108 protein-coding genes and 1 pseudogene (2 of these 109 only partly in view) are annotated in these 115,343 nt (G+C 57.1%); 50 read left to right on the forward strand and 59 right to left on the reverse strand.

Annotated elements, in window-relative coordinates; translation table 11 throughout:
* Positions 1-665, reverse strand: the 5' portion of a protein-coding gene (locus GS636_RS03270) for a TRAP transporter substrate-binding protein (protein ID WP_171090603.1). 418 nt of this gene lie to the left of the window's left edge; 665 of the gene's 1,083 nt are visible here — the first part of the coding sequence; its start codon is at positions 663-665; the stop codon falls past the left edge of the window.
* A gap of 245 nt (positions 666-910) precedes the next feature.
* Here GS636_RS03270 and GS636_RS03275 point away from each other — a divergent pair, with 245 nt between their 5' ends.
* Together GS636_RS03275 and GS636_RS03280 are read left to right on the forward strand one after the other, a co-directional pair.
* Entirely contained in the window at positions 911-2,344 is a 1,434-nt protein-coding gene (locus tag GS636_RS03275; RefSeq protein WP_171668428.1) for a cache domain-containing protein, read from the forward strand.
* Positions 2,341-2,988, forward strand: coding sequence for a response regulator transcription factor (locus GS636_RS03280; protein ID WP_171090607.1), 648 nt, complete (start codon positions 2,341-2,343; stop codon positions 2,986-2,988). Before GS636_RS03275 ends, GS636_RS03280 begins: the two co-directional genes overlap by 4 nt.
* 66 nt (positions 2,989-3,054) lie before the next feature.
* On the opposite strand, the gene GS636_RS03285 is transcribed toward GS636_RS03280, so the two are convergent.
* Both GS636_RS03285 and GS636_RS03290 read right to left on the reverse strand, forming a co-directional pair.
* Positions 3,055-3,438 carry a VOC family protein gene (locus GS636_RS03285; protein WP_171090609.1) on the reverse strand — a complete coding sequence of 128 codons (384 nt, stop codon included), beginning with the start codon at positions 3,436-3,438 and terminating at the stop codon, positions 3,055-3,057.
* Between the two features lie 46 nt (positions 3,439-3,484).
* Entirely contained in the window at positions 3,485-4,330 is an 846-nt protein-coding gene (locus tag GS636_RS03290; protein ID WP_171668429.1) for a 2OG-Fe(II) oxygenase, read from the reverse strand.
* Between the two features lie 423 nt (positions 4,331-4,753).
* Between GS636_RS03290 and GS636_RS03295 the strand changes: the two genes are divergently transcribed.
* The 3 genes from GS636_RS03295 to GS636_RS03305 all read left to right on the forward strand — a co-directional run bounded on the left by GS636_RS03295 (position 4,754) and on the right by GS636_RS03305 (position 8,161).
* Positions 4,754-6,505 (forward strand): acetolactate synthase 3 large subunit, encoded by a 1,752-nt coding sequence (locus GS636_RS03295; RefSeq protein WP_171090613.1) that lies wholly within the window; start codon positions 4,754-4,756, stop codon positions 6,503-6,505.
* A 69-nt stretch (positions 6,506-6,574) separates the two neighbouring features.
* On the forward strand, positions 6,575-7,135 hold the full coding sequence (ilvN, locus tag GS636_RS03300) for an acetolactate synthase small subunit (protein ID WP_170382781.1): 561 nt from the start codon (positions 6,575-6,577) through the stop codon (positions 7,133-7,135).
* A 306-nt stretch (positions 7,136-7,441) separates the two neighbouring features.
* Positions 7,442-8,161 carry a helix-turn-helix domain-containing protein gene (locus GS636_RS03305; protein ID WP_171668430.1) on the forward strand — a complete coding sequence of 240 codons (720 nt, stop codon included), beginning with the start codon at positions 7,442-7,444 and terminating at the stop codon, positions 8,159-8,161.
* Here GS636_RS03305 and GS636_RS03310 read toward each other — a convergent pair.
* The 4 genes from GS636_RS03310 to prfB all read right to left on the reverse strand — a co-directional run bounded on the left by GS636_RS03310 (position 8,158) and on the right by prfB (position 12,319).
* Positions 8,158-8,955, reverse strand: coding sequence for a DUF2189 domain-containing protein (locus tag GS636_RS03310; protein WP_171668431.1), 798 nt, complete (start codon positions 8,953-8,955; stop codon positions 8,158-8,160). The two genes, GS636_RS03305 and GS636_RS03310, sit on opposite strands and share 4 nt — an antisense overlap.
* Positions 8,956-8,980: 25 nt before the next feature.
* Positions 8,981-10,381: an amidase gene (locus GS636_RS03315; RefSeq protein WP_171668432.1), complete on the reverse strand. Its 1,401-nt coding sequence runs from the start codon at positions 10,379-10,381 to the stop codon at positions 8,981-8,983.
* Between the two features lie 104 nt (positions 10,382-10,485).
* Positions 10,486-11,190 (reverse strand): M50 family metallopeptidase, encoded by a 705-nt coding sequence (locus GS636_RS03320; protein ID WP_171668433.1) that lies wholly within the window; start codon positions 11,188-11,190, stop codon positions 10,486-10,488.
* 1 nt (position 11,191) lies between these two features.
* A complete protein-coding gene (gene prfB, locus GS636_RS03325; RefSeq protein ID WP_171090621.1) occupies positions 11,192-12,319 on the reverse strand; it encodes a peptide chain release factor 2 in 1,128 nt (375 codons plus the stop codon).
* 77 nt (positions 12,320-12,396) lie between these two features.
* Here prfB and GS636_RS03330 point away from each other — a divergent pair, with 77 nt between their 5' ends.
* Positions 12,397-13,227 carry an aminoglycoside phosphotransferase family protein gene (locus GS636_RS03330; protein ID WP_171668434.1) on the forward strand — a complete coding sequence of 277 codons (831 nt, stop codon included), beginning with the start codon at positions 12,397-12,399 and terminating at the stop codon, positions 13,225-13,227.
* Here the strand turns inward: GS636_RS03330 and GS636_RS03335 are convergent.
* The 3 genes from GS636_RS03335 to GS636_RS03345 form a co-directional block, all read right to left on the reverse strand.
* Positions 13,221-15,710 (reverse strand): PBP1A family penicillin-binding protein, encoded by a 2,490-nt coding sequence (locus GS636_RS03335; RefSeq protein ID WP_171185767.1) that lies wholly within the window; start codon positions 15,708-15,710, stop codon positions 13,221-13,223. The genes GS636_RS03330 and GS636_RS03335 overlap by 7 nt on opposite strands.
* 94 nt (positions 15,711-15,804) lie before the next feature.
* Positions 15,805-17,025: an N-acetylmuramoyl-L-alanine amidase gene (locus GS636_RS03340; protein ID WP_171185769.1), complete on the reverse strand. Its 1,221-nt coding sequence runs from the start codon at positions 17,023-17,025 to the stop codon at positions 15,805-15,807.
* Between the two features lie 66 nt (positions 17,026-17,091).
* A complete protein-coding gene (locus GS636_RS03345; protein ID WP_171668435.1) occupies positions 17,092-18,255 on the reverse strand; it encodes a pyridoxal phosphate-dependent aminotransferase in 1,164 nt (387 codons plus the stop codon).
* Between GS636_RS03345 and GS636_RS03350 the strand changes: the two genes are divergently transcribed.
* The gene (locus GS636_RS03350) at positions 18,254-19,636 is read left to right on the forward strand and encodes a M48 family metalloprotease (RefSeq protein WP_171668436.1); all 1,383 of its coding nucleotides are present in this window, start codon (positions 18,254-18,256) and stop codon (positions 19,634-19,636) included. The two genes, GS636_RS03345 and GS636_RS03350, sit on opposite strands and share 2 nt — an antisense overlap.
* Positions 19,633-20,391 carry a DsbA family protein gene (locus GS636_RS03355; protein ID WP_171668437.1) on the forward strand — a complete coding sequence of 253 codons (759 nt, stop codon included), beginning with the start codon at positions 19,633-19,635 and terminating at the stop codon, positions 20,389-20,391. Before GS636_RS03350 ends, GS636_RS03355 begins: the two co-directional genes overlap by 4 nt.
* Before the next feature lie 127 nt (positions 20,392-20,518).
* Here the strand turns inward: GS636_RS03355 and GS636_RS03360 are convergent, their stop codons facing one another.
* The 4 genes from GS636_RS03360 to hemA all read right to left on the reverse strand — a co-directional run bounded on the left by GS636_RS03360 (position 20,519) and on the right by hemA (position 24,750).
* Positions 20,519-20,935: a VOC family protein gene (locus GS636_RS03360; RefSeq protein ID WP_171668438.1), complete on the reverse strand. Its 417-nt coding sequence runs from the start codon at positions 20,933-20,935 to the stop codon at positions 20,519-20,521.
* Positions 20,936-20,998: 63 nt separating this feature from the next.
* Complete coding sequence (gene ispG, locus GS636_RS03365) at positions 20,999-22,120, reverse strand: flavodoxin-dependent (E)-4-hydroxy-3-methylbut-2-enyl-diphosphate synthase (protein WP_171090637.1); 1,122 nt, start codon at positions 22,118-22,120, stop codon at positions 20,999-21,001.
* A gap of 71 nt (positions 22,121-22,191) precedes the next feature.
* Positions 22,192-23,397, reverse strand: a complete 1,206-nt coding sequence (locus GS636_RS03370; protein WP_171668439.1) for a helix-turn-helix domain-containing protein — start codon at positions 23,395-23,397, stop codon at positions 22,192-22,194.
* Between the two features lie 129 nt (positions 23,398-23,526).
* Positions 23,527-24,750, reverse strand: coding sequence for a 5-aminolevulinate synthase (gene hemA / locus GS636_RS03375; RefSeq protein ID WP_171185781.1), 1,224 nt, complete (start codon positions 24,748-24,750; stop codon positions 23,527-23,529).
* A gap of 321 nt (positions 24,751-25,071) precedes the next feature.
* Here hemA and GS636_RS03380 point away from each other — a divergent pair, with 321 nt between their 5' ends.
* Positions 25,072-26,457: a M20/M25/M40 family metallo-hydrolase gene (locus GS636_RS03380; RefSeq protein WP_171668440.1), complete on the forward strand. Its 1,386-nt coding sequence runs from the start codon at positions 25,072-25,074 to the stop codon at positions 26,455-26,457.
* Between the two features lie 132 nt (positions 26,458-26,589).
* On the opposite strand, the gene lpdA is transcribed toward GS636_RS03380, so the two are convergent.
* The gene (gene lpdA / locus GS636_RS03385; RefSeq protein WP_171668441.1) at positions 26,590-27,984 is read right to left on the reverse strand and encodes a dihydrolipoyl dehydrogenase; all 1,395 of its coding nucleotides are present in this window, start codon (positions 27,982-27,984) and stop codon (positions 26,590-26,592) included.
* Positions 27,985-28,198: 214 nt separating this feature from the next.
* Between lpdA and GS636_RS03390 the strand changes: the two genes are divergently transcribed.
* Positions 28,199-28,633, forward strand: coding sequence for a hypothetical protein (locus tag GS636_RS03390; RefSeq protein ID WP_171090647.1), 435 nt, complete (start codon positions 28,199-28,201; stop codon positions 28,631-28,633).
* A gap of 49 nt (positions 28,634-28,682) precedes the next feature.
* On the opposite strand, the gene GS636_RS03395 is transcribed toward GS636_RS03390, so the two are convergent.
* From GS636_RS03395 to GS636_RS03410, 4 genes are all read right to left on the reverse strand, one after another.
* Positions 28,683-29,258, reverse strand: a complete 576-nt coding sequence (locus GS636_RS03395) for a DUF924 family protein (protein WP_171090649.1) — start codon at positions 29,256-29,258, stop codon at positions 28,683-28,685.
* A 109-nt stretch (positions 29,259-29,367) separates the two neighbouring features.
* Complete coding sequence (locus tag GS636_RS03400; protein WP_171090650.1) at positions 29,368-30,645, reverse strand: MFS transporter; 1,278 nt, start codon at positions 30,643-30,645, stop codon at positions 29,368-29,370.
* Between the two features lie 111 nt (positions 30,646-30,756).
* Positions 30,757-31,803, reverse strand: a complete 1,047-nt coding sequence (queA, locus tag GS636_RS03405) for a tRNA preQ1(34) S-adenosylmethionine ribosyltransferase-isomerase QueA (protein WP_171668442.1) — start codon at positions 31,801-31,803, stop codon at positions 30,757-30,759.
* Between the two features lie 42 nt (positions 31,804-31,845).
* On the reverse strand, positions 31,846-35,223 hold the full coding sequence (locus GS636_RS03410) for a DUF3971 domain-containing protein (RefSeq protein ID WP_371808686.1): 3,378 nt from the start codon (positions 35,221-35,223) through the stop codon (positions 31,846-31,848).
* A 68-nt stretch (positions 35,224-35,291) separates the two neighbouring features.
* Between GS636_RS03410 and GS636_RS03415 the strand changes: the two genes are divergently transcribed.
* The 7 genes from GS636_RS03415 to GS636_RS03445 all read left to right on the forward strand — a co-directional run bounded on the left by GS636_RS03415 (position 35,292) and on the right by GS636_RS03445 (position 41,328).
* Positions 35,292-35,753, forward strand: a complete 462-nt coding sequence (locus GS636_RS03415; RefSeq protein ID WP_171668444.1) for a peroxiredoxin — start codon at positions 35,292-35,294, stop codon at positions 35,751-35,753.
* A gap of 18 nt (positions 35,754-35,771) precedes the next feature.
* Positions 35,772-36,662: a ferritin-like domain-containing protein gene (locus GS636_RS03420; protein WP_171668445.1), complete on the forward strand. Its 891-nt coding sequence runs from the start codon at positions 35,772-35,774 to the stop codon at positions 36,660-36,662.
* 174 nt (positions 36,663-36,836) lie between these two features.
* On the forward strand, positions 36,837-38,168 hold the full coding sequence (locus tag GS636_RS03425) for a DUF5930 domain-containing protein (RefSeq protein WP_171185793.1): 1,332 nt from the start codon (positions 36,837-36,839) through the stop codon (positions 38,166-38,168).
* Positions 38,158-38,658, forward strand: a complete 501-nt coding sequence (locus GS636_RS03430) for a polymer-forming cytoskeletal protein (RefSeq protein WP_171090660.1) — start codon at positions 38,158-38,160, stop codon at positions 38,656-38,658. The genes GS636_RS03425 and GS636_RS03430 overlap by 11 nt, the downstream gene beginning before the upstream one ends.
* Positions 38,659-38,776: 118 nt before the next feature.
* Positions 38,777-39,586, forward strand: a complete 810-nt coding sequence (locus GS636_RS03435) for a zinc-dependent peptidase (RefSeq protein WP_171668446.1) — start codon at positions 38,777-38,779, stop codon at positions 39,584-39,586.
* Positions 39,587-39,698: 112 nt separating this feature from the next.
* Positions 39,699-40,388: an aquaporin Z gene (gene aqpZ, locus GS636_RS03440; protein WP_171090665.1), complete on the forward strand. Its 690-nt coding sequence runs from the start codon at positions 39,699-39,701 to the stop codon at positions 40,386-40,388.
* Between the two features lie 97 nt (positions 40,389-40,485).
* On the forward strand, positions 40,486-41,328 hold the full coding sequence (locus tag GS636_RS03445; RefSeq protein ID WP_171668447.1) for an alpha/beta fold hydrolase: 843 nt from the start codon (positions 40,486-40,488) through the stop codon (positions 41,326-41,328).
* Positions 41,329-41,375: 47 nt separating this feature from the next.
* On the opposite strand, the gene GS636_RS03450 is transcribed toward GS636_RS03445, so the two are convergent.
* The gene (locus GS636_RS03450; protein ID WP_171668448.1) at positions 41,376-41,933 is read right to left on the reverse strand and encodes a peptidylprolyl isomerase; all 558 of its coding nucleotides are present in this window, start codon (positions 41,931-41,933) and stop codon (positions 41,376-41,378) included.
* Positions 41,926-42,432 (reverse strand): peptidylprolyl isomerase, encoded by a 507-nt coding sequence (locus tag GS636_RS03455; RefSeq protein WP_171090671.1) that lies wholly within the window; start codon positions 42,430-42,432, stop codon positions 41,926-41,928. Before GS636_RS03455 ends, GS636_RS03450 begins: the two co-directional genes overlap by 8 nt.
* 133 nt (positions 42,433-42,565) lie before the next feature.
* Between GS636_RS03455 and pgk the strand changes: the two genes are divergently transcribed.
* The 6 genes from pgk to GS636_RS03485 all read left to right on the forward strand — a co-directional run bounded on the left by pgk (position 42,566) and on the right by GS636_RS03485 (position 48,481).
* Positions 42,566-43,756 carry a phosphoglycerate kinase gene (gene pgk / locus GS636_RS03460; protein WP_171668449.1) on the forward strand — a complete coding sequence of 397 codons (1,191 nt, stop codon included), beginning with the start codon at positions 42,566-42,568 and terminating at the stop codon, positions 43,754-43,756.
* A 163-nt stretch (positions 43,757-43,919) separates the two neighbouring features.
* Positions 43,920-44,219 (forward strand): septum formation initiator family protein, encoded by a 300-nt coding sequence (locus GS636_RS03465; RefSeq protein ID WP_171090675.1) that lies wholly within the window; start codon positions 43,920-43,922, stop codon positions 44,217-44,219.
* Between the two features lie 176 nt (positions 44,220-44,395).
* Complete coding sequence (gene pdhA / locus GS636_RS03470; RefSeq protein WP_171090677.1) at positions 44,396-45,385, forward strand: pyruvate dehydrogenase (acetyl-transferring) E1 component subunit alpha; 990 nt, start codon at positions 44,396-44,398, stop codon at positions 45,383-45,385.
* Between the two features lie 15 nt (positions 45,386-45,400).
* Positions 45,401-46,771 carry a pyruvate dehydrogenase complex E1 component subunit beta gene (locus tag GS636_RS03475; RefSeq protein ID WP_171090679.1) on the forward strand — a complete coding sequence of 457 codons (1,371 nt, stop codon included), beginning with the start codon at positions 45,401-45,403 and terminating at the stop codon, positions 46,769-46,771.
* 14 nt (positions 46,772-46,785) lie between these two features.
* Positions 46,786-48,084: a pyruvate dehydrogenase complex dihydrolipoamide acetyltransferase gene (locus GS636_RS03480; protein ID WP_171668450.1), complete on the forward strand. Its 1,299-nt coding sequence runs from the start codon at positions 46,786-46,788 to the stop codon at positions 48,082-48,084.
* Positions 48,085-48,238: 154 nt separating this feature from the next.
* Positions 48,239-48,481, forward strand: coding sequence for a hypothetical protein (locus GS636_RS03485; protein ID WP_171090684.1), 243 nt, complete (start codon positions 48,239-48,241; stop codon positions 48,479-48,481).
* Positions 48,482-48,488: 7 nt separating this feature from the next.
* On the opposite strand, the gene cysE is transcribed toward GS636_RS03485, so the two are convergent.
* On the reverse strand, positions 48,489-49,298 hold the full coding sequence (gene cysE, locus GS636_RS03490) for a serine O-acetyltransferase (RefSeq protein WP_171090686.1): 810 nt from the start codon (positions 49,296-49,298) through the stop codon (positions 48,489-48,491).
* An 84-nt stretch (positions 49,299-49,382) separates the two neighbouring features.
* On the opposite strand from cysE, the gene GS636_RS03495 reads away from it, so the two are divergent.
* Positions 49,383-49,721, forward strand: a complete 339-nt coding sequence (locus GS636_RS03495) for a TraR/DksA C4-type zinc finger protein (RefSeq protein ID WP_171668451.1) — start codon at positions 49,383-49,385, stop codon at positions 49,719-49,721.
* 276 nt (positions 49,722-49,997) lie between these two features.
* On the opposite strand, the gene GS636_RS03500 is transcribed toward GS636_RS03495, so the two are convergent.
* A complete protein-coding gene (locus GS636_RS03500; RefSeq protein WP_171668320.1) occupies positions 49,998-51,887 on the reverse strand; it encodes a phage tail protein in 1,890 nt (629 codons plus the stop codon).
* 74 nt (positions 51,888-51,961) lie between these two features.
* Positions 51,962-52,444 (reverse strand): annotated as a pseudogene (locus tag GS636_RS03505) (terminase large subunit domain-containing protein); the annotation flags it as partial.
* A gap of 871 nt (positions 52,445-53,315) precedes the next feature.
* Here GS636_RS03505 and GS636_RS03510 point away from each other — a divergent pair.
* Positions 53,316-54,581: a DEAD/DEAH box helicase gene (locus GS636_RS03510; RefSeq protein WP_171668452.1), complete on the forward strand. Its 1,266-nt coding sequence runs from the start codon at positions 53,316-53,318 to the stop codon at positions 54,579-54,581.
* Positions 54,582-54,666: 85 nt separating this feature from the next.
* Here GS636_RS03510 and mltG read toward each other — a convergent pair whose 3' ends face one another.
* From mltG to fabD, 7 genes are all read right to left on the reverse strand, one after another.
* Positions 54,667-55,824, reverse strand: coding sequence for an endolytic transglycosylase MltG (gene mltG, locus GS636_RS03515; protein WP_171185817.1), 1,158 nt, complete (start codon positions 55,822-55,824; stop codon positions 54,667-54,669).
* Entirely contained in the window at positions 55,825-57,090 is a 1,266-nt protein-coding gene (gene fabF / locus GS636_RS03520) for a beta-ketoacyl-ACP synthase II (RefSeq protein WP_171668453.1), read from the reverse strand. It abuts the gene before it with no gap.
* A 194-nt stretch (positions 57,091-57,284) separates the two neighbouring features.
* Entirely contained in the window at positions 57,285-58,028 is a 744-nt protein-coding gene (locus tag GS636_RS03525) for a HisA/HisF-related TIM barrel protein (protein ID WP_171668454.1), read from the reverse strand.
* Positions 58,029-58,151: 123 nt separating this feature from the next.
* Complete coding sequence (locus GS636_RS03530) at positions 58,152-58,691, reverse strand: GNAT family N-acetyltransferase (RefSeq protein ID WP_171090706.1); 540 nt, start codon at positions 58,689-58,691, stop codon at positions 58,152-58,154.
* A 137-nt stretch (positions 58,692-58,828) separates the two neighbouring features.
* Positions 58,829-59,062 carry an acyl carrier protein gene (locus tag GS636_RS03535; protein ID WP_050602116.1) on the reverse strand — a complete coding sequence of 78 codons (234 nt, stop codon included), beginning with the start codon at positions 59,060-59,062 and terminating at the stop codon, positions 58,829-58,831.
* Between the two features lie 208 nt (positions 59,063-59,270).
* Positions 59,271-60,008: a 3-oxoacyl-[acyl-carrier-protein] reductase gene (fabG, locus tag GS636_RS03540; RefSeq protein WP_171090708.1), complete on the reverse strand. Its 738-nt coding sequence runs from the start codon at positions 60,006-60,008 to the stop codon at positions 59,271-59,273.
* Positions 60,009-60,050: 42 nt separating this feature from the next.
* On the reverse strand, positions 60,051-60,989 hold the full coding sequence (gene fabD / locus GS636_RS03545; protein WP_171668455.1) for an ACP S-malonyltransferase: 939 nt from the start codon (positions 60,987-60,989) through the stop codon (positions 60,051-60,053).
* Between the two features lie 174 nt (positions 60,990-61,163).
* Between fabD and GS636_RS03550 the strand changes: the two genes are divergently transcribed.
* Entirely contained in the window at positions 61,164-62,384 is a 1,221-nt protein-coding gene (locus GS636_RS03550) for a cytochrome b/b6 domain-containing protein (RefSeq protein WP_171668456.1), read from the forward strand.
* Between the two features lie 61 nt (positions 62,385-62,445).
* Here the strand turns inward: GS636_RS03550 and GS636_RS03555 are convergent, their stop codons facing one another.
* A complete protein-coding gene (locus tag GS636_RS03555) occupies positions 62,446-63,018 on the reverse strand; it encodes a YceI family protein (protein ID WP_171668457.1) in 573 nt (190 codons plus the stop codon).
* A 125-nt stretch (positions 63,019-63,143) separates the two neighbouring features.
* Complete coding sequence (locus GS636_RS03560; protein ID WP_171090715.1) at positions 63,144-63,662, reverse strand: hypothetical protein; 519 nt, start codon at positions 63,660-63,662, stop codon at positions 63,144-63,146.
* A gap of 283 nt (positions 63,663-63,945) precedes the next feature.
* Between GS636_RS03560 and rpsF the strand changes: the two genes are divergently transcribed.
* From rpsF to GS636_RS03590, 6 genes are all read left to right on the forward strand, one after another.
* Complete coding sequence (gene rpsF, locus GS636_RS03565; RefSeq protein WP_171668458.1) at positions 63,946-64,299, forward strand: 30S ribosomal protein S6; 354 nt, start codon at positions 63,946-63,948, stop codon at positions 64,297-64,299.
* Between the two features lie 28 nt (positions 64,300-64,327).
* Positions 64,328-64,555, forward strand: a complete 228-nt coding sequence (gene rpsR / locus GS636_RS03570; RefSeq protein WP_005608650.1) for a 30S ribosomal protein S18 — start codon at positions 64,328-64,330, stop codon at positions 64,553-64,555.
* A 12-nt stretch (positions 64,556-64,567) separates the two neighbouring features.
* The gene (gene rplI, locus GS636_RS03575; protein ID WP_171090720.1) at positions 64,568-65,188 is read left to right on the forward strand and encodes a 50S ribosomal protein L9; all 621 of its coding nucleotides are present in this window, start codon (positions 64,568-64,570) and stop codon (positions 65,186-65,188) included.
* A 152-nt stretch (positions 65,189-65,340) separates the two neighbouring features.
* On the forward strand, positions 65,341-65,829 hold the full coding sequence (locus GS636_RS03580; protein WP_171090722.1) for a transglycosylase SLT domain-containing protein: 489 nt from the start codon (positions 65,341-65,343) through the stop codon (positions 65,827-65,829).
* A gap of 237 nt (positions 65,830-66,066) precedes the next feature.
* Positions 66,067-66,768 (forward strand): autoinducer binding domain-containing protein, encoded by a 702-nt coding sequence (locus tag GS636_RS03585; RefSeq protein WP_171185840.1) that lies wholly within the window; start codon positions 66,067-66,069, stop codon positions 66,766-66,768.
* A gap of 107 nt (positions 66,769-66,875) precedes the next feature.
* Positions 66,876-67,730 (forward strand): acyl-homoserine-lactone synthase, encoded by an 855-nt coding sequence (locus GS636_RS03590; protein WP_171668459.1) that lies wholly within the window; start codon positions 66,876-66,878, stop codon positions 67,728-67,730.
* 101 nt (positions 67,731-67,831) lie between these two features.
* Here GS636_RS03590 and tig read toward each other — a convergent pair whose 3' ends face one another.
* The 3 genes from tig to GS636_RS03605 all read right to left on the reverse strand — a co-directional run bounded on the left by tig (position 67,832) and on the right by GS636_RS03605 (position 72,387).
* Entirely contained in the window at positions 67,832-69,163 is a 1,332-nt protein-coding gene (tig, locus tag GS636_RS03595) for a trigger factor (RefSeq protein WP_171668460.1), read from the reverse strand.
* A 186-nt stretch (positions 69,164-69,349) separates the two neighbouring features.
* Positions 69,350-70,474 carry a porin gene (locus GS636_RS03600; RefSeq protein ID WP_171668461.1) on the reverse strand — a complete coding sequence of 375 codons (1,125 nt, stop codon included), beginning with the start codon at positions 70,472-70,474 and terminating at the stop codon, positions 69,350-69,352.
* Between the two features lie 308 nt (positions 70,475-70,782).
* Entirely contained in the window at positions 70,783-72,387 is a 1,605-nt protein-coding gene (locus GS636_RS03605) for an NAD(P)H-hydrate dehydratase (protein WP_171668462.1), read from the reverse strand.
* A 169-nt stretch (positions 72,388-72,556) separates the two neighbouring features.
* Between GS636_RS03605 and GS636_RS03610 the strand changes: the two genes are divergently transcribed.
* From GS636_RS03610 to GS636_RS03630, 5 genes are all read left to right on the forward strand, one after another.
* Positions 72,557-72,895 (forward strand): P-II family nitrogen regulator, encoded by a 339-nt coding sequence (locus tag GS636_RS03610; protein WP_050602105.1) that lies wholly within the window; start codon positions 72,557-72,559, stop codon positions 72,893-72,895.
* 33 nt (positions 72,896-72,928) lie between these two features.
* Positions 72,929-74,335, forward strand: coding sequence for a type I glutamate--ammonia ligase (gene glnA / locus GS636_RS03615; RefSeq protein WP_171668463.1), 1,407 nt, complete (start codon positions 72,929-72,931; stop codon positions 74,333-74,335).
* Positions 74,336-74,462: 127 nt separating this feature from the next.
* Positions 74,463-75,110, forward strand: a complete 648-nt coding sequence (locus GS636_RS03620; RefSeq protein WP_171668464.1) for an MSMEG_1061 family FMN-dependent PPOX-type flavoprotein — start codon at positions 74,463-74,465, stop codon at positions 75,108-75,110.
* 66 nt (positions 75,111-75,176) lie between these two features.
* Positions 75,177-75,965, forward strand: a complete 789-nt coding sequence (locus tag GS636_RS03625; protein ID WP_171668465.1) for a lytic transglycosylase domain-containing protein — start codon at positions 75,177-75,179, stop codon at positions 75,963-75,965.
* A gap of 199 nt (positions 75,966-76,164) precedes the next feature.
* The gene (locus GS636_RS03630; RefSeq protein WP_371808687.1) at positions 76,165-77,076 is read left to right on the forward strand and encodes a hypothetical protein; all 912 of its coding nucleotides are present in this window, start codon (positions 76,165-76,167) and stop codon (positions 77,074-77,076) included.
* Positions 77,077-77,111: 35 nt separating this feature from the next.
* On the opposite strand, the gene GS636_RS03635 is transcribed toward GS636_RS03630, so the two are convergent.
* Positions 77,112-77,855, reverse strand: coding sequence for a DUF3445 domain-containing protein (locus GS636_RS03635; protein WP_171668467.1), 744 nt, complete (start codon positions 77,853-77,855; stop codon positions 77,112-77,114).
* Between the two features lie 122 nt (positions 77,856-77,977).
* Between GS636_RS03635 and dddP the strand changes: the two genes are divergently transcribed.
* Positions 77,978-79,321: a dimethylsulfonioproprionate lyase DddP gene (dddP, locus tag GS636_RS03640; protein WP_171668468.1), complete on the forward strand. Its 1,344-nt coding sequence runs from the start codon at positions 77,978-77,980 to the stop codon at positions 79,319-79,321.
* Between the two features lie 10 nt (positions 79,322-79,331).
* Here dddP and GS636_RS03645 read toward each other — a convergent pair whose 3' ends face one another.
* A complete protein-coding gene (locus GS636_RS03645; RefSeq protein ID WP_171668469.1) occupies positions 79,332-79,526 on the reverse strand; it encodes a hypothetical protein in 195 nt (64 codons plus the stop codon).
* 281 nt (positions 79,527-79,807) lie between these two features.
* Between GS636_RS03645 and GS636_RS03650 the strand changes: the two genes are divergently transcribed.
* Positions 79,808-81,022 (forward strand): bifunctional alpha/beta hydrolase/OsmC family protein, encoded by a 1,215-nt coding sequence (locus GS636_RS03650; RefSeq protein ID WP_171668470.1) that lies wholly within the window; start codon positions 79,808-79,810, stop codon positions 81,020-81,022.
* Positions 81,023-81,055: 33 nt separating this feature from the next.
* On the opposite strand, the gene GS636_RS03655 is transcribed toward GS636_RS03650, so the two are convergent.
* The 3 genes from GS636_RS03655 to GS636_RS03665 form a co-directional block, all read right to left on the reverse strand.
* On the reverse strand, positions 81,056-81,385 hold the full coding sequence (locus GS636_RS03655; protein WP_171090747.1) for a hypothetical protein: 330 nt from the start codon (positions 81,383-81,385) through the stop codon (positions 81,056-81,058).
* A gap of 12 nt (positions 81,386-81,397) precedes the next feature.
* Positions 81,398-81,958 (reverse strand): hypothetical protein, encoded by a 561-nt coding sequence (locus tag GS636_RS03660; protein WP_253762626.1) that lies wholly within the window; start codon positions 81,956-81,958, stop codon positions 81,398-81,400.
* Positions 81,959-82,111: 153 nt separating this feature from the next.
* Positions 82,112-82,444 (reverse strand): hypothetical protein, encoded by a 333-nt coding sequence (locus tag GS636_RS03665; RefSeq protein ID WP_171090748.1) that lies wholly within the window; start codon positions 82,442-82,444, stop codon positions 82,112-82,114.
* A gap of 88 nt (positions 82,445-82,532) precedes the next feature.
* Here GS636_RS03665 and purB point away from each other — a divergent pair, with 88 nt between their 5' ends.
* The 4 genes from purB (at position 82,533) to GS636_RS03685 (ending at position 86,978) form a co-directional block, all read left to right on the forward strand.
* Positions 82,533-83,837 carry an adenylosuccinate lyase gene (gene purB / locus GS636_RS03670; RefSeq protein WP_171668471.1) on the forward strand — a complete coding sequence of 435 codons (1,305 nt, stop codon included), beginning with the start codon at positions 82,533-82,535 and terminating at the stop codon, positions 83,835-83,837.
* A 378-nt stretch (positions 83,838-84,215) separates the two neighbouring features.
* Positions 84,216-84,764: a hypothetical protein gene (locus GS636_RS03675; RefSeq protein ID WP_171090751.1), complete on the forward strand. Its 549-nt coding sequence runs from the start codon at positions 84,216-84,218 to the stop codon at positions 84,762-84,764.
* Positions 84,765-84,833: 69 nt separating this feature from the next.
* Positions 84,834-85,928, forward strand: a complete 1,095-nt coding sequence (locus tag GS636_RS03680; protein WP_171090753.1) for a flagellar motor switch protein FliG — start codon at positions 84,834-84,836, stop codon at positions 85,926-85,928.
* Positions 85,929-86,054: 126 nt separating this feature from the next.
* Positions 86,055-86,978, forward strand: coding sequence for a lysophospholipid acyltransferase family protein (locus GS636_RS03685; RefSeq protein WP_171668472.1), 924 nt, complete (start codon positions 86,055-86,057; stop codon positions 86,976-86,978).
* Here the strand turns inward: GS636_RS03685 and GS636_RS03690 are convergent, their stop codons facing one another.
* The gene (locus tag GS636_RS03690) at positions 86,979-87,680 is read right to left on the reverse strand and encodes a thioredoxin family protein (protein WP_171668473.1); all 702 of its coding nucleotides are present in this window, start codon (positions 87,678-87,680) and stop codon (positions 86,979-86,981) included.
* A 225-nt stretch (positions 87,681-87,905) separates the two neighbouring features.
* On the opposite strand from GS636_RS03690, the gene acnA reads away from it, so the two are divergent.
* The 3 genes from acnA to GS636_RS03705 all read left to right on the forward strand — a co-directional run bounded on the left by acnA (position 87,906) and on the right by GS636_RS03705 (position 93,057).
* On the forward strand, positions 87,906-90,596 hold the full coding sequence (gene acnA, locus GS636_RS03695; protein WP_171668474.1) for an aconitate hydratase AcnA: 2,691 nt from the start codon (positions 87,906-87,908) through the stop codon (positions 90,594-90,596).
* A 117-nt stretch (positions 90,597-90,713) separates the two neighbouring features.
* Positions 90,714-92,216 carry a BCCT family transporter gene (locus GS636_RS03700; RefSeq protein ID WP_171668475.1) on the forward strand — a complete coding sequence of 501 codons (1,503 nt, stop codon included), beginning with the start codon at positions 90,714-90,716 and terminating at the stop codon, positions 92,214-92,216.
* Positions 92,217-92,355: 139 nt separating this feature from the next.
* Positions 92,356-93,057, forward strand: a complete 702-nt coding sequence (locus GS636_RS03705; RefSeq protein WP_171668476.1) for an SDR family NAD(P)-dependent oxidoreductase — start codon at positions 92,356-92,358, stop codon at positions 93,055-93,057.
* A gap of 25 nt (positions 93,058-93,082) precedes the next feature.
* Here GS636_RS03705 and GS636_RS03710 read toward each other — a convergent pair whose 3' ends face one another.
* From GS636_RS03710 to yajC, 10 genes are all read right to left on the reverse strand, one after another.
* Positions 93,083-93,622 carry a DsbE family thiol:disulfide interchange protein gene (locus tag GS636_RS03710; protein ID WP_171668477.1) on the reverse strand — a complete coding sequence of 180 codons (540 nt, stop codon included), beginning with the start codon at positions 93,620-93,622 and terminating at the stop codon, positions 93,083-93,085.
* Positions 93,615-93,773, reverse strand: a complete 159-nt coding sequence (ccmD, locus tag GS636_RS03715; protein WP_171090767.1) for a heme exporter protein CcmD — start codon at positions 93,771-93,773, stop codon at positions 93,615-93,617. Before ccmD ends, GS636_RS03710 begins: the two co-directional genes overlap by 8 nt.
* A complete protein-coding gene (locus GS636_RS03720; protein WP_171090769.1) occupies positions 93,770-94,543 on the reverse strand; it encodes a heme ABC transporter permease in 774 nt (257 codons plus the stop codon). Before GS636_RS03720 ends, ccmD begins: the two co-directional genes overlap by 4 nt.
* A 61-nt stretch (positions 94,544-94,604) precedes the next feature.
* On the reverse strand, positions 94,605-95,261 hold the full coding sequence (gene ccmB / locus GS636_RS03725; RefSeq protein ID WP_171185885.1) for a heme exporter protein CcmB: 657 nt from the start codon (positions 95,259-95,261) through the stop codon (positions 94,605-94,607).
* A complete protein-coding gene (gene ccmA / locus GS636_RS03730; RefSeq protein WP_171668478.1) occupies positions 95,258-95,872 on the reverse strand; it encodes a heme ABC exporter ATP-binding protein CcmA in 615 nt (204 codons plus the stop codon). Before ccmA ends, ccmB begins: the two co-directional genes overlap by 4 nt.
* 98 nt (positions 95,873-95,970) lie before the next feature.
* Entirely contained in the window at positions 95,971-96,324 is a 354-nt protein-coding gene (locus GS636_RS03735; RefSeq protein ID WP_171185889.1) for an Mth938-like domain-containing protein, read from the reverse strand.
* Positions 96,325-96,336: 12 nt separating this feature from the next.
* The gene (locus GS636_RS03740) at positions 96,337-97,089 is read right to left on the reverse strand and encodes a sulfite exporter TauE/SafE family protein (RefSeq protein ID WP_171668479.1); all 753 of its coding nucleotides are present in this window, start codon (positions 97,087-97,089) and stop codon (positions 96,337-96,339) included.
* Positions 97,082-98,050, reverse strand: a complete 969-nt coding sequence (secF, locus tag GS636_RS03745; RefSeq protein ID WP_171668480.1) for a protein translocase subunit SecF — start codon at positions 98,048-98,050, stop codon at positions 97,082-97,084. The genes GS636_RS03740 and secF overlap by 8 nt, the downstream gene beginning before the upstream one ends.
* 1 nt (position 98,051) lies before the next feature.
* Positions 98,052-99,713: a protein translocase subunit SecD gene (gene secD, locus GS636_RS03750; protein ID WP_171668481.1), complete on the reverse strand. Its 1,662-nt coding sequence runs from the start codon at positions 99,711-99,713 to the stop codon at positions 98,052-98,054.
* Between the two features lie 33 nt (positions 99,714-99,746).
* On the reverse strand, positions 99,747-100,034 hold the full coding sequence (gene yajC, locus GS636_RS03755) for a preprotein translocase subunit YajC (protein WP_171090782.1): 288 nt from the start codon (positions 100,032-100,034) through the stop codon (positions 99,747-99,749).
* A gap of 201 nt (positions 100,035-100,235) precedes the next feature.
* Here yajC and GS636_RS03760 point away from each other — a divergent pair, with 201 nt between their 5' ends.
* Together GS636_RS03760 and serS are read left to right on the forward strand one after the other, a co-directional pair.
* Positions 100,236-101,900 (forward strand): mechanosensitive ion channel family protein, encoded by a 1,665-nt coding sequence (locus GS636_RS03760; RefSeq protein WP_171668482.1) that lies wholly within the window; start codon positions 100,236-100,238, stop codon positions 101,898-101,900.
* Positions 101,901-101,972: 72 nt separating this feature from the next.
* Positions 101,973-103,265 (forward strand): serine--tRNA ligase, encoded by a 1,293-nt coding sequence (gene serS / locus GS636_RS03765; RefSeq protein ID WP_171668483.1) that lies wholly within the window; start codon positions 101,973-101,975, stop codon positions 103,263-103,265.
* 55 nt (positions 103,266-103,320) lie between these two features.
* Here the strand turns inward: serS and GS636_RS03770 are convergent, their stop codons facing one another.
* The 5 genes from GS636_RS03770 to GS636_RS03790 all read right to left on the reverse strand — a co-directional run bounded on the left by GS636_RS03770 (position 103,321) and on the right by GS636_RS03790 (position 108,762).
* Positions 103,321-103,974, reverse strand: coding sequence for a helix-hairpin-helix domain-containing protein (locus tag GS636_RS03770; protein WP_171668484.1), 654 nt, complete (start codon positions 103,972-103,974; stop codon positions 103,321-103,323).
* An 89-nt stretch (positions 103,975-104,063) separates the two neighbouring features.
* On the reverse strand, positions 104,064-105,047 hold the full coding sequence (locus GS636_RS03775) for a fatty acid desaturase (protein ID WP_171668485.1): 984 nt from the start codon (positions 105,045-105,047) through the stop codon (positions 104,064-104,066).
* Positions 105,048-105,209: 162 nt separating this feature from the next.
* Positions 105,210-106,673: a ribosome biogenesis GTPase Der gene (gene der, locus GS636_RS03780; RefSeq protein WP_171668486.1), complete on the reverse strand. Its 1,464-nt coding sequence runs from the start codon at positions 106,671-106,673 to the stop codon at positions 105,210-105,212.
* A 49-nt stretch (positions 106,674-106,722) separates the two neighbouring features.
* Positions 106,723-108,045, reverse strand: a complete 1,323-nt coding sequence (locus GS636_RS03785; protein ID WP_171668487.1) for a PQQ-like beta-propeller repeat protein — start codon at positions 108,043-108,045, stop codon at positions 106,723-106,725.
* 45 nt (positions 108,046-108,090) lie between these two features.
* Entirely contained in the window at positions 108,091-108,762 is a 672-nt protein-coding gene (locus GS636_RS03790; RefSeq protein ID WP_171668488.1) for a hypothetical protein, read from the reverse strand.
* Positions 108,763-108,989: 227 nt separating this feature from the next.
* On the opposite strand from GS636_RS03790, the gene GS636_RS03795 reads away from it, so the two are divergent.
* Positions 108,990-110,216, forward strand: coding sequence for an efflux RND transporter periplasmic adaptor subunit (locus GS636_RS03795; RefSeq protein WP_171668489.1), 1,227 nt, complete (start codon positions 108,990-108,992; stop codon positions 110,214-110,216).
* Complete coding sequence (locus GS636_RS03800; protein WP_171668490.1) at positions 110,213-114,001, forward strand: efflux RND transporter permease subunit; 3,789 nt, start codon at positions 110,213-110,215, stop codon at positions 113,999-114,001. The genes GS636_RS03795 and GS636_RS03800 overlap by 4 nt, the downstream gene beginning before the upstream one ends.
* Positions 114,002-114,044: 43 nt before the next feature.
* On the opposite strand, the gene GS636_RS03805 is transcribed toward GS636_RS03800, so the two are convergent.
* Both GS636_RS03805 and GS636_RS03810 read right to left on the reverse strand, forming a co-directional pair.
* Positions 114,045-114,431, reverse strand: a complete 387-nt coding sequence (locus GS636_RS03805) for a DUF2147 domain-containing protein (RefSeq protein ID WP_253762628.1) — start codon at positions 114,429-114,431, stop codon at positions 114,045-114,047.
* Positions 114,432-114,500: 69 nt separating this feature from the next.
* Positions 114,501-115,343, reverse strand: partial view of an ABC transporter ATP-binding protein/permease gene (locus tag GS636_RS03810; RefSeq protein ID WP_216602824.1) — the 3' end only. It continues 948 nt past the right edge of the window; only the last 843 of its 1,791 coding nucleotides appear in the window; the start codon falls outside the window, past its right edge; its stop codon occupies positions 114,501-114,503.

Consider the following 115,343-nt stretch of genomic DNA (forward strand, 5'->3'; position numbering starts at 1 on the left):
TCGTCCGCCCAGGGACCGATCCACTCGGTGCCGTCAATCGCACCAGAGGACAGCGCCTGATACACTTCCGAGCCCGGAATGTTCTGTACGGATGCGCCCAGCTTACCCAGCGCCTGGCCACCCAGACCCGGCATACGGAACTTAAGACCCTGGAAATCCTCAGGACCATTGATCTCTTTCGAGTACCAACCGCCTGCCTGCGCGCCGGTGTTACCGGCCAGGAAGGATTTCAGGCCAAAGATCGAACCCAGTTCATCATGCAGCTCCATGCCGCCATCATGATAGTACCAGTTCACCAGCTCCTGCGCGGTCATGCCGAACGGCACAGCGGTGAAGAACGCATAGCCCGGGTGCTGACCTACAAAGTAGTAGTCAGCGGCGTGATACATGTCGGCCTGACCGGAAGATACCGCGTCAAACACTTCGAAAGCGCCAACCAGTTCACCGGCTGCTTTGATCTCAACATTCAGGCTGCCATCAGACATCGCGTTGATGCTGTCGGCACAGCGCTGCGCGCTATCAAACACGCCCGCCAGACCGCGACCCCATGAGGTCACCATGGTCAGCGTGCGCTGGCCCTGAGCGTAGGCCGGTGCCGCCAGAGCGGTTGCTGCAGCTGCTGATCCGCCCAGCGCGGATTTTTTCAGAAATGAACGACGATCCATATGAGTGTTCCTCCCCTTCATAGTCATAATCCGGCACAGCCGGACCTGTCGCATTCAATGCGCGTCAGCCTAATGACAGTGATGTGGATGGGAATACCTACTACTGCGTAGACGAGCGGTTTCTTTTGCTGTTTTTCACAGATTCTTTGACCATCCTCCAAGTAAACAATGCAAAAAACTCGCCATTTTGCTGATCCTGCCCATTCCTTTTGCATTTTCGCCGCCGCTTGCGTATCGATTCGACTATGCAAAGACTCCGCCAACTGGTCTCGCTGACCTACGCGCAGAAATTGTCTCTGGTGGCCGCGATCCCATTGGTGGTCGCTGTCGCTGCAATCGCCGTGCTGGTGGCTTACGAGGCCCGCGCGACAGCCGAGCGCGAGATCGAGGCACTGGAGCGCAGCTTGATCGAGGCCAAGAAGGAAGAGTTGCGTAACTATGTCACGCAGGCACGCAACGGATTTGCTTACATCTATGGTCGGGCTGAACCCAATGATGAAGTGGCCAAAAACCTGGTCACGCAAATCCTTTCTGCGATGATCTATGGTCAGGACGGGTTCTTCTTTGTTTATGACTATGACGGAAACAACTTGGTCAGCCCCAGACAGACGCAGTTCATCAATCAGAACTGGGAAGGGCTGACCGACAGCGAAGGCACGCCCATCGTGGACGAGTTCATTCGCCTCGCCCGCCAAGGCGCGGGTTGGCACAGCTTCATGTGGCAAAAGCCTTCGACCGGGGAAGAGGCGCAGATGATCGCTTATGTGGTCGGACTTCAGGACTGGCGTTGGGTCGTGGGCACGGGTGTTTTCATCGATGACATTGTCGCCACAGTGGCCAACGCGCGGGCCGAGGTCGAAGCCCGTGTACAACGCACCTTCATGTATATCGGTGCAATCGTGCTGGCGGCTGTCCTCATCGTTTTTGCCTCGGGCATGTTGTTGAACATTCGCGAACGCCGGTTGGCTGACGCCAAGCTGAAAGAACTGACCCAACGAGTCTTCGACGCGCAGGAAGAAGAACGTGGCCGGGTCGCGCGTGAGCTGCACGACGGCATCAGTCAGATCCTTGTCGGTGTTCGCTATGCGCTGGACAATGCCCGCCGCCGTCTGTCACGCGGCGACGACATCGGCGCGCGCGATCCGCTGGAAAAAGGGATCGACCACCTTGGCACCGCCATTACCGAGGTACGGCGCATCAGCCGCGACCTTCGCCCGGGTGTGCTGGACGATCTGGGCCTGGGGCCGGCACTGAAAGCGCTGACTGACGATTTCCGCGACCGTACCGGGATCGAGACCGAATTCTCGACAGTCGTGTTCCGCAACCGGCTGGATCAGGACAGCAAGATTGCCCTCTACCGCATAGCCCAAGAGGCTCTGACCAATATTGAACGCCATTCCGGTGCTACGCATGTTACGATAGACCTGCGCGGACATAAGAAGGGCGCGACCATGCGGATCACTGATAACGGTCTCGGATTGCGCACCGAGCCCGGGACGGCAACCACAGGCATCGGCCTGCGCAACATGCAGGAGCGTATCGAACAGCTTGACGGATCGTTACGGATTCTGTCATCACGCGGACCGCGAGGTGGAACGGTGATCGAAGCCAGCTTGCCGCTCAGCCACCTTCTGCCGCCGCAGGAAGACGCAACTCCGAACCGAAAGGCCGGTACATGAGTTCTGACAGCACACGGGTTCTTATTGTGGACGACCACCCGATGGTGGCCGAAGGCATCCAGTCTATCCTGGAAAGCTTTGAGGACATCAACGTGGTCGGCACACTCGGTAGTGGTCAGGCGGCTGTGGATCAGGCCGTCGACCTGGCCCCTGATGTCATCCTGATGGACCTAAACATGCCCGGTCTCGGTGGTCTCAGCGCGACGGAAATCATCCTCGAACGCCTTCCCGAAACGCGCATCCTGATCCTGTCGATGCATGATAGTCCCGAATACATCTCAACAGCTCTCAGCCATGGTGCCAAAGGCTATATTCTCAAGGATGTACCCACCGAAGAGATCAAGCAGGCCATCGATGCCGTTATGCAGGACGAACAATACCTGTGCACAGGCGCCAGCGGGTCCCTCAAACCAAAACAAGACAGCGCGCGCGAGGCACTGACCGGGCGCGAACAGACGATCCTGCTGGAACTTGCACAGGGCAAATCCAACAAGGAAGTCGCCCAAAAACTCGAGATTTCGGTGCGCACGGTCGAGACCCACCGCAAGAACATCAAGCGCAAACTAGGTATTTCTTCCACCGCTGGTCTGACACGCTATGCGCTGGAACATGGTGTGCTGCAAGGTACTGGCGTCGGCTTCTGATCTACGCGCACGCGCGGCGCGTCTGACTTGAAGTTACATGACTGAAGGTCGACGCCGGGCGGGTACTCAGGTCCGGGGTCTTATGTCCTGCCCAAAAAACACCAGTGTTCCGTCCTCGTCCAAAACGTGAAATTCGCGCTGAAGATAAGGTTGGTCAAACGGCGGGCGCACGCGCCCTTCGGGCAAATCAGCCAGCCCGGATTTCAGGCTTTCGTACAGGCCGTCTACATCGTCGACATCAATGTAAAACGACTGATCGTCGCCCAGTGACTTGCCGTCTTCCCGCGCGGGACATTCCAACAAGCGAATAGCCACCGACCCGAGCGACAGGAAGGCGTAGTTTTCCTGCCTGAACCCGCAGGAAAACCCAAGTCGGTCACAGTAGAAATCGATCTGGTTCTGCAAGGACGAACACAGCACGAATGGGGTAAGTTGCAAAATCTCAGGCATTTGAAGCTCCGACCATGAACCGCTTCAGTTTACCCACGACGGGTTTTCAATCCAGCAATTGATCTTTGCGCAGACCCGCGCGTTCATAGTGGTGCGGCAACACACGGCCATAAAGCTGCTGCGTCCGCTCGACCCCGCCGCACATGCCTTCAGCTTCGACAAACGAGAAAATTCCGACGTAGCGGCGTCGCTGTCCCGTGACAGGTGCCACCCGGTGCAGTGAATACCTCCCCTTGAAAATCTGCAGATCCCCAGGCTGAAGTTCTAGTTGGTGAACACGCGTCATGTTGCCGTCCAGAACCGAGGCTACCTGAGCAAAGTTCTCGTCTTCAGATGTGCGAAGATTGGGAACGTATTCGAACGCCCCTCCTGCCTCGCCATTCTGGATGGCCAGGGTCACTGTGTAGTTGTTCGTATCGAAGTGCCAGGGAAAGCCTTGCCCTTCTTCCACCACGTTGATGATCACATCCGCAAGCGGATCATCATAGCGGAAGAACCGATCCTCGGGTTCATTCAGAGCATCCCGAATGAACGGCAGAAAGTCCGCGAACTCATAAATCCGCCGCAAGGGACCGGACTGATGGAAGTTGTCCGCCGGGACAAAGGCGTTTGAACGTTCATAGAACCGACGTATCGGATGCCCGATACCAAATCGTGGATCGTCCTTGGTGAAATATGCGTTTGTGCGGCTGAAAGAGCGGTGCGCGTTGGGGGCAACGGCATCGGCTTCCTCGGCCAAAAGCGCGATGCCTTTTTCATGCACAAACCCGGGCAGGACCGCGCACCCATCATGCTCCAGCTCCTGCCTCAGGTCTCTGATCAACCGATCATAGGCTGGAGAGTCTGGGCAATCGATCGGGTACCGTCCAAGGTCTACCAGGTCTTGCAGCATTTTCCGCCTCCCTTGCATGCGCCCTACGGATGACCGTGCAGCAGACATATCGGCGGATCATGCCAATTTCAGACATTGGCTTGACGCTTTCAGACCCCAAAATGCGACCGCAAAACCAGAGAATCGAGCCGCGCTTTCCCGGAAGTTCCCAACATGCGGCAATCTGCGCAATAAAATGTCGCAAATTACCGCCCTCAGGACAGGAAATTTGCGATTTTGCCTGTTGACGCCCCTTCCCCCCGACCATAATGTCCCTGCACGCAAAGAAGGAGCCTCTGGCGATGAAAGCGCTAGTCGTAATCGTAGGAAAAACGCGCATGGGCCGGTAACGGAAAACCATAATCGAACCCATGCGCCTCCGAAAAAATCGGGGGCTTTTTTTTGGCAAAACGCAAGACACATGTCGCGAACGGAGCAAAGCAGATGACACGTGAGATGACCGGCGCAAAGATGGTGGTTCAGGCCCTCAAGGATCAGGGCGTGGACACGGTATTCGGATACCCCGGTGGCGCCGTCCTACCGATCTATGATGAGATCTTTCTGCAGAATGACATTCGCCACATTCTGGTGCGTCACGAACAAGGTGCGGTTCACGCAGCCGAAGGCTATGCGCGTTCGACCGGCAAGCCCGGCGTTGCGCTTGTGACCTCTGGTCCCGGGGCCACCAACGCTGTTACCGGCCTGACCGATGCTTTGATGGATTCGATCCCGATTGTGGTTCTGACGGGTCAGGTGCCGACCTTCATGATTGGATCAGACGCGTTTCAAGAGGCTGACACAGTTGGCATCACCCGCCCCTGCACCAAGCATAACTGGCTGGTGAAGGACACGGATTCGCTGGCCGAGACCATGCATGAGGCGTTCCATGTCGCTACCTCGGGCCGCCCCGGCCCTGTGTTGATCGACATCCCCAAGGACGTTCAGTTTGCGTCCGGCGAATACACCAGCCCGAAGCCTTCGACATCGCATTACCAGCCGGTATTGAAGGGCGACCTTGAGGAAATCACCGAGCTGGTTGCGGCCATCGAAACCGCCAAAAAGCCGGTTTTCTACACAGGTGGCGGCGTGATCAACTCGGGCCCCGCGGCCAGCCAACTGCTGCGCGAGTTGGTCGATTCGACTGGTATCCCGGTCACCTCGACCCTGATGGGATTGGGGGCCTACCCCGCGTCCGGTGAAAACTGGCTGGGCATGTTGGGAATGCATGGTCTCTATGAGGCCAACCTTGCGATGCATGACTGCGACCTGATGATCAATATCGGTGCGCGGTTCGATGACCGGATCACCGGGCGCGTCGATGCGTTCTCTCCAAACTCGAAGAAAGCGCATATCGATATTGACCCCTCGTCCATCAACAAGGTGATCCGCGTCGATATCCCGATTGTGGGCGATGTGGCCCATGTGCTGGAAGACATCCTGAAGGTCTGGAAAGCGCGCGGTCGCAAGACCGACGCGGCGGCTATCAAGCAATGGCAGGCGCAGATCTCTGAGTGGCGCAAGGTGAACTGCCTTGCCTTCACAGCCAGCGAAAAGACCATCAAACCTCAGCACGCGTTGCAACGGCTTGAGGAACTGACCAAAAAGCACGACCGCTATATCACCACCGAAGTGGGCCAGCATCAGATGTGGGCCGCGCAGTACCTCGGCTTCGAAGACCCCAACCGCTGGATGACATCCGGTGGTCTGGGCACGATGGGTTACGGCTTCCCGGCCTCTATCGGTGTGCAGATGGCGCACCCGGATGCGCTGGTGATCAATGTGGCCGGTGAAGCGTCGTGGCTGATGAACATGCAGGAAATGGGCACCGCCGTTCAGTACCGCCTGCCGGTGAAACAGTTCATCCTGAACAACGAACGTCTGGGCATGGTCCGCCAGTGGCAGGAACTGCTGCATGGCGAGCGGTATTCGCACAGCTGGTCCGAGGCCCTGCCCGATTTTGTCAAGCTGGCTGAGGCGTTTGGCGCGAAAGGCATCCTGTGTTCCGACCCCGCCGATCTGGACGATGCGATCATGGAAATGATCACCTATGACGGCCCGGTGATCTTCGACTGTCTGGTTGAAAAGCACGAGAACTGCTTCCCCATGATCCCGTCGGGCAAGGCCCATAATGAGATGCTGCTGGGCGAGGCCGAGACGCAGGGCGTGATCGATTCCAAAGGTTCGGTTCTGGTTTAACGCAATTCGACGGATTTGGTCGGGCGCCTTGTTGCGCCCGGCATCTAAAGGATGATGAAAGGGACATAAATGTCTGCCCTACATATCAAAAAAGGCTCCACCCGCCATTCGGCCTATAACCTACGCCCCACCTTCTCGGACGTACAGGAACGCCACACGATCGCGGTTCTGGTCGAAAACGAACCCGGCGTTCTGGCGCGTGTGATTGGATTGTTCTCTGGCCGTGGCTATAACATCGAAAGCCTGACCGTGGCCGAGGTGGATCACACCGGCCATCTCAGCCGCATCACCATCGTCACCACCGGAACCCCTCAGGTGATCGAGCAGATCAAGGCGCAGTTGGGCCGGATCGTGACCGTGCATGATGTGCATGATCTGACGGTCGAAGGCCCATCGGTCGAACGGGAATTGGCCATCATCAAAGTGGTTGGTGAAGGAGACAAACGGGTCGAGGCATTGCGCCTGGCCGATATTTTCCGCGCCAATGTAGTCGACAGCACGCTCAACTCATTCATTTTTGAAATCACCGGCGCGCCTGACAAGATCGATGCGTTTGCCGATCTCATGCGCCCGCTTGGCCTTGTCGAGATCGCGCGGACCGGTGTCGCAGCGTTGCTGCGCGGCGATTAAATTTCGTTCCCGTTCCGAGGTATTTTGGGGCGGGGATACTTCATGGGTTGGCGGCGCAACGCGCTCGCCGCCCACGTGGCCTTATTGCGCTATTTTTGCAATAGGGGCCCGAGCTTCCGGATAAAGATCAGTCATTTTCAGATAAAGCCTATTGCCTTTGCGCTATACGGCGCTAGCGTTGGGTGTGCAACGCGACGTGGGGATACGTTGCTTGGGGTTATTCTGTGCGATTTATCACTGTTCAACTGGCCTTGGCCGTGGTGTTCAGTTGGTTTCATCCGAAGGCAAAGCAACACTTGGACGGCCATGACCGACGATACCCGCAGTCCTGAAGAGCTACGCGCAATGTTCAGCGAGAATCTTCGGCGCTTGGCGCAGCAACATCGCTCGATCTCGGCCCTGTGCCGCAAACTCGGGGTGAACCGGACGCAGTTCAACCGGTATCTTACTGGAGAAAGCGTTCCCCGACCCGATGTTCTGGACCGGATCTGTCGTTTTTTCGACGTGGATGCCCGCATCCTTCTGAAACCGCTGGATGAGATCGAAAAGTCAGAGAGTCACCCGGCAACCTCAGCCCTGACCGAGTTTCTGGGCTCCGGGTCAGACGCGATTGAGAAATCGCCGTTTGCACCCGGGTTTTATGCGGTGATCGAAAGCCTTTCGGACGAGCATCGCATGACATTGTTGCACGCCCGACCACTGACCCAATGCACCTTGATACGGGGCTATGTTTCGCGTGCGGCGATGCCCGAAGCCCCACCGCAGGCCCGTGAGATACAAGGGATCGCAGCCTGTAGCGGCGATACCGTGTACATGCTGACATCCCAGCGGGGCGGACATAACAGCCGGGTCTATCTGATCTCACCCGATGCCACGGGAACAGCGGTTCAATGGCGCGGATCTGTGGTCAACTCAGCCGATACATCCAACCCGGAACCGGTAGTCCTCAAGTATCTGGGGCACGACTCGGCCGCGATTTTTGCCGCTGCGCGCCTATCCACAAACAATCTGGCGCAGCATTTCTAATCGGTCGCAGATGCGGCGTCTTGCTGACCATCACCCTGCGTGATCTGCCGATACAGATGCCAGCTCGCGTGGCCGAGCAAAGGCAGCACAATTAACAACCCCAGAAACCACGGCACCATCGCCACGAACGTTACAACCGCGATAAAGGCGCCCCAGCCCAGCATGACAAACAGGTTTTCCTTTACGTAGGAAAAGCTTGTGATCATGGCCGTGACAAAATCCAGTTCACGATCCAGCAACAACGGGATCGACAGAACGGTGATCATATACAGAACGGTCGCAAAGATCGCCCCTACCGCCGTTCCAACGGCCAGCATGGTCAGGCCGTTCAGAGTGAAGAAGACTTCGGTCGAGGTCGAGATGTTCGTCATCGTTGCCAGCCCCAGAAACAGGGCAAAGATCATGTGCCCCAAAAAGAACCAGAACAGAAACATCACAACGATGATCGCGCAGATCGACGGCAACTGCCTACGGCTCTGCTGTAGCACCACACCAAAGATTGCAGCAACATCCAAAGGCTCACCCTGCTCAAGCCGGTGCGAGACCTCGTAAAGCCCGACCGCTGCGAAAGGTCCGATCAACGGAAACCCGATGGCTGCCAGCACCAGCCAGAAGGTTGTTCCGGTTTGCACAGTCACCCACGCCATGGCCCAGCCCGCCAGCACATAAAAACCCGCAAAAATCAGCCCGAATAAAGGTGCGCGACGGAAATCGGCCCATGCGCGCTGCAATGCAGTGCGCAGCATGTCGGTATCGACCGGTCGCATTTCCGGCACTCCAAAAGGCTTTTCCATGATGTCCTCTCCTCCCTGTCCGGCGTTATGGCATCGCCGGTCTCTTATTTGGCCAGTTGGTTTCGGCATGATAGGCCGCCCCAATTGACAGTAGTTTCTTGTCTGAGCCCCTTGGCCCAAACAGCTGGAACCCCATCGGTAATCCGTTTGATCCAAAGCCAGCAGGCGCCGCTAAACAGGGCAATCCAATCAGGCTGACCGGCACTGTGACGTGCATCCATCGGTGATAGGTATCCATGGCCCGACCCACGATACTGGTCGGGTACGGGGTCTCGATCCCGAAGGGCCAGACCTGTGCGGATGGCAGAACCAGTGCGTCAAACCGAGTGAACAGGTCCGCCGCGCAGCGGAACCAGTCAGAGCGGATAACGCTGGCGTGCTGCACCTCCATCGCGCGCATGGACAGGCCGCGATCCAGTTCCCATTGTGCGGTATCTTTCAGATGATCCTTTTGTGCTGCCAAGGGCTCCAGCCCCGCCGCAACGCTGAACGACCGCAGCGTGATCCAACTTTTCCAAAGCTGTTCCGCATCGAAAGGCGGATCCACGTCTTGCACATCAGCGCCAAAGCTTTCACACACGGCCAACGCATCTTTGCAAAGGTCGAGAATGCCAGGCTCGATCGGGAACGCCCCGCCCCAATCCCCAAGCCAACCGATCTGCAGCCCTTGCATGTCCGCCGGTGTCACCGGTGACACCAGAGTACTTTCAGAGGCTAAAGGCAGGCGCGGGTCTGGCCCCGAGATGACGTCGAGCAAAATGCCCAGATCCTCGGGGCTGCGGGCCATGGGGCCAAGTGTCGACAATTGATGCAGAAAGCTGTCGCCGACAGGATCAGACGGCACCCTGCCCCAGCTTGGGCGAAAGCCGTAGACATTGTTCCAGGCCGCTGGGTTACGCAGGCTGCCCATCATGTCGGATCCGTCTGCCAGCGCCACCATACCCGTGGCCAGGGCCACCGCCGCCCCACCAGACGAACCTCCGCAGGTATAGTCGGCGTCATACGGGTTGCGCGTCGCACCATAAACCGGGTTGAATGTGTGCGAGCCCAATCCGAATTCCGGCGTGTTGGTCTTTCCGATCAGGATCGCCCCCGCATCCCGCATCCGGGCGGCAATCAGATCGTCACTGTCCGGCACGACACCTTTGAACAAAGGCGATCCGTGAGACGAGACCACACCTGCCACATTGACCAAATCCTTGACCGCAATTGGCAGCCCGTGCAGCGGGCCGGTGATTGGGTCACTGTCGTGCTTGCGCGCCTCGTCCATCAACGCACTCTCATCGCGCAGCGCAACGATAGCATTCACATCGCCATTCACCGCCGCGATACGATCAAGTGTGGAGCGCATCACATCCGTGGCTGAAACCTGTCGGGTTATCAGTTGTTTCAAAAGCTCTGCAGCCGATATCCTGGTCAGGTCCATAACACGCCGGTCTGTTGTTCGTCTTCAACAGCCTAGCGAGCGGTTCAGCTCATTTAAACCCACTGTTTAAATGTATCTTTTTGCCACCACAGCACTGGAACACTTCACCTTGCCGGACGACCAAAATGCAAGTTGCTGTCCGGCCCAAGGCAATGACGCAGGCACAGATAAATCGCGAGGGTACTCAGCACCAACCACACCCCGCCCCACATCATTGTTGTTCCGCCGAACTCCTCGGCCAACATGAACGCGTCAGAGCGTATGCCAGAGCGTCGGATCGTGTCGTCAAAGATGTCGAACGGCACATAGATCACACTGGTCAACCCGATGACGCGCAGCACAAGGTCGCTGACCTCGTGGCGTAGATACCAGGCGGTGGCGATCATCACCGACCCGACACCGATACAAAACACAAGTGCAAACAGATTGCGGATGTAAAGCACAGCTACCAAACTCATGACCCCGCCAAAACCTGCCAGAACTGCACGGTCAGCCCGCGTACGCAAAGCAATGATCAAAAGGCCCATGCCCAGCAAAAGCGAGCCAAGATACCCGGCGGACAGGCTGAGAAACCGGTTGCCACCCCGACCGATCACCAGCCCACCCTGCTGTGGTGAGATCGAAAAGCTTTCGACCGAGCCGCCGGTCAAAATTATCGTCACGGCGTGAGACAGCTCGTGCAGAAAGACGATCAGAATTTTCAGCGGAACCACAGCGGGTGTGTTCCAAAGCAGAAAAACCAATGTGGTGATCGCAATAAGCTGCCAGTGCCCTTTCAACAAATTGAGAAAAGAGCTTTGGCGCTTCACCTTAGCTGTCGCCCTGCGCCTCGGACCGGCTTTTACCTGCCACGTTCAGAGCCAGCGTTGCCGCCATGAAACCGTCCAGATCGCCATCCAGAACGCCCTTGGTGTCCGAAGTCTCATGGTTCGTGCGCAGATCCTTGACCATCTGGTACGGCTGCAACACGTAGGACCGGATCTGGTTGCCCCAACCTGCATCGCCTTTGGCCTCATGCGCGGCGTTGATATCCGCGTTCCGACGATCCAGTTCCTGTTGATAAAGGCGCGATTTCAGGGCCTTCATCGCGATATCGCGGTTCTGGTGCTGCGATTTCTCGGACGAGGTCACCACAATCCCGGTTGGAATGTGCGTTATCCGTACCGCCGAGTCCGTGGTGTTGACGTGCTGACCACCTGCGCCGGAGGACCGGTAGGTGTCGATGCGGATGTCGGCCGGGTTCACCTCTATCTCGATATTGTCATCCACCACCGGATAGACCCAAACCGAGCTGAACGAGGTATGGCGTTTCGCCGCCGAGTCAAAAGGCGAAATTCGCACCAGCCGGTGCACGCCGCTTTCCGATTTCAGCCAGCCATAAGCGTTATGGCCCGAGATCTTATACGCGGCAGATTTGATGCCCGCCTCTTCGCCTGCGGTTTCGGACTGCAGCTCAACCGTATAGCCCTTTTTCTCGGCCCAGCGAACGTACATCCGCGCAAGCATCGAAGCCCAGTCGCAACTTTCGGTACCACCTGCGCCCGAGTTGATTTCGAGGAAGGTGTCGTTGCTGTCTGCCTCACCGTCCAGCAGCGCTTCAAGCTCTTTCTTGGCGGCTTTACCCTGCAGCGCCTTGATCGCAGCTTCGGCGTCCTGAACGACCTCTTCATCCTCTTCCATCTCGCCCAGTTCGATTAGCTCGATATTGTCGCTGAGATCGGTTTTGATGGTTTCATAGGTCTCGATGGCGTCAACCAGCATCTGCCGTTCGCGCATCAGCTTCTGCGCGTTTTCAGGGTTGTCCCACAGGTTCGGATCTTCGACACGCGCGTTGAATTCCTCAAGGCGATGCGGCGCGGTTTCATAGTCCATACGCTGCGCCAGCAGCTCCAACGACTTTTCGATTTCCGCCACGATGTTCTGGGTTTCGGCGCGCATGGTCTTGTCCCAACTTGCTCAATCAGGCTTGCGTGATAGCAAGAGGTGCAAGACACCACAAGACGGGCCGACCGCGAATGCCAAGCACATGCGACGAGTTTCTGGACGAATGGAACCTGCATCAGCCAGAGCTGGTTGCCGAGACCGGTCAGGCGCAGGTTTGGAAAGTGTCGTCGAAACACGGACCCGCCGCATTGAAACTCTACCGCACACAGGATCGCGGCAACGAAGCACCCGGCAGTGCGCTGTTGAATGCGTGGCGAGACCGGGGTGCGGTTCGTATTTTCAACGAAGAGCGGAACGCTGTTCTAATGGAATGGCTGGATGGTCCGTCATTGGGTGACATTGCGCGTTCGGGGCGCCCCGATGACGCCACTAGAATCCTTGCCGAAACCGCTGCGCGTCTGCATGGAAAGCCCACCATCCGGGATCAGGGTTTGAGACCCCTGGACCAGGTTTTCACCCCGTTGTTTACTTGCGCTTTTGCGCCAACATGCCCAGCCCTTCTGCGCAATGACATGCTGTCCGCCATGGACATGGGCCGGCATCTGTTGAACAGCCAACCAGCGCCCGTGCCTCTTCACGGGGATCTTCACCCTGACAACATCATCATGACCGATGCAGGCCCACGGGTTTTCGATGCCAAAGGGTATGTCGGAGACCCGACGTTTGAGCTGGCAAATGCATTACGCCACCCAAAAGGAATGCCAGATTTGGTGCGTGATCCTCAGCAGATCGAAACCTGCCTGTCGCTCTACTCCAAAGCGCTGAGAGTACCAAAGGAACGGCTGGCCCAATGGGCCGCCGTCAAATGCGCCTTGTCCATTTACTGGCGATCCGATGGAGCCATCAAAAACGATCCAGAAGCAGACCTTTTGTCTCTGCTTCTGCGTCAATCTGGTCAGTAAAGCCCGCCAGTACTCAGGTCGCCCTGCGTGGCTTTGGGCCCGACAGTGACCGTCTGACCTGTCGAGGTCTGAACCTGCACGCCTGCGCGCTGCACTTCCTCAAACAAAGGAAGATCCGAACCGATGGCAAATCCGCCGTCATAAACACGGTCGATAAACCCGTCGACGCCGTCACGGAAGAATTCAGCCACAACATAGTCACCGCTTGCATCGTCAGGCAGCCGCGCGCCACTGAAACGGTCGATCTTGATGAAATGACCGCCTTCCGGCACTTCGAACGGACCGCCGCCGTATTTCTCGACAGCTTTTTCCATGAAGCTTTGGAACACAGGGCCACACATCGTGCCGCCGTAAGCCCCCCGCCCCATCGGACGCGGGCGGTCGTAGCCGATGTAGCATCCCGCCACGATGTTCGAGGTAAATCCGATGAACCACGCATCCTTGGATTCATTGGTGGTTCCGGTCTTTCCCGCTGTCGGAACCGGCAGGTTGACATAACGCGAAGCAGTGCCACGATCCACAACGCCCGTCATCATTGAGGTCAACTGATAGGCTGTGATCGCATCCATCACCTGAGGGCGGTCCGTCACAAGGGTCGGAGATTCATCAGCGGCCATCCATGTGGAATCGCAATCCAGACACTGACGGTCGTCGTGGCGATAGATGGTTTTGCCGAACCGGTCCTGAATACGGTCGACCAGAGTGGGTTCGACCCGCTGACCGCCATTGGCAAACATCGCATAGGCAGCCACCATCTTGTAGAGCGTCGTCTCTTCGGACCCCAGCGAGTTGGCAAGGAATGCTCCCATCCGGTCGTAGACGCCAAAGCGTTCCGCATAGCCTGCAACCACCGGCATCGTGACTTCTTGCGCCAGACGGATGGTCATCAGGTTCCGCGACTGCTCGATCCCGGTGCGCAGCGGCGTCGGTCCGTAGAACTTGTTCGACGAGTTCTTGGGACGCCACAGACCCTGTGGCGTGTTCACCTCAATCGGGGCATCCACAACGATGGTTGCGGGGCTATAGCCACTGTCCAGTGCGGCGGCATAGACGAAGGGCTTAAAGGACGATCCGGGCTGACGCTGTGCCTGCGTGGCGCGGTTGAACACTGTGTCCTGATAAGAGAACCCGCCCTGCATCGCCAGAACACGCCCCGAGTTCACATCCATCGCAACAAAGCCGCCCTGCACTTCGGGCACCTGTCGGGCGGACCACTGCCCCTCTTCCCCAGCCATGACAAGGATCACGTCACCGCGTTTGAAGTTCGCTGCAAAATCGCCCTGCATCCATTTGATGTCTGAACGTGGGACAACACCATCCGCAGGCCCGTTTTCGATCCCGACCGTGAGTTGCTGGTCCTCGACATTTAAGACGACCGCAGGATACCATCGGGTCGGTAGCACCACATCGCGTGGAATTTCCATGACCGACAACGCTTCGCGCCACTGCGCCTCATCCGTCAACGTTTCTTCCGGGATCACTTCGCCGGTTCCACGCCATCTGCCGCGTGAGCGGTCGTATTTCTGCAGCGCGGTACGCAGGGCTTTGGCAGCTTCGATCTGCATTTCTTCGTCCACAGACGCACGAACCGTAAAGCCGCCGGTAAAGAACTCGCCTTCGCCAAAATCCTCGCTCAACTGGCGGCGGATTTCGTCGGTGAAATAGTCCCGCGGCGGCAAAGCGGTGCGGAAACTTTCAAAGTCACCGTTCTGCACCGAACGCAGCGGCATTTCGACTTCGACCTCATAGGTCGCCTGATCGATATAGCCGTTCTGGTTCATCTCACGCAGCACATAGTTGCGGCGGGCCAGAAGGCGTTCTTTTTGGCGAACCGGGTGGTAATCCGACGGTGCCTTTGGCATTGCGGCCAACATCGCGGCCTCATGCGGAGCAAGTTCCTGCAAGGTCTTGTTGAAATAGGTCTGCGCCGCAGCCGTCACACCGTACGAGTTCTGACCCAGAAAGATCTCGTTCATGTAAAGCTCGAGGATCTGTTCCTTGTCCAAGGTATCCTCAAGCCGGGTGGCGAGGATGATTTCCTTGATCTTGCGTTCAGCTCGGCGGTCACCCGATAGCAGGAAGTTCTTCATCACCTGCTGGGTGATGGTCGAGGCCCCGCGCACGGTTTCGCCCTTGCTGCGCACGGCCTCAACCCCCGCGGCGATGATACCACGCGGGTCATATCCCTGATGGGTGTAAAAGTTCTTGTCTTCCGCCGAAATGAAGGCCTGCTTCACCAGATCAGGAATTTCCTCGGATGGGGTGAACAGACGACGCTCTTGCGCGAATTCGTCGATCAGCTGACCTTCGCCCGAATAGATCCGGCTGATGGTCGGAGGCTTGTACTGTGCCAGCGATTCATGGCTGGGCAGGTCGCGCCCATACATCCAAAACACCGCACCGATTACCAGTGCGGCCATGAAAATACCCAAAGTAACGAGGCTGAAGATGGCCCCGAAAAACGAAAGAATGAACCGGATCACGTTACTGCCTTTTACTCGCGGTGCCGTCTATATAGTGATGCGCCGCCTGAGGGTCAAAACACCAAGCGTATTCTAGCCGGTTTGCGCCGTAAGGTCACTGGCCAATCAGGGATTTACGGATCACATCCTGCTGTCGCCAATCCTCAAGCCCCTGATAAATACCCAGAGCCATTTTCGACCGCCATTCCGGATCCTTGAGGTTTTTCAGATCTCTGGGACTGGACAAGAATCCAAGCTCGACCAGAACAGAAGGGATATCCGCCGCCTTGAGCACGGAAAAAGACGCCGTGCGCAGCGGTTTGCGGTTCATTGGGCCACCTTGCTGCGCCATGCCGTTGGCAATTGCCGAGGCCAGCGACCGTGTGCGCGGCTTGGTTTCCTGCCGCGCCAGATCCAGCAGAACATCGGCCACCTGATCGTCCGAGCCGCTGAGATCAACACCCGAAAGCAAATCCCCCCGGTCGTGTCGCTCGGCCAGTTTTGAACTTGCTACATCCGAGGCATCATCGGACAAAGTATAGACCGCCGCGCCATGTGCCTGCCCCTCGGACAGGGAATCAGCGTGCAGCGAAATGAACAGATCGGCACCCGCGCGATGGGCCAAGGCAATCCGACGCTCAAGCGACACGAACTGATCCTCAACCCGCGTCAGGACCACCTCGTATCTGCCTGAACGCAAAAGAACTTCCCGCAGCTCACGCGCGAAAGTCAGCATCATCGTCTTCTCATTCACATCGCCGACTTCGGCACCCGGATCAATTCCGCCATGACCCGGATCCAGCATGACACGCAGGGGCCGGTCGGCGCTGCGTGGTTCCGCTTGCGGCAGGTTGGCGGGTTCCGGCAGGTCCCAGCCCGGATTGCGCGGCGCACCTGCGGTTGCGTTGAACGTGTCGAAATCCGTGCCCTTGAGGTTCAGGGACAATACGGCAGCACCCGAATCCTCGGCAACTGACAATTGCGCTGTATCAACCGCCATGGGTGCGCCTAGCTCCAGCACCAGACGCGACCAGCCAGGAACATAAGCTCCGAACTGAACACCGCTGATGCGATCTGATTGCAGGAAGTCCTGCGACTTCAAACCCGTCCAGTCGACCTCGTTAAAGTCCAGAACCATCCGATACGGGTCCTGCAAGGTGAAGATCCGGTACGGCACCCCTTGGCTGAGGCCGATATTCACCTGCACCCCAGTACGCCCGACATCCGTAATGCGGCTTTGGTCTGGCTGGACACGCGCCAGCGCGCTGAAATCCTGCGCCATCGCACCGCTGGCAAGCGCCCATATCAGGGCGATGCAAAAGAAGATCCTGCTCATAGCCTCAAGTTTTCCCGAGATCGTTTGGACGGCAGCCTATAACACTAGCTGCGTTTTGTGAACGGCTCAGGCTTTCTCCGCGATCGCATCGCGTTCGGCCATGAACAGGCGCAAACGCTCAAGACCGTCTTCAATATCTGCCGTCGCACGGGCATACGAAAAACGCAGGGTTGTGTGACCACGCTGAGGGTCGAAGTCGAGACCCGGAGTTACCGCAACGCCTGCCTTTTCCAGAATCTCGGCCGCGATGGCACGGCTGTCATTGGTCAGGTCAGACACGTCAGCATAAACATAAAACGCGCCATCCGGCGGGGCGATGTTCGTGAACCCGGCCTTGGGCAGACCGTCCAGCATCAACGCGCGGTTACGGCGGTACACGTCCAGATTGGCCTGCAATTCGTCTTCGCAATCCATTGCCGCCAGTGCTGCAACCTGGCTGGCATGGGGCGCGCAAATGAACATGTTCTGGGCAATCCGCTCAACCACGCGCACCTGACCTTCCGGCACCACCATCCATCCGACGCGCCAGCCGGTCATCGAGAAATATTTGGAGAATGAGTTGATCACATAGCACTCATCCGTCAGCGCCAGTGCGGTGACAGCTTTGGCTTCGTATTCCAGCCCGTGATAGATTTCGTCACTTATGAACGACGCCCCTTGCCCCTGCGCTGCGTCAATAAGCGCCCCCATGGCCGCGTGATCCAGCATCGTGCCGGTTGGGTTTGCAGGCGAGGCCACCATCAGCCCCCTCAGGTCCATACCTCGAATGTCATCGGCGACAGGCTGCAACCTGTTTTCAGGGGCCGTTGGCAGATCGACGGGCACCAGACCCAACGCCTTGAGGATCTGGCGGTAAGAGGGATAACCGGGCGCGCCGATACCGACACGATCCCCGCTGTCGAACAACGCCGTGAAGGTTAGCAGAAACCCGCCTGAGGATCCGGGGGTGATGACCACTCGATCCGGGTTCAGGTCAACATCATACCACTCTCCGTAAAGCCGCGCGATCCGCTGCCTGAGCGCAGGCAACCCCAAAGCCACCGTATAACCCAAAGGGCCTTGCTCCATTGCCTTTGCCAGCGCTTCGGTCGCGCCCTTGGGGGCCCCTGTCCCCGGCTGACCGACTTCCATGTGGATGATATGGCGTCCTGCTTCTTCCGCTTTGCGCGCGGCCTCCATCACGTCCATCACAATAAACGGATCGACCCCGGACCGGGTTGAGTTTCTCATGCCCATCTCCCATGTTGCAGCCATGGCTTTTGAACGCGTATCCAGGCTGGCGTCAATCCCGGCTCTGATGCTTGCAGCTGTTGTCTGGCTGGCGGCAGTGGCGCAAACCCATGCGCAAAGCCTGATCCGCGATCCCGATATCGAGTATGGGCTGCGTGAACTGGCCTTTCCCGTGCTGCGCGCAGCGGGGTTGAACACAAACCGCGTTCAGATCCTGGTCGTCAACGACAACACGTTCAACGCTTTTGTCATCGACTACAATGCCATCTACGTGAACTACGGTCTGATTCTAAGCGTAGAGAACCCGGAAATGTTGCAGGCCGTCATCGCACATGAAGCCGCTCATATCGCGAATGGCCACCTGGCGCGCCGGGCCGAAAACCTCAAAGCTGCTCAGCGTAATGCGGGCCTTGGCACAGCCTTGGCTCTGCTTGCGGCTGCAGCGGGCGGCGGAGAAGCTGCTATTGGCATCGCCGCCGGCACGCGGGGCGCAGCCCTTCGCAGTTTTCTGGGCCACACCCGCGCCGAAGAAGCTTCGGCGGACCGCAGTGCCGCCAGCTATCTTCGGTGGGCGCGGATCTCACCAAGCGGCATGGTGGAACTACACAGGAAATTCGCAGGACAGGAGTTGCTGAGCGCTGCCAATCAGGATCCCTATATGCGGTCGCACCCCACCAGCCGCGAACGCCTGCGCGCAGCCGAAGCTTTTCTGGACGAATTTGGAGACAAGGCCGTTCCGAATCCAACCGCCGACTATTGGTTTGCCCGCGTCAAAGGCAAACTCTCGGCGTTTTTGCGATCGCCCAACTGGACCTTGCGACGCGCCAAGGAAGAGACCGATCGGGACATTCGCCTGATGCGCGAAGCCTCGGCCCATCATCAAAACCGCAACCTCTCCCAAGCACGTGCCGCAATTGATGAAGCGCTGGCTATCCGTCCGGATGATCCGTTTTATTATGATCTGAAGGGGCAAATTCTGTTGGAAAACAGGCAGGTAAGCGAAGCTGTTGAAGCTTATGCAAATGCCGTTGAAATGGCCCCCAACAATGCTCTGATCCTTGCAGGTTACGGGCGGGCCCTGCTGGCGCAAGGCAAGACCAAACAGGCTCTTACTGCCCTGGAACAAGCGCGTGCGCGCGATTTTCGGAACGCGCGTTTGATGCAGGATCTGGGCGTTGCATATGCAAAAGTGGGTAACAACGGCATGGCATCGACCGTGACAGCCGAGCGGTATGCGCTGCAAGGGCGACTAGAAGATGCCGGAATTCACGCAAAACGCGCCGTGGCGCGACTGCCCGAAGGTTCACCGGGTTGGCAAAGGGCACAAGACGTGCTGATTGCATCCGAACGATTCAAGAGAAACAAAAGGAAACGGAAATGATCCTCAGACATGCTGCACCCGCCCTTCTGGGGCTTTCCATGGCTGCGACCTCGGCGCAGGCGCTGGACCTGAAGGCGATGAGCGATGCCGAAAAGGTTGAGTTTGGCGCGCAGGTACGGGAATACCTGCTGGAAAACCCCGAAGTCATTATCGAAGCGATCAACATCCTGGAACAGCGCAACGCCGCAGCCGAAGCGCTGGCTGACAAGGAACTAATCGCGGCCAACGAAGACGAGCTTTTCAACGACGGCTATAGCTGGGTGGGCGGCAACCCGGATGGAGACATCACTCTGGTCGAATTCATGGACTACCGCTGTGGCTATTGCCGACGTGCCGTTCCCGAAGTTGCCAGCCTGTTGGCCGAAGACGGTAATATCCGCCTTGTCATCAAAGAGCTCCCCATTCTGGGTGATGCCTCTGTCTTGTCCTCGCGCTTTGCGGTTGCGACCAAGCAGGTGGCCGGAGACGACGCTTACAAACAGGTCCACGACGCGCTGCTGGAGTTCACCGGCGAGCCAAATGAAATCTCTTTACGCCGCATCTCGGACGGATTGGGCCTGGACAGCGACGCGATCATCGCCGCGATGGACAGCGACAGCGTTACGGATGAAATCACCCGCACCCGAGCGCTGGCGCAACGGATGCAAATCTCGGGTACGCCTTCTTTTGTTCTGGGCACCGAAATGCTGCGTGGCTTCCTGCCTGCCGATCAGATGAAACAGATCGCGGATGGTGTGCGTGCTGAACGCGGGTAAATAAGGGATGGGGCGGCTTGGTCCGCCCCAAGCCCGACTCAGTGTACTGTCGACATTGAGCAAAAGGTCACGTGCACCCTGCTAGATCTCGAAGCCTCTCACCTTAAGAACTTCGATAACTTCTGATCTATCCGTCTCGTCCAGGTTCGTCTGGATTGCTGGAAAACAACGCGATCTTGTTGCCTTGTGGGTCGCGAAGATACCCAACATAGAAATGCGCACCGTATGCGTCCCGAAAGCCTGGCTGGCCTTCATCCGCCCCACCGGCGGCAATCGCTGCCGCGTGAAGATCACGAACCTGCTTTTGATTTCGTGCCTCAAACGCAACCATCGTACCATTACCGGCTGAGGCTGGTTGCCCGTCGAACGGGGATTTCACATAAAATTCTGGCAAGGCAACGGACTGGCCTGGCTGGACCGGCAAGGCATAGCTCAAGTCGCCATGATACCTCTCCAGTTCATACCCCAAGGACGGCAGGAAAGCAGAGTAAAACTGCTCGGCGCGTGCGATGTCGTTTACGCCAACGGCGATATAGGAGATCATTCCTAGCCCCCTTTTGCAGACTTGCCATTTGCGACGCGTGGAAAGCTTCTATTGAAAGCGCCGTTACTCTGCCGCTTCGGCCTGCGCGTCCAGTTCAGCCGCTTTTTTTTCGACCTGCTCCACGATGTGATCAATCATCTGATCGTTGGACATCTTGTGGCTGGCCTTGCCCGCCAGATAGACCATGCCGGACCCTGCCCCGCCGCCGGTAAAGCCAACGTCGGTCATCAAAGCCTCGCCCGGACCGTTCACGACACAGCCGATGATCGAAAGGCTCATCGGTGTCTTGATGTGCTCTAGCCTGTGCTCAAGCTGTTCCACGGTTTTGATCACGTCAAATCCCTGCCGGGCGCAGGACGGGCACGAAATGATGTTCACACCGCGATGGCGAAGACCCAGAGATTTCAGGATTTCAAAGCCAACTTTGACCTCTTCCACCGGGTCTGCGGACAAGCTGACGCGGATCGTGTCGCCGATTCCCATCCACAGCAGGTTGCCCAGACCGATGGCCGATTTGATGGTGCCGCTGACCAGCCCACCAGCCTCGGTGATACCGAGGTGGATAGGCGCGTCTGTGGCCTCGGCAATGCCCTGATAAGCGGCGGCAGACAGGAAGACATCGCTGGCCTTCACGCTGATCTTGAATTCGTGAAAGTCGTTGTCTTGCAGGATACGGATATGTTCCAACCCGCTTTCCACCATCGCCTCGGGGCATGGTTCGCCGTATTTCTCAAGCAGGTGCTTTTCCAAAGACCCCGCGTTCACGCCGATGCGGATCGAACAATTATGGTCGCGCGCAGCTTGGATCACTTCCTTCACACGAGTTTCATCGCCAATGTTGCCGGGATTGATACGAAGGCAAGCCGCCCCTGCCTCGGCTGCTTCGATGCCACGGCGGTAGTGAAAGTGAATATCTGCCACAATCGGCACGGGGCTTTCGCGCACGATTTCTTTCAGCGCTTTGGACGATGCCTCATCCGGGACCGAAACGCGTACAATATCGGCGCCCGCTTCGGCTGCGGCCTGAACCTGCGCCACGGTCGCTGCCACATCGGTGGTCAGCGTGTTGGTCATGGTTTGCACCGCGATGGGCGCGTCGCCGCCAACCGGGACGTTGCCAACCATGATTTGACGGGATTTACGGCGATAGATGTCGCGCCAGGGGCGTACGTGATTGAGGGACATAAGGACGGATCCGCGTCTGCCAGAGTTGCGACAGTAGATAGTTCGGCAACGGGGTCACCGCAATGGCTAGATCACTCGGCGGGCGCTTCTGTCGCCTCGGTCTGCAGTTCAGCCACCAGTTGCTTGAGCGCGCTGTTCTGCTCGGCCTCAAGATCGGCAACGGCATAAGTCTCGGACACGGCGTCTTTCGACAAGACGACACCTTTGGCAACCGTACCCGGTGCCCCGGCCGGGCCGTAATGCTCACCGTTCATTGAGAAGTAAACCGACCCAGACGCCCCGGCCCGCAACTGCGGTGGTTCTTCTGTCAGGGGCACCTCAAAAACGCTGCCTTGTTCAACCGTGCCCAAAGTGCCTTCAAAGATGATGCTGCCGTCAGCCGCAGTCACGCGCATCCAAGCCGGGTCCACGGCCACGATCTTTAGCGTTGTGTCGATCTGCTCGACCACCTGTGGCAATGCGGGACGTTCAACTGTGTGTACATCTGCCACTTCGAACTGCGGCAGTTCGGGCGGACGGAACGTTCCGACCTCACGCGGATCAAGCGTTGAAATAGGCGCATCACGTGCCACCAGAACCGGAACGTCCAAAGCCTGCGGACGATAAAGACGGTCCAGCGCTTCAGCGCTTGCTGTTTCAACAGGATCGTCTGATACAGCACTGCGCGCTGCATCCAGCGGGTCCAAATCTGACAAAACGACGGGGGCTTGTTCTACCGGGCTGACTTGCACCTGCTGGATTTTGTTCAGAACGGCCCAGCCGCCGTAGCCGATGCCGCCAATGACCGCCAACAAGACCAGCGAAGACCCGATGGCCCGAGGCTCAATCTGGCTGACCAGAGGTTCCTTGCCCGGAATGAAGGGCGTGTTGGGCGAGATGAACGGATCGCGTCCCATCGGACCACGTGCCGGAAGACCACCCGTGGGTTTGCGGACAACCGATGCTTCGGCCGACATGCCGTGCGCGACTTCAAACCCGCTTTCCTGACAGAAGGTCGCAAAAGTCTCATCCGGGTTCATGCCCAGATAACGTGCATAAGAACGCACATACCCGGCTATGAAGCCGGGTGTATCAAATGCATCAGGATCGGCGTTTTCGATTGCGGCGATGTAGTTGGCTTTGATCCGCAGCTCACGTTGAACATCCAGAAGAGATTTGCCCATCGTTGCGCGTTCACCGCGCATCTTGTCGCCTAATCGAATCTCGTAATCGTCAAACCCTTTTGGCCTGACGTCTACATCTTCTTCGGACTCGCGCTGAGATCTGCGCCCAATCATCCCTGCTGCCCCATTCTGCCTGTCGCGTATTTCGCGTTAGCGGCGAATCATCCCCACAATGATTCGTCTGCCAATTTTGTTAACCTAAGCTTAACACGCGGCAATCACGTTGCACACTTTGGCGTGAGGTTAACCGGCAAGTTCGGCGCGATTTAGCGCACAATGTGACCAAAGTTCGTCCATCGCCTGCACCAAACGGTTCATTTCGTCGGGTCCATGCACCGGAGACGGGGTAAACCGAAGCCTTTCGGTGCCGCGCGGGACAGTCGGGAAATTGATGGGCTGCACGTAAATGCCATAATCATCCAGCAACATATCGCTGAGCTTTTTGGTGTGCACAGGGTTACCAACGATCACGGGCACAATGTGGCTGCCATGATCAATCAAAGGCAGACCCATACCTTTCAGTCGCAGCTTGAGGATCTTGGCCTGGGTCTGATGCTGGTCACGCAGCTCTTGCGCGGTTTTCAGATGCGCGACCGAAGCGGCGGCGCCCGCAGCGACAGCAGGCGGCAACGAAGTGGTGAAAATGAAACCCGGCGCGTAAGAGCGCACAGCGTCACACATCTTGGCGCTGGCGGCGATATAGCCCCCCATAACGCCATATGCTTTGGCGAGCGTGCCATTGATAATGTCGATCCGATGGGCCAGACGGTCCCGCTCGGTCACGCCGCCACCACGCGGGCCGTACATCCCAACCGCGTGAACTTCGTCGATATAGGTCAGAGCGCCGAATTCATCTGCCAGATCGCAGATTTCTTCAATCGGACCAAAATCGCCGTCCATCGAATAGACCGACTCAAACGCAATCAGCTTAGGCGCGGCAGGATCGTCTGCTTCAAGCAACTCACGCAGATGCGCCAAGTCGTTGTGCCGGAAGATCCGCTTGGCGCCACCATTGCGGCGCACACCTTCAATCATCGATGCATGATTCAGCGCGTCGGAATAAATGATCAGACCAGGAAACAGCTTGGGCAGAGTGCTGAGCGTTGCGTCATTGGCAATATAAGCGCTTGTGAACAGCAGCGCGGCTTCTTTGCCGTGCAGATCGGCCAGCTCGGCCTCAAGCCTTTTATGGTAGACCGTGGTGCCAGAGATGTTGCGCGTCCCGCCAGATCCTGCACCTGCGGCGTCCACAGCCTCGTGCATGGCATTCAGAACAACAGGGTGCTGGCCCATGCCCAAGTAATCATTGCCGCACCATACGGTGATGTTCTGCTGCGACCCATCCGGACGCGTGCGTACCGCATGAGGGAAATGTCCGTTGCGACGTTCGATGTCGATGAAGGTCCGGTAGCGTCCTTCGTCGTGCAGCCTTGCGATCGCTGAATCGAGCTGAGCAGTATAGTCCAACGGACCCTCCTTGAGCGCCCAAAATGGTTTCCCTTGGGCTAATAGTCTGCCGCCTTAAACAGTTTAACCTGCTTCAGCGGCTTTGCGTTCCTTAGTTTAGCTGGTTACAGCCGAACAGGTGAACCCAACTTTGATTTGCATCAAATAAAAGGTTGCGCCCCCTACGACAAGTAAAGTTACGGCCATCGAACGCGTGGAAACGACGCAGGTGCCGTTGCGCGAAAGTGCTGAGTGGACAGCTCAACTTTTCGTCACAACCGCTCTGGACGGCGCCGTTGACGCTGCTAGGGTTCGCCCAAACTAGAAAAGCAGGAGCCCCCTATGTCGCTAGACACCGTGCTGAACCGGATTGACGATGATCTGCAAACGTCGATCGACCGTCTGATGGAATTGCTGCGAATCCAGTCCATTTCAACCGATCCCGCATTCAAGGACGAGGTAAGCCGCGCCGCAGATTGGCTAGTCGATGACCTCCGCAGTATCGGGATTGCTGCTGAAAAGCGGGAAACTCCCGGCCACCCTATGGTTTTCGGTCATGTGGGAGAGGACACAGACGCCCCGCATATTCTGTTCTACGGTCACTACGATGTTCAGCCAGTCGACCCTTTGAACCTCTGGACCCGCGATCCTTTCGATCCCGCGATTGAAGAAACAGCACATGGTCCGGTGATCCGCGGGCGCGGCGCATCTGACGACAAAGGACAATTGATGACCTTTGTCGAAGCCTGCCGGGCCTGGAAGGCCGTCCATGGGTCCCTGCCCTGTCGCATCACCTTTTTCTTCGAAGGCGAGGAAGAATCCGGCTCGCCCTCTCTGGTTCCTTTCCTCAAGGAAAATGCGGCCGAGCTTAAAGCAGATTTGGCACTGGTTTGCGACACCTCGATGGTGTCACGCGGCGTTCCCTCGATTGCCGCCCAGTTGCGCGGCATGCTGAAGGACGAGTTCACAATCATAGGTCCCCGGATCGATCTGCATTCCGGCCACTATGGTGGCCCCGGCCTGAACCCGCTGCGGGAATTGTCAAAAATCGTCGCCTCGTTCTACGATGACGAAACCGGGCGCGTCGCGGTCGAAGGGTTTTATGAGGGCGTGCACGAAGTACCCGAAAACCAACTGCGCCAATGGCAAAACTGCGGTTTCGACGAAGCTGATTACCTGAACTCGGTCGGTTATACCCAACCGCATGGAGAAAAGGGGTATTCGACACTTGAACAGCAATGGGCACGTCCAACACTGGAGGTGAACGGCCTATGGGGCGGCTATAATGGCGCTGGTTCGAAAACCGTGATCCCGTCGGAAGCCCATTGTAAAATTACCTGCCGCCTTGTGGGCGATATGAACCCCGATGCGTTGCGCAGGAAGATCCGCAAACACGTCGAGGAACGCCTATCTCCGGATGCTAAAGTCGTTTGGGATAATGACTCCGAAGGCTCTCCTGCTTCCGTCATGAACATCAACCGACCGGAATTCGAAGCCGCGCGCGCAGCCCTTTCCGATGAATGGGAGCGCGAGGCAGTGTTTACAGGCATGGGCGGGTCAATCCCGGTCGTCGGGTATTTCAACACCGTGCTTGGGCTCGATTCGATGCTGGTTGGCTATGCAAACGAAGATGATGCCATCCATTCTCCGAATGAGAAATATGACGTCAAAAGTTTCCACAAGGGCATCCGCTCGTGGGCCCGAATTCTGGATGCTTTGAACAAGTAGGTTTTTTGCGAGGCTCTGCCTCGCGCTCCGAGGTATTTTGGGCCAGATGAAGTACGGATCCCCTGCTTCATCTGGCTATAAATACCTCGGGGGAGTCGCGGCTTGCCGCGGCGGGGGCAGCGCCCCCTTCCCTTACATGTGGATCACGCGATCATAAGCGTCCAGAACGCTTTCGTGCATCATCTCTGACAAGGTTGGATGTGGGAAGACCGTGTTCATGAGGTCTTCTTCAGTGGTCTCCAACTGGCGACCCACAACGTATCCCTGAATCAGTTCGGTGACTTCTGCGCCGATCATGTGCGCACCCAGAAGTTCTCCGGTCTTTGCGTCAAAGACGGTTTTGATCAACCCCTCCGGCTCACCCAACGCAATCGCCTTGCCGTTGCCGATGAAGGGGAAGCGACCAACTTTGATGTCATAGCCCAGCTCTTTGGCTTTGGCTTCCGTGTAGCCCACGGACGCGACCTGAGGCTGGCAGTAGGTACATCCTGCAATGCTCTCGGGTTTAACCGGGTGCGCATGTTGGCCCGCGATCAGGTCGGCAACCATTACACCTTCGTGGCTGGCCTTGTGCGCCAACCAGGGCGCGCCGGCGATGTCACCGATGGCATAGAGCCCTTCTACCCCGGTGCGGCAATATTCATCCGTCACCACATGCGTGCGGTCGATCTTGACCCCCAGAGCTTCAAGCCCAAGGTTTTCGACATTGCCGACAATGCCAACAGCCGAGATCACGGTGTCGAATTCGTGTTTCTCGACCTTGCCCTTGACCTCGATATGGGCCGTTACCTTGCCCTTGGCACGGTCCAGCTGCTTGACCATAGCTTTTTCCATGATGGTCATGCCTTGCTTGGTGAATGCCTTTTTAGCAAAGGCGCTGATCTCGGCATCTTCCACCGGCAGCACCCGGTCCATCACCTCGACCACGGTCGTGTCGGCACCCAGCGTGTTGTAGAAGCTGGCGAATTCGATGCCGATTGCGCCAGACCCAATGACCAGCAGCTTCTTTGGCATCCGTGGCGGTTGCAGCGCATGTTTGTAGGTCCAAACCAGATCGCCGTCTGCCTCAAGCCCCGGCAATTCCCGCGCCCGCGCGCCGGTGGCCAGAATGATGTTCTTGGCTGTGAGTTCTTCGGTGCCTTTTTCGGTTTTGACACTGACCTTGCCCTTGGCAGGGATCGTAGCTTCGCCCATCACCACGGCAACCTTGTTCTTCTTCAACAGGTGGCCAATCCCACCCGACAGTTGCCCGGCCACACCCCGTGACCTTTTAACCACCGCATCCAGATCGTAGCCAATCTTGTGGGCCTTCAAACCAAAATCCTCGGCGCGTTCCATCAGGTGAAACACCTCAGACGAGCGCAGCAAGGCTTTGGTCGGAATGCAACCCCAGTTCAAGCAAATACCACCCAGATGTTCGCGTTCGACAACAACGGTTTTCAGACCCAGCTGAGCTGCGCGGATTGCAGCGACATAGCCGCCGGGGCCAGCCCCGATTACGATCAGATCATAAGATTGTGCAGCCATGTGTCCCTCTCGGCGCAGGTGTTGAGAAATTAGTTTACCATTAAACTACTTTCTGAAACACATCAACAGGCCACCCCCGCGACAAAAGCGACGCAGGGTAAGCAATGCCTGAATGTGCGGGATTCAGCCTATACCCAAGCTCTCTCTGTGGCTAGAACAGAACCGCCGACACCGTTCGAGCATTTCTAGACAAATGACATTCAAGAGGCTGACCATGGCAAAAACCCTTAAAGACCTTCTGCTTGCTCTGCTCAACGCCACATTGATCCTTGTGGCGCTGTGCCTGTTTCTGGGCTGGCAACTTGCGTCCAAGGTCGAGAGCATCACAGCAGAGTTTTCCCAAACCTTGCAAGCCGTTGCCCCTATCCGGGATGAGGTGAGTGGCACGCGATCAGAGCTTGCGGCATTGCGTGCAGACCTGGCCGATTTGTCGCTGGAAAATCCTGGGGCGAATAGTGCAGCCGCGCAAGAGCTCCGGTCAGCTTTGGCCCGCCTGAACAGTTTGGAACAAAAGTTACAGGCAGCGCAGGAACGGTTGAGCAGCCTGTCGGACGAGCCTCAGGTTCTGATTGCTCAGGCCATCGAAAAGGGTGCCGACATCGTGTCTCAGCGCGTACTGGATTTCAAAGGGTGCGAGCCAGGTTCATGAGGCTGCGCCGCGCAAAATACTGCGCGGCCTGCCAACACGTCGGGTGCCGTCAAACGGTCGCTTGAAGCTCGCGCACGGTGGTGCCGTAACCACCCATGTCGACATATGCGACCTCGTGGGGGGTCGAATTACGCGACAGCGCTTCGTTTCGATACGGGAACCGGCCAAACTTGCGGATCACTTCGCGATGCGCCCGCGCATGCAGCAGATTGCTTGTGTCGCGGCTCAGGTTTTCGCAAATCAACCTCACACAGCGCTCCTGATCGCACAGGTTTTCTGAATGCATCAAGGGCAGGTAAAAGAACTGCCGCGCCGGTTCGTCGATCTTTTTGTCCCAACCTTTGTCGACCGCGCATTTCGCCGCCGCCAAAGCCGCCCGGTCTGTCGCGAAAGCACGCGCCTGACCCCGGAACATGTTACGTGGAAACTGGTCCGTCAAAATAATGTAAGCCAGTGCGCCGCTGGGATATGTCAGCCAGAGCGAAAACTTGCCCTCTACCGCTGCCTCCCAAGTTGACAGGAAACGATCGCGGATTTCTGCATCAAGCGCCTCATCCTGTATGTACCAGCCTTTCGGACCAACTTTATCTAACCAAAAACTCAATACCTCTTCAGGCGTTGCCATTGCCTTAAACTCCGTCTTATGCCCGCAAAAGGGACGTAAGGTCATTTAAGGCCGTTTCACAGAACTGTTACAGTAACATATTGCAACATATTCGACATAAATTCGTGTCTTAAGCGGTTTCCTGCGCGCTTTCTTCTGCTTCTGCTTCGGCTGCTTCGATCGCAACCTCCTGCGCAACTTCGAATGCGACTGGTGACGCAGTTGGATACAATGTCGCCATTGTGCCGGTTTCGTCCACGGGAACCGAGGCGCGCTGCGTCATCCGATATGCGGAATACACCGCAAGGAAGAACAGCAGCACAGCAATGATCAGGAAAAAGCCGGGCGGGCCGAACACGGCATCGTCCATCAGCCAACCGGTGATCAATGGACCTGCGACGGCACCTAAGCCGTTGATGAACACAAGGCCACCGGACGCGGCGGCCATATCTTCGTGTTCCAGAAAGTCGTTGGTATGTGCGATCAACAATGAATACAACGGGTTGGACATACCGCCGATCAAAAAAGCCGAGACCAAAAGGATCTCGAAAGTCACCCCGTAGAGCATTCCTGCGAGGGCCGCGACAGCCCCTACCGTTGCGACCAGAAAGATCAGAACACGCCGGTCCATTCGATCCGAAAACCACCCCAGCGGATATTGAAGCACAACCGCACCAACGTAGAAGGCAGCTACAAAGGTTGAGATTTCAACAAGGCTCAGCCCCGCCTGCGCCCCGTACACCGCGGACATACCGAACTGAGCAGAGAAAACCCCTCCCAAAAGGAACAAGCCGATACAGCCCAGCGGCGATTTTTGCATCAATTCGCGTAGGGTCATGGGCTTGGTGGTGTCAAAGGCCGGTGTTGGTGAAATGGACAGCAAAATTGGCGCAAAAGACACAGATACCAGGATCGAAGCGATGACAAAGGTCTCATATCCCGCCGGATCACCGACCAGGAACAGGGCTTGCGCACCAATGATCCCTGACATCTGAACAATCATGTACAGGGACAATGCCTGCCCCCGGTTCTCGTTATTGGCCGCGTTGTTCAGCCAGCTTTCTGCGGTGACATACACGCCCGAGAAACAGAAGCCGATCACCACCCGCCCCAAAACCCAAGCGATTGGGTCCGTGAGCATCGGGTACATAATCATGACGGCCGAAATGAAAGACGCCAGCGCCGCAAAAACCCGTACATGACCCACGCGTCGGATCATTTCAGGTGCAAGACGAGAGCCACCGAGGAAACCGACAAAATAGGCTGACATCACAAATGACATCTGCAGCGTCGAGAACCCTTCGATTTCGCCCCGGACACCCAGAAGCGTGCCTTGAAGGCCGTTTCCGACCATCAGCAACCCCATGCCGAGCAGCAACGCCCATGCGCTGGAAAGAACCTGAATCATTGGGGTCTCCGACTGATGCCAACCTAAAGTGCGAGCTGTTCTGCGATCAAAGACCGCTTCTGTCGCGCTTGTCTACGACATTGAACTGTTTTGATGCTTCGCCTGCGCCCTTCACGGGATTAAAAGCGACGCGTCGCCGTAAGAAAAGAAACGGTATTTCTGCTCAATCGCATGATCATACACTTTAAGCATCCGGTCTTGCCCCATGAGCGCCGACACCAGCATCAACAGCGTTGATTTCGGCAGGTGGAAATTGGTCATCAGCGCGTCGGTGACGTGGAACTTGAAACCGGGATAGATGAATATATCGGTGTCCCCTTCCCAAGGTTGGATTGTTCCGGACCGCGCGGCGCTTTCGATCAACCTCAATGCCGTGGTGCCCACCGGGATTACACGCCCGCCTGCGTCTTTGGTCGCCTGAATCTCGGCTGCCGCCTCAGGGCTCACCTGCCCCCATTCTGCATGCATCTTGTGGGTCGTCACGTCTTCTACTTTGACGGGCAGGAACGTGCCCGCGCCGACGTGAAGGGTGACGTGCGTGAAACCAACACCTCGGTCCGCTAACGCGCTCATCAGCGCATCATCGAAATGCAACGAGGCGGTCGGGGCAGCAACCGCACCAGAATTTCGCGCCCAGATGGTTTGGTAATCGGTCCTATCCTGTTCATCCGCGGGACGTTTGGCCGCGATATAAGGTGGCAGGGGCATCGCACCGGCCTGCTCTAACGCGCCATCAAAATCCTCTCCGCTCAGGTTGAACCTCAGATACGCCTGACCGTCCTCAACCTTGCACAGCGTTGCACTCAGATCGTCCGAGAAGACAATCTCTTCCCCAATCTTCACTTTTTTCAGCGGCTTGATCAGTGCCGACCATGTGCCATCGGCCTGAGGGTCCAGCAATGTGGCCTCAATCCCTGCCGAGACCGGGCCTTGCGCACTGTCCCGATGACGGCGCCCGTTCAGCCGTGCCGGGATAACGCGCGTGTCATTCAGAACCAGCCGATCGCCTGGTTGAAGAAAATCCGGCAGGTCGAACACATGGCTGTCCGTCGTCACATCTCCCTGTGCCACCAGCAAACGCGCAGACGAGCGCGGACTGGCGGGTCGCGTGGCAATCAGGTCTTCGGGCAGATGGAAATCAAAATCGCTGAGTTTCATGCGCGCGCCTTACATCCCCGAAAGGGATTCGGCCATATGCAGTCAGCGGTCGCTGGGACGCGAGCCAAAGGTGTGTTTCGGCTCGTCTGGTTTCAGGGGAACCGCATTGGGGCCGTCCGACACCTTTGGGGCAGGCTGGCGCAGCAGGTCGCGCAGAAACAGCGGAGCAAGGCCGGACAGAGGATTGACCGACACTTTCGGCGACGCGAGCGGTCCTTTGAGGGTATAGTTAAAACCAAACACCCCCTCGCCCTTGCGGGTAAAGACGCTGCCGACGGCATTCAGCAAATAGATCGGCGAAATAGCCCCGCGCAGGTTTAGCATCTCGTTCACTGTGTCGATGGTGCCATCAAAAGACAGGCCCATGGACGGTCCGACTGCACTGCCGCTGAGCACTTTGATCTCGGTGGGCGTGACCCTCATGCGGCTGTCTATGGCCGAGAAAAAGATGCCCTGTCCTGCCATCTCGTCCAGCAGGCCAACAAGGCTGATCGCGTTCAGCAATGCCGCCATGGCAGGAGCATCGGTGATGCGTGTGTTCACAATCCTCAGAATAACGTCGTAGTTGCCGGGCGCTGTGACCGGCTCAAGGTTCAGGTTCATATCTCCGCCACGTGCTTGGGTCAGCACCCCGGCAGAACGCAGCACGGCCCCCGCGTCTTTCGATGTCAGCGTCACAGCGCTGCGGTTTCCACGTGGGGTCACCTGCCCTGAAACCGCTGCCCCACCATTGACCTGCGCCGTAAATCCCCCGTTCACCCCCCCGGTTGTTTGAAATGAGCCCCGAAAACCCGTCAGCGCCACAGCTTCGGTGATTTGCAGGCGGTCCAGTGCAACATCCAACTTGGGACCAGCCCCGCCACCACCGCTGCTTTCGCCAAACGTCGCTTTTCCCATATCCAGCACGCCGCCCAGCACGCGTATGTCCGGGACAGCATCACCGCGTCCGATCATTTCGGCTGGAACGGCCAACCAATTGCCAAGATCGAATGAGCTGAATTGGATGCGGTCAAAATCGCCGTTGTCCCGAAAAGTTATGGAGGCGCTGGTCCGCAGGCCAGCGCCCTCAATGCGCAGGCTGTCTACTTTCAGCTGTTTGCCCAAGGTCGCTTCGGCCGTCAGAGATCCCGAAGCGGACGCCGCTTTGCGCCAACCAAGTTCCGGGATCGCAAGTGCAACGCCCTGCAAGTCCGACGAAACGGACAATTTCGGTGGCTCGTCTGCGCCAAGCCCCAAGGAGATGTTCGCAATCCCGGACCCGGTCAGCATCCCCGGCGGAAGCCCCACGCCGATTTCATCCATCAGGCGTGGCGACAATTCGATCTGGCCTGTCAATGTACTGCGCTGTGCGGTTTTTCCATCAATCGGTTGCCGCCAAAGCGCCTCAAGCGGGACATCTCCGAATTGTCCCTGCCCTTCAATCTGAACGCCGGACTGGTTTCCGGACAGATCCAGCAAAGCGGCGCTGACAGTAAATCCGGGTACCAGACGGTCGCTCAACAGGTTGGCCAGATGGCCGTCGAAGTGAAACTCGGTGTCCTGAAACTTGAGCCCCTTTTTCAGCGGCAACGATAACGTACCAGCCAAAGATGCCGTTCCGTCGGCAAGGTCGACAGGCAGCCCGGCCTTAGTCAACAATTCAAGAGGCGGACGATCCAACAGCGACAAAGCCGCCGTCACGCTGCCTTTGGCTTGGATACGCGCGATTGCAGGGGCTGATTTCTTGATATCCGTATCAGGTATGATGAAGGACGTGCCCGAAGCATCCACGGCACCACCTTCATCGGCAATCACCACCCCCTGCTGTGCGGTAACGGTAAAGCGCTGATTGAGCAGGCTTGCCTGACCCTGAGCGTTTTGGATTGGCGGCAGGGTTTTCACGAATTGGATTTTGGCCTTCTCGAACCCGAAGTCCAAATACAGATCGGGTTTCGATCCGGGTTCAAGCCGAAGGGCAAAGTCCATATCCGACAGAACCCCTTCATACAGGTTTTCGGTGACCCACTCACGCGGCTTGGGCGCCAAGCGCTCAGGCCAGTAGCTGAGCACCTTGTCCGAGGTCATCTGATCCAGATGGGCATCCAGCTTGACCGCCCAACCGTCAGGACGACCGCTCAGCACCCCAAACGCGCGTATGATGTGCCCCGGGTCTTCGATGGTAACCTGCCCCAGTTGCAACTCGAACGGGTCCAAGACCATTTTGAAATCCACGCTGGCGCGCGACAGTTGGATTGGTTCGGGAAACAGATTGGCGGGGTTCACGTTGATGCCGGACAAACGCATCTGCGCGGTCAGGCTGTCCAGAACGCCCTCTTCCACGCCCTGCAGAAATGCCGTGCCGTCTGCCTGTACTTTACCCCAGGCAGAAACCACCGAAACCTCGTTGAAGTTCAGCGCCTGGGATTTCGGATCATAGGTGAAATAGGTGCGGGCAGATTCAAACGGCACCGGACGTGTTTCGGGATTGGGTTGCACGGCCCCCGCACCAAGGTTGAGAGTTGCAAAACCTGTCCCGATAGCACCGCTTTCGTCAATACTGCCACGCAAAGCACCCGAGATTGGGGCCCTCAGAACCTGCAACCACGCAAGCACGGGGCTCTGACCGGCGATGTCTTCTGCGGGCAGGTCCGAGACCGAGATGCCAAACTGCGCAGCTGGACTGCCAAGCGTACTGGTATAGTTGGCCTCGATCGCGCTGACGTAATCCCGCCCGGCCAGAACCGAGAACCCGGTGGCCAGTCGCACCTCATTATCGCTGCGGTTTGCCTGAATATGGCCGCCGTCCAATACCCAGGACCGGCCCTGCCGCAAATCCCGGTAGTCCAGCGTGATTGCGTCAAGTTCAACCGAAGTCAGTGCTGACAGGGCCGGAGACAGGAACACCTGATCAGACGCCTCGATCAACTCTGCCAGATTCGGTGCCTCTTGCACTGGTGCGCTGCCTGTTCCGACGGTCAGGATCAAAGCCCCATCCGTGTCGCGGGTCAGCGCGATCTGCGCACCGCTCAGGATAATGCGTTTCGGGCGGACATGCCCACGCAGCAAAGGCCGCATTGCAAGGCTGGCGCGCATGTCCGAGACCTGTGCAATCTGTTGGCCCGCCGCGTCGCTGATGGACACATCGGTCAGGCGCAGCCGGGGCCGCCAGCCCTCATGGATGATAAAACTGACGTCACCAAACCGGATTTGCAGCCCGCCCAATGCCTGCTCCAGCCGCGTCTCGACCCTGTCCCTGAGCCAGGCGGGCGCGTGCATCCTTTGGCCCACAATCATGAAACCGGTGAACGTCGCCAGCAGCACCAGCATGATCGCCCCGCGCATGGCCCAAATCCCGGCAGCGCGACGACGCGACCGGCGGCTTACCGGTTTGTTCGGTGCCTCCCCTTCGTCGTCCTCGCGTTGCTTCAATTTGCTATTCACGCCTTCCAACCCGCACGTGTCGCCCTATGATATCAGGCAGCCTTTAAAAACCTTTAGCGGAGTTTCCAATGCCCGATATTTCTGACATGGCCCCCGACTTCACTTTGCCGCGCGACGGCGGTGGCGAGGTGACGCTTTCGGCGTTGCGCGGTGGCACCGTGGTTTTGTTCTTCTATCCCCGTGATGATACGCCGGGCTGCACGAAGGAATCCATCGGTTTTTCAGAACAGCTTCAGGCCTTTGCGGATGCGGGTGCTCACGTTTTCGGCATCTCACGCGACAGCGTCGCAAAGCATGACAAGTTCGTGGCCAAGCATGGGCTGACCACGCCGCTTCTGTCGGATGAAAACTCGACCGTTTGCGAGAACTATGGCGTCTGGGTGGAAAAGAACATGTATGGGCGCAAGTCAATGGGCATCGAACGTTCGACCTTTGTCATAGATGCCGAAGGTCGCATTGCCAAGGTCTGGCGCAAAGTCAAAGTGCCCGGTCATGTGGACGAGGTGCTTGAGGCGGTGAAGGCGCTGTAAGCCCCCTCTCGACCTGTCATGCCATCCGGTTTAAGACCCGCCTCGACACGACCGAGGCGGAGCGACCCCGTGACCAAGACACTGACACAGATGGCGACAGAGGTTCTGACAACAGCGGACGGGCGGGCCAAGACCGCCCTGTCCAAAGCGCACGCCGCCGCTTGGTTTGCTGCCCGCAAGGGCGAAACTGACCCAATCGAGATTGGCACGGCAACACCCCCCTTGAACCCCGCCCGCCCGGACAAGCCCGAGCTTTTGTCGCCCCGCGAAGTGCCAAAGCGGAAACCCGGGACCGAGGCCGGGCGTATCGCGCTGTTGCACGCAGTGGCCCATATCGAATTGAACGCCGTCGATCTGCACTGGGACATCATTGCCAGGTTCGGTCACGTATCCATGCCCATCGGGTTCTACGACGACTGGGTGAAATGCGCCGAAGAAGAATCGCGCCATTTCGAGATGGTTTGCGATTGCCTGGAAAGCATGGGCAGCCATTACGGCGCCCTGCCCGCCCATGCAGGCATGTGGCGCGCTGCCGAGGACACTGCCGAAGATCTGATGGGACGGCTGGCCGTTGTTCCCATGGTGCTTGAGGCACGCGGTCTGGATGTCACCCCCGGCATGATCGAGATCTTTCGCAAGGCCAAGTTGGACCAAGCCATTGCGGCTCTTGAGGTGATCTATGCCGAAGAAGTCGGCCATGTTGCTTATGGCTCGAAATGGTTCCATTTCCTGTGCGGTCGCGAAAATGCCGACCCAAAGGATGTGTTTCACGCGCTGGTCCGACGCTATTTTCACGGCGTACTGAAACCACCCTTTAACGAGGAAAAGCGCGCTGAAGCTGGCTTGCCCCCCGATTTCTACTGGCCCCTGACCGAAGATCTGCCTGCGCCCGGAGAAGTCACAAACTGACACTTCTTCGTTATTTTCGGCAAGTTCTCGCCGATCTCAGGGGGATTTTTGCGCCGTTTGACGCAGATTGGTCAACAAACTTGCCCGTTCACGACGAGCCGTTTATGCAATCGGCCCAAGGGACGGCTATTGCACCACGACCGGTCCCGATCTTGGGGATGAGAGGTAAGACGCGTGCGAACACGTCTGACAATAAAGTTACATTCGCTGCTCGAGCGGCATTTCCCGGAACGCCGGGTTTTTCTGAAATCTGACAAGGACACGCGCTTTATCCGGCTTAGCTCGGAAACGCAGGTGATTGCGGTTGCTGGCGTTGCTGTCATGGTCGGCTGGACAGCGGTCGCGACGGCCATTCTGCTGATGGACAGCATCGGGTCTGGCAACTTCAGAGAACAAGCCAAACGCGATCAGGCGACCTACCAGGAACGCCTGAACATCCTGTCCGCAGAACGGGACGCCCGCGCACAGGAGGCCCTTGCGGCCCAAGACCGCTTTAATGCAGCGCTTGAGCAGATTTCCGCTATGCAGTCCGAGCTGCTGGCGTCGGAAAACCGCCGCCGTGAGCTTGAGACCGGCATCGAGGTCATCCAGACCACCCTGCGCAGCACCATGAAGCAACGGGAAGAGGCACGGACTGAGCTGGCGACCCTGAAGCAGGAAACCAGTGACACCGACATGTATATGACGGCCTCTACCGCCCCGGTGCAGATGGCCTTCATGACGGATGCGTTGGCACGCACTGCCGAAGAACGCGACCAGATCGCTTCGGACGCGCAAGATGCATTGGTTCAGAGGGACGAACTGGAACTGGAAATCCGTCTGATGCAAGAGCGCAGCGACGCGATCTTCCGCCAGTTGGAAGACGCCATGGTGATCTCGGTCGAACCGCTGGACAAGATGTTCCGCCAGGCCGGGATGCCCACCGATCGTATCATCGAAGAGGTCCGGCGCGGATATAGCGGTATGGGCGGTCCGCTGACCCCTTTATCCCTTAGCACGCGTGGCGAGGAGGACGAGCTGTCCGCCGACGAGGCCCGCGCGAACATTTTGCTTCAACAGATGGATCAGTTGAACCTGTACCGGATTGCTGCGGAAAAGGCCCCCTTCGCCAGCCCGGTCAACAGTGCAGTGCGTTTCACCAGCGGATTTGGCACACGTCGCGACCCCAAAACCGGAGGTCGTCGGATGCATAACGGTGCGGATTTCGCTGGTGCGCACGGCACTGATATCTTCGCGACAGCAGACGGTGTGGTCACCCACGCAGGTTGGCAGTCGGGTTTCGGACGGCTTGTGAAAATCAAGCACGCGTTTGGAATTGAGACACTTTACGCTCATAACACCAAGATCAACGTCAAGGTTGGTCAAAGGGTCTCGCGTGGGGATCATATTGCTGATATGGGTAGCACCGGACGGTCCACCGGCACGCATTTGCACTATGAGGTGCGCGTGAACGGAAAGCCCGTGAACCCAATGACTTACATCAAGGCTGCGAGAAATGTTTTCTAAAAGCAAAATCAACGAGCCCGCATCCAAGGCACCTGAGGCGGCCAAACCTGCCGCTCCGGCGACCCCAGCGGCCCCTGCTCCAACCGAGTCGAAACCTGCCACTGCGCCCAAGCCAAAACCGCCTGCGTCGGTTCTGTCTTCGGATCTGCACATCACCGGCAACATCAAGACCTCCGGTGACATTCAAGTGGAAGGTACCGTCGAAGGCGACATCCGCGCTCATCTTCTGACCATTGGTGAATCTGCAACCATCAAAGGTGAAGTCACCGCCGATGACGTCGTGATCAACGGCCGCATCGTTGGCCGGGTACGTGGCCTGAAGGTGCGCCTGACCTCGACCGCACGTGTCGAAGGCGACATCATCCACAAGACCATCGCCATCGAAAGCGGCGCGCATTTCGAAGGTTCGGTGCAGCGTCAGGACGATCCGCTGAACCCTGGCCGCAGCGCCAAGGGGGGATCGAACCCGGCGGCTGACGTCAAACAATAATTCGACCTTTCAGGTCAGACCCGAGACGCCGCAGAAACACCTGCGGCGTCTTTTCTATAACAACTGCTTGCCTGTGAAACTGGTTTTGATCCCGCTGACATCGCGTTAGGGTCGGGCCATGTTGGTTTTTTTGATACTTGTCGCCCTGATTGCTGGTGGTGTGGCGTATTACTTTTGGTCAAAGCAACAGGCCCGCCAGGCCCTGCTGGCCGCGCCGCTGAGCGATCAGCAACGACGGCTTATCGACGCTCAGGTCCCGATCCTGCAGAAAGTGCCGCAAGACCTGCGCGCAAAGCTGGAAGGCAAAATCAACCTGTTTCTCGATCAGGTCGAGTTCATAGGCTGCGACGGTCTGGATGTCACAGAAGACATGCAGATGTCCATCGCCGCGCAAGCCTGTCTGTTGGTTGTGAATACTGAGCTTTGGTATGACAACCTCACTACCATCCTGATCTATCCCAGTGCTTTCAAATCCAGACAGAGCCGACACAGCGGTTATGTCGTCACAGAGAAAGAAATCGTGCGAACTGGCGAAAGCTGGAATCGCGGCCCGGTGATCCTGTCCTGGGCGCACAGCCAACGTGGTGCGATGAACGATCATGACGGGCAAAATGTTGTCTTTCACGAATTCGCACATCAGATCGACGATCTGACAGGGTCGGCCAATGGTGTGCCCGTTCTCAGCGCCAATCAGAGTTTTTCCGAGTGGGAGGCCGCATTTCTGACGGCTTATGACGCCCATGTACAGGCCGTTGAAATGGGACGCCCAACTGTGATTGATCCCTACGGCGCGGAAGGGCACGAAGAGTTTTTCGCCGTTTCAGTTGAAGTGTTCTTTGAGCGACCAAAGGCACTCCGCAACTCTGACCCAGAGGTCTACAAACAGCTGTCGAAACTTTTTCACCTGGATCCTGCACAGTGGCATTAGTCAGTTGTCGCCTGGGGTGAGAGGGCATCCGGGAAATTCCCCGTTCGCCTCAATTTAACAAAAGTTAGTTTTTGAATTACAGTTAACCTCATCGCATTGTGGAGGAAATTTCATGTCGTCAAAATTACTTGCCGAGTTCTTCGGTACCTTTTGGCTGGTTCTCGGAGGCTGCGGCAGTGCCGTTTTGGCCGCAGGTGTTGCAGATGTCGGCATCGGATGGCTTGGCGTGTCTTTCGCCTTCGGCCTGACGGTTCTGACAATGGCCTACACGGTTGGTCCGATATCTGGCGGTCATTTCAACCCGGCGGTCAGCTTGGGGCTGATGATTGGCGGAAGGTTTCCAGCCAAAGATCTGCTGCCCTATTGGGTCGCTCAGGTTATCGGAGCGATTGCAGCCGCCATTGTGTTGTACCTGATCGTTAGCGGAGCACCCGGTTTCGAAGGGGTTGGAGGGTTCGCATCAAACGGATACGGAGACGCGTCCCCGCAAGGCTATTCAATGATGTCGGTTCTGGTGATCGAAATTGTGATGACGGCCTTTTTCATCTTCATCATTCTGGGCGCAACTTCAGATAAGGCACCGGCTGGTTTCGCACCGATTGCCATTGGCCTGGCACTGACACTGATCCATCTGGTGTCAATTCCGGTCAGCAACACATCGGTCAATCCCGCCCGGTCCACCGGAGTCGCCCTGTTCGCAGACGGCCCCGCGCTGGCACAGCTTTGGATGTTCTGGGTGGCACCCCTGATCGGCGGCGCGGTCGGTGCGTTGATCTGGAAAGTGACTTCATCTGAAGACTAACGTGAACTGACTCGGTTTTTTCCCTGTCAGTAAAAAACAAGCGTATCCTTCCGTAACGCCCGGCTGAACCAAGGCTCGGGATCAACGGGAGGATGCTATGAAGATTACAGCGACTACATTTGTACTGGGATGCCTTGCCACCGCCAGTTGGGCTGACGACCCGTGGCTGAGCATCCCCGCAGCCCCAGAGATGCCCCCAGCCAACACGTCCGGCACTGCTGAAATCAATGGGATCAATATGTACTACGCCACCTATGGAGACGGAGAGGGTACACCGATATTAATGATCCATGGTGGTTTGGCGCATGGTGACATCTGGGCAGCACAGGTTGCGGATCTTGCCGCAGATCACACCGTGATCGTTGCCGACACTCGCGGGCACGGGCGATCAACCAATGATGGCAGCACCTATTCCTACGGATTGCTCTCGCAGGATTATCTGGCTCTGTTGGACTATCTGGAAATCGATCAAGTGCATCTGGTTGGCTGGTCTGACGGGGCCAACATCGGCTATTCGATTTCGAGCACCAACCCGGAACGGTTGGCCAGTCATTTTGCTCATGCGGGTAATGTGACGCTGGATGGCATCGATCCGTCAGTAGAAACCAACGAAGTGTTTGGCGCCTATGTCGGCATGATGGCCGAAGATTATGCAGCAATGTCCCCCACGCCAGATGGATTCGAAGCGTTCCTGGGCGGGGTTGCTGCTATGTGGAGCACCGAAAAACCTGGTGGTTTGGAGGCGTTATCGTCGATCACTGTCCCAACGCTGGTCGTTCAAAGCGCGCATGACGAAGCCATCCTGATGGCACATTCGCAGGCAATTTCCGAGGCCATTCCGGGGGCAGACTTGCTTGTTCTGGAAGATGTCAGTCACTTTGCTTCGTTTCAGAAGCCGGATGCCTATACGCAAGCTATCCGCGACTTTATCGATCAATAAACCATAGAAAAAGCCCGGCGCTTTGGGCCGCGCCGGGCTTTCACTGCTTATTCGGTGACGGTAACTTTTTTCATCACGTCGGGCTGGCCCGTGACTGCTCCGGTCTGAGAATGCCCGCGTTTGATCGCATCCACCACGTCCATACCATCGGTCACCTGACCGACCACAGTGTACTGCCCGTCCAGGAACGGGCCGGGTTCGAACATGATGAAAAACTGCGAATTGGCCGAATCCGGATCGTTCGAACGCGCCATGCCAACCACGCCCCGGTCAAAGGTGACCTCGGAAAACTCGGCTGGCAAATCGGGTCGGTCTGATCCGCCGCGTCCAGCGTAACGCATGTCAAACCCGTCCGCGCCGGAATTGCCGTATTGCACATCTCCGGTTTGTGCCATGAAGCCGTCAATCACGCGGTGAAACACGACACCATCATACTGACCGTCGGTGGCCAGCGCAGTGATCTGTTCCACATGCTTGGGAGCGACGTCCTCGAACAAGTCGATCGAGATAGTGCCATTGGCCCCTTCCCCTTCAACCTCAATCTGCAGACCGCTGGCCAGTGCCGGGCTGGTCACCAGTGCAAAAACCGCAGCCAGCTTATACATCGGCGGCCACTTTGACGCTGATCATGCGATCCGGGTTCGCTGGCGGCTCGCCCCGAACGATGGCATCCACATGCTCCATGCCATCGATCACACGGCCATAAACGGTATATTGACCGTTCAGGAAGTGGTTGTCCTTGAAGTTGATGAAGAACTGAGAGTTGGCCGAATCCGGGTTTTGCGACCGTGCCGCGCCCAGCGTGCCGCGATCATGGGGCAGTTTCGAGAACTCGGCCGGAACGTTCGGAAGCGACGACCCACCGGTGCCCGCCATGCGCAGGTTGAAGCCGTCTTCCATATCGCCGTGCTGAACGTCGCCGGTTTGCGCCATGAAACCGTCGATCACACGGTGAAAGGCTACGTTGTCATATTCTCCACCACGGGCCAGTTCCTTCATCCGCGCGCTGTGCTGGGGGGCCACGTCGGGCAACAGCTCGATGACGACGTTGCCGCCTTTCAGCTCGATGATGATTGTGTTTTCGGGATCTTTGATCTCGGCCATGTGGCCCTCCTGTCGTTTGTCTTGCGCAAATACCTATGCGCCAAGCGCGTGAATGCCAAGTGACGCATTGACCTGAGGGCAAAATGCAGGAAAAGAACCGCCTAAATCGGTTGCCACTGGGAAGGATTGCACGATGGGCTGGAAAACACTGGACGATATGGATCTGAACGGCAAACGCGTGCTGGTGCGCGTGGACATCAATGTCCCTGTCGTTGACGGTGTTGTGACCGACGCCACCCGTATCCAGCGGATCGCTCCGACAGTACGCGATATTCTGGCCGCCGGTGGTAAGCCGATCCTACTGGCCCATTTCGGTCGCCCAGGTGGCGAGCGACGCGAAAACTTGTCACTCAAGCAATTGGTGCCGACACTGGAAAGCACTTTTGGCGCCCCTGTCCTGTTTGCAGCCGATTGCGTGGGCACCGAGGCTGAACTGGCCGCCGATGCGCTGCAACCGGGTCAGGTATTGCTGCTGGAAAACACGCGCTTTCACGCAGCCGAGACCAAGAACGACGCTGATCTGGCCGCAGGCATGGCCAAGCTGGGGGACGTTTATTGCAACGATGCGTTTTCAGCCGCGCACCGCGCCCACAGTTCGACCGAGGCTTTGGCGCGCCTTCTGCCCGCATGTGCAGGTCGCCTAATGCAAGCCGAATTGCAAGCGCTGGAAGGCGCACTGGGTGCCCCTAAACGGCCCGTAACTGCTGTTGTAGGCGGTGCAAAAGTATCCACCAAACTGGAGTTGTTGGGCAATCTGATCGACAAGGTGGACTATCTTGTCATTGGCGGTGGCATGGCCAATACCTTTCTGGTCGCAAAAGGTCTGAACGTCGGCAAATCGCTGGCTGAGCGGAACATGAAGGATACCGCTGCGGAAATCCTGACCAAAGCCGAAAGCTCGGGTTGCACCATTGTTCTGCCCACGGATATTGTGGTTGCAGACAAATTCGAAGCCCATGCTCCGCATCAAGTCTTGCCCGCAGATCAATGCCCCGAAGACAGCATGATCCTGGATGCAGGTCCTGAAAGCGTCGCCGCGATCACCGAGATCTTTACAAAAAGCAAAACGCTGATCTGGAACGGCCCGCTTGGCGCGTTCGAATTGGAACCCTTTGATGCAGCGACCAATGCGGCCGCATTGAAAGCGGCGGCTTTGACACGTTCGGGCCAGTTGGTGTCAGTTGCGGGCGGCGGCGATACCGTTGCCGCACTGAACGCATCGGGCGCGGCGCATGATTTCTCGTACATCTCCACTGCGGGCGGCGCGTTCTTGGAATGGATGGAGGGTAAGACCCTGCCCGGTGTAGCCGCATTGGAACAGTAGCCCCGTCGCGGCGCGCTTTCGCTTACCTTGCGAGACATTCTGACTCATCCCCTGATTTTTGGGAATCAGGGGATTCACAAGCCGAATCACCTGTGACATAGTGCTGAAAGAGGTTCGAAAAGGACCCGTACTTGAGGCAAGTTTTCATACGGCGGTAAACAGAGTGTCCCGTTCCCATCGGCCCGGTTTGGGCGCAGTTGCTTTCTTCTCGGTGGCTTTCATGCTGGGTGTCTATTTCACCTTTGCCGCCGTACAAGGAGATTATGGCCTGTTTCGGCGGGTCGAGATTGCAGCGGAACGGGACGCTCTGTCGCGCGATTTGGCGAAGCTGAATGCCGAGATCGCCGAGATGGAGAACCTGACGCTACGGTTGTCTGACACTTATCTTGACCTGGACCTTCTGGACCAGCAGGCACGCTCGGTTCTGGGTATGATCCGCGCGGACGAGATCGTCATCCGATAAGCGGACTTGGGTTTTTCGTCGAAAAGCCCTTCTCTTGCAACAATTCATTTTGCTTTGATAAGCGCGGCTTAGCGTAATCCGACGCTGCGTCACATTAACACTCGCCAGATCGCCCGAAATGCTTTAGAAGATAGTTTAACGCTAAACTATCTGTCCGAAAGGGGGAGATCGCCACAATGGCTGCGCGAAAAACCACAAAGAAACCAAATGTTTCTGCGGAAGAGCTCAAAACCTACTACCGCGAGATGCTGCTGATCCGCCGATTCGAGGAAAAGGCCGGTCAACTTTACGGTATGGGTCTGATTGGCGGCTTCTGCCACCTTTACATCGGACAGGAAGCGGTTGTTGTCGGCCTCGAAGCCGCCGCACAGGAAGGTGACAAACGCATCACCTCGTATCGCGATCACGGCCACATGCTGGCCTGCGGTATGGATCCGGGTGGCGTTATGGCCGAGCTGACCGGGCGCGAAGGCGGCCTTTCCAAAGGCAAGGGCGGCTCGATGCACATGTTCTCGAAAGAGAAGCATTTCTATGGCGGTCACGGCATCGTTGGTGCACAGGTTCCGCTGGGCGCAGGTCTGGCCTTTGCTGACAAATACAAAGAGAACGGTGGCGTGACATTCACCTATTTCGGTGATGGCGCGGCCAACCAGGGTCAGGTCTATGAGACGTTCAACATGGCCGCTCTCTGGGATCTGCCAGTGGTCTTTGTGATCGAAAACAACCAATACGCCATGGGTACAGCGCAGGCGCGATCAACATCGTCGCCAGACATCTACGTGCGTGGCGAGGCGTTTGGCATCCCCGGTGAGATCGTCAACGGTATGGATGTGTTGGCGGTTAAGGCCGCAGGTGAGAAAGCTGTGGCCCACTGCCGTGCGGGCAAAGGCCCTTACATCCTTGAGGTTAAAACCTACCGGTATCGCGGTCACTCGATGTCTGACCCGGCCAAGTACCGCACCCGCGAAGAGGTTCAGAAGGTTCGCGAACAAAGCGATCCGATCGAACATGTGCGCGAGCTGCTGTTGACTGGCAAACACGCGACCGAGGATGATCTGAAGGCGATCGATAAAGAGATCAAAGAGGTCGTCAATCAAGCCGCCGAATTCTCGAAAGAAAGCCCCGAGCCTTCCGTCGAAGAGCTCTGGACTGACATTTACGCCTGAGAGGACGAATAAGACATGGCAACCGAAATTCTCATGCCCGCCCTTTCGCCCACAATGGAAGAGGGCACACTAGCCAAATGGCTGGTCAAGGAAGGCGACACTGTAAGCTCTGGCGATATCATGGCCGAGATCGAAACCGACAAGGCGACGATGGAATTTGAAGCCGTTGATGAAGGCATCATTGGCAAGATCCTGATCGCTGAAGGTACCGAAGGGGTCAAGGTGAACACCCCTATCGCGGTTCTGGTGGAAGAAGGCGAAGACGCCTCTGCCCTGCCCGCGGCTGCCCCTGCAGCCGCAGCGGTGACCGAGGCCGCCCCTGCGGCGGTTGAGGCCCCCGCTTCTGCCGCTGCCCCCGCTGCTCCGGTCGTTGACCTGTCGCCCGATTGGCCCGCAGATGCAGAGATGAAGTCCGAAACCGTCCGTGAAGCGCTGCGTGACGCGATGGCCGAGGAAATGCGTGGTGACGAAGACGTCTACCTGATGGGTGAAGAAGTCGCCGAATATCAGGGCGCGTATAAAATCAGCCAAGGTCTGCTGGACGAGTTTGGCCCCAAGCGCGTTATCGATACGCCGATCACCGAGCACGGTTTTGCAGGCATCGCCGTTGGTTCAGCCTTTGGAGGTCTGAAACCGATTGTCGAGTTCATGACCTTCAACTTCGCCATGCAGGCGATTGACCAGATCATCAACTCTGCTGCCAAGACGCTTTACATGTCAGGCGGTCAGATGGGCTGCCCCATCGTGTTCCGCGGTCCTAACGGTGCCGCCGCCCGAGTGGCTGCGCAGCACTCTCAGGACTATGCAGCGTGGTACATGCAGATACCCGGCCTGAAGGTGGTAATGCCCTACTCGGCAGCCGATGCTAAAGGTCTGCTGAAATCGGCGATCCGCGACCCCAACCCGGTTGTCTTCCTGGAAAACGAAATCCTCTACGGGCGTTCTTTCGACGTGCCGCAGGTGGATGACCTGACCATCCCGCTGGGCAAGGCGCGTATTTGGCGCGAAGGTTCGGATGTGACCATCGTCAGCTTCGGCATTGGCATGCAATACGCACTCGAAGCCGCCGACAAACTGGCGGAAGAAGGCATCAGTGCCGAAGTTATCGACCTGCGCACAATCCGCCCGATGGACACTGGCGCAATCATCAACTCGGTGATGAAGACGAACCGTCTGGTGACTGTGGAAGAAGGCTGGCCGCAAGGCTCGGTCGGCAGCTACATCAGTTCAGTCGTGATGCAGGAAGCGTTCGACTATCTCGACGCCCCGGTCATCAACTGCACTGGCAAAGATGTACCGATGCCCTACGCCGCGAACCTCGAAAAGTTGGCACTGATCACCACCGATGAGGTGATCGCCGCCGTCAAACAAGTGACCTACCGGTAAGGAGCGACAGACAGATGCCCACCGAAATTCTGATGCCCGCCCTTTCGCCCACAATGGAGGAAGGCACGCTTGCCAAATGGCTGGTCAAGGAAGGCGACACCGTTTCCTCTGGCGACCTGTTGGCAGAGATCGAAACCGACAAGGCCACGATGGAGTTCGAAGCCGTTGATGAAGGCACCATCGGTAAGATCCTGATCGCCGAGGGAACCGAAGGCGTTAAGGTCAACACCGCCATTGCCGTTCTGCTGGAAGACGGCGAAAGCGCAGATGACATTGGTGCGACGCCTGCCGCCGCGCCAGCGGCTGCGCCCGCAGCAGAAACTGCAGCGCCAGCGGCGTCCGAGGCGCCAGCCTCTGCCCCTGCCCCGGCTGCTCCGGTCAAGGCTGATGGCGGTCGTGTTTTCGCCTCACCACTGGCCCGTCGCATTGCGGCGCAAAAAGGTCTTGATCTATCGCAGATCGCCGGCTCTGGACCGCATGGTCGCATCGTCAAGGCGGATGTGGAAAGCGCCACAGCCGCACCGGCTGCAGCTGCTCCAGCGCCTGCTACCGCTGCTCCATCTGCGCCTGCGGCACCAGCCGGGCCGTCGGCAGACATGGTCGCTCGGATGTATGAAGGGCGCGAGTACGAGGAAATCCAGCTGGACGGTATGCGCAAAACCATCGCCGCGCGCCTGTCCGAAGCCAAACAGACCATCCCGCATTTCTATCTGCGTCGTGACATCAAGCTGGACGCGCTGCTCAAGTTCCGCAGCCAGTTGAACAAGCAGTTGGAAGGCCGTGGCGTCAAGCTGAGCGTCAACGATTTCATCATCAAAGCTGTCGCCAACGCGCTGCAGCAGGTTCCGGCCTGTAACGCAGTCTGGGCGGGTGACCGCGTGCTGCAATTGAAGCCTTCGGACGTCGCCGTTGCTGTTGCGATTGAGGGCGGCCTGTTCACCCCGGTTCTGCAAGATGCTGACACGAAGTCCTTGTCCGCCCTGTCGACCGAGATGAAAGACCTTGCAGCCCGCGCCCGCGAACGCAAGCTGGCACCGCATGAGTATCAGGGCGGCACCTTTGCCGTCTCAAATCTGGGTATGTTTGGCATCGACAACTTCGATGCAATCGTAAACCCGCCACATGCCGGAATTCTGGCTGTAGGGACCGGTGTGAAAAAGCCTGTTGTCGGAGATGATGGCGAACTGACCGTGGCAACCGTGATGTCTGTCACAATGTCCGTGGATCACCGCGTCATCGACGGGGCGCTAGGGGCAGAACTGCTCAAGGCCATTGTCGACAATCTGGAAAATCCGATGGTCATGCTGGCCTGAGGCACTCGAACACCCCCCGCCCAAGCTTTTGTTGGGCGGGGGTCATCTTATCATTTGGCGCTGAATTGAACCCGTGTGATTGGCGTATCAATTGCCTAAAGCGCATTGACCTCCCACCTTCTTCTACAAGATTAATTCAGAAGGAGAGTGCTCTGTGGTCCGCAAGAACCTTGTACAAAGCTTGGTAGTTTTGGTCCTTTTGACTGGGACGACACCAGGCGAGGTCTCTGCGAAACCGAACAGTTATCCGGGCGAGCACTCGAAATTCAAAAGCAGTGATCCTGAGGCGATTGCCGAGCAGAAAGCTGAACAAAAGCGGCGCAAAGAACTGCGTCAGCAGAGACGAGAGGAACGCAAGCGCAAGCGGTTGGAGAAACGCACCAACCGCTTGAAGTGATTTTTACCTACTGGTCTTTGCCCAGCATGTGGTCCATCGAGATCGCAGGCTGATCGCATCCCGCCTCGCCCACGATCTTCGCGGGAATACCAGCAACGGTTTTGCAAGCCGGTACAGGTTGCAGAACCACCGAACCCGCAGCGATACGGCTGCAATGGCCAACTTCGATGTTGCCCAGAACCTTCGCTCCGGCCCCAATCAGAACCCCGTTGCCGATCTTGGGGTGGCGCTGTTCCTCTTCCTTGCCGGTTCCGCCCAGCGTTACCGAATGCAACATTGAAACATTATCGCCCACAACAGCGGTTTCACCAATGACAATGGAATGAGCGTGGTCGATCATGATACCCTTGCCGATCTTTGCAGCCGGATGAATATCTATCCCGAATATCTCGGACGAGCGCATCTGGAAGAAATAGGCCAGATCGTAGCGACCCTTTTTCCACAACCAATGCGCAACCCGATAGGCCTGCATCGCCTGATACCCTTTGAAGTAAAGGATCGGCTGCAACAGGCGGTGACATGCGGGGTCACGCTCGTAAACGGCCATCAGATCAGCCCGCGCCGCTTCGATCAGATGTGGATCATCGGCATATGCTTCGTCGACAATCTCTCGCAAGACCATCATCGACATCTCGTTCGAGCACAGCTTGGCCGAAATCCGATAGGAAAGCGCGCGTTCAAGGCTGCGGTGATGCAGGATACAGGCGTGCACAAGACCACCCATGAGTGGTTCTTTTTCTACGGCCGCGTGGGCCTCGGATGTGATGCGGGTCCAAACCGGATCAACCGGCGTTACATGACTGCGCTTTTCAAACATGGCTTTTCATCCTTTGCTGCGCCTAGAATGCCATTTAGTGGTAAAAAGACCAAACGCAAACCCGTGATCTGCAATGCAACAAAAATGAATGAGTTCGAAAGCTCATATTTTGAAACAAAAATTCGCGAGCGACTGGCCGAGTTGGAACAGCTTTCAGCGTCAGGTCAAAAAGCGCAGGCTGTCGTTGAACTGGATCAACAAGTGGTTGGCCGACTGAGTCGCATGGATGCCTTGCAAAACCAGGCCATGGCAAAGGCGCAACAAACCAATCGCGATATTGAAAAAAGCCGTCTTCAAGCCGCCTTGGTACGCATTGAAGAGGAGGAATACGGGTATTGCGAGGATTGCGGCGACCGAATTCCAGACGCGCGGTTGGCGCTGGACTTGGCCGCCAGCAAATGTGTCAGCTGCGCTGCCGGGTGACTAAGAATTTGGAAAGATGGTGCAGAACCGTCTCAAAACATTGGCAATACTGCAAGTCGTCGAACCCCGGCTCATTCGCCAGGGTTCTGTTTCGAGCAACGGCCATCAGCGAGCCGTTGCCGTAAACGGGATGAAGTCGCCCCGTGCGTTCAAGATGCCTGTCAGCCAGTTCTGCTTCATGAATCATCCGAACGCATAAACGTGTCCGGTCTGCCTGAGGAGCTGCCAGCAAAGCACGCGCTGCGGCACTGACATCTCCGTGCAGGACCGGCCGCATCAGGCTGACTGCCCCACCAAAAGACGGGTTGACGGACCGGGGCCGTAGACGGCTGACACCTGCGCCACTTCGACCTCATACGCGCCGGTCGAACCGTCCGCCGCCTTCATTGTTGAGGAATAGGTCCAGCGTGGTTCCGCGATCAGGTCTTCGCGCAGCAATGTTCCATCTGCACGGATGCGCACCAGATAGGATTCGGTTTCTTCGCCCAGAGGTATCTCCAGTCCCGACCAATCATCCGCGTCCAGACGCGCACGTCTGATCCATGAAAGTGCATCGCCGGACAGACCGGATTGAACTTTCAGGTGCACCGGTGCGTAAGGACGCAATCCGTTACCATCGAAAGACGCGATCAGATGTTGGAAAGACGGATCATCGTAACTGCGATCCACAGGCCCGATGCGGTAGTGTTTGGCCATCCGACGCTCATTGCGCATCAAACTTGTCTGCTGGATCTGAGAATTCAGAAGAACAAAAACTGAGCCATCCGGCCAGACATCCGGCATCAAAGCGTCCGTGCCCAACTGCCCCCTGAGACGCCCGGACAAGGCGTAGACTCCGGGCGCTTCGAGAACCGCATCGGAAAACTGAAAAACCTCCCAGTTGCCCGGCGACCCATCGCCGATAGCAGCCAGATTCAGGCCATTCAGAACGGAACCACGAGTGCGGGATTCCAACTGACCCGACACCAACTTGATCCGCAACGCCGAACCCTCGTCCCACACACCCGCGCTGGCACGATACAGCGGGGTTTCGGTGACACCAACAATCGCTTGCCCCTGGACTATGTCGCCCAGCGCGTAAGCTTCGTCACTTGACGAGGTATAGACCGCAGCCGCGCCGGGCCACGGATCGCCCGTGACAGCCAGATAAGGGGCATGCGGAATTTCTGCACCCGTGAACAACGGCAGGTCCAGAAAAACCGGCAGCAAAGGGGTCGGCGCAGCATAGGGTTTCACTGTCGGAGCATCTTCGCGCAGGTCCGAAGCCTTGTAGACACCTTGTTCGACCCGAACCGCCTCGGCCAGTTGCAGGTCCGATGTTTCCAGTCGGTCAATGCGGTAAATCGGGCTGTTTTCGACCTCTGACAATCGCACCAGATCCCCGGCACCCAGATGTATCTGCGACGGCGGCAGCGCAAAGCGCACGGTATCACGCGAGGCCCTTGCCTCACTCAGCCAGCGTTCCGCGGTTTGACGACCCTCTGCCCGGGTCATCGACAACGGCATTTCATTCACCGAAACGGAATGGGTTTTATCGTCGGGAAGAACGGCCTCTTCTGCGACCAGATCATGGTCCGCATCCGACTGCACAAAGCGCAAGCGAACCCGACCAGTCATCTCGGCCTCAGCCTCACGCCGATGTTCAACCGCGCCTTCCAGATCGCGGCTGATCGCCAGATGATCAGGGTTGAGTGCGACCGCACCGTAACCGTTGCGCATCTGAAACCGCAACTGACCGTCCCGTTCAATTGCATCAAACCCGTAGCGCAGCATCAAAGGTTGCAAAGCGGACCGTGCGTTTGTCACATCTTCGATCACATAGCCCCGAACCACACCGTGAAGCCGCGAAACATCGATATCAGTCACCCCTGCCCCATGGCAGATTTCGGTTACTACAGATGCAAGCGTCCGCGACCCGGACTGCCCGTTCAGCCAATGCCCTCTGGCATAGTTTTTTCCATCGTCCCATTGGCTCTGCAGATTTGGAAATGTTGGAAACGGACGGGTATCCCACGCCCAAACGTACGCGTTCGCCAAATCCAGCATCCGAGCGCCATAGATATGTGACACTGGATTAACTGCGGGATCGCTCCAGTATCCTAGTGTCGCGGTCAAATACTGCGCCTGAATGTAATCATCCCTCAATCCGTTCGAAAAAGCTGGCAACAGCGATTCCGAGGACTTGGGGTCGAGGAACTTGTTTGGGGCTGGTTTGTGCCCTTGTCGATTGCCGCACAGCCCAGCTCATCAACCCACGCCGCATCAAACTGCGGCCCGCGCAGCCCCTCAGGATCATGCGCCGAAAACGCCTGCGCCTCGGCCCCGTTGGGCCAGATCAGTTTCCGTTCCGACGCCTTCCATGTGGGCCGACGATCCGGCGGCGAGCACTGTAATATCCCGCTATCGCCAAAGATCATCACATCGCGCACCTGATCAAAGGTCTCACCGACCAACGCCACCCGGCTGGCCTCTCCACGATCCAACGGTTTCGCCCCTTCAACCATCGACCGCACCCATTCAGCCCCGGCCCGCGTCTTCCCGGCACCACGCCCGCCCATAATCACCCAAGACCGCCAATCTCCCTCGGGCGGCAACTGATGCGGCAGCGCCCAAAACTCAAACAGGAAAGGGAGGGCGCACAGCCCCCCCTCCCCGATCTCACTCAGAAATCTCTCTCGCACCGCAGCATCGGCGGAGGCGAGCCAACCTGCACCCGATTTCAAATCGAGCGCGCTCAAGGTCGAGCGCGTACCCCCCTTGGGCAATTCCGGCTTGTCTGTAATGTTGTTCGACAAAGCTTGTCTCCACTTTCTGACAACTTCGGATCAGCCCCTCTAACTGCCCGAGTTGCCTGGCTGAACCAGCAAGATCTGCATCCTCCCCGGCACCGATCTGTTTGCGCAGGTCTTCCGCCGCTTGCCGCAGATCGCGAATGGACCTCTCAAGCGACTGCAACAAGTCAGCCGTCTGGGAAATCCGCTCTTCCGGGGTAATCAAAGTCATGTTTGCCTGTGATCTCATGCGTGAGTTTTCTCCGCACGAGAGAAACGAAAAACGGCCGCCGGGTTTCCCCGCCGCCGTTGCCCACTTCTTCTAACATGACACAACTCATACGGATTTAAGTACGCAATGTCAATTAGTTACGCAACACGAACGCAACGGGGAGCGTACGCAGAAGTAAGATTTTAGCCCCCGACATAGCTGCTTCGCGAATACTGCTCTCGTTGAAAAACCATTAAAACCACCCTCTTGCTTCAGGGCGTCACTCGAAACCGGGCTAAGAATCGCGTTAATTTTGACACCCTCACTTCCAACGCATGGCTCCATTTACAAATGCCAGCTTGACAATCCTTCCCTCAACCCCCATTTGCCGCCAATCAAAGCGCTGCTGCGTGAGCTTGCGCGGACCTCTTCCGCCCTACAGCGCCCGATCCACATTACAGTTCCCCATCACGCAGGGTTCTTGACGCGACGACCGGATAGCGCAGGGTGCGCCTGCCTGTCCCGAGGTCTCGCACAACCCCTGCAGGTCGCCGCGCGCGACCCGTCACGACCTGTCCGTGGGCAATAGCTCCGGGCATAAAGGATAGTTTTTTGTTCGACTTCGACATGCTGGGTCTTGCCCCCGCACTCAACAAAGCGCTGAAAAGCGCCAATTTCACACAGCCTACCCCGATTCAGAACCAAGCCATCCCGCTTGCGCTGAACGGCCACGACATTCTGGGTCTTGCCCAAACAGGTACCGGCAAGACACTGGCCTTCGGCCTGCCTCTGATTGATCACCTGCTGGCTCAGCCTGGAAAACCTGATCCCAAGACAGCCAAGGCGTTGATCCTTGCGCCGACCCGCGAATTGGTGAACCAGATCGCCGAAAGCCTGCGCGTCTTGACCAAAGGCACCAAGCTGCGCGTTGGGACAGTTGTGGGCGGACAATCGATCAACAAGCAGATCATGTTCCTGGCGCGTGGCACAGACATTCTGGTCGCCACTCCGGGTCGCCTGATTGACCTGATGGACCGTGGCGCCGTCGATCTCAGCTCGGTTCGCCATCTGGTTTTGGACGAAGCTGACCAGATGCTGGATTTGGGGTTTATCCACGCCCTGCGCAAAATTGCACCAGTGCTGGGTACTCCACGCCAAACCATGTTGTTTTCGGCTACCATGCCAAAACAGATGGAAGAGCTTAGCCGCGCGTACCTGACCAACCCCCAACGAGTTCAGGTATCGCCTCCAGGCAAGGCCGCTGACAAGATCACACAGTCGCTGCACTTTGTGTCGAAACCCGGAAAACCAGCAAAGCTGCGTGAAATACTCTCACGAGACAGCGATGCGCTGACATTGGTGTTCACCCGCACCAAACACGGGGCCGAACGGTTGATGAAGGGTCTGGTTGCCGATGGGTACAACGCGGCTTCGATCCACGGCAACAAAAGCCAGGGGCAAAGGGACCGCGCGATCAAGGCGTTTCGCGAAGGTGAGGTAACCATTCTGGTGGCCACCGACGTTGCCGCGCGTGGCATCGATATCCCTGGCGTTGCTTATGTTTTCAATTTCGATCTACCCGAAGTGCCTGACAACTATGTCCACCGGATCGGCCGCACGGCGCGTGCCGGGCGTGAAGGTGAGGCCATTGCATTTTGTGCACCTGAAGAAGTCGATCTGCTGCGTCAGATTCAGAAACTGATGAAGATCGAAATTCCCGTCGCAAGCGGCACAATGCCTGAAGGTGTTGAACCCCAAAAACCAGCGCGCCGCCAAAATAATCGCCGTCGTGGGTTCAAACCCAAACCAGCCAATGGCGATGGAAAGCCTTCGGCTGGAAAGGGTCGCCGACCCCGCCGCAGACGCCCTGCCGCTTAACACCAAAAGCCAATACAAAAAGAAACGCCGACGTCGGATATTCCTCTGACGTCGGCGTTTCTTTTCGTAGTTTTGAAATTTGGGTCTAGTTTCCCGAGTTCCGTTCAGCTTCAATCTCGCGCCACTTGGCTACGTTACGATTGTGCTCCTGCAATGTCTCTGCAAAGGCATGACCGCCCGTGCCATCGGCCACAAAGAACACAAAGCTGGTGTCATCCGGCGCAACGGCGGCCTCAAGACTTGCTAAACCGGGGTTCGCAATCGGGGTCGGCGGCAACCCATCGATCTGATACGTGTTCCACGGCGTTGGGCGGTTCAACTCACTGCGCCGCAGACCCCGACCCAAAGTGCCTTGCCCCTTGGTCACGCCATAGATGACTGTCGGGTCCGTCTGCAACCGCATCCCTTGATTCAGGCGGTTCACGAACACGCTGGCTACTTGTCCGCGCTCTTCGGGAACTCCGGTTTCCTTTTCGATGATCGAAGCAAGGATCAGCATCTCTTCGGGGCTTTCCAACGGCAAGCCATCCTGACGGTTTTCCCAGGCCGCGTTGATTCGAAGCTGCTGTTTGTCTTGCATAGCCTTCAGGACATCATTGCGGTCCTGACCAGCCACAACATCATAGCTGTCCGGGGCCAACATACCCTCAGCCGGGATCTCAGTCACTTCTCCGGTCAGCGCCTCAAAGGACTTCAACGCTTCAACCACCTGCCATGAGGTCACGCCTTCGGCCAAGGATACGCGATACCGAGTGTCCGCTTCACTACGCTTTTCGGTATAGGCTGCTGGGGCCTCTTCCTCCAAAGCATCAAAAGACGCGATTTCATCAAAATCCAACGTCGCCGGGTTCAACTCGCGTACCCGTGTCTGGGCACGGGTCACGCCGATGCGGTATTCGATCTCGGATCCACACGTGCTGGCCCCGCTGCTGGTGATCTCGGCAATGATCTGCTCCATCGACGCACCTTCGCGTACCAGAAAGCTACCGGCTTTCAGCTGCTGTGCGCGGTCCGTATAATCCGCAGCCATACGGAACAATGTTGCATTGCGGATCGCGCCCTGATCTTCCAGTTCCTGACTGACACGCGTCATATTCGACCCGCTTCTGACTTGTAGGCAGATAGCGGTTTCAAGCGGGCCTTCCGCTTTGTACTGAGATTGCCCCCAAAGGATCAGTCCGCCCATCAGGAACAGGCCGACCACCAACATGGTCAGCGCATTCGAAGCAATGGCCCGCCACATTTAGCTGACCTTTCCAAAGATCACGCTGGCATTGGTACCGCCAAACCCAAACGAGTTTGACAGAGCCACGTTGATCTCGCGCTCGCGCTTGGCATTCGGTGCCAGATCAATCGGTGTTTCGACAGCCGGGTTGTCCAAGTTGATCGTCGGCGGCGCCACCTGATCCCGGATCGCCAGGATCGAGAAGATCGCTTCAATCGCGCCCGCAGCCCCCAGCAAGTGCCCGGTGGCCGACTTCGTCGAGGTCATTGTGGCGTTTGACGCATGATCGCCCAGCAGGCGTTCCACAGCACCCAACTCAATCGTATCCGCCATGGTCGAGGTGCCATGCGCGTTGATGTAGCCCAGATCTTTCGGCTCCAGCCCGGCACTGCGCAGCGCGGCCTTCATCGAACGTTCGGCCCCATCGCCATCCTCTGACGGCGCGGTGATGTGATAGGCATCACCCGACATGCCATAGCCCAGAACCTCGGCATAAATCTTCGCTCCACGCGCCTTGGCGTGTTCGTAGTCTTCCAGAACCACGATGCCCGCGCCCTCACCCATGACGAACCCGTCACGGTCGACATCATAGGGACGGCTGGCTTTCTTCGGGTCGTCTGCATATTTCGTCGACAAAGCCTTACAGGCGTTGAAACCTGCAATCCCGATCTCGCAGATGCAGCCTTCGCCGCCACCTGCAACCATGACATCCGCATCACCAGCGCGGATAATCCGGCTGGCATCGCCAATTGCATGGGCACCAGTCGAACATGCCGTCACAACAGAGTGGTTCGGTCCCTTGAACCCGTGGCGGATAGACACCTGACCCGAGGCCAGATTGATCAGAGCACCCGGAATAAAGAACGGCGACACCCGACGCGGACCCTTGTCGCGGATCAGATTGGCTGTATTGGCAATCGAGCCCAGCCCCCCGATACCCGAACCAATCAGAACACCTGTCCGCAGACGGTCTTCCTCATCCTCCGGCAACCAGTTCGCGTCCTTGCAGGCCATTTCCGCAGCCGCAATCGAATACAGGATGAAGTCTTCGATCTTGCGCTGTTCTTTCGGCGGCATCCAATCATCGGGATTGAACGTTCCGTCGGTTCCATCCCCGCGCGGCACCTCGCAGGCATAGGTCGTTGTGACCCCGCTGCCGACCGCATCAAAGTGCGTGATGGGGCCTGCGCCGGATTCCCCGTCCAGCAACCGCGACCATGTTTCCTCGACCCCGCTGGCCAAAGGAGTGACCAATCCAAGACCGGTTACAACGACTCTGCGCATGAAGTGCCTCTTGCCTGCTTCCTGTTATGAGAACCGCTCATACCCCGGCCCGGGGTGCGGGGGCAAGAGCAAGGGCGATTTCCGCGCCGGCATCCTGCCGCCGATCACCCAGAGAAACGCGTATTTTGGGAAAAACTCAGTACCCGCCCTTTCACGCGCGCAGCAGAAAGGGCGGAATGGTTTGTTTATTCGGCTTACTGGAACTGCGCCACTGGCTCGTGTGCGGCCTTAGCCATCTCCAGAGCATCTGACAACTCAAGCGACTTACGGAACAGCGCCCGCCCGACAATTGCGCCCGAGATATTCGGAATATAAGCCAGACGGGAAATATCGTCCGCCGTGCGCACAACACCGCTCGCAATCACCGGGGTCCTCGAATGCCCGGCGATTCCGGAAATCAAACCAAGCTGAGCGTCTACATCTTCCATGTCACTGTCGATATCTGTCACGACAATCGCAGCAAATGGCACGCCTTCGAATGCGTCAATGAATGCTTCGGGTGTGAACGCGCTCTGGTTGCGCCAACCATCGGTCATGACATACCCCTGCCAGACATCGACAGACAGCACGATTTGGTCTGGGTACAGCTTGGCCAGTTCCTTGACCAGATTCGGCTCCAGCGCGGCCAAAGTGCCGATGACAACGCGCCCTACGCCTTTGTCGATCCAATGCTCGACCTGTTCTCGCGTGCGCATCCCACCGGCCAATTGTACGGGAATCTCAGCTCCGCGAATGATTTCCTCGACCAGTTCGACGTTGGTATCTTTGCCTTCAATCGCGTCGAAATCGGTCAGATGCATCCATTCGGCACCCGCGTCAGCCCAACTCCGCGCTGTTTCAACCGGATTCACGTGCCAGATCATCGCGTTATCCAGACGGCCTTTGTCCAGCGTGACACACCGGCCGTTCTGCAGTTCCATCGTGGGGTAAATCCTCATGAGCCTGTTCCTCCGCTCAATCGCTCTGAAAATCCCCGGTAGCATAGGTCGAACGTTCCAAACCCGATTTACCGGGATCGGCACAGTTTGGCCATTTTGCGGCATATAGGCGAACTGGCGGAATTACGCGCGGGCGGGTGGTCCGTTGCGCCGTAACAAATGCACCGGGGTTTCACTATACACCCCTTCGCGCATCAAAACATAGCCCAGCTTTTTGGCCAGCTTCTGGGACGACAGATTGGATGCGTTCACCATCGCCACCAAAGGCCCTGGAATCACACGGTCGAACCAGTCATGAGCCGCCTTGGCCGCCTCATACCCCAACCCTTGACCTTGTGCCTCGGGGGCCAGAATCCAACCTGCTTCGGGGAAGCCATCAAAATCCTCACCCAAACGTCGGTTGCCATAAAAGAACCCCGCCTGCCCAATCAGCGTGCGCGTCGATTGCTGCATCACGCCCCATTGGCCAAACCCGGCCATTTGCCAGTGCCCGGCATTGCGCAGAAAAGAGTCCCAAGCTTCGCCTCGCGATCGGGGCGTACCGCCAATGTGCTGCACGACACACGGGTCACGCCATATTTCAGCGAACCGTTCAAAATCCTCCGGGCGCATGGCGCATAGCGTCAAACGCGCGGTATTTATCATTGGAGTGGATCTTATCATGCCCTGTCCACTTTGAGTTTTGCCTCAATGGAAACAGTGCGCAGTGGAAAATGGCCACGCAAGTGCGAATTTTGCGCGGACATAAAAAACGGCGCCTCCGTTGCTCGGAAGCGCCGCTTTTGATCAGAAAGAAACGTTTAGGACGCTTCGCTGATGAACTTGACCGCGTCGCCGAAGGTCTGGATGGTTTCGGCTGCGTCATCGGGAATCTCGATGCCGAACTCTTCTTCGAACGCCATAACCAGCTCAACGGTGTCCAGGCTGTCTGCGCCCAGATCGTCGATGAAAGACGCGTTTTCCACGACTTTGTCTTCTTCAACACCCAGGTGCTCAACAACGATCTTCTTAACGCGATCTGCGACGTCGCTCATGTCTATTCCTCATTCCTTTACAGGGCGGTCTGCCCGATTCTGCCCTTGCCCGCACGGGTTGGCCTTGATTTGCCCGTTTCGGGCGGTTTGGGTCCCGGGAAACCGGGAAAGTAGAAGGCCGACCTGAAAGACCGGCCCCGCATAGATGCGCCGCCTATAGCATAGTCGACGCGAGAGGCAAACGCTTTCGCGTCCGCCCCTGTCGCGATCACAACATGGCCATACCGCCGTTCACATGCAAGGTACTTCCAGTGACATAACCCGCCTCGGGGCTTGCAAGGTACAAAACAGCCGCAGCAATTTCTTTAGGATCGCCCATGCGACCCGCAGGAACTTTGACCAACAGACCTTTTTTCTGTTCCTCGGTCAGTTTCTCGGTCATAGCCGTCGTGATGAATCCCGGTGCCACAGCGTTCACGGTAATCCCGCGCGTTGCAACTTCGTGGGCCAAGGCCTTGGAAAACCCGATCATTCCGGCTTTTGATGCCGCATAGTTCGCCTGCCCAGGGTTGCCGATTGCAGCCACCACGGACGAGACATTCACGATCCGTCCCCAGCGCGATTTCATCATGCCCCGGATCACGCCTTTGCACAGTTTCATGGTCGAGGTCATGTTCACGTCAATAACGCTCTGCCATTCTTCGTCGGACATGCGCATGAACAGGTTGTCGCGTGTGATTCCGGCGTTGTTGACCAGAATGTCTACCGATCCCATCGCCGCGGCCGCCTGCTTTGGCAACGCCTCCACAGCTTCCGGATCACTCAGATTGCAAGGCAGCACATGCGCGCGCTCACCCAGATCATCTGCCAGGGCTTGCAGTGGTTCGACTCGCGTACCGGACAATCCAACCGTTGCACCCGCGCCGTGCAGTGCACGCGCAATGTCGCCACCGATCCCACCCGATGCACCGGTGATCAGCGCATTCTTACCTGTCAAATCAAACATACAGTTTCCCTCTTGGCGCGTCGGCAAAGACGCGCATTTAGCTTACGATTCGGCCTGAAGGGCCTTTTGAACATCTTCTGGCGTGCCCACGGCCTTGCCCGCAATGGCACGGTCAATCTTGCGGATCATACCAGACAGCGCTTTGCCTGCGCCGATCTCCCATGTCTCGGTCACCCCCTGAGCCGCCATGTACTGCACGCTCTCGCGCCAGCGGACCGACCCAGTCACCTGCTCGACAAGCAACTGCCGGATCAAATCCGGATCACTGACCGCCTCGGCGCGTACGTTCGCCACTAGGGGCACAGCGGGTGCTTTGATTTCGACCGCAGCAAGGGCTTCCGCCATTACATCTGCAGCAGGTTGCATCAGCGCACAGTGAAATGGAGCACTTACGGGCAACATAACCGCACGTTTTGCACCTTTTTCTTTGGCAATCTCGGCAGCGCGCTCGACAGCGGTTTTTGAACCGGACACGACAACTTGGGTTGGATCGTTGTCATTTGCCGCCTGACACACTACACCCTGCGCGGCCTCCTCAGCAACAGAGCGCACGGCGTCAAGATCCAAGCCAAGAATGGCAGCCATCGCACCCTCGCCCACAGGCACAGCGCTTTGCATGGCTTGCCCGCGCGTGCGCAACAGGCGCGCGGTGTCAGCGACTGACAACGCTCCAGCAGCGGCCAAAGCGGAATACTCACCAAGCGAGTGCCCCGCCACAAATGCGGCTTTGCTGATCGAAACACCTTCGGCCTCCAAGGCGCGCATTGCGGCCATTGACGTCGCCATCAATGCGGGCTGCGCATTTTGTGTCAGCGTCAACTCGGCGATATCGCCTTCCCAGATAAGGCTGCTCAGTTTCTCACCCAGAGCGTCGTCCACCTCATCAAATATGGCTTGCGCCGCCGGATAAGCCTCGGCCAAAGCTTTGCCCATACCGATTGTCTGGGCGCCCTGCCCTGGAAAAACGAACGCGAGTGTCATTGCAACCTCATGCATACTGTTAGGTTGCGGCGGGGTGTAAACTGACTGCTCGTCTGGCACAAGCGCTGCCTGCATTCTGCATTCTGGCACCGTTGCTGTGCGTCCGCGCTTACTTGTGTCAGTCTCACGCGTCTTTACGTTGGACACGACAGAGAATCCCGGAGTCTTATTTTCATGGCCGCGACCAATTCATTTTCCAATTACGGAAGCGTTGCAAAAACGTTTCACTGGCTCACAGCCCTTCTGATCCTGACAGCCCTGCCGCTTGGCTGGATCGCAGATAACCTGGCATACGCGGTTCTTCACGCAGACACCGCCCCAACCGAGGCCCAGATCGCCCGCGCCGCGCGCGTCTTTTCGCTGCATAAAACTGTAGGGATCGCTGTCTTCTTCGTGGCATTGGCGCGCATTTTGTGGGCTTTCACACAAACAAAGCCCGGCTTGTTAAATGCAGACAACAAGCCCGAGGCCTTTGCGGCGGAAACCGTTCATTGGCTTTTATACGGTTCGCTGGTCCTTGTTCCACTCAGCGGTTGGATCCACCACGCAGCGACAGAAGGGTTCGCACCGATCCTCTGGCCTTTTGGGCAAAACCTGCCGTTTGTTCCCAAGTCTGAAGCCGTGGCTGAGATGACCGGAGTCCTTCACTGGCTGTTCATGTGGGTTCTGGTGGGTTCATTGGCGCTGCACATTGTTGGCGCGCTGAAACATCACGTCATCGACAAGGACAGTACATTGCGAAGAATGCTGCCTGGTCATTCGGACGCACCAGAACCGCCGCATCAACACCATTCACTTGTCCCTGCGCTTGCTGCCGTGGCGGTTTGGGGCATGGTTCTGACTGGCGGCTGGGTCACGGGTGAATTCGCACGCGAAGCCGACGATGCCGACATCGAACTCGCCGAAGTTCAATCTGACTGGCAAGTGCAGACCGGGGCCTTGTCGATAACAATCTCTCAGTTGGGCAGCCCGGTCACCGGATCTTTTGCCGACTGGACCGCTGCCATCACCTTCGACGAACCTGCACAAGTCGGGCCTGCGGGATCTGTGGACGTTAACATAGCCATTGGCTCTCTGAGCCTTGGTTCGGTTACTGATCAGGCTATGGGTTCCGATTTCTTTGACACATCACAATTCCCTACGGCGCAGTTCACCGCAGATTTGTTCAAGACCGAAACCGGGTACGAAGCCCGTGGCCCGCTGACCATCCGCGACAAAACGATGAATATCATTCTTCCGTTTTCCCTGGAGCTTCAGGGCGATACGGCCACCATGTCGGGTTCTGTTGAACTCAACCGGTTGGATTTCAACGTCGGCACGTCACAGCCGACCGAGGAGTCCCTGGGCTTTGCCGTCTCTGTTTCTGTCGACCTGACCGCCAGCCGCAGTCAGTAACGCCAACAAAAAACCGCCGGTGAGATACTCACCGGCGGTTTACTTTTTCAAGTCTTTCTACTTACTCGGCCTTTTGAGCCTCAACCGAAATCTGAACCTGCACTTCGTCGCTTACGAACGGTGCAAATTGTCCCAGGTCAAATTCACTACGAACCAGTGTTGTAGTTGCGTTGAAACCTGCCCAAGGCTTGTTGGCCATCGGGTGATTGTCCACTTTGTTCAACTTGGCATCCAGAACAACCGATTTGGTCACGCCATTCATAGTCAGGTCGCCGGTGATATTGGCTGTATCATCGCCTGTCACCTCAATCCCGGTCGAGACGAAAGTGATCAGATCACCCTCGGCAGCGCCAAAGAAATCTTCGGTCATGAAGTGGTCTTCCCGAGGCTTCCATCCTGTGAACATCTCCATAACCGGCATTGAAACCGTAACACTGGATGCCGCAGGGTTTTCCTGATCGAACATGATCTCGCCCTCAAAGCCCGAGAACATGCCGTAAGTGGTCGAAAAGCCGAGGTGATCATAGTTGAAGATGACCTGGCTATGGCTGGGGTCCAGTACATATTTCTCGGCACTGGCAAATGCAGCAGTTGCCGAAACGGCCAAAGCCGCAGCAAGTAGGGTGGATTTCATAACAATCTCCGCGTTTTTTGAATGCAAGCCGATGGGGGTTGCTCACAAACAAGATGTGCCGCCCAAGGGCGGCACACAACCTCTTTTGGCTAACAATTTCTGTTCCTTTTTGAACAGAATAAAATTCAGCCGAAAATTGTTACGCTTTTGCTCAATTGCCCCTTCAGGGCTCGGCTGACATCCGCCGATTCAAGTGGCAGCTTCATCAACAGGCTGCCGTCCACGTCGAACAAGTGCACTTCATTCTCTTCAAAGCGCGCACCACCCAAGGAGTCGTAGCTGCGACGCAAAACAGTCTGTGGGCGCCCATCTTCGTTCTTTTGCAATACCCGCACCTCGCGACGAATAGGATCGAAATACGCATCGGGACGCGGATCCAGAACCTCAATCGTCAGCAAGCTGACCCCAACGATCAGAAACAGCATCGAAGCAACCATCTTAATCGGCCAGACATCCGCAGCGATGACCGACCCCGGCATCAGCCACATTGAAAACGCTGACACGATCAGGAATGCGCCAACCATCCGCGCCAGAATCAAGCGCGCCTTCCAATTCGGCGCGAATGCGATCATTACCGGAACCGAGTTTTCAAAGCGCGATCCAGCCGCTTCTTCCCGGTATGTGTTTGTGTTCGTCGCGGTCATAACGTTTCACCCTTTATAAGGTTACTGTCGGTTTTCAGTTGGTTCCGGGTAATGTCCGGTATGCAAAACAACTTTGAGCCGAAAAGCGTCAGCAATTGGGCACCCCAAAGGAAATTGGGCGACTTCACCAAGGCATATGTGGCGGGTCTTGCCCCTGCGGTTCAAACGTGTATACGGGGCCATCCTTCGCAGTCATATGAATCGCGCAGCCTCTCGTGGCAGGGTCGCGAAGGACCAAATGGCCCCGCCTATGAAATGCGCCTTGATATAAACAGGAGTGCACATGCCACTGTATGAGCATGTAATGATCGCGCGTCAGGACCTGTCCAACGCGCAGGCGGAAAGCCTCGTCGAACACTTTGGCACCGTACTGGCGGACAACGGCGGCAGCCTTGTCGACAGCGAGTACTGGGGCGTCAAGACGATGGCCTATAAGATCAACAAGAACCGCAAAGGCCACTATGCCTTCCTGAAGACCGATGCCCCCTCGGGTGCGGTTCAGGAAATGGAACGCCTGATGCGTCTGCATGACGACGTAATGCGCGTTCTGACCATCAAGGTCGACAGCCACGAAGATGGCCCGTCGGTTCAGATGCAGAAGCGTGACGAACGTGGCGACCGCCGCGAGCGCCGTTGATCACCGCCTGAGGAAAGGACACTAAACCATGGCCGCAAAACCATTTTTCCGCCGTCGTAAGGTCTGCCCGTTCTCGGGTGAGAACGCGCCGAAAATCGACTATAAGGACACCCGTCTACTGCAGCGCTACATCTCTGAGCGCGGCAAGATTGTTCCTTCGCGCATCACCGCCGTTTCGGCGAAAAAGCAGCGTGAACTGGCTCGTGCTATCAAGCGCGCCCGCTTCCTCGCCCTGCTGCCCTACGCCGTGAAGTAAGGAGAGACTGACATGCAAGTTATCCTTCTGGAACGCGTTGCGAAACTGGGTCAGATGGGCGACGTCGTTGACGTCAAGCCCGGCTACGCCCGCAACTTCCTGCTGCCCCAAGGCAAAGCGCTGAGCGCGTCCGAGTCGAACATTGCCTCGTTTGAAGCCCAGAAAGCGCAGCTGGAAGCCCGCAACCTGGAAACCAAGAAAGAAGCTGAAGCACTGGCTGAAAAGCTGGACGGTCAGCAGTTCATCGTGATTCGCTCGGCATCGGATGCTGGCGCTCTGTACGGTTCGGTCACCCCGCGTGACGCCGCAGACGCTGCAACCGAAGCAGGCTTCACAGTCGACAAGAAACAGGTCGTTCTGGTCGCTCCGATCAAAGAACTGGGTCTGCACTCTGTTGCTGTTCGCCTGCACCCCGAGGTCGAAGTTGAGATCAAGATGAACGTTGCCCGTTCGGAAGAAGAAGCCGAATTGCAGGCATCTGGCAAATCGATTCAGGAACTGGCTGCTGAAGAAGAAGCCGCCGCTGAATTCGAAATCGCCGAACTGTTCGACGACATCGGCTCGGCCGCATCGGAAGACGATGACCTGGCTGCCGAAGCTGCTCCGGCTGAAGAAGACGAAGCCAAAGCCTGATCTGGCTACGCTTTGAACAAGACAAAGGCCGCACGTTTTGTGCGGCCTTTTTTTATGCCGCAGCCAGACAAGCAAATTTCGGCCCAAATTGATCGCTAGAGTTGCGACCGAACAGACGTTCCATATCATACCGCCTTATTGACCGGAGACTCATGATGCCCGTTTTTCCCCGCCGCAGCTTCCTTTCCCTGTTGCTCGCAACCCCGCTGCTTGCATGCGGTGGAGGTGAAGTCTCCAAAGCCGACACCACTCAGTTCAATCCGCCGCTCTATCCAAATGAAACGCCGGAACTCAGAGCCTCGATCAACAAATGGGCTGATCACTACGAGCTTCCACGCGAGCTTGTACACAAGCTGGCCATTCGCGAAAGCACACACCGCCCTTGGGCCGTGAACCGCCCCTACTATGGGCTGCTACAGATCCTTCCAGCCACCGCACGATCGATGGGGTACAAAGGTAACGCCGAGGGACTATTAAATGCGGACACCAACCTGGAATTCGCGGGCAAGTACTTGCGCGGAGCATGGCTGCTGTCCGACGGAGACCAGCAACGCGCGATCTTTTTGTATGCGAAAGGGTATTGGCCCGAAGCCAAAGCACGGGGATTGTTGGTAGAAACCGGGCTCAAACCCGCACCTTGACGGTAGTTAGCGTCAGTTTTCGCCTGAAAATTAGCACTTGAGGCGGGATAGTGACAAAAATGCTCTATTGAATGTCACAATATCCTGAATAGCGCAGACAATTGATGCCTCTGCTTGTCAGGATTAAGAAAATATGATGTTCTGGTTGAGTGAGGTAACCGGGTTCCACTCTGTTGAATACGTATGCTCGACGACACCATCGGGCAGTTAAGATGGGCCGCAGCTGGTAGGCGCCGCATGGAAATTGTCGATCTGAGCACTCTGCCGGATTCAGAAGTTCGCTACACCGAATTTCTAAGGCAAATCTGTGACAAGCATGAAATGGACCATGCTGCTTATGCAGGCATGAACCCTGCCGCTGGATCTGTGGCTGGCTTTGTCACGTATGACGATGAGTGGACAGAGCATTACCAGAACCAGGGTCTGATCATGATCGACCCAACCATCCACATGGCACGCCGCAGCATTGCTCCGGTGGATTGGAGCCGCCTTGAACGCAGCCCCGATTTCCAGCGTGTTTTCCGAGACGCTCATGATTTTGGCCTGCCCAGTCAAGGTGTTACGATTCCTGTGCGCGGTCCTTACGGCGATATCGGGCTGCTCAGCGCAACCCGCGACTGCAGTAAGGAAGAGTGGCGCAAGCTCTACACCCACGTGATAAGCGACCTGCAATCCATGGCAGTACACATTCACGACAACGTCGTTTCGTCGGATCAGCTGACCAGCGCGCTCTACCATCCAACCCTGTCGACCCGAGAAGCAGAGATCCTGCAATGGGTCGCAGCTGGCAAATCTCAGCAGGACATCGGCGATATTTTGTCGATTTCGCACCGGACCGTCGAAGTACACTTGCGTTCGAGTCGGGAAAAGCTTAGTGCCCTGACCACCCCGCAGGCTGTTGGACGCGCGATTGCGATTGGGCTAATTACCCCAGGTTAATCAAAAAAAAAGCTTAATTTCGCCAAAATACGGGAAACCCCCAATAGAAAAATCCCCTAGGACCGGTAACGTCGTATTTACCGAACAACCACTCGAAGGGGGAAGAAATGATCATCGTGGTAGATGGCCTGAACAGACATATGTTCAGCGAAGTTCTTGACGAAATGTTCGAGTTGAGAGCACGTGTATTTGGCGAACGTCTTGGATGGGACGTCAAAATAGAAGACGGAAAAGAAATCGACGAGTTCGATCATCTGGACCCGGCATATGTAATCGGACTCGACGATGAGGGGAATGTCGTCGCAGCCGTGCGTGCCCTCCAGACCACCGGCCCTCACATGTTGTCGGATGTCTTCTCGGCGATCCTTTGCGGCGAAGCACCACTGCGCAGCGCAACCATGTGGGAATCGACCCGCTTTTGCGTAGATACCCAGCGTCTCACACGCGGCAAAGAAAAGAACTCGGTTTCCTACGCAACCTGCGAATTGATGATCGGTTCTTTGGAATATGCCAAGAACGCTGGCATTCAGGACATCATCACCGTGATCGATCCGGTCATGGATCGGGTCCTGAAACGCTCGAATTGCGCCCCGTATGACTATGTCGGCCAAACTGTCCCGATGGGGAAAGTTCATGCGCTGGCTGCTCTGCTGGATTGCACAGACGAACGCATCGCGGGTCTGCGTGAGTTTGCAGACATTCACAACGATGTCTTCATCGACGACGAAGAGGCACTGGCCCTCTTTGCAGCCAAGAAAGCCGCAGCACAAAGCCCCGCCAATCAGGATCACAAACCACTGACTGATCTTGAAAAGTATTTTGTGGAACAGATGAGCGCCGCGAAGACAGAAGCTGAACGGCAAGATGTGCTGAGGCTGATCGAAACGCTCTCGAAAACGTTCACACCAGAGCAGAAGACTGCTCTGCTACAAACCCCCCGTGCTTTTGCTCATGAGGCCTGACCCCCTCACCTCATAGGTACAAAAGCCACCCATGCGGAGCCGTCTGATTAGCAGGCGGCTCCGTTTTTTTGTGCCCATTCGTAAGAATGGGCGGAAGAGGATTACTCCTCTTCCAGTGCCTCAACGGCTTTTTGCAGATCGTCTTTGCTCACGTCTTTTTCGTTGACCTGAGCCAGTTCGAACACATAGTCGACAACTTTGTCTTCGAAGATGGGCGCGCGCATCTGCTGCTGCATTTGAGCGTTCTGTTGAACAAATTCAAAGAACTGACGCTCTTGACCCGGGTACTGACGCGCCTGGTTCATGATCGCCTGGGTCATTTCTGCGTCGGTCACTTCGACCTCGGCCTTCTGACCCAGCTCGGCCAGCAACAGACCCAGACGCACGCGGCGTTCGGCCAGTTTGGTGTGCTCTTCAGTCGGCTCAATCTCGCCGTGATCGTGGCCTTCCACGTCCGGGTTTTCCTCGTGGAACAGCTGATGTGCGATCTGCTTGGCTTCAGCTTCCACCAGCGACGGAGGCAGGTCGAACGACACTTTCTCGTCCAGCACGTCCAGCAGAGCACGCTTCATGACGGCACGCGATGCGCCTGCGTATTCCGCTTCCAGACGTTCCGAAATCTGCCCCTTCAAGGCATCCAGATCTTCAGCACCGAACTTCATGGCCAGATCGTCGTTGACCTCTGCGGCCACCGGTTCTTTCACCTCTTTGATGGTGCAGGTGAAAACAGCGTCTTTGCCGGCCAGGTGCTCTGCACCGTACTCAGCAGGGAAGGTCACGTTGACGTCTTTGACTTCCTCGGCCTTCACACCAACCAGCTGCTCTTCGAAACCGGGGATGAAGCTGTTCGAGCCCAGTACCAGAGGGTACTCTTCAGCCGAACCGCCGTCGAATTCTTCACCGTCAACCTTGCCAACGAAATCAAAAACGATCTGGTCGCCGTCTTTCGCCTTCGAGCCCTTGCGGCGCGCTTTGAAATCCTGCGCAGTTTCAGCCAGATTGTTCAGCGCTTCTTCCACAGCCGCGTCGTCAGCTTTGACCACCAGCTTCTCCAGCTCGACCGATTTCAGGTCAACCTCTGGGATCGCTGGCAGTGCCTCGTAAGACATGGCCACTTCAACGTCGTCGCCTTCTTTCCAATCTTCATTGGTCATCTTGACTTCGGGCTGCAGCGCAGGGCGGTCACCGCTGTCTTCAAAGTGCTTGTTCATCGCGCCATCGATGCTTTCCTGCATCGCTTCGCCCAGCAGGCGTTGACCAAACTGCTTTTTCAGCAGTGCCATCGGCACCTTACCTTTGCGGAAACCTTTCATTTCGATTTCCGGCTGCGCTTCGGTCAGCTTTTCATTGACCTTGTCGTCCAGCTCGGCTGCGGTCACAACGATGTTGTAGCCGCGTTTCAGACCTTCGTTCAGCGTCTCTGTAACCTGCATTATGGTAGTCCCCATAGGATTCGGGGCGCGCAAAAAGGGCGCGCCGGGCAAATTTGACGCCTTCTATTTGCCCAGCAGCGTACGTGCAAGGGGCAAAGGCAGAATCCACCTGTATTTGATCGCCTATTCCCCCAAAAAAGAACGCCCCGGAAACCGGGGCGCTCGTTTTTAATCCAGTCACAGTGATCAGAACTTCCAGCGTGCGCCCAGAACCCATGCTTCGTTGTTGTCAAAGGATGAACCGTCATCGAAGTCGTGGTTACGGTACTTCAGATAAACATCTGTCTTGATTGCATCGACCTTCTGAACAACTGCGATACCCCAGGCTTTGGTGTCCGACCCGTTGCTGTTGAAATCCGAACCGTCATAGTAATCAATGCCGACACCGGTCTTACCCCAGGCGATCCAATTTCCTTCGTATGAGATCTTGCCATACCAGTAATTCGGATCCGTCGCTCCGGCCTGATCGTCGTCACGCGTACCACCAGCAATCGTAAATCCCAGCCCGCTTGGCAGAAGGACAGACGCCGAACCAATCGTGTCCTTGCGATCGCCGGAATTGTCGTCCCGGTCGCGCACCGAATAGGCAACAGCTGCCGCGAATTCCACGCCACCGGCAAAGGTGTTTTCATAGAAAAGACCAACGTCGTAGTAGTCATCGTCGTCGCTGCTGGACAGAATGTTTTGCCCATAGGCGAAGCCAGCCGAGAACCCGTTGAATGTCGGGGTGTCATACCGGATGCGCCCACGGCGCGAGCCGTCAAAGTTGCTGGAACTGTCGCCAACCGTGATTCCGCTCAGCAATCCAGCGGTGTCGCGATAGAAGAAGCCGGCGTTTTCATCGTTGGTGAACGAATACAGCGCGGTTCCGACATATGACAGATCCACCTCAGCGGCACCGTCAGCGACCATACTGCCCTGCCCCGCCGAAAACTTGCCGTACCCACCTTTCAGCGAGAAATCCACGTGACGAATATCTTCGCGATTCCAGCCATCCGCGTTGGTTCCAAACTGATCAGCAGACGCCGAACCGGGCAGGCCAAGCCCTGTTTCAAACCAAAACTGGAACTCATTGCTACCGTAAGGCTGCATCAGGCGCAGGCCCACGCGGCTGTTCGACAAGTCGTTGTCGAGGACCCGCGTCTCGGTGTCCTGCCCGTCATCGACCGAGATCAGAGCCGGGTGCAACTGTCCATAAAGCAACACGTAACCGCCTGTGTTGTTTTCGTATTTCAGCTCAGCTGCAGCCGGAATCGCCGCCGTTGCACTCAGCGCAGCGGCAGCGGAAAGGGTTTTGAATTTAGAAGTCATTTCACTCACCATGAATGGTTCGGGTGTTACGCCCCGTCCAATTGATCATCGAGCACCGACGTTCCAGATGCCCGCGCGCTGTCTCGTAAAGGAATGGCAAATTCGCAACACAGAACGCAGAGGCCAAGAGAATTTTATAATGTATTTCATTTGCTTAAATACATCACCACCAGTCCGTTTCGGAGGTGCTCAAAACAACTTTGCCTCCGGTCTGTGCGTCTGGCAAACACTCACTCTGCACCCCCGCAGCCCCGATCGGCGAAAATTCGCCGATCTGACGTAGATTGGGCCATTCCCCGCCAACACACTCAAATATTCATCTTTCTAAACACGTCAGGCAGCTGTTCCGGCAAGTCCTCGGCAATCAGGCCGGGCCCAAATTGCAGTGCGCATTCCACATGCAGCCACGCGGCAGTCTCTGCAGCTTGCAACGGTGGATACCCACGTGCCAGCAACCCGGTGATGAATCCCGCCAGCACATCGCCAGATCCAGCGGTCGCCAACCAAGGAGCCGCCCTTTCGTACGAGGCCGAGTTGACCGAACATCGCCCGTCAGGTGCGGCAATCACGGTATCCGACCCCTTGAACAGAACCACGCACCCAGCGCGCTTTGCAGCCGCCCGCGTTGCGTCAACCTTGGAATAGGCCGGCCCCTGTGTCGGCGCAGCTTTCAAATTGTCCGCAATGTCGGGGAAAAGCCGCGCAAACTCTCCTCCGTGCGGGGTGAGCACGCAGTTTTCGTGTAACTGCGCAAACAAAGCATCCCGGTCGTCCGCAAATGCCGACAACGCATCCGCATCCAACACCGTTGCCCGGCGCGCTGCCAAAGCCACCGGAACCAACTCACGCGCGCGTTCCACTCCCAGCCCGGGGCCGAGACAAAGCGCATTGAGGCGCGGGTCACTCAGAACCTCGACCAGGCCATCTTTTCCCTCAACGCGCTGCAACATGAGCGCCGTGATCTGACTAGCCACTTCCAAGACCGCCGCAGGCGGTACACCCAACGTCACCAACCCCGCCCCGATCCGCAACGCCCCCCGCGCTGCCAATCGCGCCGCGCCTGTTTTTCCGCCCCCTCCGGACAAGATCAGAGCGTGGCCATGAGAGTACTTGTGGCCTTTTGTTTTCTTCTGCAGCCTCGCCCTGTCGACGGCAGCCATTTGGACAATCTGGCTGCTTTTAGCTGTTTCGAGCCCAATCGATTTTGTTTGCACCTTCCCGCAGGACGTTGGACCATCGCCTAAAACATGCCCGACCTTTTTACTGTGAAAGGTGACCGTCAAGTCGGCGACAATGACGTTGCCTAAAACGCGGCCACTATCGGCGCACAAGCCACTTGGCGTATCAACTGCGACAACCTTTACGTCTCGATCCCGCAGCAATGCCCTTGTCTCTGTATTCGCCAATAAAGAAAACACACCTGTAAACGGTCGGGTAAGACCGGTTCCGAACGCTCCATCGACAATCAGATCAGTGTCCTTCGGAAGCAGAAGATATTCCGCGCCACTTGGGCTGGCATCGACGGCGAACACATTAACGTCGCCTTCATCCAGCCACCGCTCATAATTCACCCGCGCATCGGGCGGCAGCTTCTCTGGATCCCCGTACAGAAAAACCTCGACCTCCCAACCCTGCTCTCGCAACAACCTTGCGACAACAAAGCCATCGCCACCATTGTTCCCCGGCCCGCACAGCACCACCGCACGCAGCGGATCCCCTTCATCTGGCCCCAAATACCTCGGGGAGCGCGAGGGGCTGGCCCCTCGCCTGTCCCACTCTGGCCACTCCTCGAAAATTGCCTCAACAACGCCCCGCCCGGCCCGCTCCATCAGCTCAAGACCTGTCACCTCACCGGATTCGATGGCAGCCTGCTCAATGGCCCGCATCTGCGCCGCTGTCAGCAATTCCGTCATCCCACACCCTCATTCGATTCAATTCTGATTAGTTTTTGTGCAACACGCCCATAAATTAGCACGCTGCCAGATTTCGATGCATCCCAACCTGCCCAAATCCGCAATCACATTGCCGCCCGATCTTAGACGTGATCACTGCCCCTGAGACAACCATTCAAGGTGAGCCGGGATGAAAAAGATCGAAGCGATCATCAAGCCGTTCAAACTGGACGAAGTGAAAGAGGCATTGCAGGACGTCGGCGTCCAGGGCCTCAGCGTGATCGAGGTCAAAGGCTTCGGTCGTCAGAAAGGCCATACCGAACTGTATCGCGGCGCGGAATATGTCGTCGATTTTCTGCCCAAAGTGAAGGTCGAAGTCGTGCTGGACGATGATCAGGTCGATGCCGCCATCGAAGCCATCGTTTCGGCCGCCAAGACCGACAAGATCGGCGATGGCAAGATCTTCGTCTCGCCCGTCGAACAAGCTATCCGTATCCGCACCGGCGAGACCGGTTCGGACGCACTGTAACGCACACATCTTCAAACCAGAGGAAACGAGAGTATGAGCAAGGACGCAGTTCTTCAGCTGATCAAGGACGAAGGCGCAGAATACGTCGACATCCGCTTTACCGACCCGCGCGGCAAGCTTCAGCACGTGACCATCATGGCCGATCAGGTCGACGAAGACTTCTTGGAAGAAGGCTTCATGTTCGATGGTTCTTCCATTGCCGGTTGGAAGTCGATCGAAGCATCCGACATGAAACTGATGCCCGACACCGAAAGCGCCTATGTAGATCCGTTCTACGCAGAAAAAACCATCTGCGTTCACTGCTCGGTTGTTGAGCCCGACACCGGCGAGGCGTACGAGCGTGACCCGCGTGGCACCGCTCAGAAAGCCGAAGCTTACCTGAAATCATCGGGTATCGGTGATGCCGCCTACATGGGGCCTGAAGCCGAATTCTTCCTGTTTGACGACGTTCGTTTCTCGAACAGTATCAACAAGGTATCCTACGAAGTTGATGCAACCGACGCGTCGTGGAACACCGACACCGAGTACGAGATGGGCAACATGGGCCATCGTCCGGGCGTCAAGGGCGGTTATTTCCCAGTAAACCCCATCGACGAATCACAGGACCTACGGTCGGAAATGCTGTCGACCATGAAGCGTCTGGGCATGAAGGTTGACAAGCACCACCACGAAGTTGCCTCGTGCCAGCACGAGCTGGGCTTGATCTTCGACAGCCTGACCAAGCAGGCCGACGAGCTGCAGAAGTACAAGTACGTCATTCACAACGTAGCCCATGCCTACGGCAAATCGGCGACCTTCATGCCGAAGCCGATCGCGGGTGACAACGGCACCGGCATGCACGTGAACATGTCGATCTGGAAAGACGGCAAGCCCCTGTTCGCAGGTGACAAATACGCCGACCTGTCGGACGAAGCATTGTACTTCATTGGCGGCATCCTGAAGCACGCCAAAACCCTGAACGCCTTCACCAACCCGGCGACCAACAGCTACAAGCGTCTGATCCCCGGCTTCGAAGCACCCGTTCTGCGCGCCTACTCGGCCCGTAACCGTTCGGGTTGTGTGCGTATTCCGTGGACCGAAAGCCCGAAGGCAAAGCGCGTCGAGGCCCGCTTCCCCGATCCGGCTGCGAACCCCTATCTAGCGTTTGCTGCGCTGCTGATGGCTGGTCTGGACGGCATCAAGAACAAGATCGATCCGGGCGAAGCCATGGACAAGAACCTGTACGATCTGCCTGCCGAAGAACTGGCTGACATCCCAACCGTTTGCGGCAGCCTGCGCGAAGCTCTGGAAGCTCTGGCATCGGATCACGACTTCCTGCTGCAGGGCGACGTGTTCACCAAAGACCAGATCGACGGCTACATTGCACTGAAGATGGAAGAGGTCGAAACCTACGAGCACACCCCGCACCCGGTTGAATACGGCATGTATTACAGCTGCTAAACCGGATTTGGGTTTACATCTGCAAGGGCGTCCAATCGGGCGCCCTTGTCTTTTCTACCGGTATGATTTGACGCGTCGCCTGAGTTTCAACAAACTCAAGAGGACACTCCCAACCGGAGACAACAGTATGGCCTTCAGCACTTCACCTTTTTCGAAATACTCAAATTTCGTGACATCCGAAAAAGAACTGCTTCAGATTTCCGGCACCCCTCTCCCGCAGATCATTGCCAAAGAACTCTCTGAACTGGACCAGATGTGCCGCGACTTCATCGCTACTTCGCCCTTCTGCCTGATCGCCTCAGCCAACCCCGACGGATATCTGGATATCTCCCCTCGTGGGGATCCTGCAGGTTTTGTTCAGGTCTTGTCCGATACACTGATCACTATCCCGGACCGTCCGGGCAACAAACGGGTGGATACCTTCCACAACGTTCTCAAAGACCCGCGTGTGAGTGTGATTTTCTTTGTTCCCGGCAAGATGGAGACCCTCAGACTTCGGGGCGAGGCCCGGATCTGCGCGGACCCGCAGCTACTGGAGCAAATGGCCATTGCTGGCCATGCGCCGAAACTGGCGCTGCTGATCCACGTTCATACGGTGTTTGCGCATTGCCCCAAATGCGTCATTCGCTCAAACCTGTGGCAGCCCGACGCGTGGCCGGATTCGTCGAACCTGCCGAACATGAACGCCATGATGGTGAAACATGCCCGCATCAAGGCGACCCCGGACGAATGGTTCGAAACACTTAAAGAGAAAGGAGAGCTGGACCTCTACTAACTTCTTTCCCGAACCCAAGGCCCCAGCTACGCTGACTTCAGACTTCATCTCAAACGGATTGTGCCCATGTTTCGCCTTGCAGCTATCCTCGCTTTGTCACTGACCTCGCCTGTTTTGGCCGCGCCCTGCGGGAACACCAGCGCCGGGTTTGAAGCGTGGAAAGCCGATTTTGCGAAACAGGCACGTAAGGCCGGGGTCAAGAAAAAAGGGCTGCAAGCACTGTCGCAAACACAATACGCAACGCGCACCATTGCAGCAGATCGCAACCAGAAAAGCTTCAAATACTCGCTGGACAAGTTCATGCGGGTCCGCGGGGCAGACACAATCGTGGCGCAAGGACGTAAACGCAAAGCCGCCAACCCCAACTATTATGCAGCCTTCGAGCGCCAGTACGGTGTGCCAGCTGGTGTGCTGATCGCCATTCATGGCATGGAAACCGGCTTTGGCAGTTTTATGGGTGACAGCCAGATTGTTTCCGCAATAACCACTCTGGCTTATGATTGTCGCCGATCCGAGTTCTTTATTCCCCACGCAATTGGGGCACTGAAACTGGTGGATATGGGCAGTATCACAATGGCGACAAAAGGGGCAAAACATGGCGAATTGGGCCATACTCAATTCCTGCCCGGCAACGCGCTGACCTATGGCGTCGATGCCACTGGTGACCGGCGTGTGGATTTCTACAATATGACGGACGCTCTAGCCTCAACCGCGAATTTTCTTCGTAAGAAAGGGTGGAAACCCGGTCGCGGTTACCAGCCCGGAGAACCAAATTTTCGTGTTTTGCAGCAGTGGAACGCGGCCTCTGTGTATCAGCAATCCATTGCCATCATGGCCGCCCGAATCGATCAATAGCGTCGCCGCACGGAAAACACGCGCCACGCTCGTTTTCGCCACATTTCCGCCACAGTGACAAACAAAAGCCTTTAGTTTCTTGGTTTCCAAAGCGTAATCAATCGCGGGAAAATTTCGTTTTTTTGCATTTTTTGCCAAATTCTCCCCCAGAACGGTTGCTAGAGTGTCTTTCGAACAATGCTTGAATAAGGACAAAGCAGTGGCTCGGAAGCATAGCTACCATGGCGGTCTGCAATTTGATGGTGACGCAACTGGCGCGCTCGAGCGCTTTGGAACCATCGTTGCGACAACGCTTGAGGACTACGGCCATCTGGTCGAGCGCAAAGCGCTGCTCAGCTATTCCGAGGCCAGCATCGTCTCGAGCCAATATCTGGTTCGGCTGACGCTGGATACAGGCACACCCGAGCAGGAAGACCGATACGAGCGCATGGATCGCGCCGCGGGGCTAAAAACCATAACAAAGCCCCGCGTCTCGCATCCTCAGAACCGGCTTGTGCTGTCAGTCACCCCTGTGTCGCCGATACTGGATGATACCGAAATCTCGGAACTGATGCTGGTGGTCATCTTGTATCGCATGGTCGATATCTGCTCGACCCGGCGGGTTGAATGGCTGTCACCGCACACGGTGCTGACGGTCGAACAATTCATGAGCGCGTTCGACACCCTGACCCCAAGTCGCGAAACGCGAGACAGGAAACAGATCTTTCAGTCCCTGACCGGTCAGTTCGCCGACGTCAAAATGCCTGAACTGGATGACAACATCACTGCCCTGCACGCTCCGACGGCTCGGCCGATCCAGCTTACGGATGAACAATTGCTCAGCATCGCGTTCCGCAATGATGACGCCGCTCCATCTGATCAGGCAGCGCCTAGTACTGATGTGGCGACAGATGACGAACGACCAAGCGATATTCTGCGTCTCAGCAGCTGGTGTATGACAGGCGTTCTGGCCAGCGTTTCTGCACCGATCGCCTTGTCGATGGCTGCAGTCAACCTGATCCGAGGCGAAGATTTCCGCCTCAACACTCAAGTGCTGGTGTTCACGTTTGCCATTGTCGCACTGAACGCCAGCAATGCGTTGGCCGACGCTGCTGTCGCCTTGGGCATGTAACCAAATTACCAAGACCCTCCTTGGAGGCCCCGCCGTCAGGCGGGGTTTTCCATTTCTGCAACCGCGTGCGCAGCCAAAACATACGTATGAATGGAAAATACGACCGCATTCGTCCTGGGCAGGCGTAACATGGTTTGTCGCTCACTCCGCAGATAAGAGTTCTTTTGCCGGTCCCGAACTTCCCGCGGTGCGTGCACACTGCGAGGTTGGAACAGTTCCGGATCTTCATACCAGAGGGCATTGAAACGCCACAATGGGCGCCCGGGCTGAATACCATCGAACAACCGCTGAACTCTCTTCGCAATACTGTCGTCATAGCTTTCGACGGGCACGTGAATGTCGATCAGTGGCCGCATGAATTTTTCCGCCAAACGCCAGCTGGCTGGAAAGCACAGGATCGCGCCGGTCAGAACATGCTCATCCCCGCGCTTTTGAAGAATGCAGAAGTCTTCCTGCACCAGCCTGCACAACGTATCCAACGGTTGACTGTAGTCGATAGAAACCATTGCACCATCGGGCCTGACAACCGTCTCCTCAGCTGAGGGGTAGACTTGGGCCAACACCAGCTCAAGTAACTCGCGGGCGGCAGGTTCCGCCTGTGGATCAAGGGCCAGAACATCGTCTCGATGGTCAAAAAGCAGCTCTTCACGGCGTTGCATCTGACCAGAAAATGCATCGTCCTGATGCAGCCAGTTTTCCAACGTCGTCGGTTGTATTCCCGGCAAGGCACGCGGGCTTCGGACATCGTACGGAATTGTGTTTTGCAGAATCTGCCTCATGACAAAGGCTTAGCATGCCCCAGACAACGTGTCGGTCGAAAACGACAACCTCGCGGTCGCATTTTTTTCAGACGCTGTAGATCGGCACATTAGTTTTGCCAAAGTATATGTTGAGGCCAGCCATGAATCATCACTACAGAGACACGCGCAAAATTGATCCCACCAAAGGCGCAACTTTGGGCGATGGCACTCCGAATGACAACGACCGGATTGAAATCGGACCGACACAGCTGGCGTTTGACGAATGGGCCGCTGCCGGGCTGGAATTGCCCAACCTGACCCGTATGCGGGAACATCGCTGGAAGCGGCTGACGCAAGCTGTTGTGGATCGCGGGTATGGCGGCGTGCTGATGTTCGATCCGTTGAACATTCGCTATGCGACCGACAGCACAAATATGCAGCTGTGGAACACGCATAACCCGTTCCGTGCCGTTTTGTTGTGTGCCGACGGGTACATGGTGATTTGGGACTACAAGAACTCGCCCTTCCTCAGCACGTTCAACCCACTGGTGCGTGAACAACGCTCAGGCGCGGACCTGTTTTACTTTGACCGGGGCGACAAGGTCGACGTGGCGGCGGATGTGTTCTCGAATGAAGTGCGGGTGCTGATCGAAGAGCACAGCGGCGGCAACAAACGCCTTGCCGTGGACAAGATCATGCTGCACGGCCTGCGCGCGCTTGAGGCGCAAGGGTTCGAGATCATGGAAGGCGAAGAGCTGACCGAAAAGACCCGAGCCATCAAAGGACCGGACGAAATCCTTGCTATGCGCTGCGCCAGCCATGCGTGCGAGACAGCGGTAGCTGAAATGGAGAAGTTTGCCCGTGCCAATGTGGGCAATGGGAAGACCTCAGAAGATGACATCTGGGCTGTTCTGCATGCGGAAAACATCAAGCGCGGCGGGGAATGGATCGAAACCCGCCTCCTGGCCTCGGGCCAGCGAACCAACCCTTGGTTTCAGGAATGCGGCCCTCGGATAACGCAGCAGAATGAAATCATCTCGTTCGACACCGATTTGATCGGATCCTACGGAATTTGCATAGACATTTCGCGCAGCTGGTGGATTGGCGATCAAAAACCACGGGCGGACATGATCTATGCCATGCAGCACGCACATGAACACATCATGACCAATATGGAGATGCTCAAACCCGGTGTGATGATCCCGGAACTGACGGCAAACTCTCATCGGTTGGATGACAAGTTTCAGGCGCAGAAATACGGCTGTCTGATGCACGGCGTCGGCCTGTGTGACGAGTGGCCGCTTGTGGCCTATCCCGATCAGGCTGTCAAAGGATCCTACGACTATGCACTGGAGCCCGGAATGGTTCTGTGTGTCGAAGCTTGCGTTGGCGAGGTTGGCGGTGATTTCAGCATCAAGCTTGAAGATCAGGTTCTCATTACCGAGGACGGCTATGAGAACCTGACAAAGTACCCGTTCGATGCCCGCTTAATGGGGGCAGAGTGAGGCCAACGCCTCACTTTGACCAATGCGACCGGCGGACATTGCCGTGCCAGTCTTCCAGGATCGGTTCGTCTTGAACCTGTGGCCCGCTCAAGTTTGCGGGCCAGGACTGTCCAGCGACAAAGCCTGTGACACCGGCCAGTAGCAACGCGATGATCCACAGAGGGTGCATCACAGGGGTGCGGGCGGTGATTTCTGCGTGTGACATGGGTATCTCCTTGGTCGACAACTGCGATCCATAGATGTGCCTCAACAGAATATAAGTAAAATGAATGTTTAATTTACACAACATCACGATACGTGATGCATTAAGTGCAGGTTTGTAAGACCGCCCTCTCAATCTTTACGCTTGGCCAGATGATGTTTCACAGGTGAGGAAACGCGCACAAAGTTCTCACCTTCACGTGACGCGACTGACATAAGGGTTGAGACCGGAGCAACATAAACCCACTATTGTCGGTGTTCCCCCAACCCATTCAAGGAGCCGACATGCCCACGGAACGCATTACCTTTGCCGGACATGACGGCAGCCAACTGGCCGCGCGTCTTGACCTGCCGGACGGTCCGGTGCTGGCGACAGCGCTCTTTGCCCATTGCTTTACATGTTCCAAGGATATCCCAGCGGCCCGACGTATATCTGCCCGACTGGCCGCCATGGGGATCGCAGTTCTGCGCTTTGACTTTACCGGGCTGGGCCATTCCGAAGGAGAGTTCGCGAACACGACCTTTACCTCGAATGTCGAAGACCTGATTGCCGCCGCGCAATACCTGGCCGGACGGAAAATGGCCCCAGCCCTGTTGATCGGACATTCGCTGGGCGGCGCAGCGGTTCTGCGTGCGCGGGCGGGCATTCCGTCGATAAAAGCCGTGGTGACCATCGGGGCTCCGGCAGACCCAAGTCATGTCTCGCATCATTTCGAAGCCGCTTTACCGCAGATTGAGCAGGACGGCAGTGCCGAAGTCACGTTAGGCGGGCGTCCTTTCCGCATTGGCAAAGCCTTTGTAGATGACATCGCGCAATCTGCCTTGTCGGCGTCCATTGCTGAACTCAAAGCTGCGTTGTTGATCCTGCACGCACCGCGGGATGAAACCGTCAGCATCGATAACGCAAGCGCGATTTTTCTGGCGGCAAAACATCCCAAAAGCTTTGTGACTCTCGACGATGCCGATCACCTGATCACACGTGCTGAGGATGCCGAATATGCGGCTGATGTGATAACCGCTTGGGTTTCGCGTTACGTAAAGCTTTGCCCACCCGCCCCGCCACCCGGTGCCCCGGAAGGTGTTGTGCGTGTCACCGAGGCTGACCCAAGCGGCTTTATGCAAGATATTCAGGCCGGACCCCATCACCACGCGGTCGCGGATGAGCCGGTCTCGTACGGCGGTACAGACAAAGGCATGTCCCCCTACGGGTTTGTATCCGCTGGTCTGGGCGCTTGCACATCCATGACGATCCGGATGTACGCCCGACGCAAGCGCTGGCCCCTGACAAATATCAGCGTTGATGTCTGTCATGACAAAGTGCATGCGCAGGATGCAGGTCTGGCCAATGAGGGCAAAGTGGATCAGTTTCGTCGGAAAATCCGGCTGACCGGTCCGCTGGATCAGGCGCAAAAACAGCGCCTGCTTGAGATAGCTGACAAATGCCCGGTACACCGAACGCTGGAAGGTTCCGCCCATATCACAACCGAGCTTCTGCCGTAAAAAAAGGCCGCCTGTCTGGCGGCCTTGAATTTCTTAGCGGCGCGGTGATGGCCGATGAATGGGTGGCCGTGCGGCGGGTGGACGCGCCGTCGGCGGCCTTGGCCGTGCAGGCGGTTTGGCAACCGGCGGTTTCGGACGATCAGGACGAACCGGTCGGTCGGGCCGGTTTGGTCGATCAGGCCGGTCGATATCGATGTTGACGTCTCGACGGTAATAGTCGTTCCAAAGCATCGAGTCGTAGAACGGGTCGTACCCATATCCATACCCAACGCCAACCGAGACGCCTTCACAGGCTGACAAGCCAAAGCTTGCTGCGCCCAGCCCAAGTGCAAGAGAAATCCGTCTGATCATTTGAAAATTCATCGCACCCTCTCCTTACTGAAGCGACCGGAACGACGCGAAGACTGCGTTCAGATCGTCAGCATAGTCCGGATTCGCACCATCGCGCAGGATGGCCACGGCAACTGCAACGCGGCCCCGCGGCAGGTCAATAAGCGTTGCTGTAAAGCTGACCCCCCTGCCTTCGCGGCGTCCGGTGCCCCGGAACACCTTCGCAGGCAATCCTCCGATACGTGTGTCGCTGGTGCTTGTAACGGTTGGATCGTTGACCAGAAACTTGTCGATATCCTGCAAGTAGCGGACACCATCCTGAATGGATGCTACGCCGTCTGGCGAAACAAACCCCATCCAGACTGTATCGTCTGTCACTGGGCGCATCCCCATGACGCGGGACACTCCGCGCGTGTCACCCAGCTCTGAATCCTCGATCTCTCGCGGGCCGCCAGTGCGCAGCACCCAAAAGTCAGGGACACTGAAACGAAACAACGCACGACCATCTTCTGTGTACGTCACCGGAGTATCGGCCGCCACTGACCCTGCCGCGCTCAGCCACACGGCAGCGCACGCGGCCAGCAATGATCCTGAAAACAAACGCATATCTCAATAACCTGATGATTTCCTCAAACGCAGCTTGACCCTTCCAGACGCAGTTTGTCCAGTACCGGCACGCAAAGACCGGGCGGATTACGACCCCGCATGTGAGCTTTCAAAGCGCGGTTGCCGTCGCCGACGGGGTTAGAAATCGCGCCTCTATTGCGCGTAAACGCCGTCTGTCTGACCGCCTGCATCATCGACGAACCGGATAGTATCCTCATTGCGGAAGACATCGTAACAGGCCCACAAATCTGAAGGTGGCCAGATCGAACAATACTGATCCTCGCGCACGGCCCAGCGCCCGGCGCTTGGCCCACCCGAGAAGTACTGCGTGCTCATGCTGGCCTCGAAGGTTTGCCAAACCCCTGCACCATATTCGAGTTTCTTGTCCGTCAGCGCAGCTAGAATTTCATCACCTGACAATTTCTGAAAGCCATCTGCGGCCAAAACACCCGGCCAAAGGGCCAAAATCAGGGCAAACCGTCTCATACGCGTTCTCTCTTCTTGTTCCCTGCTGCACACAGGGCTAAACCCCGCGCCAACGCCTCATCCCAATCACAAAAAGGTGCTGCCGCCAATGATTCCTCGTTATTCCCGCCCTGACATGGTCGCCATCTGGTCGCCCGAGAGCAAGTTCCGCATCTGGTACGAGATCGAGGCACATGCTTGCGATGCCATGGCCGATCTGGGCGTCATCCCGCGCGAAAACGCCGAGGCCGTGTGGAAAGCCAAAGACGTGGAATTCGACGTAGCCCGTATTGATGAGATTGAGGCCGTCACCAAACACGATGTCATCGCCTTCCTGACCCATCTGGCCGAGCATGTGGGCAGCGAAGAAGCCCGTTTTGTGCATCAGGGCATGACCAGTTCCGACGTGCTGGACACCTGCCTGAACGTGCAATTGACCCGCGCCGCTGACATCCTGATCGCCGATCTTGAGGGCCTTCTGGCTGCGCTCAAGCGCCGCGCGATTGAACATAAGGATACTGTACGCATCGGTCGTAGCCACGGCATCCATGCCGAGCCGACCACGATGGGCCTGACCTTTGCCCGCTTCTACGCCGAGATGGACCGCAACCTGTCGCGGATGCGGGACGCTCGCGCGGAAATCGCAACCGGCGCGATCAGCGGCGCAGTTGGCACCTTTGCCAATATCGATCCGCGCGTTGAGGAACATGTCTGCGACCAGATGGGATTGGTGCCTGAGCCGATCAGCACGCAAGTCATTCCGCGTGACCGCCACGCCGCGTTCTTTGCGACTCTGGGTGTCATCGCCAGCAGCATCGAAAACATCGCCATCGAGATCCGCCACATGCAGCGGACCGAGGTGTTGGAAGGGGCCGAGTTTTTCTCGATGGGTCAGAAGGGTTCTTCGGCTATGCCACACAAGAAGAACCCGGTTCTGACCGAGAACCTGACAGGTCTGGCGCGCATGGTCCGCGCAGCCGTGATCCCGGCGATGGAAAACGTTGCGCTCTGGCACGAGCGCGACATCTCGCATTCTTCGGTTGAACGTATGATCGGGCCGGACGCCACGATCACGCTCGATTTCGCGCTGGCGCGGCTGACTGGCGTGGTCGACAAGATGCTGATCTTCCCAGAAAACATGATGGAGAACATGAACAAGTTCCCTGGCCTTGTTATGAGCCAGCGGGTTTTGTTGGCGCTGACCCAAGCCGGGGTCAGCCGTGAAGACGCATACGCCATGGTCCAACGCAACGCGCTGAAGGTCTGGGAACATCGCACCGACTTCAAAGAAGAGTTGCTGGCAGATGCGGATGTCACCGCTGCGCTCAGCCCTGAAGAAATCGAAGAAAAATTCGACCTCGGCTATCACACCAAGCATGTCGATACGATCTTTGCCCGAGTGTTCGGCGAATAATTCTTAAGCGATCAAGCAGTTCAGGGGCCCGGTTCGCACGCAGCGATCCGGGCCTTGTTCTTTTGCCAGATCATCAAAAATCGGTTATCTTGTCCGCGCATTCCTGAACAGGAGAAGCTTGATGATCCGGACTTTGATTTGCGCATTGGCCCTTGGCTGCTCAGCCTCTGTCGCTTTGGCCTGCAGCGCCCATACTGAACAAACGCAGTCCTGCGCACCGGGAACACAATGGGACGCCGAGGCCCATAGTTGCGTAAAAACCGTCAATAGCTGAGGTTTTTCTTTCCTACTTGTGAATAAAAGCGACAGCGCAATTGTTAGCCTTTTATCAAATCGCGCTATGCTTGATCAGAGCAGCCCAAAGAACGGAGTAGGAAAATGCGCCTTGTTTTAGTTTCAGCTATTGCCCTTCAGGCTTTCGCCTTCGCACCGGCTTTGTATGCAGCCGGCGATGGTGGCAGCACCACGACCCCACCAAAACCAACGAACACGACCAAGAGGTGCCTTTTTGGCCGCGTCTACGACAAGGACGCGGGGCGTTGTGTCAAACCGAACAAGACCAATTTCACCGATGATGAGCTGTATGACGCCGTGCGCGAGCTGGCTTATGACGGGCAATTCGAGAACGCTCAGAACATTCTGCGCATCATGGATCAGGACGATGATCGCGTCCTGACGTATTGGGGTTTTACGTACCGCAAAATGGGTGAGCTTGAGCTAGCAAACGTCTTCTACACCAATGCCATCAACTCTAACCCCGACAACATCCTCGCCCGCAGTTACATGGGACAGGGCTTTGTCGCCGAAGGCAGAACCGATCTTGCGATCGAGCAATGGCGCGAGATCAAAGCACGTGGTGGCGAAGGAACCTGGGCCGAGGCATCGTTGCGTGAAGCCATCCGCACCGGGCTGACCTATAACTACTAAACTTCAAGGTTATTTAACCCGATTCTCCGTAATCTGCCTGTGGTTCAGAATTTTTGGCACCACAGGCAGATGCAGGACACAAACGCATTGATACAAGCGGCACCCGGGGCATCCGCTCCGCTTGCCACAGGGAATGACGACACACCGCGACTTGTTCCCAGGACATTGACCAGCCGCCAGAAGGCCGCGGTTGTTGTGCGCCTTTTGCTCAACGAAGGCGCGGATCTTCCTCTGGAAGAACTGCCAGATGATCTGCAAGAAAGGCTGACACATCAACTTGGCGAGATGGGGCTGGTGGATCGTGTAACTCTGGATGCCGTGGCGCAGGAATTCAGCGAGGCTTTGAATAACCTTGGGCTGGCGTTTCCGCACGGGCTGGCAGGGGCACTGGATGCAGTAACCGGAAAAATCGCCCCCAAAACGGCGGCCCGTCTGCGCAAGGTGGCGGGTGTACGTCAGGTCGGCGATCCGTGGCAAAGACTGCGCGACATCCCTGCCGAGGATCTTGCCGCCATGGCTCAGGCGGAAAGCACCGAAGTGGCTGCTGTGATGCTATCCAAAATGGACACCGCACAGGCGGCTCAGATGCTGGGTCATATGCCCGGCCCGGTGGCCCGTCGGATCACTTACGCAGTTTCAAAGACGGCAAATGTCACCCCCGAATCGGTTGAACGAATTGGCTGGTCCTTGGCTGCGCAACTGGATCAGCGCCCGGCTCAGGCGTTCGATGACGGCCCCGGCGCGCGTGTCGGCGCGATCCTGAACCAGTCTGCGGCTGCAACGCGTGACGATTTGCTGAATGCACTGGATGAGGATGACGCCGCTTTTGCCGATCTCGTGCGTCAATCAATCTTTACCTTCGCCCATATCTCCAGCCGTATCGCAGCCCGCGATGTTCCCGCCATACTGCGCGAAGTGGACCAACCCGTTCTGGTCACGGCCCTAACCGGAGCAGCCGCCGATGATGACAAAGCATCGGTCGAGTTTCTTTTGTCCAACATCTCGTCCCGCATGGCGGATAATTTGCGCGAAGAGATGGGCGAACGTGGACGCGTCAAGCAATCTGAAGCTGAAGACGCGATGACACAGGTGGTTGGTGCCATTCGGACATTGGCTGATGCAGGAACAATCGCTTTGGTCGATCCCGAAGAAGAGGCCGGATAGCACTTAAGTCAAGATTATGCGCCGCGATCCGTCCACTTTGATCGGCACCTTGCTGAACGCTTGAGCTTACCAACATCGGCCTGTATGTCTGGCACAGAACTTCGCAACACGCGGTGAGATGCCTCCATGCCCGTCGAAAAGTCGGAGCTCAGCAAGTTTGAGCTTGGAAAATACTATGTCACCAATCTGGTCCTTCAGGGGATTATCGGGGCAATGCGCCTGCTTCCTTATGAACGGCGCATCGCGACCATGGGCGCGATCATGCGATCACTGGCCCCGGTGGTTGGTTTTCGCACACGTATCCGTCGCAATCTGAAGCTCACCTGCCCTGACCTGTCCGATGCCGAGGTTAAAAAGATTTGTCGTGATGTGCCGGACAATGCAGGTCGGGCGATCATGGAGCATTTTTCGCCAGAGGGCTTCACCGAGCGTCAGAGTACAGCAAAGATTTCAGGCCCAGGCATTGCCGCCTTTGATGCAGCAGTCGCCGAAGGGCGCCCGGTCATGATGATTACTGCGCATTTTGGCCACTATCTGGCCGCGCGCATTGCCCTGCAAAAACACAGCGGTCAGCCGATAGGCTGCCTGTATCGCAGGATGGCAAACCCTTATTTCAACGACGCTTACGTAGAAGCCTTCTACAAGACCGGTGCCCCCATGTTCGAACAAGGACGTCGAGGGATGGTTGAAATGGTGCGCACGCTGAAAAAGGGTGGCATCATTGCCATCGTGTCTGACCTTCACGCCATGGGGGGCGAAGAACTGATGTTTTTCGACAAACCCGCCGTGACCTCTGTGCTGAACGCTGAACTCGCGATGAAATACAAGGCGGAACTCATCCCTTGCTACGCTGTGCGTCAACCCAATGGCATAGATTTTGAGATCATTTTGCACGATCCGGTTCCGCATACGGATCCAAAAACCATGACCCAGTTCACCAATGATGACCTAGAGAAGATGGTCCGCCAGCATATGGGGCAATGGTTCTGGATTCACCGCCGCTGGAAGCACTGGAACGGGCTTGGCATTGCCCCGGACGAGATGCCTTGATCACTTCACGCGCGTTGCCGCAACAATAGGGCCGTGGCCTGCGCGTTGAACCAAAACAACCGCCGGAAGATCCGATCCAAGTTGGGCTGAGAAGGTTTGTGGTGCGACGCCGTCCCATTGCCCGGCGATCTGCCAGGTTTCCACCACATTGGCATAGTCCAAGTCGTGCCCAGCCAGCTCTCCACGACGGATCGAGGCGTGGCGCATGGGCGAATACTGGACGACACGAATGTCATAGGTCTCGCCCTCCGGCAATTCCACTGGCATGACTTCCACAGTCACTTCATCCGCTGTTCGGATTGCGATCACCGAAGCCTCGGGCACTGCCTTAAGATGCGCATTGATCAGGCGGTCGAGCTCTCGAGATTGGGCACCCACAATGTCATGCTGCCCGTTGATCACCATCTGCGGCGTATAGATCATCGAGCGTCCGCCTTCCCGGGCATAGGCGCGCTGCCGTGTGGTGTGGTCCGGGTCAGCGTATTCATCCTTCCACCCAATGTAGTCCCAATAGTCCACGTGCAGCGCCAAGCCGATGACGTCGTCTCGCTTGGCCAGATCATGCATCAGCCGGTCCGCCGGGGGACAAGACGAACAGCCTTGTGACGTAAACAATTCAACCACCACAGGATCATCCTCGGCCGCGACAGATGCAGCCAGAAAACAGGATATCAGGGCAGTCAAAATGGCGGGTCTGAACATAAGAACTCTCGATTTCGGCGGTTGGGATTCAGCAATAGCTGCTTCGCTGTTCAACGACCAATCAAGGTTTCTTGAGGCGCAGGTGCACATTTGCCTCATCAATGTGTGCGATGGTATACAAAATTGCTCCCTTTGTTCTTGTTCTTCCTTGAACGAAGGGGTTTGGTGATACAGATAACAGACAGCGAATCCCATTGCCCAAGTCATTTGAGAGGGAGGCCACTGATGCCCATCAGAGTCGGACAGGACACTGCCAAGACACGCCGCAGCCTAAGCGTGAACGGCAAATCCATTTCATATTATTCCATCCCCGCCGCCCAAGAGGCCGGTCTGGGCGATTTCTCGAAACTTCCCGCGGCACTGAAAGTCGTGCTGGAAAACATGCTGCGGTTCGAAGATGACGGCTTTTCAGTCTCTGTCGAAGACATCAAAGCATTCGCCGAATGGGGCGTGAACGGTGGGAAGAACCCGCGTGAGATAGCGTACCGCCCTGCCCGCGTGCTAATGCAGGATTTCACCGGCGTTCCGGCGGTCGTGGACCTTGCTGCGATGCGCGACGGCATCAAAGAACTGGGCGGCGATGCACAGAAAATCAATCCGCTGAACCCGGTTGATCTGGTCATCGACCACTCGGTCATGATTGACGAATTCGGCAATCCGCGCGCATTTCAGATGAACGTGGACCGCGAATACGAACGCAATATGGAACGCTACCAGTTCCTGAAATGGGGCCAGTCGGCGTTCAACAACTTCCGTGTCGTGCCCCCCGGAACCGGTATCTGCCATCAGGTGAATCTGGAGTACCTCGCACAGACGGTCTGGTCGGACACAGACCAAAACGGGGATGAGGTCGCTTATCCTGATACGTTGGTCGGCACCGACAGCCACACCACCATGGTCAACGGCATGGCCGTTCTGGGCTGGGGCGTTGGCGGCATCGAAGCCGAGGCCGCGATGCTGGGTCAGCCGATCTCGATGCTGATACCCGAAGTTGTGGGTTTTGAACTGACGGGTTCGATGGTCGAAGGCACCACCGGTACAGACCTTGTTCTCAAGGTCGTGGAAATGCTGCGCGAAAAGGGCGTTGTTGGTAAGTTCGTCGAGTTCTACGGCGAAGGCCTGGACCGCCTGCCGCTGGCCGATCGTGCGACCATCGCCAACATGGCACCGGAATACGGCGCGACCTGCGGCTTCTTCCCCATCGACGGCGAGACCCTTCGTTACATGCGCAATACCGGCCGCGACGAGGACCGTCTGGCGCTGGTCGAAGCCTATGCCAAGGAAAACGGCCTCTGGCGCGACGCGGACTATGCTCCGATCTACACCGATACCCTAACGCTGGACATGGGCACGATCGTCCCGGCGATCTCGGGCCCGAAGCGCCCGCAGGACTATGTTGCCCTGACCGACGCCAAGGCGGCCTTTACCAAGGAAATGGCCGAGACCTTCAAACGCCCGATGGGCAAACAGGTCGAAGTCAAGGGCGAAGAATACGGCATGGAGTCGGGTAAGGTCGTGATCGCTTCGATTACCTCCTGCACCAACACCTCGAACCCTTATGTGATGATCGGTGCCGGTTTGGTGGCGAAGAAAGCACATGAACTGGGTCTGAACCGTCAACCCTGGGTCAAGACGTCTCTGGCCCCCGGTTCGCAGGTCGTGTCTGAATACCTCGAGGCCGCCGGTCTGCAACAGCATCTGGACGCCATCGGGTTCAACCTTGTTGGTTATGGCTGTACCACCTGCATTGGGAACTCGGGCCCGATCCAGAAAGAAATTTCCGAGGCAATTGCCGAGGGCGATCTGGTCGCCACGTCGGTTTTGTCCGGCAACCGCAACTTCGAGGGGCGTATTTCACCGGACGTCCGTGCCAACTATCTGGCCTCGCCGCCACTGGTGGTGGTTTATGCACTGGCCGGCACGATGGATGTTGATCTGACCTCGGAACCAATCGGTCAGGACAAGGACGGCAATGACGTCTTCATGAAAGACATCTGGCCGACCCAGAGTGAAATCGCTGAACTGGTCGAGGCCACTGTGACCCGCGAGGCGTTTCAGTCAAAATACGCCGACGTGTTTAAAGGCGACGAGAAATGGCGCGGGGTCGAAGTTCCACAACAGGAAACCTACAACTGGCCGCCGACCTCGACCTACATTCAAAACCCGCCTTACTTTCAGGGCATGGGTGCTGAACCGGGCACAATCTCGAATATCGAAGGGGCCAAGGTTCTGGCGATTCTGGGCGACATGGTCACAACCGACCATATCTCGCCTGCCGGGTCATTTGCGACGACCTCGCCCGCTGGCCAGTATCTGATCGAACGGCAGGTGCAACCGCGTGAGTTCAACTCTTACGGCTCACGCCGCGGCAATCACGAGGTCATGATGCGCGGCACCTTCGCCAATATCCGCATCAAGAACGAGATGCTGGAGGGCGTCGAAGGCGGTTACACCAAGGGTCCGGATGGCGAACAAACCTCGATCTACGACGCGTCGATGGCCTATCAGGCGAACGGCACGCCGTTGGTGGTGTTTGGTGGCGAGCAGTACGGCGCGGGCTCAAGCCGCGACTGGGCAGCCAAAGGCACTGCGCTGCTGGGTGTGAAAGCCGTCATCGCCGAAAGCTTTGAGCGTATCCACCGGTCAAACTTGGTTGGAATGGGCGTCATTCCGTTCGAATTCACAGGGGGTGACACACGCAAGACGCTTGGCCTGAAAGGGGATGAAACCGTCTCAATCCACGGATTGGATTCGGTTGAGCCCCTGCAAGAGGTGCCCTGCACAATCGTTTTTGGCGACGGAACTGAGAAAACCATCACCCTGAAATGCCGCATCGATACCGCGCCCGAAATTGAATACATCGAAAACGGTGGCGTGTTGCACTATGTGCTGCGCAACCTTGCAAAGGCATCGTGACCAGACAGCTTAACGTGCGAATTAACCCCCCGGCCAAGCGCCGGGGGTTTTGTTTTCTGGCCATTCATTCGAAAACCTGAAACTGTTGGGCAAGGTCATTCACGGAAGCCACGCGCCATGCAAAAACCAAACGCCCTGCTGGTTTGTTCCCTCAGTGTCATTGCCGTGATCGGGATATGGGGGGTTGTCGACATCCAGAGTTTGGTGACCTGGGCCAGTGGTATTGTGCAACAGACCTTCCACAGCCGGGGATGGTTTGTGATGCTTGCCGCCTCGGGCATGTTGATCGGGTGTCTGGTTCTGGCGTTCTCGAAATACGGGAACATTCGCCTTGGTCGCGACGACGAAGAACCTGAATTCTCCACCGCCACATGGATTTCGATGTTGTTCTCAGCCGGGATGGGGGTCGGTCTTTTGTTCTGGGCGGTGGCCGAACCATTAACCCACTTCAATTTCATCTCAGGCATGGCACCCGATTACATCGCGGCGCAGCAGGCCATGCTGGCGACCAACTTCCATTGGGGTTTGCACGCTTGGGCCATATACGGATCAACTGCCCTAACCATCGCCTATTTCAGCTTTCGGCGCGGTACTGGGATGATGGTCAGCGCACCGATCATAAGCCTGTTTCCCGGTGAACGCTGGGCCGAACGTGTTGGATGGCTTTCAGACTTCATGGCGATCATTGCGATTGCCATTGGCGTTGGTGGCTCAATGGCCATGGGCGTCTTTCAGGTCGCAGACGGAATTGCGGTGTTGGGAGGCCGGGAAACGGTCGGAGCATTTTTGATTACCGTCGTGTTTCTGGCAATGGTCGGAGCTTACATCCCTGCGCTTTTGATTGATCTGGGGCAGGGTATGGCGCGCTTATCTAACGCTGCCATGCTGATTGCAATCAGCCTCGTGGCGTACACCATCATTCTTGGGCCAACCGAATATCTTTTGAATACCGTGGTGCAGGGATTTGGCGATTACGTCACCAATGTCATCCCACGCGGCTTTCAAACCTTCACGTTTTTTGGGGACGACGTCACCAGATGGTTCAGCGACTGGACCCTCACCTACATGGTCTGGTGGATCGCCTGGGGGCCTTTTGTGGGCGTCTTCGTGGCGCGCATTTCTCGCGGTCGAACGATACGAGAGTTCGTAATCGGGGTACTGTTCGCCCCCACCCTGTTCTCAATCCTCTGGTTTGGCGCGTTTGGCGGTATCGGACTTTTCGAGGCGCTCAACGGGGCCGGCGAACTGTTGGCCTATACGCAGACAAACATCGAACGCGTGACCTTTGCTCTGCTCGACCGGCTGCCGCTGTCCTTGATCACAACACTCGCAACGGTATTGGCTGCGTTTCTGTTCATTGTGACCAGCGTCGTCAGCGCGGCATTTGTTTTGGGCACTTTCTCGACCGGTGGAGACGAGAACCCGCCCCCCCGCGTACGCCTGATCTGGGGGGCGTTACTAGGATTATTGAGCGTTGCGATGATCCTTTCAGGTTCTGTGGACTCGGTCAAAATTCTGATTTCACTGGGCGCTTTGCCCTTTGTCTTCATTTCAGTCCTGCTGATGGTCTGCCTGTTCCGCGGCCTAAGAGAGGAGGGCCAGCACGATGCTGATCGGTGATCTCACAGATACTCTGATGAACCTGGTGACCTTTGCGTTCATCGCGGCGATGATTTGGATTCTGCTGCGCAGCTAACGCTTTTCCAGGACGATCAGATTAAGCGTTGAAACACATCCACTTTGCAGATTTGGTGTGCCTATGGACAAAGTTGCATTGATAACCGGCGGTGCCCGAGGGATTGGCCGGGCAATCGTCGAAGACCTTGGTCGAGATCACAAAATTGCGTTTACGTGGTTAAACAGCGCTCCCGATTTGGATGCGTTGGACGGCGACGTTCTGGCGATACGCTCAGACCTGACGCAGCAAGATCAGCCCACTCGCGTGATTGATCAGGTCATCGCACAGTTCGGACGGCTGGATGTTATTGTGAACAATGCCGGGCTTGTCCGCCCAACGCCTAAAGAGGCGTTCAATTTGCAGGATCACAGAGACATCCTTGACCTGAATTTGCTTGCACCCGTGGCCCTTCTGACCGCCGCCCTGCCCCATCTGCAAGCCGGGGCATCCATCGTGAACATCTCGTCCATGAACGCGACCCTCCCACCGCGCGATGCCGCGACCTATGGGGCCAGCAAGGCTGCGCTTAACCTGTGGACCCGTGCCATGGCCAAGGAACTGGGTCCGCAGGGTATTCGGGTCAATGCGATTGCCCCGGGCGCGATCAACATCCCCGAGGCTCCACGCTCTGACGATCTGACGGAATTGTTTGTCAAAGACACCGCCCTTGGCCGGGTTGGCGCGCCGGAAGACATCGCAAAAGTCGTGCGCTTTCTTGCCTCGGACGAAGCGGGGTTCATAACCGGTGAAGTCTTAGGTGTCACCGGGGGCTATCGGTTGTAATTATAGCTGATGCAAAATGAGGGCGTTATCCGCCCGCAGCCTTTTCTAAGGCAGGGCGGATCGTGCTTTCGATCACACGCTGCGTAATAGGCCCGGCAAAACGCTGGATGATGGTGCCATCGCCATCAATCACATAGGTTTCAGGCACGCCGTAAAGGCCCCAATCCAGCGCCATGCGGCCTTGCTCGTCCCGTCCCATCGCAGTGTAAGGATCGCCAAGCTCGGTCAGAAATGCGTCTGCGTTGGCCAACTGGTCCTTGTAGTTGATACCATAGACCGGAATGCCTTCTTTCGCCAAAGCGTCCAGATTGGGGTGTTCGGCGCGACAAGGGGCGCACCAACTGGCCCAATAGTTGACCAGCTTGACCTCTCCGTCGCGCAGGGTTGCGTCATCGAATGGGGTTTTGCCGGGAAACTCGCTTAGGACCACCGGTGGGGCGGGCTGCCCTTCCCGCGCGGATGGCAGAGCGTTTGGATCGTCGCGGAACATGCCGATTCCGGCCAATACGGCAAAGGCACCAAAAATCAGCGGCGGAGCGATCATCAAGGGCGAAATCTTAGCCATTGCGCGACATCCTTTGTTCGACGTGTTCCATATCTTTGCGCACCTTGCGTCCACGCATCACACTGAACGCAACCAACGCCACCAGAAGAACGATAGACACGGCATAAGACGACAGAACCGCATCAGCATATTTTCCAAGATCGGGAATCATCCGCCCACCCTTTCCCGCGCCATCAGCGCCTTGATCCGACGCGCGCGAATTTCGGTTCCGGTACGGTACAGCACCAATGCGATGAACAGCAGAACAAAGCCGATGATGCAGACCAGCAGCGGATAGAAGAAAATGTTGCTGACCTTTTCTTCGGTGTCTGTCCCGGTCACAGCCGCTGCGCGCATGACAGATGCGCCCTGATGAAGCCCCTGATTCCAGAAGTTCACCGCATAACGGCTGAGGATCGCAAAAACAGACCCCACAAGGCACAGGACCGAGGTCAGGTCGGCCGCCGTATCCGGATCTTCAATCGCCTCCCACAGGGCGACATATCCAAGGTAGAACAGAAACAGGATCAGAAACGAGGTCAGTCGCGGATCCCAGGCCCACCAGGTGCCCCACATCGGCTGCCCCCAGATCGCGCCTGTCAGCAAAGCAATAAGGGTCATCACAATCCCAATCGGTGCCGCCGCTCGCGCTGCCAGCGCACTGACATGGTGACGTCGTACCAGCCAAACCAACGACGTCGCCAACATCATAAGCCAGCAGTTGATCGCCATCAGTGCCGCAGGCACATGCAGATAGATGATCTTGACCGTCGACCCTTGTTTGTAATCGTCCGGCGTAAAGAAAAAGCCCCAGATCAGCCCAACGACGATGCAGGCAATCGAGGTGATCCAGAAAAACGGAAGGACACGCTCGCTGGTTGCAAGAAACTTGCGCGGGTTGGCATATTCCCAGAGGGCATTGGCTTTGGCTGCGATAGACATGGGCCCTATCTAGTCCGAGTTGGGGTGGTTCTCAATTGACCTCGGTCAATATTGAGACGGTTCACCGCAGATTGATCCGCAACACTGCCGCGCTGGCGAAGGGCAGCAGCGCGATCGTCGCCGCCGTGATGCCTGCCAGCATGAGCAAAGGCGTCTGTACTTCCATCCCCGTTGCACCGCGACGCGCAACCTCGGCCCCGAAAATCAATGTGGGCACGTATAGCGGCAGCACCAGCAGTGATAAAAGCAAGCCGCCACGCTTCAAGCCGACGGTCAAAGCCGCGCCAAAAGTTCCGATCACGCTCATCGCAGGGGTGCCGATCAGCAGTGAAATCACAAGCCAAAAAAAACCCGGCACAGGAAGATTGAGCAATACCCCCAGGAACGGAGCTGCAAGAACCAGAGGCAATCCTGTGGTCAGCCAATGCGCCAAAGCCTTGATGGTCACAACCGATTCCAGCGGCAGCGGTGCGGTGGCCAACAAGTCCAGCGACCCGTCCTCCCAATCCAAGGCCAGCAAGCGGTCGAGCGACAGCAAACAGGCAAGCAACGCCCCCAGCCAAAGAACACCGGGTGCGATGGTCGAAAGCAGCGAGGATTGTGGCCCAACAGCAAACGGCACCATCACGGTCACGATCAGAAAAAACGCCAGTCCCAGTCCAAAACCGCCGCCTGCACGGAAGGCCAGTTTCAGGTCGCGCAGCAAAAGGGCGATCACAGGAAGCCTCCGTCGAAATCGTCAATGGGTTTGGGTTTGGCTTTGTTGGGTCCCACGTCCAGAACCTCTCCGTCCAGGCCAAGATCGATATGGGTCGCAATCAGGGCCGACCCACCCTTCCCCAGATGGGCCCGCACCGCATCGGCAAACATCTGCACCGCGTTTTTGTCCAACGACACGGTGGGCTCATCCAGCATCCAGATCGGTCGTCCAGTCACCAGCATCCGGGCAAGCCCCAGCCGTCGCTTCTGACCAGCTGATAGATTACCGGCATGGCGATCGGCCAACTCGTTCAGATCAAACGCATCCAATGCGTCTTGTATACCGCTTGTCCCAAAGACCGAGGCCCAGAAGGTCAAGTTCTCGGTCACCGTCAGTGTCGGTTTCAACCCGTCCGAATGCGCCGCATAGGCAATTTGATCTTCGGCACCTTCAATGGTTCCTGCAAGCGGCGGCTGCAAACCTGCCAAAGTGCGCAGAAGGGTCGTTTTGCCGATCCCGTTCGGCCCACGCAAGATCAGTGCCTTACCGGGCGGCAGTTGAAAGCTGAGACCTTCCAGCACTGGAATGCCCCCACGCGTGATCGACAGGTCGGATACAGTCAGAGTCATGAAACCCGCTTAGCGGATTGTTTGCAGGGGCAAAAGGCAAGATTTGCCGCAGGGTCGCGGCGACATTGCCGAGTCCCGATGCCGAAACAGGGAGCCTGTCAAACAGGTATCAGCGCAAGCGCAATCCGACGGCCTTCCGAAAGTAGCACGTTATAGGTGCGGCAGGCGGCAGGTGAGTTCATGATTTCGACACCGATTCCGGCGTTCTCCAGATCGGCACGCAGAGTTTGCGGAATGTGGGACACGTCTTTACCAGTACCAATAAACAGGACGTCGATATCATCGGCGAGATTCAGAAGCGATTGAACATCGTCATAGCCGCTCCAGCCCACAGGCCCCGCCGGACCGGTCAGAACGGCCCCTTCGAACACCTCTCCGCCAATACGGAAGAACCCGGGGCCGTAACCGTCCACTGGTTTTGCATCGCTAAAGGTCACTTGGTTCAGACGCATGTCGTTCCTCCGTCAATCCAGGATCGGCAGTCCGGACACCACCGCGATCAAAATGACCGAATAAGCCGCCACGCGATAGATGCGTTCCAGTTTGGGATCAAACACGGCTTTGCCGATGAGCGTGGTGATCAGATAGGGCACCCCCAGCAACAGGACAATCCACAGGATCGACAAATCTGCCGCGTCTCTGATCAGGATGTTGAAGACAATCGCAATATCCAGCAATGCTAGGAAGATGATTGTATTGGCGCGAATTTTACGCACGTTCGTTGAACTGGCCAGATAGAAGACAATGACAACCGGGCCGGTCAGGCCAGTCATCCCGCCGATGACCCCAGCGCTGCCCCCAATGGCAAGTCGACCGGGCAGGCCCAGCCGCCCTTCCCAACGCCATCCGGTTATCACAGCCAATAGGGTCAGGCCGATGATACCGCAAGCAATCCAACGCAGAATGATCGTGTCCACCTGCGCCATAATCCACAGCCCCAGCGGTACGGTAATGGCTGCCGCAATACCCAAAGTGCTGATTTCTGATTTGTCACATTCACGCCAAGCCTGCGGTGCCAGCGCACAAGTCGAAACAATACCTGTCGCTGCCATCAGAAACACCACATCTGCAATCGGTAGGAACTGAGTGGCGACCGGGACAAAGATCATCGCTGTCCCAAACCCAGTGAAGCCGCGGACAAGGCCCGCGGCTCCGATGGTCAGGATTAGCCAGTTCAGGCCCGGCAATGCCAGGGCCTGCTGTAATGCGTCAGGCATCAATGTTGGCAAACTGGTTGCCCGCCGTATTCGACGGTTTGGACCAGTCGCGCTTGACCCCCAGCCACAACAGGATTGTCGAGGCCACAAAGACCGACGAATAGGTCCCGACGATAACACCCCAGATCATCGCAAAGACGAAGCCGCGGATCACGTCTCCACCCAGCACGTAAAGTGAAATCAGCGCCAACAGAGTGGTGACCGAGGTCATGACTGTCCGGCTGAGGGTTTCGTTGATCGAGATGTTCAGAACCTCCTTGAGATCCTTTTTCTTATATTTGCGCAGGTTTTCCCGTACGCGGTCGAACACAACCACCGTGTCGTTCAGCGAATAGCCCACGATGGTCAGAAGCGCCGCGATAATCGCCAGATCGAACCGGATTTGCAGTTCCGAGAAGATGCCGATGGTCAGGATCACGTCGTGCACAAGGGCAGCCACGGCCCCCAGCGCAAATTGCCATTCGAAGCGCAGCCAGATGTAAACAAGCACCGCGCCGATAGCCAGCGCAACGGCAATAACCGCAGTCTGGATCAACTCACCAGATACCTTTGGTCCGACCGACTCCACCGAGACAAACTGAATGTCAGGCACAACGGTTTGCAGTGCGCCCTCGACGGCGGTGATCGTGGCGGCCTCAACCGCTTCGGCATCCGCCTGCGCCTGAATTCGGATCATGGCGACGTTTTCGTCCGGGCCGAAGGTGGGATCGAAAATCTCGGTGATTGTCACATCACCCAGCTCCAAAGGCGCAATCGCGTCGCGGTAGAGCCCCACATCTATCGGTTGCGCGCTTTCCGTACGGATCGTTGTACCGCCACGGAAGTCGATACCGAAATTCAGGCCCTGCAACATGAAAGAAGCAAACGCCACAACCATCATCAGGCCCGAAATGCCCAGCCAGATTTTCCAGCGGCTGAAGAAATCGAACGAGGTGTTCTGGGGTACGAGTTTCAGTCTCATGTCAAACCTCGATCATTTTCGGACGGCGGCGTTCGAACCACATGACGACCATCAGGCGCGTCACGAAGATCGCGGTAAAGACTGAGGTCAAAATGCCCAGCCCCAGCGTAATCGCAAAGCCGCGCACCGGACCACTGCCCATGGCAAACAGGATGGTTGCAGTGATGAATGTGGTGACGTTGGCGTCCAAAATGGCCGACAGCGCCTTTTCATAACCCAGCTCAATAGCCCGCGCCGGGCCTTTGGCAGACTTCAGTTCCTCTCGGATCCGCTCAAAGATCAGCACATTGGCATCCACCGCCATACCGACTGTCAGAACGATGCCAGCGATACCCGGAAGGGTCAGCGTGGCTCCGATCAGGGACAGCAATCCGAACAGCAGGCCCACGTTGATGATCAGGGCGATGTTAGCAAAGATGCCAAACAGCCCATAGCTGAGGCCCATGAAAACCAGCACAGCCGCAAATGCCACGATGGTGGCAACTTTACCTGCATCAATACTGTCTTGCCCCAGTTCGGGACCGATGGTGCGCTCTTCCAGGAACTCCAGCCCGGCAGGCAACGCGCCCGCCCTAAGCAGGATGGCCAGGTTGGTGCTTTCCTCAACGCTGAAGTTGCCGGTGATGATACCAGACCCGCCCGGGATATGGCTTTGGATCACAGGGGCGGAAATCACCTCGTCATCAAGCACAATGGCAAAAGGCGCGCCGATATTGTCGCGAGTATAGTCGCCAAACTTGCGCGCACCCGAGGTATTGAACCGGAAGCTGACCGCAGGACGTCCATTCTGATCAAACGAAGGCTGTGCATCCACCAGTTCCTCACCCGTCACAACCGGAGCGGATTCAATGGTGTAAAACACGCCGTTTTCGTCAATCGAAGGCACAACCTCTTCACCGATCCCGACAGAGGCGTCCGGGTCGCTTCCACGCCCAGCAACGGGATTAAATGTCAACTGAGCCGTGGTTCCGATGATTTCCTTAAGCTCTCCGGCACTGCCGATGCCCGGCACCTGGATCAGGATACGATCCGACCCCTGGCGCTGAATGGTGGGTTCGCGAGTACCCACCTCGTCAATCCGGCGGCGGATGATTTCAAGCGACTGACGCACGGTCCGGTCGTCCGACGCCAGCTTTTCCGCATCGGACAGTTGAACCACAATAGTGTCGCCGTCTGGGCGGGCCTCAATATCCGTGGCTCCGACACCGGTCAGGGTTTGCACCTGACGGGCCAGTCCGCGCACCACTTCCAGTGCGCGGGAGATCCCTTCGGGCTGGCTGATCCGAACACGAATCTCATCCGGGGCCGAGTCCTGACGGCGGATTGTGCCGACCGTCGCACGTTCGTCACGCAGGGCATCCCGGATTTCGGGCCACATGGCCTCCATCCGGGATTCGTAAACGTCCTGCACCCGGACTTCAGCCAAAAGATGCGCCCCGCCGCGCAAATCCAGACCCAAATTAACCAGAGATGACGGAAGCCATGTGGGCCATTCCGCCGCCTGAGCTTGCATCTCGGGCGTGTCGTTGCCCAACTCGATGGCAACTTTTGCGTCGTTGGATTGTTCGACCCGCGTGTAGAACGCGTTTGGCAGGGCCATGAGCAAGCCGGTCACGCAGACCAGCCAGATCAGAACCCGCTTCCAGGTATCAATTTGCAGCATTACCCTGCCTTTTCAAGGGATTGTCGCGCGAACTTACTTCGCAGGTTCGGTCTTGTTCAGAACCTGAGCGATGGTCGACTTGACCACGCGGATCTTGACGCCCTCGGCGATCTCGACCTCGATCTCGTTCTCACCTTCCTTGACCTTGGAGACTTTGCCAATCACCCCACCCTGAGTAATCACCTGATCACCCCGGCGCACGGCTTCGACCATGGCCTGGTGTTCTTTCATTTTCTTCTGCTGCGGACGGATCAGCAGGAAATACATGATCGCGAAAATCAGGATCAGCGGGAGAAACTGGGCGATTGCGCCACCTTCCATGGGATATTCCTTTGTTCAGATCTTGCGGTACCGTTCCGCAAATTTGGCCGGAACCTATGCTTTGAGATGCCTGTTTGCAAGCAAAGGCGTTGATGTGTCCCACTTGAAAAAGACTACGACCCATCAACTAAGGACAAAGCGTTGCAGATATGTCCTAGGAACATATGCAAATCCGGTTATAGTTTGACTGAAGGGGGACATATGACACTGCCATTCAAGCCTTTCCTTTTGCTATGTTATTTGCTGATCACCATATCTGTGGGTTTGACGCTTTCCGGCCCGGCGCAGGCGCAAGAAACACCCTCTGAAATCGCTGAACCCGAAGCAGAAGAAGCGGACAGTTTCAAAGCGCCTGTCATAGTGGACGGCGAAATGTTGTTCTTCCTGCGTGGGTCCAGTGCCCTGCCCGCGCCGGAACGGGCGGAAGGCGTTCAGGACAAGATCATTGAGGTTGCCGAAGCCTCAGAAAGTCCTGCGGTCGACATCGCTTTTGAAGAAACCGATCTGGGCGTTCGCATCCGCGCCGACGGTGTGATCGTGTCAATCGTGACCGTTGCAGACGCCGAATTGGATCAGATGGAGCTGGATGTTCTCAGCTTCCTTCATGGTCAGGCTATCGAAGAAGCCATCCTCGCCTATCGTGCCAACCGCACGGACCAGGCGCGGGTGTCAGGGACAATTGAGGCTGCGGGATGGACACTTGGTTTTGTCGCTTTCGTGGCGCTGATCCTATGGCTGCATCGGCGGATAAGGCGGCGTACCCTGAAACTGGTAAAGCGATATTTGAAGGATGTTGAGACGGCGACTGCCAAAAGCGTCCAAGCTGAAGCGATCGCAGCCCTGATCCGGTACGGATTGAATTTCATCCTGCTGATTATCTTCTTTCTGGGTTTCTACTATTACCTGTCTTTCGTCCTTCTCGCATTTGCCGAAACGCGTTATTTCGCTCAACTGCTGCTCACTTACCTGACAGAACCTGTCCTTTTGATCTTCAAAGGCATCCTCAGCTACATTCCCAACTTGATCATGCTGGGCCTAATCACGTGGGTCACGATGTATATCATCAAAGGGATGCGCGTGTTCTTCGATGCGGTCGAAGCGGGCTCGTTCGATATGGGCGATTTCGAGAAACACTGGGTCAACCCGACATTCAATATCGCCCGTGTCATCGTGATTCTGATCGCGCTGGTTTTTGCTGTCCCCTACATCCCCGGCTCGGACTCGGCGGCGTTTCAGGGACTGACCATTCTGGTCGGCGCAATGCTGTCGCTGGGCGCTAACTCGGTCGTGTCTAACATGCTGGCGGGATTGTTCGTTATTTACCGAAGATCCACCTCAATAGGTGACCGTATCCAGATCGGAGATCACATCGGAGACGTGGTTCAGATCAAACTCATGGAAACGCATTTGAAGTCGATCAAGAACGAATTGATCTCGATTCCAAATGCGCAACTGATGAATTCAGACGTAGTGAATTTTTCAAAGAAGACCGATGGCAGCGGGCTGTTGCTGCACACAACGGTCGGCATCGGGTATGAAGAGCCGCCCGAAAAGGTCGAGGCGATGCTGATCGAAGCCGCCAATCGCACAAAAGGCATCAAGGCCAAGCCCGAACCCTTCGTGTTGTGGACCGCTCTGGCCGATTACGCGATCAACTATCAGATCAACGGCTACACAACGCGCGGCAGCATCATTCCGAAAATCCGCTCGGATCTGCATCGCAACATTGTGGCCGTATTCAACGAGAATAACGTGCAGATCATGACGCCGTCTTATATGGCCGACCCGCCGGAACCAAAGATCCCGGCAGAAGAATGGGACGGGCACTTGGCGCATGAAGTCCACGACAGGGACGATAAGTCGTAACCGGTGCTACACCCTGCCCGACAGATGGTGCATAAGCGGTTTCAGTGATTCACGCATTTAAGGATCTGAGACATGCACGACATCCGCGCCATTCGCGAAAACCCTGCCGCCTTCGACGCCGCCCTTGCGCGCCGTGGGGACGCGCCGGTGTCGTCAGACCTGCTGCGGCTGGACGAAAGTCGCCGGGCCAAGATCCTGGCCGCCGAGACCGCGCAGGCTGAACAGAACAAAGCCTCCAAAGAGGTCGGTGCTGCAAAGGGTCGTGGTGACGAGGCAGAGTTCGAACGCCTTCGCGCGCTTGTCGCCCAGAAGAAGGCCGAGATCGCCCAGATGCAGACCGAGGCAAAGGATCTCGACGCGCTGTTGACCGATCAACTGGCCCGCATCGCCAATCTGCCTGCCGATGACGTGCCGCAAGGCGCAGATGAGGACGACAATGTCGAGGTGAACCGTTGGGGCACCCCGCGCACGTTCGACTTTGCCCCGAAAGAGCATTTCGAAATCCCCGCCGTTGCCGCTGCGATGGATTTTGAAACGGCCGCCAAGACCAGCGGCAGCCGCTTTGTTAACCTGTCAAAGGGCGTCGCGCGCATCCATCGCGCGCTGGCTCAGTTCATGCTGGATACTCATATTGACAAGAACGGGCTGACCGAGATGCAGACTCCGGTTTTGGTTCGCGATGAGGCGATGTACGGGACAGACAAGCTGCCAAAATTCGGTGATGACAGCTATCAGACAACCAACGGCTGGTGGCTTATCCCGACGTCTGAGGTGACACTGACCTATTCGGTCGCAGGTGACATTCTGGATGAAGCTGCCCTGCCCATCCGCATGACGGCGCACACAGCTTGCTTTCGCTCCGAAGCCGGTAGCGCGGGCAAGGACACGTCAGGCATGCTGCGTCAGCATCAGTTCGAAAAGGTTGAAATGGTCTCGGTCACGCATCCCGACGAGTCTGATGACGAACAAAAGCGCATGCTGCGCTGCGCCGAGGACCTGCTGGAGCAGTTGGGTATTCCCTACCGCACCGTTGTTCTTTGCACCGGCGATATGGGTTTTGGTGCGCGCCGTACATTCGACATCGAAGCATGGCTGCCCGGTCAGGACACGTATCGTGAGATCAGCTCGGTCTCGACCACCGGAGCGTTTCAGGCACGCCGCATGAACGCCCGATTCCGTCCCGAAGGTGGTGGAAAACCGGAATACGTTCATACGCTGAACGGCTCGGGTCTGGCCGTTGGGCGCTGCCTGATTGCTGTGTTGGAAAACGGCCAGAACGCGGACGGCAGTGTAACCCTTCCGCAAGCTCTCAGCCCTTATCTGGGTGGCAAACTGACGCTGCAACTGGACGGCACATTGGTATAAGAAAACCGACGCCCCATAAGGCGTCGGTCGCATATGATGAAAAGGCGGAGAAGACTTATTTCTTCGCCTTTTTCTTATCCTTTTTCTTGTCTTTCTTCTTGCTGTCTTTCTTGTCGCTCTTTTTCGCGGCGTCTTTCGACTTATCGTCCTTCTTGGACTTCTTGCCTTTTTTGGACTTGGCTTTCACTTTGTCCTTGGCCTTTGAAAACGCGGCTTCCATTTCTGCACGTTTCTTGGCGGCTTTTTCAGCCTTGGCTTTGGCCTTGGCCTTTTTACGGGCTTTGGCTTCGGCGGCCTCAGCGGCTGCTTTTTCTTCTGCTGCCTTCTTCGCCGCCTCTTCGGCGCGTTTCTCGGCGGCGGCGGCTGCAACGGTCTTGCGGGCGGCCGTGCGTCGTGCCGCAGGCTTACGCGCCGCAGGTTTTTGAGCAGCAGGTTTACGGGCCGCAGGTTTTTGAGCAGCAGGTTTACGGGCCGGAGCCCGGCGCGCAGCGGGTTTAGTGGGTGCGGGTTTAGCGGCAGCGGGTTTTGAAGCAGTAGCTTCTTTTGCCGCAGCTATGAGCACCGCAGCACGCGCCAGACCAATCCGGGGAACCTTGACCAGATCTTCGGGCTTGGCCTTGGCAATCGCCTCGGCTGTCTTAAAGCCGTTGGTGGACAAAGCCGTGGCAAGCGCTTCGCCCACACCTTTAACATCGGTCACTGCGGTCATTCCGGATCCTTTCTCTTTCTCCCTGTATTAACGTATATACACAAGATATACGCCACTTCAAGCCGCGGGTCCAAACCGCGCGACTCTGTTTAACTATGGGCCAAGTCCGCCGTACGCCCTTTCTTGGGAAACGGTACCAAACGTTTGGCGTCCTCATCCCAAAGCTTGAGGTTCAGCGCTGCGACCGCCTCGGGGAACTTGATCCGACGCGGAGTATACTCGGGTGGCAGATTGTAATGGCAGGCACGCAGGCGATAAGACGGGATGCGTGCGTTGAAATGGTGAATGTCGTGCAAGGTGATGCAGGCCACTGCGGTGTCGAACCACCAGCCAAAATCCAATGCGGACGAGCCTTGCAGCGCCGCAAGTTGCGGATCCAAATCCGGGCGACGATCCCAGTACGTGTCCTCGAAGTTGTGCTGAAGATAGACAAGGAACACACCCAGCATCCCACCCAGAAGTGAGAAAACAAGCCAGACCAGAATGCCGGTACTGCCGGCAGTCAAATAAAGCAGCCCCAGAAAAACAACGATCGAAAGATTGTGCAGCAACACGCCTTTCAATCCGAACCGCATGGTATTCTTGGGCCAGCGATACCGGATGAAATAGGTGAACAGTGCCCCAACCGGCACCAGGACAAAGGGGTTGCGATAAAGCCGATAGAAAAGGCGTTTGCTCCAATCGGCCTCGTTCCATTCGCGCAGTGTCATCGTGTGAATTTCGCCCGTCTCGCGATGTTCAAGATTGCCGATCCCTGCGTGGTGCAGATTGTGGTTCTGCTTCATCACCTCAAAGGGGGCAAAGGTAAACGGTGACAACCCATGCCCCGCCCATTCATTCTGCTGGCGCGTCTCGAACAGCGAATGATGGCCGCAATCATGTTGTAACACATAAAGCCGCACCGCCGAGAAGGCAAAGACCACACCCGCAGGAACCATAACATACCAGCGATCCACATATCCGATCGCCAGCGCCAGCGATGCAAAATACACCGCGAAAGTTCCAAAATAGCTCAGCGCTGCAAGCCTGTTGTCCTGAACAGCGTATTGCCGCGTATATTCCCTCAGATCCATCCAGCCCTCTCCCACGATGGCCTGTTAAATTTGAACTAAAAATATGACCTGATTGAACAGGTGCAAGCCGCGCGCACGAAAACAGATGCACGCAAGTGAATGCTAGCGTGCCGAAAAGGCGCTGTCACGTCTTTGCGCCGAAAATGCTGATAATTGGCGCAGTTACGCGCGCCCCTTTAAATGCTTGGCCAGCGCGCCCGCGTTTTTCTTGCGGCGCCCTTTGTAGGGGTTCTTGTCCCCCTGTCCGCGCAGTGTCAGTCGGATCGGGGTGCCCGGCATATCGAAATCTTCACGCAATCCGTTGACCAAATAGCGTGTGTAGCTGGCCGGCATCTTGTCGGGGTGCGAGCACATCACAACAAAGCCCGGCGGGCGCGTTTTGGCCTGCGTCATGTAGCGCAGCTTGATCCGACGCCCTTGTGGCGCAGGAGGCGGGTGCTGTTCCAGCATCGCAGTCAGCCAGCGGTTCAGTGCAGCGGTCGGCACCCGGCGGTTCCAGATGTCATGGGCACGCAGGATCGCCGCGCGTAGTCTTTCGAGACCTCGGCCTGTCTTGGCAGACACAGTGATCAAAGGCGCGCCGCGCAATTGCGGTAGCAGACGGTCAAAAGACTCTTTGAGTTCGCGCAGTTTTTCCTGCTTGTTTTCTTCAACATCCCATTTGTTGACTGCAACGACAACGGCCCGGCCCTCGCGCTCGGCCAAATCGGCGATGCGCAGGTCCTGTTGTTCAAACGGAATGGCCGCGTCCAGCAAGACCACAACAACCTCGGCGAATTTTACGGCGCGAAGGCCGTCAGAGACCGACAGCTTTTCCAGCTTTTCCTGCACCTTCGCCTTTTTACGCATCCCCGCTGTATCGAAAATACGCATAGGCGTGCTGTCACCATCCGGATCGGCCCAATCAATCCGCAGACTGATCGCATCGCGGGTGATCCCTGCCTCGGGTCCAGTCAGCAGGCGATCTTCACCGATGATCTTGTTGATCAACGTCGACTTCCCCGCATTCGGCCGCCCGACGACAGCCACTTGCAACGGCTTGGCAGAGGTGATCAGAGGCGTTTCACCCTCGCCTTCTTCATCCAGTTCAATATCGGTTTCCGGGGCTTCTTCGGCCTGTGTTTCTTCGGCCGCATCTGCCAGAGGCATAAGCTGGGCGTAAAGGTCCGTCATGCCCTCGCCGTGTTCGCCGGACAGGCGCACGGGTTCACCCAGACCCAGATTATAAGCTTCCAGAACCCCCGCGTCCGCAGCAGAACCTTCGGCTTTGTTGGCCGCCAAGATCACATGCTTCGAGCGCTTGCGAAGAATCTCGGCGAACATCTCGTCCGTTGGGGTCAGCCCTGTGCGCGCATCGATCATGAACAGGCACACATCGGCCATGTCCACCGCGCGTTCGGTCAGGCGGCGCATCCGCCCCTGAAGGCTGTCATCGGTTGCGTCCTCAAGACCCGCCGTGTCGATCACGGTAAAGCGCAGATCGCCCAGACGCCCTTCGCCTTCGCGCAGGTCGCGTGTCACGCCGGGTTGGTCGTCGACCAAGGCCAGGCGTTTGCCCACTAGGCGATTGAACAGAGTGGATTTGCCCACATTCGGGCGCCCCACGATGGCGAGGGTCAGCGACATGATACTCAACTTTCAAGACTCAAGATGCGCCCTTTAACGCATCTTTCCGTCAACGGAAAGCGTGTAGATCACCCTTGGTCGAAACGACATACAGTGTTTGACCCGCCACAACCGGCGCCGTTGTGGCGCCTCCGGGTACTTCGACCTGATGAACCAGCGTTCCGTCGACCGGATTGAAGAACCGTAGATATCCGTCATTGGATGCTATCACTATACGGCCACCGGCGAGGATCGGACCGTAATGCGCAAAGATCGGGCCACGACGACCACGTTTGTCTTTCACAAAGCCCGGAAGATCCTGCGCCCAGACAACCGAGCCATCTGCCGCGTTCAGACGCACCAACTGGCTGCGGTCGCTGATCAGGAAAATGCTGTTGCCGGCAGGCCATACGGCGTCCACGGCCCCTTCGTCAGCTGTCCAACGGCGTTCGCCCGTTGCAACGTCAAAGGCGACAGTCCGGCCCGAATGGTTGCCGATATAGATCGTGTCCCCGGACACCATAGGACCGCCAGTCACATCAACGATTTGCGCGGCGGCCCGTCCTCGGCGCCCACCGGCAACCGATGCGTTCCAACGGCGAATGCCACCCCGACGGAACGTGGCGGCAACGTCGCCTGAACCAAAAGCAAATACCGCCAAATCCGAGGCGATCACAGGCGCAGGTGCACCAAGCACATTACCCACGCTGGGCGTGCTTTCGATTTGCCAGGCGATACGGCCATCCTTGGTTGCGATGGTCCATCCGGTTTCATCCCCGGCCACCAAATAGAGCAGACCGTCGTTGACAAGCGGTGCACCGCTTCCGGTGGCTTGCAAACGTTTCTGCCACCGAACAGCACCCGTTTTTGCGTCAAGCGCAGTCAGGCGACCATAGCCAGACGAGACGTACAGAACGCCGTCGGCATAGGCCATGCCACCGCCCGTCGCATCGGAATCCCCGTCACTGGAGGGGATCAAATCCGTCTCCCAGGCAACCTGACCCTGAGGCGTTACGGCTGAAACAATTGCTCCGGCATCCAGGGTATAGATCAACCCTCCCGCCACAACCGGCTCGGCGGTGATGCGTTGCTTGCGAGAGTCACCCTGACCGATCGAAGTGGACCAGATCCGCTGCGGCGTCGCGCGCAGTGCCGCATTTGTTGTACGGTACGCGGGCGTTCCCGGACTTTGCGACCAGCTGGCATTCGCCTGCTGTGATGGAAGGCTGATCGGCTGAGAGCCGCTTTTTTCGACTGTCTCCAAATCCGACAGCGGCCGGATGTCTTCGCGCTCGCCGGGGAGAATGGCCTCGGGTTCTTCACAGGCGGCCAATGCGGTCAAAGCCAGCGCCGCGACCGGCAGTCCCACGCGGGAGAATAGTCTAGTTACCATGATATTCCGAACTCGCCTGTCAAAATGTCTTTATTCACCGCCCGATCAGCCTTGTTGCGCCACCAGCGGTTCTGGTTCGCCGCCCAGCGCCACAATCAGTTGCGCTGCACGCTGTTGCAGGTCAATTCCAACCTCGGCATCCTGCCGCAGCGCCTGCAAACGATCCAGCGCCGCCTCGACATTGCCCTCGGACACGTCAATCAGCGCCAGTTGCTCTTCCGCAAGCAGACGCAGTGGGGCGCCCGGTGCCGCAAGCGCTTCGAACTGCTGCCGACGATCTGTCGCGGGCAAGGTGTCGCTTTGCAGCAATAAGGCTTTGAAGCTTGCGATGGCACGGTAGATCTCGGGCAGATCGCCCTGAACCGCAATTGCATTCAGGCTGTTGACCGCATCTTCGCGCGATCCGGCGTCAATCTGCGCGGTTGCAAGCAACATGTTCAATACGGCGTCACCGCCGGGCGATACCGTCTCAATGCTCTGCAACTCAGAGGCCCGCCCATCGGATTCATTCTGGGTCAGAGCAGCAAGAATCGAGTCGCCCAGGTCCTGTGCCTGTGCCGCGTCCCGGGATTTGCGATATTCATTAAAGGCCGCACCGCCGACGATCAGCACAACGGCAACCACACCGACCCAGCCCCAGCGGCGCAACAGCAGATACATCCGGTCGCGGCGTACCTCTTCCGTGACCTCATCAATGAAACTGTCTGTGTCGCTCATTCCCTGCCCCCTGGGCTGTATGTCTTGTCTTGGTGCGCCATGTCATACCCCGGCACCAACGCCAAGCCAAGGGTCCGAATTTGTACATTTTCGCCCTCAGGCATCACTCTTGCGAAAAAAAGTGAACCAAACTATTCAGTTCAGTGTAGAAAAGACATAGGCAAAGCCCCATTTCAAGGCATGAACGTCTCGTGTTCTTGGGCAAAGAATTCTAGGAGAATCCCCGTATGCGTTTGATTTCATTCATCAACGCCATTATGGTCATTGTTGCTTTGTATTTTCTTGTGTTCGAGCGTGATGCGCTGTTTGCCTTCGCCGGACGTGGTGAGGGCGAAGAAACCGCGCAAAGTGAAGCCGCGGCAACCGAGACTTCTGAAATCGCGGCGGTGGGTGTTGTCGCCCTGCGTTCGCAGGCCCGCGAGATCGACAGCGCGGTCTTGTTGCGCGGTCAGACCAAAGCAAACCGGCAGGTCGAGGTTCTGTCGGAAACAACCTCGACCGTGATCTCTGAACCCAAACGCAAAGGTGCTTTTGTCGAAGCCGGGGACATTCTGTGTGAACTTGATCCCGGCACGCGCCCCGCCCAACTGGCCGAAGCCATGGCCGGCAAGCTTGAGGCCGAAAGCCGTATTCCCGAAGCCGAAGCCCGCCTGCAGGAAGCCCATGCGCTGGTGGCCGAGGCCGAGATCAATCTGACCGCGTCACGCAAGTTGGCGGAAACCGGCTTTGCGTCGGAAACCCGCCGGATTTCCAGCGAAGCCGCAATGAGCACCGCCAAGGCCGGGGTGAAGTCGGCAGAGGCCGGTTTGGAAGCCACCCGTGCCGGGATTGAAGCCGCAGCCGCAGCCGTTGAGGCCGCACAGCGCGAGGCCGGTCGCGTGATCATCACCTCGCCTTTCAAGGGCCTGCTGGAAAGCGACACCGCAGAACTGGGCAGCCTGATGCAGCCCGGATCGCTCTGCGCGACGGTCATTCAGCTGGATCCGATCAAGCTGGTGGGCTTTGTGCCCGAGACCGAGGTCAACCGCGTGGTTGTCGGTTCCGAAGCATCCGCGACGTTGGTCACCGGGCGGCAACTTAATGGGCGGGTGACGTTCCTAAGCCGTTCAGCCGATGAGACAACGCGGACGTTCGAGGTAGAGATCACTGTCCCCAACCCGGATCTGACCATCCGTGACGGCCAGACCGCAACCATTCAAATCGCCGCCGAAGGGGCCAAGGCGCATCTGCTGCCGCAATCCGCGCTGACGCTCAGCAATGAGGGTCAATTGGGGGTTCGCACGGTGGGCGCAGGCAACACTGTCGACTTCAAGCCCGTCCAAATTCTGCGCGACACTGCAGAAGGTGTCTGGATCGGCGGGCTGCCGGAAACGGCTGACATCATCGTTGTCGGGCAAGAGTTTGTGACCCGCGGCGTCACTGTGAAACCCACCTATCGGGAAGCATCACAATGACGGGCGTTGTTGCTTGGGCCGCGCATCGAGCCCGTATGGTCCTGGCGTTTATCGCCATCTCGTTAGTCATCGGCGGGTTTGCCTATGTCTCATTGCCGAAAGAGGGTGAGCCGGATATTGAAATACCTGCCCTGTTCGTCTCGGTACAGTTTCCCGGCATTTCAGCGGAAGACTCCGAAAATCTTCTGATCAAGCCGATGGAGACCGAACTGGCGGATCTCGATGGCCTCAAGGAAATGACGTCGACCGCCGCCGAAGGCTATGCGGGGGTCGCGCTGGAGTTTGATTTCGGCTGGGACAAAACCGCGATCATGGCCGACGTCCGCGACGCGATGAATTCGGCGCAGGCGGATTTTCCTGAAGGCGCGGAACAGTATTCGCTGACCGAGATCAACTTTTCAGAATTCCCCATCGTCATTGTTAACCTGACCGGCGCAGTTCCTGAACGCACAATGGCGCGCGTTGCCAAAGACTTGCAGGACGAGCTTGAGGCACTGGATTCGGTACTTGAGGCTGGCATAGCAGGTAATCGCGACGAGATGCTCGAGGTTGTCATCGATCCCTTACGGCTTGAGGCATACAACGTCACAGCAGATGAGCTGATCAATGTGGTTCGGAACAACAACCAGTTGATTGCAGCAGGTGAAGTTGAAACCGCGCAGGGTACATTCTCGGTCAAGATCCCGTCATCGTTCAAGACCGCGCAGGACGTTTATGGCTTGCCGATCAAGGTCAATGGCGATCGGGTCGTAACTCTGGGTGAGTTGGCGCAGATCAATTACACCTTCGAAGACCGCGCCGGCACGGCCCGGTTCAACGGTGAACCAACTGTTGCCCTGCAAGTGGTAAAGCGTAAGGGCTTCAACCTGATCGATACAGTTGCTCAGGTCAAAGAGACCATCGAGCAAGCCAAAACAAAGTGGCCACCTGAACTTCAGGCCGCTGTCGATCTAGGCACGTCCAACGACCAGAGCCGCATCGTGGGTTCGATGGTCAGCCAGTTGGAAGGCTCGGTTCTGACCGCGATTGCACTGGTGATGATCGTGGTGCTGGCCTCGCTGGGCACGCGGGCTGCGTTGTTGGTGGGTTTTGCGATCCCCACCTCATTCCTTCTGTGTTTTGCTTTCCTGGCGGTCATGGGCGTCAGCATTTCGAACATCGTGATGTTCGGTCTTATTCTGGCGGTTGGTATGCTGGTGGACGGTGCAATCGTCGTCGTGGAATACGCCGATAAACGCATCAAGCAGGGCGTCGGACCGATGCACGCCTATGTTGAGGCGGCGCAGCGCATGTTCTGGCCCATCGTGTCGTCGACTGCGACAACGCTTTGCGCCTTCCTGCCCATGCTGTTCTGGCCCGGCGTACCGGGTGAGTTCATGGGAATGCTGCCCGTTACTCTGATCTTTGTTCTGTCGGCGTCGCTGATCGTGGCGCTGATTTACCTTCCGGTCATGGGCGGTGTGTCAGGGCGGCTAAGCCGCGTCTTCGACCGCTCGTCGATCTGGTTGCGCGCGCGTACGCCTTGGTGGCTGCGGGCTGTGCTGGTGCCTCCTTCGCTGTACATGATCTTTCTGGGCGCGATGCAGACCCTGAACCCGGATTACCTGCTACCCGGCGGTTCAATCGCTGGTGCGCTTCTGTTCCTGTTCGGGGCCTTTGCAGGATCCGTGACCCTGAGCGCGGCCAGGATCGAACGCAAAGTGGAAGAGCGCGTTCATACAGCCGACGAACACACGCCCTTTGGTCATGTGGTTCGCTTTCTTGTCGGCAATCCGATCATGCCCATCGTGTCGTTGGCCGCAGTGTTCTTTGCCGTCTACACCGTTGCCTTCGTCTGGTTCCCGCAGGAATCCAGAGGCGTCGAATTTTTCGTGGAAAGCGAACCGGAACAAGCCACCGCCTATGTCCGCGCGCGGGGGAACATCTCGCTTGCGGAAAAAGATGGCATGGTCCTGGCGGCAGAGGATGTGATCGCAGCCCACCCTGCCGTCATCAACGTGTTTTCTTTCGCGGGCGAAGGCGGTCTGAACCAGAACAACGGGGGCGCTCAGGAACCTGCCGATACGGTGGGCCGTGTTCAGTTCGAGATCATCCCCTGGGAAGACCGTCCCAACGTCTCGGAATCTGTTCTGTGGGGCCTGTTTGATCGTCACTTTGTTGCGCCTGAATTTGACGGTGACTTTGTGATTGACGAACTCAACGCGCAACTGGCTGAAATCCCCGGCATCGTTGTCGAGATCCTGCCATTGGAACAAGGCCCGGCCTCGGCCAAGCCCGTGCATCTGCGCATAAAGGGTGATGGGTGGGAGGATCTGACCTCGGCGACGCTCACCGCGCGCGAGGTGTTCGACACCACGCCAGGGTTGATCAAGATCGAAGACACCCTGCCCCTGCCCGGCATCGACTGGCAAATCGACGTGGACGTTGCCAAGGCCGGTCGGTTCGGAGCTGACGTGGCCACGGTTGGGGCCATGGTGCAGTTGGTGACACGCGGTATTCTGCTGGGAGAGATGCGCCCGGACAGCAATGATGAAGAGATTGAAATTCGTGTCCGCCTGCCAGAGGAAGATCGCGTGCTATCGACTTTGGACACGCTCAAGGTTCGTACCCCGGACGGTTTGGTGCCACTGTCGAACTTCGTGAGCCGTAAGCCCGTGGCCAAACTGGCCGAGATCAACCGGGTGGATCAGCAGCGGTACTATGACGTCAAAGCCGACGTTGAACCAGGTTTGAGCAAGGTTACGACCGAAGGCCCCGACGGTGAACTCGTCCGTCTTGCCGTGGTTCGGGAAGCTGCCGAAGGCTATACCCCCAACGGCACGGTCCTCAACAGCGGGGGCGGAAAGTCCTACGAGTTGGTTCAATTGACCGGCGCCGATAGCGTGGATCAACTCATCAGCACGGTTGAAAGCGGAGACGCACAGTTCGCGTTGATCAACCCAAATGAACGGATTGCGGTTCTGACCGAATGGCTTGAAACGGGTCCGTTTTCCAATTCGATCAGTTGGGAATGGACGGGCGATCAGGAAGAACAGGCAGAATCAGGCGCTTTCCTGGTAAACGCCTTCATGGGCGCGCTGGGGCTTATGTTCGTGATCCTACTGGCCCAGTTCAATTCGTTCTACAATTCGGTGCTGGTGCTTTTGGCGGTTGTTCTGTCCACCACCGGGGTTCTGATCGGCATGATCGTGATGGAACAGCCGTTCTCGATCATCATGACAGGTACAGGCATCGTGGCTTTGGCGGGGATCGTGGTGAACAACAACATCGTTCTGATCGATACCTATCAAGAATACAGCACGTACATGCCCCGGATCGAAGCGATCATTCGAACCGCAGAATCGCGCATTCGTCCGGTTCTGCTGACCACCCTCACGACAATGGCAGGTCTGACGCCCATGATGTTCGGACTGTCGCTGGACTTTATCAATGGCGGCTATTCCATCGACAGCCCCACTGCCCTGTGGTGGAAGCAGTTGGCGACGGCGGTGGTATTTGGTCTGGGTATTGCCACTGTTCTGACCCTGATCGTGACGCCATCGCTTCTGGCGTTGCGGGTTTGGGTGACAACCTATGCGGTGTGGCTCAGCCGTTTGCTGGCGCGCGTGACCGCTGGCAGGTCTAGCCAGATTGCGCAGGATATGGCGATTGGCCGCTCTGCCCGTCAAATGCAGGCAACCGAGATTGTGTGGGAGGATGAATCGCAATCAGGACGGCCGGAGCAGGACAGCGGATCGGATCGGCCGGATCATCCTTCGGGACCGCCACTGAAGGCCGCTGAGTAAAGCAAAGGACCGGATTTTCCGGTCCTTTTTCATTTGACCGATATCACAAACGATACCACGTCTGATGCGCGCAAATCTCATGCTCGCACCCTTTGACCAACAACGTGTCACCCTGCAATGTCATTTGCGGCACGGCGTCTACGTTGATCAGCGGAACCCAGAATTCTCCGCCGCCATATTTTCCACTGCCTTCGCTGGCAACATCCCAGAACAGCTTTTTACCAATGTTTGGCGTTTGGACTTCTTTGCCCGAGGCGTCATAGGCCGAAAGGATCTGGCCGCAGAATTTATCTCCACAAGCCGAGATTTTGATGTGTGAGGTCAGGTTCTTTCGATCCGGCTCGGTTTTCCAGACCCCAACGATGGGATCCGCTGCGACGGCAACAGGAAGACAAACCGCAATCAAAATCGGCAGCAGCCGTTTTTTCATTCTGGCAATCATTGAAGCCACCTTTTTCACTCATCGCAGCCTATCAAATATCGCGATGTTCAAAGAGCCTCAGGCCGCTTCACCGTCCGATTGCTGGCGGTTCCAAAGTTGAGCGTACCGACCCGACCTTGCCAGAAGTTGATCATGCGAACCCTGTTCGATGATCTCTCCGGCCTCCAGAACCACAATCTGATCGGCCTCGGCGATGGTGCTCAGACGATGCGCGATGGTGATCACCGTCCGCCCCTCACCTGCTCGGGCCAGGGCATCTTTGATGTCCTGCTCAGTATCCGTATCCAGCGCCGAGGTCGCCTCGTCCAACAGCAGGATCGGTGGGTTCTTCAGCAAGGTGCGTGCTATTCCGACACGTTGCTTTTCGCCACCGGAAAGCTTCAGGCCACGCTCGCCTACCTTGGTGTTATACCCTTCGGGCAATGAGGCAATAAAATCGTGAATCTGCGCCGCCTTGGCCGCTGCTTCGACCTCGTCCATGGTGGCACCGTCGCGGCCATAGGCAATGTTGTAGCGGATCGTGTCATTAAACAGCACCGTGTCTTGCGGGACGACACCGATGGCGGCATGCAGGCTGGTCTGGGTCACGTCGCGAATGTCCTGACCATCGATCTTCAGCGCCCCTTTGGTCACGTCGTAGAACCGGAACAAGAGCCGCCCGATGGTCGATTTACCCGACCCTGTCGCCCCCACAATGGCCACGGTTTTCCCAGCCGGGACAGTCAGGGACACGCCCTTGAGGATTTCACGCTCGGGATCATAGCCAAAATGCACGTCCTCAAGCGTGACTTCGCCGCCGTTTACCTTCAGGTTCGGCGCGCAGGCCTTGTCTGTGACTTCGGCGGGTTGTTCAAGCAGGTCGAACATTTGCCCCATATCGACCAAGGATTGCCGGATTTC

The organism is Ruegeria sp. HKCCD4884, from assembly GCF_013110855.1.
In the GTDB taxonomy this organism is placed as follows: domain Bacteria; phylum Pseudomonadota; class Alphaproteobacteria; order Rhodobacterales; family Rhodobacteraceae; genus Ruegeria.

Excerpts from the sequence above, each read along its gene's own strand:
- GS636_RS03275 (WP_171668428.1), top strand. The coding sequence starts at position 911 with ATGCAAAGACTCCGCCAACTGGTCTCGCTGACCTACGCGCAGAAATTG.
- GS636_RS03280 (WP_171090607.1), top strand. The coding sequence starts at position 2,341 with ATGAGTTCTGACAGCACACGGGTTCTTATTGTGGACGACCACCCGATG.
- GS636_RS03285 (WP_171090609.1), bottom strand. The coding sequence starts at position 3,438 with ATGCCTGAGATTTTGCAACTTACCCCATTCGTGCTGTGTTCGTCCTTG.
- GS636_RS03290 (WP_171668429.1), bottom strand. The coding sequence starts at position 4,330 with ATGCTGCAAGACCTGGTAGACCTTGGACGGTACCCGATCGATTGCCCA.
- GS636_RS03295 (WP_171090613.1), top strand. The coding sequence starts at position 4,754 with ATGACACGTGAGATGACCGGCGCAAAGATGGTGGTTCAGGCCCTCAAG.
- ilvN (WP_170382781.1), top strand. The coding sequence starts at position 6,575 with ATGTCTGCCCTACATATCAAAAAAGGCTCCACCCGCCATTCGGCCTAT.
- GS636_RS03305 (WP_171668430.1), top strand. The coding sequence starts at position 7,442 with ATGACCGACGATACCCGCAGTCCTGAAGAGCTACGCGCAATGTTCAGC.
- GS636_RS03310 (WP_171668431.1), bottom strand. The coding sequence starts at position 8,955 with ATGGAAAAGCCTTTTGGAGTGCCGGAAATGCGACCGGTCGATACCGAC.
- GS636_RS03315 (WP_171668432.1), bottom strand. The coding sequence starts at position 10,381 with ATGGACCTGACCAGGATATCGGCTGCAGAGCTTTTGAAACAACTGATA.
- prfB (WP_171090621.1), bottom strand. The coding sequence starts at position 12,319 with ATGCGCGCCGAAACCCAGAACATCGTGGCGGAAATCGAAAAGTCGTTG.
- GS636_RS03330 (WP_171668434.1), top strand. The coding sequence starts at position 12,397 with ATGCCAAGCACATGCGACGAGTTTCTGGACGAATGGAACCTGCATCAG.
- GS636_RS03340 (WP_171185769.1), bottom strand. The coding sequence starts at position 17,025 with ATGAGCAGGATCTTCTTTTGCATCGCCCTGATATGGGCGCTTGCCAGC.
- GS636_RS03350 (WP_171668436.1), top strand. The coding sequence starts at position 18,254 with ATGCCCATCTCCCATGTTGCAGCCATGGCTTTTGAACGCGTATCCAGG.
- GS636_RS03345 (WP_171668435.1), bottom strand. The coding sequence starts at position 18,255 with ATGAGAAACTCAACCCGGTCCGGGGTCGATCCGTTTATTGTGATGGAC.
- GS636_RS03355 (WP_171668437.1), top strand. The coding sequence starts at position 19,633 with ATGATCCTCAGACATGCTGCACCCGCCCTTCTGGGGCTTTCCATGGCT.
- GS636_RS03360 (WP_171668438.1), bottom strand. The coding sequence starts at position 20,935 with ATGATCTCCTATATCGCCGTTGGCGTAAACGACATCGCACGCGCCGAG.
- ispG (WP_171090637.1), bottom strand. The coding sequence starts at position 22,120 with ATGTCCCTCAATCACGTACGCCCCTGGCGCGACATCTATCGCCGTAAA.
- GS636_RS03370 (WP_171668439.1), bottom strand. The coding sequence starts at position 23,397 with ATGATTGGGCGCAGATCTCAGCGCGAGTCCGAAGAAGATGTAGACGTC.
- GS636_RS03380 (WP_171668440.1), top strand. The coding sequence starts at position 25,072 with ATGTCGCTAGACACCGTGCTGAACCGGATTGACGATGATCTGCAAACG.
- lpdA (WP_171668441.1), bottom strand. The coding sequence starts at position 27,984 with ATGGCTGCACAATCTTATGATCTGATCGTAATCGGGGCTGGCCCCGGC.
- GS636_RS03390 (WP_171090647.1), top strand. The coding sequence starts at position 28,199 with ATGGCAAAAACCCTTAAAGACCTTCTGCTTGCTCTGCTCAACGCCACA.
- GS636_RS03395 (WP_171090649.1), bottom strand. The coding sequence starts at position 29,258 with ATGGCAACGCCTGAAGAGGTATTGAGTTTTTGGTTAGATAAAGTTGGT.
- GS636_RS03400 (WP_171090650.1), bottom strand. The coding sequence starts at position 30,645 with ATGATTCAGGTTCTTTCCAGCGCATGGGCGTTGCTGCTCGGCATGGGG.
- queA (WP_171668442.1), bottom strand. The coding sequence starts at position 31,803 with ATGAAACTCAGCGATTTTGATTTCCATCTGCCCGAAGACCTGATTGCC.
- GS636_RS03415 (WP_171668444.1), top strand. The coding sequence starts at position 35,292 with ATGCCCGATATTTCTGACATGGCCCCCGACTTCACTTTGCCGCGCGAC.
- GS636_RS03420 (WP_171668445.1), top strand. The coding sequence starts at position 35,772 with ATGCCATCCGGTTTAAGACCCGCCTCGACACGACCGAGGCGGAGCGAC.
- GS636_RS03430 (WP_171090660.1), top strand. The coding sequence starts at position 38,158 with ATGTTTTCTAAAAGCAAAATCAACGAGCCCGCATCCAAGGCACCTGAG.
- GS636_RS03435 (WP_171668446.1), top strand. The coding sequence starts at position 38,777 with ATGTTGGTTTTTTTGATACTTGTCGCCCTGATTGCTGGTGGTGTGGCG.
- aqpZ (WP_171090665.1), top strand. The coding sequence starts at position 39,699 with ATGTCGTCAAAATTACTTGCCGAGTTCTTCGGTACCTTTTGGCTGGTT.
- GS636_RS03445 (WP_171668447.1), top strand. The coding sequence starts at position 40,486 with ATGAAGATTACAGCGACTACATTTGTACTGGGATGCCTTGCCACCGCC.
- GS636_RS03450 (WP_171668448.1), bottom strand. The coding sequence starts at position 41,933 with ATGTATAAGCTGGCTGCGGTTTTTGCACTGGTGACCAGCCCGGCACTG.
- GS636_RS03455 (WP_171090671.1), bottom strand. The coding sequence starts at position 42,432 with ATGGCCGAGATCAAAGATCCCGAAAACACAATCATCATCGAGCTGAAA.
- pgk (WP_171668449.1), top strand. The coding sequence starts at position 42,566 with ATGGGCTGGAAAACACTGGACGATATGGATCTGAACGGCAAACGCGTG.
- pdhA (WP_171090677.1), top strand. The coding sequence starts at position 44,396 with ATGGCTGCGCGAAAAACCACAAAGAAACCAAATGTTTCTGCGGAAGAG.
- GS636_RS03475 (WP_171090679.1), top strand. The coding sequence starts at position 45,401 with ATGGCAACCGAAATTCTCATGCCCGCCCTTTCGCCCACAATGGAAGAG.
- GS636_RS03480 (WP_171668450.1), top strand. The coding sequence starts at position 46,786 with ATGCCCACCGAAATTCTGATGCCCGCCCTTTCGCCCACAATGGAGGAA.
- cysE (WP_171090686.1), bottom strand. The coding sequence starts at position 49,298 with ATGTTTGAAAAGCGCAGTCATGTAACGCCGGTTGATCCGGTTTGGACC.
- GS636_RS03495 (WP_171668451.1), top strand. The coding sequence starts at position 49,383 with ATGAATGAGTTCGAAAGCTCATATTTTGAAACAAAAATTCGCGAGCGA.
- mltG (WP_171185817.1), bottom strand. The coding sequence starts at position 55,824 with ATGTGGCGGGCCATTGCTTCGAATGCGCTGACCATGTTGGTGGTCGGC.
- fabF (WP_171668453.1), bottom strand. The coding sequence starts at position 57,090 with ATGCGCAGAGTCGTTGTAACCGGTCTTGGATTGGTCACTCCTTTGGCC.
- GS636_RS03525 (WP_171668454.1), bottom strand. The coding sequence starts at position 58,028 with ATGAGGATTTACCCCACGATGGAACTGCAGAACGGCCGGTGTGTCACG.
- GS636_RS03530 (WP_171090706.1), bottom strand. The coding sequence starts at position 58,691 with ATGATAAGATCCACTCCAATGATAAATACCGCGCGTTTGACGCTATGC.
- GS636_RS03535 (WP_050602116.1), bottom strand. The coding sequence starts at position 59,062 with ATGAGCGACGTCGCAGATCGCGTTAAGAAGATCGTTGTTGAGCACCTG.
- fabG (WP_171090708.1), bottom strand. The coding sequence starts at position 60,008 with ATGTTTGATTTGACAGGTAAGAATGCGCTGATCACCGGTGCATCGGGT.
- fabD (WP_171668455.1), bottom strand. The coding sequence starts at position 60,989 with ATGACACTCGCGTTCGTTTTTCCAGGGCAGGGCGCCCAGACAATCGGT.
- GS636_RS03550 (WP_171668456.1), top strand. The coding sequence starts at position 61,164 with ATGGCCGCGACCAATTCATTTTCCAATTACGGAAGCGTTGCAAAAACG.
- GS636_RS03555 (WP_171668457.1), bottom strand. The coding sequence starts at position 63,018 with ATGAAATCCACCCTACTTGCTGCGGCTTTGGCCGTTTCGGCAACTGCT.
- GS636_RS03560 (WP_171090715.1), bottom strand. The coding sequence starts at position 63,662 with ATGACCGCGACGAACACAAACACATACCGGGAAGAAGCGGCTGGATCG.
- rpsF (WP_171668458.1), top strand. The coding sequence starts at position 63,946 with ATGCCACTGTATGAGCATGTAATGATCGCGCGTCAGGACCTGTCCAAC.
- rpsR (WP_005608650.1), top strand. The coding sequence starts at position 64,328 with ATGGCCGCAAAACCATTTTTCCGCCGTCGTAAGGTCTGCCCGTTCTCG.
- rplI (WP_171090720.1), top strand. The coding sequence starts at position 64,568 with ATGCAAGTTATCCTTCTGGAACGCGTTGCGAAACTGGGTCAGATGGGC.
- GS636_RS03580 (WP_171090722.1), top strand. The coding sequence starts at position 65,341 with ATGATGCCCGTTTTTCCCCGCCGCAGCTTCCTTTCCCTGTTGCTCGCA.
- GS636_RS03585 (WP_171185840.1), top strand. The coding sequence starts at position 66,067 with ATGGAAATTGTCGATCTGAGCACTCTGCCGGATTCAGAAGTTCGCTAC.
- GS636_RS03590 (WP_171668459.1), top strand. The coding sequence starts at position 66,876 with ATGATCATCGTGGTAGATGGCCTGAACAGACATATGTTCAGCGAAGTT.
- tig (WP_171668460.1), bottom strand. The coding sequence starts at position 69,163 with ATGCAGGTTACAGAGACGCTGAACGAAGGTCTGAAACGCGGCTACAAC.
- GS636_RS03600 (WP_171668461.1), bottom strand. The coding sequence starts at position 70,474 with ATGACTTCTAAATTCAAAACCCTTTCCGCTGCCGCTGCGCTGAGTGCA.
- GS636_RS03605 (WP_171668462.1), bottom strand. The coding sequence starts at position 72,387 with ATGACGGAATTGCTGACAGCGGCGCAGATGCGGGCCATTGAGCAGGCT.
- GS636_RS03610 (WP_050602105.1), top strand. The coding sequence starts at position 72,557 with ATGAAAAAGATCGAAGCGATCATCAAGCCGTTCAAACTGGACGAAGTG.
- glnA (WP_171668463.1), top strand. The coding sequence starts at position 72,929 with ATGAGCAAGGACGCAGTTCTTCAGCTGATCAAGGACGAAGGCGCAGAA.
- GS636_RS03620 (WP_171668464.1), top strand. The coding sequence starts at position 74,463 with ATGGCCTTCAGCACTTCACCTTTTTCGAAATACTCAAATTTCGTGACA.
- GS636_RS03625 (WP_171668465.1), top strand. The coding sequence starts at position 75,177 with ATGTTTCGCCTTGCAGCTATCCTCGCTTTGTCACTGACCTCGCCTGTT.
- GS636_RS03635 (WP_171668467.1), bottom strand. The coding sequence starts at position 77,855 with ATGAGGCAGATTCTGCAAAACACAATTCCGTACGATGTCCGAAGCCCG.
- dddP (WP_171668468.1), top strand. The coding sequence starts at position 77,978 with ATGAATCATCACTACAGAGACACGCGCAAAATTGATCCCACCAAAGGC.
- GS636_RS03645 (WP_171668469.1), bottom strand. The coding sequence starts at position 79,526 with ATGTCACACGCAGAAATCACCGCCCGCACCCCTGTGATGCACCCTCTG.
- GS636_RS03650 (WP_171668470.1), top strand. The coding sequence starts at position 79,808 with ATGCCCACGGAACGCATTACCTTTGCCGGACATGACGGCAGCCAACTG.
- GS636_RS03655 (WP_171090747.1), bottom strand. The coding sequence starts at position 81,385 with ATGAATTTTCAAATGATCAGACGGATTTCTCTTGCACTTGGGCTGGGC.
- GS636_RS03660 (WP_253762626.1), bottom strand. The coding sequence starts at position 81,958 with ATGCGTTTGTTTTCAGGATCATTGCTGGCCGCGTGCGCTGCCGTGTGG.
- GS636_RS03665 (WP_171090748.1), bottom strand. The coding sequence starts at position 82,444 with ATGAGACGGTTTGCCCTGATTTTGGCCCTTTGGCCGGGTGTTTTGGCC.
- purB (WP_171668471.1), top strand. The coding sequence starts at position 82,533 with ATGATTCCTCGTTATTCCCGCCCTGACATGGTCGCCATCTGGTCGCCC.
- GS636_RS03675 (WP_171090751.1), top strand. The coding sequence starts at position 84,216 with ATGCGCCTTGTTTTAGTTTCAGCTATTGCCCTTCAGGCTTTCGCCTTC.
- GS636_RS03680 (WP_171090753.1), top strand. The coding sequence starts at position 84,834 with ATGCAGGACACAAACGCATTGATACAAGCGGCACCCGGGGCATCCGCT.
- GS636_RS03685 (WP_171668472.1), top strand. The coding sequence starts at position 86,055 with ATGCCCGTCGAAAAGTCGGAGCTCAGCAAGTTTGAGCTTGGAAAATAC.
- GS636_RS03690 (WP_171668473.1), bottom strand. The coding sequence starts at position 87,680 with ATGTTCAGACCCGCCATTTTGACTGCCCTGATATCCTGTTTTCTGGCT.
- acnA (WP_171668474.1), top strand. The coding sequence starts at position 87,906 with ATGCCCATCAGAGTCGGACAGGACACTGCCAAGACACGCCGCAGCCTA.
- GS636_RS03700 (WP_171668475.1), top strand. The coding sequence starts at position 90,714 with ATGCAAAAACCAAACGCCCTGCTGGTTTGTTCCCTCAGTGTCATTGCC.
- GS636_RS03705 (WP_171668476.1), top strand. The coding sequence starts at position 92,356 with ATGGACAAAGTTGCATTGATAACCGGCGGTGCCCGAGGGATTGGCCGG.
- GS636_RS03710 (WP_171668477.1), bottom strand. The coding sequence starts at position 93,622 with ATGGCTAAGATTTCGCCCTTGATGATCGCTCCGCCGCTGATTTTTGGT.
- ccmD (WP_171090767.1), bottom strand. The coding sequence starts at position 93,773 with ATGATTCCCGATCTTGGAAAATATGCTGATGCGGTTCTGTCGTCTTAT.
- GS636_RS03720 (WP_171090769.1), bottom strand. The coding sequence starts at position 94,543 with ATGTCTATCGCAGCCAAAGCCAATGCCCTCTGGGAATATGCCAACCCG.
- ccmA (WP_171668478.1), bottom strand. The coding sequence starts at position 95,872 with ATGACTCTGACTGTATCCGACCTGTCGATCACGCGTGGGGGCATTCCA.
- GS636_RS03735 (WP_171185889.1), bottom strand. The coding sequence starts at position 96,324 with ATGCGTCTGAACCAAGTGACCTTTAGCGATGCAAAACCAGTGGACGGT.
- GS636_RS03740 (WP_171668479.1), bottom strand. The coding sequence starts at position 97,089 with ATGCCTGACGCATTACAGCAGGCCCTGGCATTGCCGGGCCTGAACTGG.
- secF (WP_171668480.1), bottom strand. The coding sequence starts at position 98,050 with ATGAGACTGAAACTCGTACCCCAGAACACCTCGTTCGATTTCTTCAGC.
- secD (WP_171668481.1), bottom strand. The coding sequence starts at position 99,713 with ATGCTGCAAATTGATACCTGGAAGCGGGTTCTGATCTGGCTGGTCTGC.
- yajC (WP_171090782.1), bottom strand. The coding sequence starts at position 100,034 with ATGGAAGGTGGCGCAATCGCCCAGTTTCTCCCGCTGATCCTGATTTTC.
- GS636_RS03760 (WP_171668482.1), top strand. The coding sequence starts at position 100,236 with ATGACACTGCCATTCAAGCCTTTCCTTTTGCTATGTTATTTGCTGATC.
- serS (WP_171668483.1), top strand. The coding sequence starts at position 101,973 with ATGCACGACATCCGCGCCATTCGCGAAAACCCTGCCGCCTTCGACGCC.
- GS636_RS03770 (WP_171668484.1), bottom strand. The coding sequence starts at position 103,974 with ATGACCGCAGTGACCGATGTTAAAGGTGTGGGCGAAGCGCTTGCCACG.
- GS636_RS03775 (WP_171668485.1), bottom strand. The coding sequence starts at position 105,047 with ATGGATCTGAGGGAATATACGCGGCAATACGCTGTTCAGGACAACAGG.
- der (WP_171668486.1), bottom strand. The coding sequence starts at position 106,673 with ATGTCGCTGACCCTCGCCATCGTGGGGCGCCCGAATGTGGGCAAATCC.
- GS636_RS03785 (WP_171668487.1), bottom strand. The coding sequence starts at position 108,045 with ATGGTAACTAGACTATTCTCCCGCGTGGGACTGCCGGTCGCGGCGCTG.
- GS636_RS03790 (WP_171668488.1), bottom strand. The coding sequence starts at position 108,762 with ATGAGCGACACAGACAGTTTCATTGATGAGGTCACGGAAGAGGTACGC.
- GS636_RS03795 (WP_171668489.1), top strand. The coding sequence starts at position 108,990 with ATGCGTTTGATTTCATTCATCAACGCCATTATGGTCATTGTTGCTTTG.
- GS636_RS03800 (WP_171668490.1), top strand. The coding sequence starts at position 110,213 with ATGACGGGCGTTGTTGCTTGGGCCGCGCATCGAGCCCGTATGGTCCTG.
- GS636_RS03805 (WP_253762628.1), bottom strand. The coding sequence starts at position 114,431 with ATGAAAAAACGGCTGCTGCCGATTTTGATTGCGGTTTGTCTTCCTGTT.